Origin of the sequence: Stenotrophomonas sp. LC732 (assembly GCF_052446685.1) — a bacterium.
Lineage (GTDB): Bacteria > Pseudomonadota > Gammaproteobacteria > Xanthomonadales > Xanthomonadaceae > Stenotrophomonas > Stenotrophomonas muris.
On record NZ_CP199214.1, the window covers coordinates 4610997 to 4723010 of the forward strand.

At 65.5% G+C, this 112014-nt stretch carries 110 protein-coding genes, 2 pseudogenes and 1 riboswitch (2 of these 113 running past the window's edge); of the genes and pseudogenes, 47 read left to right on the forward strand and 65 right to left on the reverse strand.

The features are described 5' to 3' along the window. The 3 genes in view from ACT6SE_RS21630 to ACT6SE_RS21640 are tightly spaced (at most 30 nt apart) and all read right to left on the reverse strand, a layout consistent with a single transcriptional unit that may run on beyond the window. A protein-coding gene (locus ACT6SE_RS21630; RefSeq protein WP_014645476.1) for a TldD/PmbA family protein crosses the window boundary here: on the reverse strand, positions 1–779 show its 5' portion. Its footprint begins 556 nt before the window's first position; the window shows 779 of its 1335 coding nt (coding positions 1–779); it begins with the start codon at positions 777–779; its stop codon lies off the left edge, out of view. Between the two features lie 21 nt (positions 780–800). After that, on the reverse strand, positions 801–2435 hold the full coding sequence (locus ACT6SE_RS21635; RefSeq protein ID WP_014645477.1) for a TldD/PmbA family protein: 1635 nt from the start codon (positions 2433–2435) through the stop codon (positions 801–803). Between the two features lie 30 nt (positions 2436–2465). After that, positions 2466–4097, reverse strand: a complete 1632-nt coding sequence (locus ACT6SE_RS21640; RefSeq protein ID WP_444811057.1) for a TldD/PmbA family protein — start codon at positions 4095–4097, stop codon at positions 2466–2468. An 846-nt stretch (positions 4098–4943) separates the two neighbouring features. Here ACT6SE_RS21640 and ACT6SE_RS21645 point away from each other — a divergent pair. Further along, on the forward strand, positions 4944–5558 hold the full coding sequence (locus ACT6SE_RS21645; RefSeq protein WP_032961616.1) for a DUF938 domain-containing protein: 615 nt from the start codon (positions 4944–4946) through the stop codon (positions 5556–5558). A gap of 73 nt (positions 5559–5631) precedes the next feature. On the opposite strand, the gene ACT6SE_RS21650 is transcribed toward ACT6SE_RS21645, so the two are convergent. Next, positions 5632–9318 (reverse strand): indolepyruvate ferredoxin oxidoreductase family protein, encoded by a 3687-nt coding sequence (locus tag ACT6SE_RS21650; RefSeq protein WP_046427751.1) that lies wholly within the window; start codon positions 9316–9318, stop codon positions 5632–5634. Between the two features lie 169 nt (positions 9319–9487). Here ACT6SE_RS21650 and ACT6SE_RS21655 point away from each other — a divergent pair, with 169 nt between their 5' ends. After that, complete coding sequence (locus tag ACT6SE_RS21655; RefSeq protein ID WP_046427754.1) at positions 9488–10123, forward strand: tetratricopeptide repeat protein; 636 nt, start codon at positions 9488–9490, stop codon at positions 10121–10123. Between the two features lie 472 nt (positions 10124–10595). Here the strand turns inward: ACT6SE_RS21655 and ACT6SE_RS21660 are convergent, their stop codons facing one another. Further along, a complete protein-coding gene (locus tag ACT6SE_RS21660) occupies positions 10596–12080 on the reverse strand; it encodes an AAA family ATPase (protein WP_014645482.1) in 1485 nt (494 codons plus the stop codon). A gap of 123 nt (positions 12081–12203) precedes the next feature. On the opposite strand from ACT6SE_RS21660, the gene ACT6SE_RS21665 reads away from it, so the two are divergent. From ACT6SE_RS21665 to ACT6SE_RS21705, 9 genes are all read left to right on the forward strand, one after another. Further along, positions 12204–12833 (forward strand): ParA family protein, encoded by a 630-nt coding sequence (locus ACT6SE_RS21665; RefSeq protein WP_005420986.1) that lies wholly within the window; start codon positions 12204–12206, stop codon positions 12831–12833. Positions 12834–12882: 49 nt separating this feature from the next. After that, complete coding sequence (locus ACT6SE_RS21670) at positions 12883–13359, forward strand: SixA phosphatase family protein (RefSeq protein ID WP_014035499.1); 477 nt, start codon at positions 12883–12885, stop codon at positions 13357–13359. A gap of 4 nt (positions 13360–13363) precedes the next feature. After that, on the forward strand, positions 13364–13981 hold the full coding sequence (locus tag ACT6SE_RS21675) for a YceI family protein (RefSeq protein ID WP_014645483.1): 618 nt from the start codon (positions 13364–13366) through the stop codon (positions 13979–13981). Then, a complete protein-coding gene (locus ACT6SE_RS21680; protein WP_046427759.1) occupies positions 13978–16035 on the forward strand; it encodes a phospholipase D family protein in 2058 nt (685 codons plus the stop codon). The genes ACT6SE_RS21675 and ACT6SE_RS21680 overlap by 4 nt, the downstream gene beginning before the upstream one ends. A 10-nt stretch (positions 16036–16045) precedes the next feature. After that, positions 16046–16480, forward strand: coding sequence for a hotdog fold thioesterase (locus ACT6SE_RS21685; protein WP_014035502.1), 435 nt, complete (start codon positions 16046–16048; stop codon positions 16478–16480). Positions 16481–16598: 118 nt separating this feature from the next. Further along, positions 16599–17390, forward strand: a complete 792-nt coding sequence (locus tag ACT6SE_RS21690; protein WP_046427762.1) for a lysophospholipid acyltransferase family protein — start codon at positions 16599–16601, stop codon at positions 17388–17390. A gap of 52 nt (positions 17391–17442) precedes the next feature. Beyond that, entirely contained in the window at positions 17443–18432 is a 990-nt protein-coding gene (locus tag ACT6SE_RS21695; RefSeq protein WP_046427777.1) for a YheT family hydrolase, read from the forward strand. A 56-nt stretch (positions 18433–18488) separates the two neighbouring features. Then, positions 18489–20558, forward strand: a complete 2070-nt coding sequence (locus ACT6SE_RS21700; RefSeq protein WP_444811058.1) for a tetratricopeptide repeat protein — start codon at positions 18489–18491, stop codon at positions 20556–20558. Positions 20559–20568: 10 nt separating this feature from the next. Beyond that, a complete protein-coding gene (locus ACT6SE_RS21705; protein ID WP_046427765.1) occupies positions 20569–21180 on the forward strand; it encodes a YbhB/YbcL family Raf kinase inhibitor-like protein in 612 nt (203 codons plus the stop codon). A gap of 101 nt (positions 21181–21281) precedes the next feature. Here the strand turns inward: ACT6SE_RS21705 and ACT6SE_RS21710 are convergent, their stop codons facing one another. The 3 genes from ACT6SE_RS21710 to ACT6SE_RS21720 form a co-directional block, all read right to left on the reverse strand. Next, positions 21282–21815 (reverse strand): NADPH-dependent FMN reductase, encoded by a 534-nt coding sequence (locus ACT6SE_RS21710; RefSeq protein ID WP_046427768.1) that lies wholly within the window; start codon positions 21813–21815, stop codon positions 21282–21284. Positions 21816–21894: 79 nt separating this feature from the next. Beyond that, entirely contained in the window at positions 21895–22722 is an 828-nt protein-coding gene (locus tag ACT6SE_RS21715; protein WP_049420290.1) for an META and DUF4377 domain-containing protein, read from the reverse strand. A 73-nt stretch (positions 22723–22795) separates the two neighbouring features. Next, the gene (locus ACT6SE_RS21720) at positions 22796–23590 is read right to left on the reverse strand and encodes an undecaprenyl-diphosphate phosphatase (protein ID WP_014645490.1); all 795 of its coding nucleotides are present in this window, start codon (positions 23588–23590) and stop codon (positions 22796–22798) included. 219 nt (positions 23591–23809) lie between these two features. Here ACT6SE_RS21720 and glnA point away from each other — a divergent pair, with 219 nt between their 5' ends. From glnA to ACT6SE_RS21790, 14 genes are all read left to right on the forward strand, one after another. Further along, positions 23810–25219 carry a type I glutamate--ammonia ligase gene (gene glnA, locus ACT6SE_RS21725; RefSeq protein WP_014645491.1) on the forward strand — a complete coding sequence of 470 codons (1410 nt, stop codon included), beginning with the start codon at positions 23810–23812 and terminating at the stop codon, positions 25217–25219. Between the two features lie 321 nt (positions 25220–25540). Continuing rightward, the gene (locus ACT6SE_RS21730; protein WP_004134334.1) at positions 25541–25879 is read left to right on the forward strand and encodes a P-II family nitrogen regulator; all 339 of its coding nucleotides are present in this window, start codon (positions 25541–25543) and stop codon (positions 25877–25879) included. 22 nt (positions 25880–25901) lie between these two features. Continuing rightward, a complete protein-coding gene (gene amt, locus ACT6SE_RS21735) occupies positions 25902–27332 on the forward strand; it encodes an ammonium transporter (protein ID WP_014645492.1) in 1431 nt (476 codons plus the stop codon). A 274-nt stretch (positions 27333–27606) separates the two neighbouring features. Further along, complete coding sequence (locus ACT6SE_RS21740) at positions 27607–28113, forward strand: hypothetical protein (RefSeq protein WP_146257712.1); 507 nt, start codon at positions 27607–27609, stop codon at positions 28111–28113. 563 nt (positions 28114–28676) lie between these two features. Then, the gene (locus ACT6SE_RS21745; protein ID WP_041862933.1) at positions 28677–29054 is read left to right on the forward strand and encodes a VENN motif pre-toxin domain-containing protein; all 378 of its coding nucleotides are present in this window, start codon (positions 28677–28679) and stop codon (positions 29052–29054) included. Further along, complete coding sequence (locus ACT6SE_RS21750) at positions 29051–29518, forward strand: hypothetical protein (RefSeq protein WP_134966507.1); 468 nt, start codon at positions 29051–29053, stop codon at positions 29516–29518. The genes ACT6SE_RS21745 and ACT6SE_RS21750 overlap by 4 nt, the downstream gene beginning before the upstream one ends. Positions 29519–29980: 462 nt before the next feature. Beyond that, a complete protein-coding gene (locus ACT6SE_RS21755) occupies positions 29981–30727 on the forward strand; it encodes an N-acetylmuramoyl-L-alanine amidase (RefSeq protein ID WP_041864003.1) in 747 nt (248 codons plus the stop codon). 67 nt (positions 30728–30794) lie between these two features. Further along, positions 30795–31961 carry a murein transglycosylase A gene (gene mltA / locus ACT6SE_RS21760; protein WP_046427810.1) on the forward strand — a complete coding sequence of 389 codons (1167 nt, stop codon included), beginning with the start codon at positions 30795–30797 and terminating at the stop codon, positions 31959–31961. A gap of 108 nt (positions 31962–32069) precedes the next feature. Then, positions 32070–32384, forward strand: coding sequence for a hypothetical protein (locus ACT6SE_RS21765; protein WP_005411860.1), 315 nt, complete (start codon positions 32070–32072; stop codon positions 32382–32384). 104 nt (positions 32385–32488) lie between these two features. After that, entirely contained in the window at positions 32489–34534 is a 2046-nt protein-coding gene (locus tag ACT6SE_RS21770) for a TonB-dependent receptor (RefSeq protein WP_046427800.1), read from the forward strand. A 115-nt stretch (positions 34535–34649) separates the two neighbouring features. Next, positions 34650–35711 carry a two-component system sensor histidine kinase NtrB gene (locus ACT6SE_RS21775; protein WP_032959394.1) on the forward strand — a complete coding sequence of 354 codons (1062 nt, stop codon included), beginning with the start codon at positions 34650–34652 and terminating at the stop codon, positions 35709–35711. Next, complete coding sequence (gene ntrC, locus ACT6SE_RS21780) at positions 35704–37152, forward strand: nitrogen regulation protein NR(I) (RefSeq protein ID WP_046427803.1); 1449 nt, start codon at positions 35704–35706, stop codon at positions 37150–37152. Before ACT6SE_RS21775 ends, ntrC begins: the two co-directional genes overlap by 8 nt. 93 nt (positions 37153–37245) lie before the next feature. Then, positions 37246–37815, forward strand: a complete 570-nt coding sequence (locus ACT6SE_RS21785; protein WP_032959349.1) for a superoxide dismutase family protein — start codon at positions 37246–37248, stop codon at positions 37813–37815. Positions 37816–37847: 32 nt separating this feature from the next. Beyond that, positions 37848–38474, forward strand: a complete 627-nt coding sequence (locus ACT6SE_RS21790; protein WP_049420293.1) for a superoxide dismutase family protein — start codon at positions 37848–37850, stop codon at positions 38472–38474. A gap of 848 nt (positions 38475–39322) precedes the next feature. Here ACT6SE_RS21790 and ACT6SE_RS21795 read toward each other — a convergent pair. Then, a complete protein-coding gene (locus tag ACT6SE_RS21795) occupies positions 39323–40210 on the reverse strand; it encodes a hypothetical protein (protein WP_041862938.1) in 888 nt (295 codons plus the stop codon). Positions 40211–40303: 93 nt separating this feature from the next. Between ACT6SE_RS21795 and ACT6SE_RS21800 the strand changes: the two genes are divergently transcribed. Then, the gene (locus ACT6SE_RS21800) at positions 40304–41599 is read left to right on the forward strand and encodes an acetyl-CoA C-acetyltransferase (protein ID WP_087786464.1); all 1296 of its coding nucleotides are present in this window, start codon (positions 40304–40306) and stop codon (positions 41597–41599) included. Between the two features lie 227 nt (positions 41600–41826). Here the strand turns inward: ACT6SE_RS21800 and ACT6SE_RS21805 are convergent, their stop codons facing one another. The 3 genes from ACT6SE_RS21805 to ACT6SE_RS21815 all read right to left on the reverse strand — a co-directional run bounded on the left by ACT6SE_RS21805 (position 41827) and on the right by ACT6SE_RS21815 (position 45020). Next, on the reverse strand, positions 41827–43122 hold the full coding sequence (locus ACT6SE_RS21805) for a heme biosynthesis HemY N-terminal domain-containing protein (protein ID WP_046427835.1): 1296 nt from the start codon (positions 43120–43122) through the stop codon (positions 41827–41829). Positions 43123–43128: 6 nt separating this feature from the next. After that, a complete protein-coding gene (locus tag ACT6SE_RS21810; protein WP_032959352.1) occupies positions 43129–44106 on the reverse strand; it encodes a uroporphyrinogen-III C-methyltransferase in 978 nt (325 codons plus the stop codon). A 104-nt stretch (positions 44107–44210) separates the two neighbouring features. Continuing rightward, a complete protein-coding gene (locus tag ACT6SE_RS21815; RefSeq protein WP_046427838.1) occupies positions 44211–45020 on the reverse strand; it encodes a uroporphyrinogen-III synthase in 810 nt (269 codons plus the stop codon). Between the two features lie 35 nt (positions 45021–45055). Between ACT6SE_RS21815 and ACT6SE_RS21820 the strand changes: the two genes are divergently transcribed. From ACT6SE_RS21820 to ACT6SE_RS21840, 5 genes are all read left to right on the forward strand, one after another. Then, complete coding sequence (locus ACT6SE_RS21820; protein ID WP_005407593.1) at positions 45056–45523, forward strand: YiiD C-terminal domain-containing protein; 468 nt, start codon at positions 45056–45058, stop codon at positions 45521–45523. Positions 45524–45555: 32 nt separating this feature from the next. Beyond that, positions 45556–45981, forward strand: a complete 426-nt coding sequence (locus ACT6SE_RS21825) for a hypothetical protein (protein ID WP_014035526.1) — start codon at positions 45556–45558, stop codon at positions 45979–45981. Positions 45982–46038: 57 nt separating this feature from the next. Continuing rightward, on the forward strand, positions 46039–46476 hold the full coding sequence (locus tag ACT6SE_RS21830; protein ID WP_014645505.1) for a rhodanese-like domain-containing protein: 438 nt from the start codon (positions 46039–46041) through the stop codon (positions 46474–46476). A gap of 99 nt (positions 46477–46575) precedes the next feature. Continuing rightward, positions 46576–47094 (forward strand): protein-export chaperone SecB, encoded by a 519-nt coding sequence (gene secB, locus ACT6SE_RS21835; RefSeq protein ID WP_005407596.1) that lies wholly within the window; start codon positions 46576–46578, stop codon positions 47092–47094. 20 nt (positions 47095–47114) lie between these two features. Continuing rightward, complete coding sequence (locus tag ACT6SE_RS21840) at positions 47115–48140, forward strand: NAD(P)H-dependent glycerol-3-phosphate dehydrogenase (protein ID WP_005420929.1); 1026 nt, start codon at positions 47115–47117, stop codon at positions 48138–48140. Positions 48141–48264: 124 nt separating this feature from the next. Here ACT6SE_RS21840 and ACT6SE_RS21845 read toward each other — a convergent pair whose 3' ends face one another. Continuing rightward, a complete protein-coding gene (locus ACT6SE_RS21845) occupies positions 48265–48741 on the reverse strand; it encodes a YybH family protein (protein ID WP_046427845.1) in 477 nt (158 codons plus the stop codon). 114 nt (positions 48742–48855) lie between these two features. On the opposite strand from ACT6SE_RS21845, the gene ACT6SE_RS21850 reads away from it, so the two are divergent. Next, on the forward strand, positions 48856–49521 hold the full coding sequence (locus ACT6SE_RS21850) for a hypothetical protein (RefSeq protein ID WP_046427848.1): 666 nt from the start codon (positions 48856–48858) through the stop codon (positions 49519–49521). 13 nt (positions 49522–49534) lie between these two features. Here the strand turns inward: ACT6SE_RS21850 and ACT6SE_RS21855 are convergent. The 4 genes and pseudogenes from ACT6SE_RS21855 to ACT6SE_RS21870 all read right to left on the reverse strand — a co-directional run bounded on the left by ACT6SE_RS21855 (position 49535) and on the right by ACT6SE_RS21870 (position 52310). Continuing rightward, positions 49535–49908 (reverse strand): annotated as a pseudogene (locus tag ACT6SE_RS21855) (hypothetical protein). Positions 49909–50394: 486 nt separating this feature from the next. Next, entirely contained in the window at positions 50395–51426 is a 1032-nt protein-coding gene (arsB, locus tag ACT6SE_RS21860; RefSeq protein ID WP_046427852.1) for an ACR3 family arsenite efflux transporter, read from the reverse strand. Positions 51427–51439: 13 nt separating this feature from the next. Then, on the reverse strand, positions 51440–51943 hold the full coding sequence (locus tag ACT6SE_RS21865) for an arsenate reductase ArsC (protein ID WP_046427855.1): 504 nt from the start codon (positions 51941–51943) through the stop codon (positions 51440–51442). A 37-nt stretch (positions 51944–51980) separates the two neighbouring features. Beyond that, entirely contained in the window at positions 51981–52310 is a 330-nt protein-coding gene (locus ACT6SE_RS21870; protein ID WP_014645511.1) for an ArsR/SmtB family transcription factor, read from the reverse strand. A 17-nt stretch (positions 52311–52327) separates the two neighbouring features. Between ACT6SE_RS21870 and arsH the strand changes: the two genes are divergently transcribed. After that, on the forward strand, positions 52328–53056 hold the full coding sequence (arsH, locus tag ACT6SE_RS21875) for an arsenical resistance protein ArsH (protein WP_014645512.1): 729 nt from the start codon (positions 52328–52330) through the stop codon (positions 53054–53056). Positions 53057–53084: 28 nt separating this feature from the next. Here the strand turns inward: arsH and ACT6SE_RS21880 are convergent, their stop codons facing one another. The 5 genes from ACT6SE_RS21880 to ACT6SE_RS21900 form a co-directional block, all read right to left on the reverse strand. Further along, positions 53085–53417: a hypothetical protein gene (locus tag ACT6SE_RS21880; RefSeq protein WP_227864434.1), complete on the reverse strand. Its 333-nt coding sequence runs from the start codon at positions 53415–53417 to the stop codon at positions 53085–53087. Positions 53418–53602: 185 nt separating this feature from the next. Next, complete coding sequence (locus ACT6SE_RS21885; protein ID WP_046427858.1) at positions 53603–54289, reverse strand: L,D-transpeptidase; 687 nt, start codon at positions 54287–54289, stop codon at positions 53603–53605. A 167-nt stretch (positions 54290–54456) separates the two neighbouring features. Beyond that, entirely contained in the window at positions 54457–54729 is a 273-nt protein-coding gene (locus ACT6SE_RS21890) for a hypothetical protein (protein ID WP_010487149.1), read from the reverse strand. Positions 54730–54940: 211 nt separating this feature from the next. Beyond that, entirely contained in the window at positions 54941–55861 is a 921-nt protein-coding gene (locus tag ACT6SE_RS21895) for a DUF2268 domain-containing putative Zn-dependent protease (RefSeq protein WP_444811166.1), read from the reverse strand. Positions 55862–56182: 321 nt separating this feature from the next. After that, complete coding sequence (locus ACT6SE_RS21900) at positions 56183–57979, reverse strand: UvrD-helicase domain-containing protein (protein ID WP_444811059.1); 1797 nt, start codon at positions 57977–57979, stop codon at positions 56183–56185. Between the two features lie 103 nt (positions 57980–58082). Between ACT6SE_RS21900 and ACT6SE_RS21905 the strand changes: the two genes are divergently transcribed. Further along, positions 58083–59224, forward strand: a protein-coding gene (locus ACT6SE_RS21905; protein WP_087944428.1) for an IS3-like element ISStma9 family transposase whose coding sequence is annotated in 2 segments (ribosomal slippage) — positions 58083–58320 and positions 58320–59224 — 1143 coding nt in all. Because the reading frame shifts where the segments join, the coding sequence is not laid out codon by codon here. Positions 59225–59231: 7 nt separating this feature from the next. Here ACT6SE_RS21905 and ACT6SE_RS21910 read toward each other — a convergent pair. From ACT6SE_RS21910 to ACT6SE_RS21950, 9 genes are all read right to left on the reverse strand, one after another. Next, complete coding sequence (locus ACT6SE_RS21910; protein WP_444811060.1) at positions 59232–59828, reverse strand: hypothetical protein; 597 nt, start codon at positions 59826–59828, stop codon at positions 59232–59234. A gap of 19 nt (positions 59829–59847) precedes the next feature. Next, positions 59848–60579 (reverse strand): HupE/UreJ family protein, encoded by a 732-nt coding sequence (locus tag ACT6SE_RS21915; protein ID WP_444811061.1) that lies wholly within the window; start codon positions 60577–60579, stop codon positions 59848–59850. Continuing rightward, entirely contained in the window at positions 60576–63713 is a 3138-nt protein-coding gene (locus ACT6SE_RS21920) for an efflux RND transporter permease subunit (RefSeq protein WP_444811062.1), read from the reverse strand. The genes ACT6SE_RS21915 and ACT6SE_RS21920 overlap by 4 nt, the downstream gene beginning before the upstream one ends. A 9-nt stretch (positions 63714–63722) precedes the next feature. Next, complete coding sequence (locus ACT6SE_RS21925) at positions 63723–64958, reverse strand: efflux RND transporter periplasmic adaptor subunit (protein ID WP_444811063.1); 1236 nt, start codon at positions 64956–64958, stop codon at positions 63723–63725. Beyond that, complete coding sequence (locus ACT6SE_RS21930) at positions 64955–66205, reverse strand: TolC family protein (protein ID WP_026070690.1); 1251 nt, start codon at positions 66203–66205, stop codon at positions 64955–64957. The genes ACT6SE_RS21925 and ACT6SE_RS21930 overlap by 4 nt, the downstream gene beginning before the upstream one ends. 91 nt (positions 66206–66296) lie before the next feature. Further along, on the reverse strand, positions 66297–66689 hold the full coding sequence (locus ACT6SE_RS21935) for a hypothetical protein (protein ID WP_238378116.1): 393 nt from the start codon (positions 66687–66689) through the stop codon (positions 66297–66299). A gap of 143 nt (positions 66690–66832) precedes the next feature. Beyond that, positions 66833–67993, reverse strand: coding sequence for an IS30 family transposase (locus ACT6SE_RS21940; RefSeq protein ID WP_192082071.1), 1161 nt, complete (start codon positions 67991–67993; stop codon positions 66833–66835). A gap of 377 nt (positions 67994–68370) precedes the next feature. Then, a complete protein-coding gene (locus tag ACT6SE_RS21945; RefSeq protein WP_444811064.1) occupies positions 68371–69120 on the reverse strand; it encodes a hypothetical protein in 750 nt (249 codons plus the stop codon). Next, positions 69120–69593: a hypothetical protein gene (locus ACT6SE_RS21950; protein ID WP_017355550.1), complete on the reverse strand. Its 474-nt coding sequence runs from the start codon at positions 69591–69593 to the stop codon at positions 69120–69122. Before ACT6SE_RS21950 ends, ACT6SE_RS21945 begins: the two co-directional genes overlap by 1 nt. Positions 69594–69804: 211 nt before the next feature. On the opposite strand from ACT6SE_RS21950, the gene ACT6SE_RS21955 reads away from it, so the two are divergent. From ACT6SE_RS21955 to ACT6SE_RS21990, 8 genes and pseudogenes are all read left to right on the forward strand, one after another. Beyond that, complete coding sequence (locus ACT6SE_RS21955; RefSeq protein WP_017355551.1) at positions 69805–70446, forward strand: hypothetical protein; 642 nt, start codon at positions 69805–69807, stop codon at positions 70444–70446. A gap of 10 nt (positions 70447–70456) precedes the next feature. After that, positions 70457–71626, forward strand: a complete 1170-nt coding sequence (locus ACT6SE_RS21960) for a helix-turn-helix domain-containing protein (protein WP_026070691.1) — start codon at positions 70457–70459, stop codon at positions 71624–71626. A gap of 583 nt (positions 71627–72209) precedes the next feature. Continuing rightward, positions 72210–72785: an OmpO family porin gene (locus ACT6SE_RS21965; protein ID WP_005411880.1), complete on the forward strand. Its 576-nt coding sequence runs from the start codon at positions 72210–72212 to the stop codon at positions 72783–72785. A gap of 123 nt (positions 72786–72908) precedes the next feature. Beyond that, positions 72909–73676 (forward strand): annotated as a pseudogene (locus ACT6SE_RS21970) (helix-turn-helix domain-containing protein). A gap of 68 nt (positions 73677–73744) precedes the next feature. Further along, positions 73745–74113 carry a VOC family protein gene (locus ACT6SE_RS21975; protein WP_032959386.1) on the forward strand — a complete coding sequence of 123 codons (369 nt, stop codon included), beginning with the start codon at positions 73745–73747 and terminating at the stop codon, positions 74111–74113. Positions 74114–74236: 123 nt separating this feature from the next. After that, positions 74237–75211, forward strand: coding sequence for a Dyp-type peroxidase (locus ACT6SE_RS21980; protein WP_046427868.1), 975 nt, complete (start codon positions 74237–74239; stop codon positions 75209–75211). A gap of 69 nt (positions 75212–75280) precedes the next feature. Beyond that, positions 75281–75586, forward strand: a complete 306-nt coding sequence (locus ACT6SE_RS21985) for a hypothetical protein (protein ID WP_153643755.1) — start codon at positions 75281–75283, stop codon at positions 75584–75586. Positions 75587–75705: 119 nt separating this feature from the next. Beyond that, positions 75706–76125: a hypothetical protein gene (locus ACT6SE_RS21990; protein ID WP_046427870.1), complete on the forward strand. Its 420-nt coding sequence runs from the start codon at positions 75706–75708 to the stop codon at positions 76123–76125. A gap of 104 nt (positions 76126–76229) precedes the next feature. Here the strand turns inward: ACT6SE_RS21990 and pnuC are convergent, their stop codons facing one another. The 34 genes from pnuC to ACT6SE_RS22160 form a co-directional block, all read right to left on the reverse strand. Further along, positions 76230–76799, reverse strand: a complete 570-nt coding sequence (pnuC, locus tag ACT6SE_RS21995) for a nicotinamide riboside transporter PnuC (RefSeq protein WP_046427881.1) — start codon at positions 76797–76799, stop codon at positions 76230–76232. Positions 76800–76807: 8 nt separating this feature from the next. After that, positions 76808–78997, reverse strand: coding sequence for a TonB-dependent receptor (locus ACT6SE_RS22000; protein WP_046427874.1), 2190 nt, complete (start codon positions 78995–78997; stop codon positions 76808–76810). A 70-nt stretch (positions 78998–79067) separates the two neighbouring features. Then, positions 79068–79163, reverse strand: a riboswitch (TPP riboswitch). 98 nt (positions 79164–79261) lie between these two features. Beyond that, complete coding sequence (locus ACT6SE_RS22005) at positions 79262–80386, reverse strand: phosphotransferase enzyme family protein (RefSeq protein WP_046427876.1); 1125 nt, start codon at positions 80384–80386, stop codon at positions 79262–79264. A 121-nt stretch (positions 80387–80507) separates the two neighbouring features. Beyond that, positions 80508–80915 (reverse strand): glycine zipper 2TM domain-containing protein, encoded by a 408-nt coding sequence (locus tag ACT6SE_RS22010; protein ID WP_046427879.1) that lies wholly within the window; start codon positions 80913–80915, stop codon positions 80508–80510. Positions 80916–81111: 196 nt separating this feature from the next. Then, entirely contained in the window at positions 81112–81873 is a 762-nt protein-coding gene (locus ACT6SE_RS22015; protein ID WP_046428304.1) for a DNA adenine methylase, read from the reverse strand. A 161-nt stretch (positions 81874–82034) separates the two neighbouring features. Then, positions 82035–82799, reverse strand: coding sequence for a hypothetical protein (locus ACT6SE_RS22020; protein ID WP_046428306.1), 765 nt, complete (start codon positions 82797–82799; stop codon positions 82035–82037). Positions 82800–82804: 5 nt separating this feature from the next. Continuing rightward, positions 82805–85063 carry a hypothetical protein gene (locus ACT6SE_RS22025; protein WP_052728145.1) on the reverse strand — a complete coding sequence of 753 codons (2259 nt, stop codon included), beginning with the start codon at positions 85061–85063 and terminating at the stop codon, positions 82805–82807. After that, complete coding sequence (locus tag ACT6SE_RS22030) at positions 85056–85283, reverse strand: hypothetical protein (protein WP_046428308.1); 228 nt, start codon at positions 85281–85283, stop codon at positions 85056–85058. Before ACT6SE_RS22030 ends, ACT6SE_RS22025 begins: the two co-directional genes overlap by 8 nt. Next, positions 85283–85513, reverse strand: a complete 231-nt coding sequence (locus tag ACT6SE_RS22035; RefSeq protein ID WP_046428311.1) for a hypothetical protein — start codon at positions 85511–85513, stop codon at positions 85283–85285. The genes ACT6SE_RS22030 and ACT6SE_RS22035 overlap by 1 nt, the downstream gene beginning before the upstream one ends. 10 nt (positions 85514–85523) lie before the next feature. Then, positions 85524–86306, reverse strand: a complete 783-nt coding sequence (locus ACT6SE_RS22040; protein ID WP_046428314.1) for a phage BR0599 family protein — start codon at positions 86304–86306, stop codon at positions 85524–85526. Next, positions 86306–88003: a hypothetical protein gene (locus ACT6SE_RS22045; RefSeq protein ID WP_152665597.1), complete on the reverse strand. Its 1698-nt coding sequence runs from the start codon at positions 88001–88003 to the stop codon at positions 86306–86308. The genes ACT6SE_RS22040 and ACT6SE_RS22045 overlap by 1 nt, the downstream gene beginning before the upstream one ends. Next, entirely contained in the window at positions 88003–88977 is a 975-nt protein-coding gene (locus ACT6SE_RS22050) for a hypothetical protein (protein WP_444811065.1), read from the reverse strand. The genes ACT6SE_RS22045 and ACT6SE_RS22050 overlap by 1 nt, the downstream gene beginning before the upstream one ends. A 3-nt stretch (positions 88978–88980) precedes the next feature. Then, complete coding sequence (locus tag ACT6SE_RS22055; protein ID WP_444811066.1) at positions 88981–89955, reverse strand: hypothetical protein; 975 nt, start codon at positions 89953–89955, stop codon at positions 88981–88983. 2 nt (positions 89956–89957) lie between these two features. Continuing rightward, positions 89958–93515, reverse strand: coding sequence for a phage tail length tape measure family protein (locus tag ACT6SE_RS22060; protein WP_052728148.1), 3558 nt, complete (start codon positions 93513–93515; stop codon positions 89958–89960). 126 nt (positions 93516–93641) lie between these two features. Next, positions 93642–94160: a DUF6631 family protein gene (locus ACT6SE_RS22065; RefSeq protein ID WP_046428317.1), complete on the reverse strand. Its 519-nt coding sequence runs from the start codon at positions 94158–94160 to the stop codon at positions 93642–93644. Beyond that, complete coding sequence (locus ACT6SE_RS22070; RefSeq protein WP_046428318.1) at positions 94160–94924, reverse strand: phage tail tube protein; 765 nt, start codon at positions 94922–94924, stop codon at positions 94160–94162. The genes ACT6SE_RS22065 and ACT6SE_RS22070 overlap by 1 nt, the downstream gene beginning before the upstream one ends. Before the next feature lie 2 nt (positions 94925–94926). Then, positions 94927–95088, reverse strand: a complete 162-nt coding sequence (locus ACT6SE_RS22075; protein ID WP_444811067.1) for a DUF7210 family protein — start codon at positions 95086–95088, stop codon at positions 94927–94929. Next, positions 95085–95564, reverse strand: a complete 480-nt coding sequence (locus ACT6SE_RS22080) for a phage tail terminator protein (protein WP_046428320.1) — start codon at positions 95562–95564, stop codon at positions 95085–95087. The genes ACT6SE_RS22075 and ACT6SE_RS22080 overlap by 4 nt, the downstream gene beginning before the upstream one ends. Next, positions 95561–96091: a gp436 family protein gene (locus tag ACT6SE_RS22085; protein ID WP_046428323.1), complete on the reverse strand. Its 531-nt coding sequence runs from the start codon at positions 96089–96091 to the stop codon at positions 95561–95563. Before ACT6SE_RS22085 ends, ACT6SE_RS22080 begins: the two co-directional genes overlap by 4 nt. A gap of 8 nt (positions 96092–96099) precedes the next feature. Continuing rightward, positions 96100–96582 (reverse strand): hypothetical protein, encoded by a 483-nt coding sequence (locus ACT6SE_RS22090; protein ID WP_046428326.1) that lies wholly within the window; start codon positions 96580–96582, stop codon positions 96100–96102. 160 nt (positions 96583–96742) lie between these two features. Continuing rightward, positions 96743–97687: a major capsid protein gene (locus tag ACT6SE_RS22095; RefSeq protein WP_032960531.1), complete on the reverse strand. Its 945-nt coding sequence runs from the start codon at positions 97685–97687 to the stop codon at positions 96743–96745. 28 nt (positions 97688–97715) lie between these two features. Beyond that, positions 97716–98057 carry a capsid cement protein gene (locus ACT6SE_RS22100; protein WP_046428332.1) on the reverse strand — a complete coding sequence of 114 codons (342 nt, stop codon included), beginning with the start codon at positions 98055–98057 and terminating at the stop codon, positions 97716–97718. Positions 98058–98079: 22 nt separating this feature from the next. Further along, entirely contained in the window at positions 98080–99222 is a 1143-nt protein-coding gene (locus ACT6SE_RS22105; protein ID WP_444811068.1) for a hypothetical protein, read from the reverse strand. Between the two features lie 214 nt (positions 99223–99436). Further along, positions 99437–100012 carry a phage virion morphogenesis protein gene (locus ACT6SE_RS22110; RefSeq protein WP_046428338.1) on the reverse strand — a complete coding sequence of 192 codons (576 nt, stop codon included), beginning with the start codon at positions 100010–100012 and terminating at the stop codon, positions 99437–99439. After that, complete coding sequence (locus ACT6SE_RS22115) at positions 100012–101289, reverse strand: phage head morphogenesis protein (RefSeq protein ID WP_046428341.1); 1278 nt, start codon at positions 101287–101289, stop codon at positions 100012–100014. The genes ACT6SE_RS22110 and ACT6SE_RS22115 overlap by 1 nt, the downstream gene beginning before the upstream one ends. 3 nt (positions 101290–101292) lie before the next feature. Then, the gene (locus ACT6SE_RS22120) at positions 101293–102816 is read right to left on the reverse strand and encodes a DUF935 domain-containing protein (protein WP_046428344.1); all 1524 of its coding nucleotides are present in this window, start codon (positions 102814–102816) and stop codon (positions 101293–101295) included. Further along, positions 102813–104543, reverse strand: coding sequence for a hypothetical protein (locus ACT6SE_RS22125; RefSeq protein WP_444811069.1), 1731 nt, complete (start codon positions 104541–104543; stop codon positions 102813–102815). Before ACT6SE_RS22125 ends, ACT6SE_RS22120 begins: the two co-directional genes overlap by 4 nt. Then, complete coding sequence (locus tag ACT6SE_RS22130; protein ID WP_046428350.1) at positions 104544–105101, reverse strand: DUF3486 family protein; 558 nt, start codon at positions 105099–105101, stop codon at positions 104544–104546. It lies immediately after the preceding gene. Positions 105102–105105: 4 nt separating this feature from the next. Then, positions 105106–105420: a DUF4423 domain-containing protein gene (locus ACT6SE_RS22135; RefSeq protein ID WP_225792080.1), complete on the reverse strand. Its 315-nt coding sequence runs from the start codon at positions 105418–105420 to the stop codon at positions 105106–105108. Then, on the reverse strand, positions 105410–105724 hold the full coding sequence (locus ACT6SE_RS22140; protein ID WP_046428354.1) for a hypothetical protein: 315 nt from the start codon (positions 105722–105724) through the stop codon (positions 105410–105412). Before ACT6SE_RS22140 ends, ACT6SE_RS22135 begins: the two co-directional genes overlap by 11 nt. 258 nt (positions 105725–105982) lie before the next feature. Continuing rightward, positions 105983–106465: a hypothetical protein gene (locus ACT6SE_RS22145; protein ID WP_046428357.1), complete on the reverse strand. Its 483-nt coding sequence runs from the start codon at positions 106463–106465 to the stop codon at positions 105983–105985. Beyond that, positions 106462–107193, reverse strand: a complete 732-nt coding sequence (locus ACT6SE_RS22150; RefSeq protein WP_046428360.1) for a hypothetical protein — start codon at positions 107191–107193, stop codon at positions 106462–106464. Before ACT6SE_RS22150 ends, ACT6SE_RS22145 begins: the two co-directional genes overlap by 4 nt. A 201-nt stretch (positions 107194–107394) precedes the next feature. After that, a complete protein-coding gene (locus ACT6SE_RS22155) occupies positions 107395–107778 on the reverse strand; it encodes a hypothetical protein (protein ID WP_046428363.1) in 384 nt (127 codons plus the stop codon). Continuing rightward, positions 107775–108233 carry a helix-turn-helix domain-containing protein gene (locus ACT6SE_RS22160; RefSeq protein ID WP_046428366.1) on the reverse strand — a complete coding sequence of 153 codons (459 nt, stop codon included), beginning with the start codon at positions 108231–108233 and terminating at the stop codon, positions 107775–107777. Before ACT6SE_RS22160 ends, ACT6SE_RS22155 begins: the two co-directional genes overlap by 4 nt. A 98-nt stretch (positions 108234–108331) precedes the next feature. Here ACT6SE_RS22160 and ACT6SE_RS22165 point away from each other — a divergent pair, with 98 nt between their 5' ends. The 5 genes in view from ACT6SE_RS22165 to ACT6SE_RS22185 are tightly spaced (at most 15 nt apart) and all read left to right on the forward strand, a layout consistent with a single transcriptional unit that may run on beyond the window. Further along, entirely contained in the window at positions 108332–108544 is a 213-nt protein-coding gene (locus ACT6SE_RS22165; RefSeq protein ID WP_046428369.1) for a hypothetical protein, read from the forward strand. Continuing rightward, positions 108541–108849 carry a helix-turn-helix domain-containing protein gene (locus ACT6SE_RS22170; protein ID WP_032960500.1) on the forward strand — a complete coding sequence of 103 codons (309 nt, stop codon included), beginning with the start codon at positions 108541–108543 and terminating at the stop codon, positions 108847–108849. The genes ACT6SE_RS22165 and ACT6SE_RS22170 overlap by 4 nt, the downstream gene beginning before the upstream one ends. Positions 108850–108864: 15 nt before the next feature. Continuing rightward, positions 108865–109782, forward strand: a complete 918-nt coding sequence (locus tag ACT6SE_RS22175; protein ID WP_046428371.1) for a hypothetical protein — start codon at positions 108865–108867, stop codon at positions 109780–109782. Positions 109783–109784: 2 nt separating this feature from the next. Next, positions 109785–111590, forward strand: coding sequence for a hypothetical protein (locus ACT6SE_RS22180; protein ID WP_444811070.1), 1806 nt, complete (start codon positions 109785–109787; stop codon positions 111588–111590). Further along, on the forward strand, positions 111587–112014 hold the 5' end (the start) of the coding sequence (locus ACT6SE_RS22185; protein ID WP_046428374.1) for an ExeA family protein. 748 nt of this gene lie beyond the right edge of the window; only the first 428 of its 1176 coding nucleotides appear in the window; it begins with the start codon at positions 111587–111589; its stop codon lies beyond the right edge, outside the window. Before ACT6SE_RS22180 ends, ACT6SE_RS22185 begins: the two co-directional genes overlap by 4 nt.

The window sequence follows — 112014 nt, forward strand, 5'->3', positions numbered from 1 at the left end:
TTCTTCGACAGGAAGCTGCGGCCTTCATCGGCCGAGCGCGCACTGAAGAAGTTCATCATGAAGCTGATCAGGCCTGCCGCTGCGGCCGGCTCCAGGATCACCGTGTACTTGCCCGGTTCCAGCGCCTTGGCTTCGGCCGACTCGGTGGCCTTGCGCATGGCGATGCGGATGTCCTGGTCGGCCTTGAAGTCGGCCGCATCCTTCAGGTTGCGGCCGACCCAGCCCGAGCCGCGGCCATCTTCAGTGCGCACGGTGCAGGTGTAATCGAAGTTGGTGGTGCGCTGGTAGGCGAAGTTGCCGTTGCTGTTGGCGGTGGCCTGGAAGCCCTGGCCGTCCTCGAGGAAGCCGGCGGCGATCAGGCCGTGGCCACGGCACGGGGCGATCGAATCGGCGGCGACCTTGGCACGGAACGCCGGATCGATGGCAGCAGTGGATTCGCTGAAGGTGGGGCTGGCGCGGTAGCTCTGCTTGCCGATGGCCGGCATGAACTCCGGGTTCTCCGGGGCCAGGCGGGCCAGGTCTTCGGCACGGCGCACCACGCGTTCCAGCGCGGCATCGTCGAACTCGTTGATCGAGGCGGTGCCGACGCGCTTGCCGAAGGCGACGGTGACTGCCAGTTCGGTGTTGTCGACGATGCCACTGGTGGAGACATTGTTCAGCGCGAAGCGGATGTTGCCGCTGATCGCGCCGGCCAGCACGGCGGTGCACTCGTCGGCCTTGGACAGGGCGATGACCTTGTCGAGGATGGCCTTGGCCTGGGCTTCGGTGAAGATACTCATGGTGTAAGGGCTCCTGACCGGTCAGCCGAGGCTGCGTGCGGTGTTGATGACGTTGATGCCGTTGAAGCGCGCGGTGGACGAGCCGTGCGAGACCGCCGAGACCTGTCCCGGCTGGCCCTTGCCGTCGAAGAACGAACCGCCCAGGCGGTAGTCGCGTTCGTCGGCCACGGCGGTGCAGGCGTTCCAGAACTCCGGCGTGCGGATCTGGTAAGCCACGTCTTCCAGCATGCGGGTGATCTGGCCGTTCTTGATCTCGTAGAACAGCTGGCCGCCGAACTGCGCGTTGTAGCGCTGCTGGTCGATCGAGAACGAGCCATCACCGATGATGTAGATGCCGTTCTCCACGTCCTTGATCAGGTCCGGCACGCTCAGCGGCGTCTTGCCCGGTGCCATCGACACGTTGGCCATGCGCTGGAACTGTACGCTGGACCACGAGTCGGCATAGCAGCAGCCGTCGGACTCGGTCTTGCCGAGGATGTGGGCCTGGTCGCGGATGGTCTGGTAGTCCACCAGCTTGCCGTTGCTGATCAGGTCCCAGCGCTTGCACTTCACGCCTTCATCGTCGTATGCCACCGCGCCGAGGCTGCCGGGCTGGGTCTTGTCGGCGAAGATGTTGACCAGCTCGCTGCCGTACTGGAAATGCTGTTCGCGCTTGTCCAGGGTGGCGAAGCTGGTGCCGGCGTAGTTGGCTTCGTAGCCGAGCACGCGGTCCAGTTCCAGCGGGTGGCCGATCGACTCGTGGATGGTCAGCCAGGTATGCGACGGATCGAGCACCAGATCGTACTTGCCCGGCTTCACCGACGGGGCCTTCAGCTTTTCCTGCGCCTGCCGGGCGGCGGCGATGGCGTCTTCCTTCATGTCGTAGGAAGAACTGTAGTTGACCACGCCATTCGGGCTGACCACCTTGCCGGCGGCGGCGCCGTCCAGGTACTCGTAGCCCAGGCCCATCGGCGAGGACAGGCCCGAACGGGTGCGGAACTTGCCGCTGCTCTTGTCGATGGCGGTGACCGTCATCGGCGCCCAGATGCGGTGCACGTCCTGGTCGATATAGGAACCATCGGTGGAAGCAAAGTACTTCTGCTCGTTGACCAGGAACAGCATCGAGTTGACGAAGCTGGCACCAGCGCCCATTGCGGCAGCGTTGACGTCCAGCAGCAGGCCGACCTTGTCCTTGATCGGCACCTCCATCGCATTCTTGCGGATCGGCGTGCGCCAGCTCACCTCACCCACGCCCGGCGCCTTGGCCAGCTGCACCGGTGCGGTCTGCACGCCGGCATTGGCCTTGGCGATGGCCGCCGCCTGCTGCGCGGCCCTGGCCACGTCGGCGGTACCCAGTGCGTTGGTGGCGGCAAAGCCCCAGGCGCCGTTGACGATCACGCGGATGCCCACGCCGGTGGACTCGGTGTTCACCACGTTCTGCACCTTGTCCTCGCGGGTGATCACGAACTGCCGCAGGTAGCGGCCGATGCGCACGTCGCAGTAGGTGGCACCGGCGCTGCGCGCCGCCTGCAGCGCCGCGTCGGCCAGGCGCTTCTTCAATGCCGGGTCGAGGCTGGACTGCAGCTGCTCGGCGGCGATCACCTTGCCGAAGAAGGAGGGCACGATCAGCCCGCCCGCGGTAAGCCCGGTCAGGGCCAGGAAGTCACGTCTTTGCAAGGCTGCTCTCCATGTCGAAGGATGGGTGGCTCAAGCGCCGAGACTGCGCGCGGTGTTGATGATGTTGATGCCGTTGAAGCGGGTGGTGGACGAACCGTGCGAGACCGCCGAGACCTGGCCGGGCTGGCCCTTGCCGTCGAAGAACGAACCGCCCAGGCGGAAATCGCGTTCATCGCAGATGGCCGTGCAGGCATTCCAGAATTCCGGCGTGCGGATCTGGTAGGCCGCATCCTCGACCATGCCGGCGATCTTTCCGTCCTTGATCTGGTAGTACAGCTGGCCACCGAACTGCGCGTTGTAGCGCTGCTGGTCGATCGAGTACGACCCCCGGCCGTGGATGTAGATACCGTTCTCCACGTCCTTGATCATGTCCTCGACGCTGAGCGGCTGCTTGCCCGGCGCCAGCGAGACATTGGCCATGCGCTGGAACTGCACGCTGGACCAGGAATCGGCGTAGCTGCAGCCATGCGATGCATCGCGGCCGAGGATATGGGCTTCATCGCGGGTGGCCTGGTAATCGACCAGGATGCCGTCGCGCACCAGGTCCCAGCGCTGGGTCTTGACGCCCTCGTCGTCGTAGCCGACCGCACCGAGGCTGCCCGGCTGGGTCTTGTCGGCGAAGAAGGTGACGATGTCGCTGCCCCAGCGGAAACCCGCATCGCGCTTGTCCAGCGTGGCGAAGCTGGTGCCGGCGTAGTTGGCTTCGTAGCCGAGCACGCGGTCCAGCTCCAGCGGGTGGCCGACGTTTTCGTGGATGGTCAGGAACACGTTGGACGGGTCCAGCACCAGGTCGTACTTGCCGGGCTTCACCGACGGCGCCTTCAGTTTCTCGCGCGCGTGGCGGGCGGCCGCAATGGCGTCCTCGACCGGGTCGTAGGAATCGCGGTAGGCGGTGATGCCACCGGGCAGGTGCACCTTGCCGCGCGCATCGCCATCGAGGAACTCATAGCCCATGCCCATCGGCGAGGACAGGCCGGCGCGGGTGCGGAACCTGCCGCTGGCCTTGTCGATGGCGGTGGCGGTGAACGGCAGCCAGATGCGATGGATGTCCTGGTCGATGAACGAGCCATCGCTGGAGGCGAAGTACTTCTGTTCGTTGACCAGGAACAGGGTGGAATTGATGTAGTCGGCGCCCGCATCCAGCGCGGCGGCATTGAGGGCCAGCAGCAGTTCGACCTTGTCCTGGATCGGCACCGCCATCGCGTTCCTGCGGACGGGGGTCTGCCAGCGCACCTCCCCGACCGGCGGCGTCGGCGCCAGCTGCACCGGCCGGGTCTGGATGCTGGCGTTGGCGCGGGCGATCGCGGCCGCCTGCTCGACCGCAGCGCGTACGGCGGCCTCGGTCTGCTGGTGGGTGGCAGCGAAGCCCCAGGCCCCGTTGACGATCACCCGCACGCCCACGCCGGACGATTCGCGGTTGGTCACGTTGCCGACCTGATGCTCGCGGGTGATGACCGACTGGTTGAGGTAGCGGCCGATGCGCACATCGCAGTAGCTGGCCTTGGCCGTGCGTGCGGTGGCCAGCGCCACGTCCGCCAGGCGCCTGCGCTGGAGGGTGTCGACCGGGGCGAGCAGTTGCTCGGCGGCGATGGCACGGGAATGCGGCAGCAGCAGGCCCGCCAGGCCCAGACCGGAAAAAGCCAGGAACTCACGTCGTTGCACAGCGTTTCTCTCTCTCGCTTGCGTGCGGCCGGCAACGGGCCGAGCCGATCACGTCAACCACTCGACTTTCGCCAGCGCGGGGCATCCGGGCAAGTGACTGCAGTCATGGTTGGGGGTGTTTCGGCAGGGCTTGCAGCCCTGCACCTGCTCAGAGCCGGAGCAACAGCCACAGCAACAGCGGGCTTGCTGGGGGATGGCGGGGCGGTGTGGGTGGGCAGGACACGCCGTTAACCCCCCTCCGGGGTCCGGCCCAGCCGCTGGCGGCTGTGCGTTCGGGCGCTTGCGAAGCAGTGCTTCGCAAGCAAAGCGCCCTCACCCCTGGGGGCTCGATGGCGCCATCCATGGCGCCAACGGTCCTGCCCACCCACACCGCCCCGCCTCTGACAGATTCCGTGCGCTGCTGGTAGGTGTCGACCTTGGTCGACACATCTGTCAGATATCGAATGAAATTCGGGGTCAGATCCGTTTTCCTGCGGAAAACGGATCTGACCCCAAGAGTGTTTCCGACAGATCGCGGCCAACTGTCGAAGGCGGGGTGGGTCCGGTGGCAGGGGCGTGAGCGCCATGGATGGCGCGACCGAGCCTCCATGGGTGAGGGCGCTTTGCTTGCGAAGCACTGCTTCGCAAGCGCCCGAACGCACAGCCGCCAGCGGCTGGGCCGGACCCCGGAGGGGGATTTACGGCGTCCCCTGCCACCGGATCCACCCCGCCATCCCTCAGGAAGCCCGCTGTTGCTGTTGCTTTGGCTGTTGCCGTTGCTGTGGCTTGAAGCAGGTGCAGGGCGCAGCCCTGCTCGGAACACCCCCCTCGTGCACAATGGGCCGACCCCGCCTGGACACCGTCCTGATGTCGAGCAAGCCGCATTCAGAAGCCTGCGAGCGCAACCGCGAACCGATCGCCGCCGCACTCGACCCGTGGATGGGCGACCGCCATCGGGTGCTGGAAATCGGCAGCGGCACCGGCCAGCACGCGGCCTTCTTCGCCGAGCGTTGGCCCTGGCTGCGCTGGCAGCCCAGCGACCATCCGGACCATCTGCCCGGCATCGAGGCCTGGCGCGCGGAAGCGGCGCTTCTGAACCTGCTGCCGCCGGTGGCGCTGCAGGTGGAACTGCCACCGGCGCCTGGGCTCAGCCTGCCACAGGGCAGCACGTTCGACGCCGCGTTCAGCGCAAACACGCTGCACATCATGAGTTGGGCGCACGTGCAGGCGTTGTTCGCCGCGCTGCCATCGGTGCTGCGTCGCGGCGCGCTGCTGGCGGCGTACGGCCCGTTCAACTACGGCGGCCGCTACAGCAGCGACAGCAACGCGCAGTTCGATGCCTGGCTGAAGGCGCGCGACCCGCGCAGCGGCATCCGCGATAGCGAAGCGGTGCAGGCGCTGGCCGCCGACCACGGATTCACCCGCCTGGGGGATGTGGCGATGCCGGCCAACAACCGCCTGCTGCTGTGGCGGTTGGGGTAAACCATCGGTAGTGCCGGCCGCTGGCCGGCAACCGATTGCCGGGATGAATGCCGGCCAGCGGCCGGCACTCCCTTCAGGCCACCTGCACGATATGCAGCGCCTTCGGATTGCGCCACTGCGCCAGCAGGGCCGCTTCGCGCGCCTTGGCCTGCTCGAAATGCGCTTCCTTGACGTGGCCGAAGCCGCGGATGTGCTCGGGGATGCTGGCAATCTCCACCGCCAGGGCCAGGCGGTCGTCATCCAGGCCGTCCAGCAGTACCTGCACGGTGGCCTCGTAATCGCCGATCAGCTTGCGCTCCATGCGGCGTTCCGCGGTGCGCCCGAATACGTCGAAGCGGCCGCCACGCAGGAACTTCAGCCTGGCCAGCAGGCCGAAGGCCTTGAACATCCACGGGCCGTATTCCTTCTTCAGCAACCGGCCCTGCTCATCCTTCCTGGCGAACAGCGGCGGCGCCAGGTGGAAGCGCAGCTGGTAATCGCCCTCGAACTGCTGCTGCAGGCGGCGCTGGAAGTCGCCGCTGGTGTACAGGCGGGCCACTTCGTACTCGTCCTTGTAGGCCATCAGCTTGAACAGGTAGCGGGCCACGGTCTCGGTCAGCGCAGTGGAGCCGCCGATGCGCTCGGCTTCGGCGGTGCGCACGCGCTCGACCAGGCGGCGGTAACGGTTGGCGTAGGCAGTGTCCTGGTACTCGACCAGGAACGCGGCGCGGCGCTCGATCATTTCATCCAGCGAGCGCGACAGGCGGGCGTCATCCAGCGGCAGGAACGCCACGTCGCCACCGTGCGAGGGCAGGCCGCGCAGTTCGCGTTCGTCGCCGGTGTTGCGCGGTGCCGCAGTGGCACCCCATTCATTGCCCTCCCACTCGCCTGGCGGCAGCGGATGCAGCGGGCCCGGGGTGGATTCGGCATCGGTGTGGCGGTTGCGCACCAGGCCGGCGGCCTGCTGCACGGCCTGCGGATCGACCACGGCCAGGCGGCCCCACGCAAAGGCCTGCTGGTTCATCGCCACGGCGGCGCCATTGAGCTCGATGGCGCGCATCAGTGAGTCGAACGACAGCGGCACCAGGCCCTGCTGCCAGGCGTAGCCGAGGATGAACAGGTTGGCGGCGATGGCATCGCCCAGCAGCGCGGTGGCCAGCTGGGTGGCATCGAGCAGCAGTGGTTCCTGGCCGCCCAGTGCCACGCGCACGCCGGCGATGATGTCGGCGGCGGGGAACTGCATGTCCGGGCGCGTGGTGAAGGTGCCCGGCATCGCTTCGTAGGTGTTCAGCACCACCTGCGAACGGCCGGCACGCACCTTCGAAAGCGCCCAGTAATCGTTGACCACCACCATGTCGCAGCCCAGCACCAGGTCGGCCTCACCGGCGGCGATACGCACGGCGTGGATGTCTTCAGGGCGACGGGCAATGCGGATATGCGTGGTCACCGCGCCGCCCTTCTGCGCCAGGCCGGTCTGGTCGAGCACGGTCGCGCCCTTGCCTTCCAGGTGGCCGGCCATGCCCAGCAGCGCGCCGATGGTCACCACGCCGGTACCGCCGACGCCGGTGATCAGGATGTTCCAGGGCTGTTCCAAGCTGTCGCGAAGGGTCGGTGCCGGCAGGTTGTCCAGCAGCGTGGACGCATCGCGCTTGCTGCCCTTGCGCGGCTGGCCACCGTGCACGGTGACGAAGCTCGGGCAGAAGCCGTTCACGCAGGAATAGTCCTTGTTGCAGTTGGACTGGTCGATCTCGCGCTTGCGCCCGAACTCGGTTTCCTTCGGCAGCACCGACACGCAGAAGCTCTTCTTGCCACAGTCGCCGCAGCCTTCGCAGACCAGCGAATTGATCAGCACCCGCTTCTGCGGGTCTTCCAGCTTGCCGCGCTTGCGGCGGCGGCGCTTCTCGGTGGCGCAGGTCTGTTCGTAGATCAGGATCGAAACACCCTTCACTTCGCGCAGGCGCTTCTGCACTTCGTCCAGCTCGCTGCGGTCATGGAACTCGACGTCGCTGGGGAAGTGCTCGCGCTGGCCGGTCCACTTGCCGATGTTGTCCGACAGCACCACGATGGTGTGGATGCCCTCGGCACGCATCTGTTTTGCAATGTCCGGCACGCTCAGCGGGCCGTCCACCGGCTGGCCGCCGGTCATCGCCACCGCATCGTTGTAGAGGATCTTGTAGGTGATGTTGACGCCGGCAGCGACCGCCTGGCGGATCGCCAGCGAACCGCTGTGGAAGTAGGTGCCGTCGCCGAGGTTCTGGAACACGTGCGGGGTATCGGTAAACGGCGCCTGCCCGGCCCAGGTCACGCCTTCGCCGCCCATGTGGGTGAAGGTATCGGTGCTGCGGTCCATCCAGGTCACCATGTAATGGCAACCGATGCCGGCCAGCGCACGCGAGCCTTCCGGCACGTTGGTGGACGTGTTGTGCGGGCAGCCGGAGCAGTAGTGCGGCACGCGCGGAAAACTGGCGCGCGGCAACGCAAGTTCGGCTTCCTTCTCCTGCATCCACTGCAGGCGCTGCTCGATCGATGCGTTGTTGAAGAACTTCTGGATGCGGCGACCGATCACGCCGGCGATGGTGGCCGGGGTAAGTTCACCGGTGGACGGCAGGATCCACTCGCCGCTTTCATCGTACTTGCCGACGATGGACGGGCGCTGGCCCCAGCTGGCCGGCCAGTTGAAGAACTGTTCCTTCATCTGGCGCTCGATGAAGGCACGCTTCTCCTCCACCACGATGATGTCTTCCAGGCCCTGCGCGAAGCGCGCGATGCCCTGCGGCTCCAGCGGCCAGGTCATGCCGACCTTGTACACGCGGATGCCGATGTCGGCGCACGCGGCTTCGTCCAGGCCCAGGTATTCCAGCGCCTGCAGCACGTCCAGGTAGCTCTTGCCGGTAGTGACGATGCCCAGCCGCGCGCGCGGCGCATCCATCACCACCTTGTCGATGCCGTTGGCGCGGGCGAACGCCTGTGCGGCCTTCACCGCATAGCGGTGCAGGCGCATTTCCTGGTCCAGCGGCGGGTCCGGCCAGCGGATGTTGAGGCCGCCGGTCGGCATCTCGAAGTCTTCCGGCAGCACGATGCGGCGCGCCATCGGATCGACCTCGACCGAGGCCGACGATTCCACCGTCTCGGCGATCGTCTTGAAGCCGACCCAGCGGCCGGTATAGCGGCTCATCGCCCAGCCCAGCAGGCCCATGTCCAGGATGTCCTGCACGCCGGCCGGATTCAGCACCGGCATCATCGCGCTGACGAACTCGTCCTCGCTGCCATGCGGCAGGGTTGAACTGCGGCAGGCGTGATCATCGGCGGCCAGCGCCAGCACGCCGCCATGGCGCGAGGTGCCGGCGGCATTGGCGTGCTTGAACACGTCGCCGCAGCGGTCCACGCCTGGGCCCTTGCCGTACCACATGCCGAACACGCCCTGCACGTTGGCGCCGGGGAACAGGTTGGTCTGCTGGGTGCCCCACACCATGGTGGCGCCCAGGTCCTCGTTCAGGCCGGGGGTGAACTTCACCTTGGCCGCGTCCAGGTGCTTGCGCGCGCGCCACAGCTCCAGGTCAAAGCCGCCCAGCGGGCTGCCACGGTAGCCACTGACGAAACCGGCGCTGTCGATGCCTTCGTGCGCGTCGCGCAGCCGCTGCATCAACGGCAGTTTCACCAGCGCCTGCACGCCACTCAGGTAGATCCGCCCCTCGTTGCGGGTGTACTTGTGGTCGAGCGTGTAGTCACGGTCGATCAGGTCGGCGGAAGAGGGCGAAGTGAGTTGCGCGGTACTGGTCATGGCTGGCCCGGTCAGGATCGGCTGGCACCGGCCGCGTGCAGGCACGCGGCGGGAAAGGCGCGAATTGTAGCAGCGAGGCCCGACCGCCCCGGCACTCGCGCCGGCGGCCATGCTGGGGTTAGGATCGGGGAGAGAGAGGGAGGCTGCGGTTGCGGCCTGGGGAGAAGGGATGTCAGTTGCAGCAAAGATCCTGGGCAGCATGTTGCTGGTCTCGGGAACGGCCCCCGTGTGGGCCGCGCCGGCGGTGCCGGCACCACAGGAGTTCTACTTCGACAGCGATGCGGCCGCCGTGCCCATGATCGTGGTCCAGTCCGACGGGGATGCGCTGGTGGCGCAGCTGCTCAAACAGCGCGAGCGCGGCCGGCGTACCGTGGAGGCCACCGTGCAGCTGGCGTCGGTGGCCATTGCGCAGGGCCGCACCGAGCTGGGTGAACAGCTGTATCGCGAAGCACTGAAGGATGCGCCGGTGCAGGGCAGCCTGGGCCGTAGCGTGCGCTGGAATTACGGCTGGGACCTGCTGCGTCAGGGCCAGCCCGAAGCCGCCCTGGAGCAATGGCAGGCCGCTGCCGGTGGTTCGCTGAGCAAGCCGGGCTGGCTGCCACCCACCTATGCGCTGGCGCTGTGGCGGGCCGGGCAGAAGCAGGAGGCGGTGCAGTGGTATGCCGCAGCGGTGCGTACCGAGCCGACGCAATGGAGCGACAGCAGCCGCTTTGCGCAGTTGTTGCCGTTGTGGCGTGACGACGAGCGCGCCTCGCTGGCGGAAGTGCAGCAGGCCTGGGCGGCCGCGCCGCCGGCCTGGCCCTGAGGGAGGGGGCGGCCGGGTTGCACCCGGCACCCGCAGAGGCAACGGCTGGAGCAACTGCAGCAGCCGAAGCAACAGCGGGCTTCCTGCGGGATGGCGGGGCACTGTGGGTTTGCGGGGCCGCCGTAAACCCATCCATGGGGGCTTGGTCGCCGCATCCATGCGGCTCACACCCCGCAAACCCACAGTGCCCCGCCTTCGACAGGTTCCGGCGGCTGTTGGTAGGTGTCGACCTTGGTCGACACGGTAGGTCCATGCCATGCGTGGATGAGATCTGCCAGGGATAGAAATCGAACTGGGGTCAGATCCGTTTTCCTCTGGAAAACGGATCTGACCCCAGGGCCTCAAGAGCAGCCAGCCAACCGCTTTTGCTTTTGCTTCTGCTCTTTTTCTTTCTTCCACGTGGCTGATCGCCAACCGCAGCTGTTGCTTTCAGCAACCAGCCACGAGGGGCTGCGCCGTTCGCCGGAACCCCTCAATCGTCCGCGGAAACCGTCCGCCCCGACGCCCATGCCCGCAATGCCTCTACCTGCTCGGCCATCAGCACCGACAGCGGCCGCGTCGCACGGATCTCGTTCATCAGCAGCTCGGTATCCAACGGCCGGCCTTCGGCGTGCGCCGCATACAGCCCGGCCACGATCGCCTGCTCGATCTCGGCGCCGGAGAAGCCATTGGCCGCGGCCGCCAGCGCCGGCAGCGCGAAGTCGTCGCCGTTGAGCTGGCGTCGCCCCAGGTGCAGCCGCAGCAGCTCCACACGCACCTCAGGCGTGGGCAGGTCGACGAAGAAGATCTCGTCAAAGCGGCCCTTGCGCAGCAGTTCGGCCGGCAACTCGTGTACCTGGTTGGCGGTGGCGACGATGAAGACCGGCGCCTTGCGTTCGGCCATCCAGGTCAGCAGGTAGCCGAGCACGCGGCGCGATACGCCACCGTCCTCGCCACCGCTGGCCAGGCCCTTCTCGATCTCGTCCATCCACAACACGCAGGGCGCCAGCTGCTCGGCCGAGGCCAGCGCCTGGCGCAGGTTGGCCTCGGTCTCGCCGTGGTACTTGTTGTACAGCGCGCCCACGTCCAGGCGCAGCAGCGGTACGCCGAAGCCGGCGGCGGTGGCCTTGGCCAGCATCGATTTGCCGCAGCCCTGCACGCCCAGCAGCAACATGCCGCGCGGCGGATCCAGGCCGGCCGGTGCCGAGCCGGCGATGAAGGCCACCCGGCGCTGGCTGATCCAGCGCTTGAGCCGGTTGGCACCGGCCACGTCGCCGAAGCGCGCGCTGTCATGCTCGAAGAACAGGTGGCCGCTGCGGTTGAGCAGCTCGAACTTCAGCCGTGCCAGCTGCGGCAGGTCGTCGTCGCGCAGCGCGCCATCGGCGTAGATCAGCTGGCGGGCGATGCGGCGGGCATCGACCAGGCTCAGGCCCTGCAGGTTCTTCAGGATCTTCTTCACCGCCTCGCTGTCGACCTCGACACGGCGGCCGCCGTGTTCGCGCGCATAGGCGTCGGCCTCCTCGCGCAGCATCTTCAGCAGGGCGTTGGCATCGGGCAGGCGCGGGTTGAAGCGCACCGCCAGGGCCTCCAGCTCGGCCGGCAGCTCGACCTTGGCGCCGATCAGCACCAGCACATGCGGCTCGCTATGGCGGCGCTGGATCAGGTCGCGCAGCGCGCGCTGGTGGCTGGCATACCCCAGGTAGGGGTGGAAATCGAGCAGCAGGTAGACACCCCGCTGATCGGCCTGGCGGATCATCTGCAGGGCGGCGCTGGCATCGGGCGGGCCGACCGGCGGGTCCTCGCGGTCCAGGTCGATGCGACGCAGGCCCTCGGTGATGGACCAGCGGTGCAGGGCCCGCCACACGTGCATCAGCGTCTGCCGGAACAGCTCGACGATGCGGGCCTCATCCTGGGTCTCGATCACGATCAGGGGGGTATTGGCGCGGATCAGTGCGCTCAGGTCCTGCAGTTCGCTCATGCCGGTTCGATCCTTCGGGGGCGCCACGATAGCAAAGGCGATGGCCACTGGTTCAGCACGGTGCTACCTCCCGTCACCACCGCCGGTGTACGCTCGGGGCACGTACCCGGAAGCGAGGCTGGCATGAAGACGATCCTGGTGGCCGGTTCCAAGGGCGGGGTGGGCAAGACCACCGTCGCCACCCACCTGGCCGCGTACGCGGCATTGCAGGGCAAGGCCACGGTGATCGCCGATGCCGACCCGCAGGGCTCCAGCACCCGCTGGGCACAACGGCGTGCAGGGCTGGAAAGCGCGGTGCTCCCCATCGATGTGTATCGGAAGAAGCAGTGGGCGCAGAAGCTGCCCGACGGTACCGATACCGTCATCATCGATGCACCGGCCGGTGCGCTGGCCGACGATATCCCCCATTTCCTGGACGCGGCCGACGCCGTGGTGGTGCCGGTGCTGCCCTCGGCGCTGGATATCGAAGCCATCGTCGGCTTCCTCAACAGCCTGGCCCAGAACCCGCGCGTGCACAGCCGCAAGCTGCCGGTGGGGCTGGTCCTCAACCGCACCAAACCCTGGACCCAGACCTCGCAGCAGGCGCTGCAGATGCTGGCCGAATGGCCATACCCGGTGGTCGCGCAGCTGCGTGACAGCCAGAGCTACGTGGTCATGACCGGCCTGGGCCGCAGCCTGTTCGACTATCGCTCCGCCCAGGTGCGCGAACACCAGGCCGACTGGGAGCCGCTGCTGTCCTGGCTCAAGCTTTGATGCCTGCCTCACTTCTCCTGCTGCATCCTCTTCTCCATGGAAACCCGCGATGCGTGAACTGATCCTGCTGCGCCATGCCCATGCCGAACCCGCCGTTTCCGGCCAGGCCGACCTCGACCGGCCGCTGTCGCCGGTGGGGCTCGCCGAGGCCGAAGCCGCCGGCAAGTGGTTGAAGGAAAACAACCTGCTGCCCGACTGCGTGCTGTGCTCGCCGTCGCGACGTACCCGCGAGACCCTGGAAGCGGTGATGACGGCCATCGGCTATGTCGAAAAGCGCCTGGAAGACCGGATCTACGAAGCCACCCCGGGCACCCTGGCGGCGCTGGTGGACGAGCGTCGTGACCTGGACCGGGTGCTGATCGTCGGCCACAACCCGGGCCTGGAGCAGCTGGTGGCCCTGATGACCGACGGCACCAGCAGTGACTATCGCGGCATGCCGCCGGGCGGCGTGGCCGTGCTTGGCTTCCCGCGCGAGGCCTCGATCGAACCCGGCGTGGCCAGCCTGAACGCGTTCTGGTGGCCGTGATCCGATGAGCCTGGCGCGGCGCAGCCGCTTCCTGCTGCCCGCGTTGCTGGCGCTCGGCCCGGCCTGGGCCGCGGCGCCCCCACCGACCCCGTTGCCGCCCGTGTCCGCCGAGGCGCCACGGGTATTGCGCCTGGATACCCAGCGCTCGCGGATCGGCTTCGAGGTGCGCACCCGCTTCGGCCAGCGCATCGAAGGCGTGTTCCCGCACTTCGAGGGGCGTATCGAGATCCTGTCCGACGGCCGTCACCAGGTGCACCTGAAGATGTTCACCCGCTCGGTGGAGATCCCCGGCAAGGCGCGCTATACCGGCTGGATGCGCGGCGAGGAGTTCTTCGATGCCGGGCGCCATCCGGTGGTCGAGTTCGACTCGCTGCCCTACTGGCCGGAGACCGTGGAGCAGGGCGGCGCCATCAACGGCCGGCTGACCTTGCGCGGCATCAGCCACCCCGAGTCATTGCAGGTCGAGAAGGCGGAGTGCGCCCGACCCGGCTATGATTGCGACGTCGTCAGCCGCGGTACCGTGCAGCGAGGCCGGTACGGAATGGACAGCTGGCAGCTAGCCTTGAGTGACCGAGTGACCTTCGTATTGCGTGCGCGCCTGAGCGAGGCGCCGAAACCGTGAACCTCCTGCTGCGCGTACTGGCGCTGGCAACCGTGTTGCTGGGCAGCGGCTGTGCATCGCTCTCGCATGCCGAGCGTGACCGTGCCGAAGCGATTGCCGTGCAGGCGCGCTCGACCGACGTCGACTGCCAGCGCGCCGACCGCTGCGCGCAGGACTCGCCGTTGCGTGCGCTGGCGGGCCGGGCGTTCACCGAATCCACCCCGGAACAGCCACGCCACTACGCCACCCTGCTCGACGAGGGCGAGGGCGCCCTGGTCGCGCGCCTGAACCTGCTGCGCAGCGCCACCCGCAGCATCGACCTGCAGACCTACATCTTCGACAAGGACGACAGTGCCCGGCTGGTCATCGACGAGCTGCTGGCCGCGTCGCGGCGCGGGGTGAAGGTGCGGGTGCTGATCGACCAGCTCTCGGCGATCTCCGACCTGCAGATCCTCGGCGCCCTGTCCGGCGCGCACCAGAACTTCCAGCTGCGGGTCTACAACCCGACCTTCGGCAAGGCCCGGCTGAACTACTTCGACTATGCCGGCAGCGTGCTGTGCTGCTTCCGCCGCTTCAACCAGCGCATGCACAACAAGCTGCTGGTGATCGACGATGCGATCGGCGTGGTCGGCGGCCGCAACTACCAGGACGACTATTACGACTGGGACCGCGAGTACAACTTCCGCGACCGCGACGTGCTGATCGCCGGCCCGGAGGCGCGGGCGATGGCGGCCAACTTCGATGCCTTCTGGCGCGCCAGGCGCAGCGTGCCGGCCGAGCGCCTGAACGATGTCGGCCGCACCCTGCTGCGCGAGGGCGTGCCGACACTGCCGCCGGCCAGCTTCCGCCGCCCCGAGCGGGTGGAGCGGGTCAGTGCCGAAGCCAATGACATGGACTTCGTCAGCCGTTCCTTCGTCGATACCGCGTTGCCGGTGGCCTCGGTGCGCTATGTCGCCGACCTGCCGCGCAAGCACCGGCGCGAGAAGGCCGATGCGCCGCTGGCCGGACAGCACGTGACCGAGCCGCAGCTGGATGCGCTGATCGTCGGCGCGCAGAAGGAAGTGATCCTGCAGACGCCGTACCTGGTGCTGTCCAAACCGGCGCAGAAGCTGTTCCGCGAGCTGCGCAAGCGACCGCAGCCGCCGCGCGTGGTGGTGTCCAGCAACAGCCTGGCGGCGACCGACAACCCGATCGTCTATGCGCTGTCGTACAAGTACAAGCGGCGCAACATGCGCGAACTGGGCTTCAACATCTTCGAATACAAGCCGTTCCCGCTGGATGCACCGGTCGATTACCGCAACCTGCTGCCCGACCCGATCGCCGCGCCGGAAGGCGACGACGACGGCGGGCGCAACCCGCTGATCGGCGGCAGTGCTGCCGGCAGCAATGCCGGCGACCGTCGCGATCGCGATGAGCACCCGGCACCCACCGGCAAGCAGGGGCCGGTGAACCATCCGCGCACCGGCAGTGCCTACCAGAAAGCGCGCGAGCGCCGCCGTGCGGCCGGCAGCGAGGTCGAGACCCGCCTGCTGCGCACCGAGACCCGGCCCTCGTTCCTGGGCAGCAAGGCGGTCAACAAGCCGTTGCCGGTCACCCGCAAGGGCGCGCGCATGGGCCTGCATGCCAAGTCGCTGGTGGTCGATCGCCGCATCGGCGTGGTCGGTACCCACAACTTCGACCCGCGCAGCGAGAACTACAACACCGAAGGCGCGGTGATCATCGATGACCCGGCCTTCGCCGAGCAGCTGGCCGAGAGCATCCTGCGCGACACCCACCCGCAGAACTCGTGGACGGTGGCGCCGCGGGCCAAGCCGCCGGTGCTGTCCGGGCTCAACTACAGCGTCGGCAAGGCCTCCGAAGCACTGCCGATCCTCGACTTCTGGCCGTGGCGCTATGCCACCGACTACGAGTTCAAGCCCGGCCCGGACTGCCCGCAGCCGTTGCCCCGGCAGGACCCGGGCTTCCACCGCTGCTATGTCGCCGTGGGTGATTTCCCCGAGGTCAATGTCGGTCCGAAGTGGCTGCTGGTACGCATGCTGACCGCATTCGGCGCCGGCCTCGTTCCCATCCTCTGAAGGTGCCCGCATGACCCAGGTGTTCCGCGAAGCCGTTTCCCTCGAGCAGCTCAACACGCTCAGCCGCAACACCGCGATCGCGTCGCTGGGCATCGTCTTCAGCGCGGCCGGTGACGACTGGCTGCAGGCCACCATGCCGGTGGACGAGCGCACCCGCCAGCCCTACGGCATCCTGCATGGCGGCGCGTCGGTGGTGCTGGCCGAGACTCTGGGCAGCAGCGCGGGCAACCTGTGCGTGGATACGGCCAAGCAGATCTGCGTGGGGCTGGAAATCAACGCCAACCACGTGCGTGCGGTGCGTTCGGGCACGGTCACCGGCACCGCCCGCGCGCTGCACGTGGGCCGCAGCACCCAGCTGTGGGAGATCCGCATCGAGGACGAGCAGGGCCGGCTGGTGTGCATCTCGCGGCTGACCCTGGCGGTGGTGGCGGCCGGCCACGGCTGAGCCCCGGACGGGCGGTGACGGCAGCGGAACCCAGCGTTCCCTGCCGATTGCCCCGGTCGATGGGTGTTATGGCCTAAATCGGCTGGCAGCGATGACGGCCCTCCGGTATCGTGCGCGGATGACTTCCCCCACTCCGGCCCCCCGCGGCGGCGTGGCGCGTGTGTGCCGTTACCTGTACCGCGTACCGCTGCTGTTGGTCCACATCGTCGTGTTCCTGCCGCTCATCCTGATCGGCATGCTTCGGCCGTGGGGCGAACTGCGCGTGGGCGAGGCGACCCTGGGGGCCAAAGTGGTCAACTGGTGGCAGGGCGGGCTGATGTGGATCTTCGGCTTCCGCCTGGTGCAGATCGGCAGGCCGCTGCCCGGCGCCGTGCTGTTCGTCGCCAACCACGTCAGCTGGGTCGACATCTGCATCCTGCACAGCCAGCGCATGATGGGCTTCGTCGCCAAGCGCGAGATCGCCAGCTGGCCGCTGGTCGGGTGGCTGGCCTCGCGCGGGCAGACCATCTTCCACCAGCGCGGCAACACCGAATCGCTCGGTGGCGTGATGCAGGTGATGGCCGATCGCCTGCGCGAAGGCAAGGCAGTGGGCGTGTTCCCGGAAGGGCGTACCCGCGGTGGCCACGAAGTGGGCCCGTTCCATGCCCGCATCTTCCAGGCGGCGGTTGAGACCGGCGTGCCGGTGCAGCCGGTGGCTCTGGTGTACGGGCTCAAGGGCGACGCGCAGACCATTGTCGCGTTCGGCCCCGGCGAGAGTTTCTTCGCCAATTTCCTGCGCCTGCTCGGTGAGCCGGCGCGGCGTGCGGAAGTGCATTTCCTGGCACCGATCGGTGCGCAGGACCTGGAAGGCCGTCGGCGCATCGCGGAGACGTCGCGCGCGCGCATCGTGGCGGCCATGAGCACGCAGTGAGGGTGCGGTGGCCCTGATCCCGCCACCCGTCCTGGACGCCGGCACGCCGACGCTGCACGCGGCTGACTACCAGCCACCGCGCTGGCTGCGCAATCCGCACCTGCAGTCGATGCTCAGCTCCAGCCGCATGCGCCTGCAGCGCGGCCTGCTGCTGCTGGCCGCGACCGGCGCGATCAGCGAAGAACTGATCCTCGACGGCGGCGACGGCGTGCGCCTGCAGGGCTGGCACAGCCATGTCGAAGGCCGCGAACCCAAGGGCATGGCCCTGCTGCTGCACGGCTGGGAAGGCAGTGCCGAATCCAGCTACATGCGCATGGCGGCCGCGCGCATGCTCGAACAGGGCTTCGACGTGGTGCGGCTGAATTTCCGCGACCACGGCAATACCCATCACCTCAACCCCGGCATCTTCCACTCCAACCTGATCGACGAAGTGGTGCATGCCGCAGGCGATATCGCCCAGCGCTGGCCGCAGCTGCCGCTGGTGGCCGCCGGCTACTCGCTGGGCGGCAACTTCGTGCTGCGCCTGGCCCTGCGTGCGCCGGCGGCCGGCGTGCCGCTGCTGCGCGTCGCCTCGGTATGCCCGGTGCTGGACCCGGCGCTGACCATGGAGAGCATCGAGAACGGCCCGGCAATGTACGACTGGTACTTCCGGCGCAAGTGGGCCGGTTCGTTGCGGCGCAAGCGCGACCTGTTCCCCGAACTGAGCGACTGCGACGACCGCGTGCTGAAGCTGGACATCCGCGCGTTGACCGCCTGGCTGGTCGAGCGCCACACCAGTTTCGGCTCGTTGCAGGCCTATTTCGACGGCTACTCGATTGCCGGCGATCGCCTGTCCTCGCTGCAGGTGCCGGCCGACATCCTGATGGCACAGGACGACCCGGTGATCCCGTACGCGACCTTCAGCGACTGGCAGCTGCCGCGCAACGCGCACCTGGAAACCGCCTGCTGGGGCGGCCACTGTGGCTTCCTGGAAAACTGGCGCGGTGACGGCTTCTCCGAGCGCTGGGTTGCGCAGCGCCTGCAGCGCGTGCTGCAAGGCTGAACCGGCACGGGCGCGCAGGCCGCTACAATGCGGGTTTGCCCTTGAACCGGACCGCCATGCAAGACCAGATCATCCAAGCGTTGCGCCAGAACGAGGCCGACCAGGCCGTGCAGCTGGCCCAGGCGTGGACCCGTGATGAACCCGGCCAGGCCGAGGCCCACCGCTGGCTGGCGCTTGCGCTGCAGCAGCAGGGCAAGGCCGAGGACGCGATGGAGGCCCTGCAGCAGGCGCTGCAGCTGGCCCCGGACAATGCCCAGCTGCACCTGCAGCACGCCGGCCTGCTGCTGGCCCTGCGCCAGTTCGACGGCGCTGGCGAAGCACTGACGCGCACCACCGGGCTGGACCCGAACGCCTTCGCTGCCTACCTGATGCAGGCCCACCTGGCGATCGGCCGCAACGATTTCGATGAAGCGCAGCGCCTGTCCACCCTGGCCTCGCGTGTCGAACCGGGCCACCCGGAACTGCTGACCATCGACGGCATGATCGCGCTGCGCCGCGATGATGCCGATCGCGCGCTGACGCTGCTGTCGGCCGCCAACCAGGCCCAGCCCAACGACATTCGCGTGCTCTACGCACTGGGCTTCGCCTACCTGGGCAAGAACATGCTGGCCTTCGCCGAGCAGGCGTTCCGCCGCGTGCTGGAACTGAACCCGACCATCGCCTCGCTGCATGGCCTGGTGGTGCAGCTGGCCATGCGCCAGGGCAACCTGGACGCTGCCGCCGAAGCGATGCAGATCGCGCTGCAGCAGCAGGGCCTGGATACGCCATCGATGCGACGCCTGGCCGGCGAACTGGCACTGCGCAGCGGCCAGCCGCTGCAGGCGCTGGAGCACCTGCTGCCGTTGCTGGAATCGCTGCCTGACGACCGCGACGTACTGCAGTTGCTGCTGATGTCCTGGCAGCGCCTGGGCCGCGAAGACGAGGCCCGCGCACGCCTGGATGCCGCCCTGGAGCAGCACCCGCAGCTGCACGACCTGTGGCTGGCACGCCTGGCGGTGGAAGAGGTCGGCAGTGCCACCGCCGCCGCCACGGTCGAGCGCTGGATGGACGCGATGCCGGGCCACCTGCCGGCGCTGGAAGCGCGCCTGCGCCTGCACGACATGGTGGGCGAACACGCCCAGGCCGAAGCGATCGCCGAGCGCATCGTCAACCTCGAACCGGGCCGCGTCAGCGGCGAAACCCGCCTGGTCGAAGGCCTGCTGCAGCGCGATCCGGCCGCCGCGGTCGCCCGCGTGCAGGCGCTGATCGACATGGCACCGGAAGGCCACCGCGCCGACCTGCGCACCTGGCTGGGTGAGATCCAGGATCGCGCCGGGCAGCACGAAGACGCGCTGCAGACCTGGCTGGCACTGCAGGCCGACCAGGCACCGCAGCGCCTGCCGCTGCCGCCGCAGGCCAAGGCGCCGCCGAGCTGGCCGGACAAGGGCGAGATCGACGGTGATGCCACTTCCGCGCCGATCTTCCTGTGGGGCGCGCCGGGTTCGGGCGTGGAGCGCGTGGCGACCGGCCTGGCCGCCGCCAGCCCGGTGCTGCGCAGCGACCGCTATACCTCCAACGCACCCGACGACGCGTTCCAGAACTACCACACGCTGCAGGACCTTGCCTCGGGCGTGCTGACCCCGGAGCGGCTGGTGCAGCGCTGGCGCGAACAGCTGCCGTCGCGCGGCGTGCAGGACGACGCGATCATCGACTGGCTGCTGTGGTGGGACAACGCGCTGCTGTGGGCGCTGCGCCCGCAGCTGCCGCAGGGCCGCCTGCTGGTGGTGCTGCGCGATCCGCGCGACATGCTGCTGGACTGGGTGGCCTACGGTGCCGCCGCACCGCTGGCAATGACCTCGCTGGCCGAAGCCAGCGAATGGCTGGCGCGCGCGCTGGCCCAGGTCGCCGCCCTGCACGAGGACGATCTGTACCCGCAGGTGCTGCTGCGCATCGACCAGATCGGCAACGATCCGCAGGCGATGGCCGAACTGCTGGGCCGCCTGTTCGAGCGGCCGATGCCGCCAGCCGCGCAACTGGGTGCGCCGCGCTTCCCGCCGGGCCACTGGCGCAACTACCGCGACGTGATGAGCGCCGCCTTCGCCAAGCTCACCCCGATCGCGGTGCGCCTGGGTTATCCGGAAGAGTGAGGACACGCCGATGCAACTGAGCAGCCACAGCCTGACCAACGGTGCACCGATCGACCGCGAATTCGCCGCCGGCGATGCCGCGGGCTTCGCACCGGACCGCAATCCGCACCTGGCCTGGAGCGATGTGCCGGAGGGCACCCGTTCGTTCCTGCTGGTGTGTGTCGATCCGGACGTGCCGACCGTGCCGGAGACGGTCGGCCGCACCGACATGAGCGTGCCGCGCGACCAGCCGCGCTGTGATTTCGTGCATTGGGTAATGGCCGACATTCCGGCCTCGGTGCGCGAGATCGCCGCAGGCAGCTGCAGCGACGGCTTCGTGGTGAAGGGCAAGTCCGAACCGGCCGGCCCGGCCGGCAGCCGCCAGGGCCTGAACGACTTCACCGGCTGGTTCGCAGACAATCCGGACATGGCCGGTGACTACCTGGGCTATGACGGCCCGTACCCGCCGTTCAACGACGAACGCCTGCACCACTACTTCTTCCGCGTGTTCGCGCTGGACGTGGCATCGCTGCAGCTGCCTGCACGCTTCACCGCCGCCGACGCCTACCGCGCCATGCACGGCCACGTGCTCGCCGAAGCGGCACTGCACGGCACCTACACCTTGAACCCGGCGCTGGGCTGAGAGCCCTTGTAGGGCCGGGGCATGCCCGGTTTTGCTTTCTGCAGAGTCGAGCCATGCTCGACTTTGCCTTGTAGAGCCGAGCCCATGCTCGGCTGCTTCTGCTACGCAATGGACCTGCAGTAAACAGCAAACCCTGCCAGGAACGCATCCGCTTCGGCGCGATGCACTTCCGACTGAAGCACCTCGAAGATCTCCTCCGGTTCCAGGCCCAGCACCGGTACACGCAGGAACAGCGTTGTACTGAACGCGGCACTGACCGTGGACAGCACCGCGCGAAGTGCCTGCAGCATGTCCTCGCCACGATGGGACGCATGCACTAACGCAATGGGCCGACCGACGATCTGGTCGCCGGATACGAGCCAGTCGATCGCATTCTTCAATCCGCCGGGAATGCCACGCACGTATTCAGGGCTGCACACCAGCACACCGTCGCTGCGGGCGATGGCCGCCTTGAAGCGCGTCACGCTGCAGGGTTCATCGGTGCCTTCCAGATCGGGGGAGAACACCGGAAGTTCGCCGACCCCGGCGTAGACCTCGATCTCCATGCCGGGCGGCGCGATGGTTTTCAGGGCCACCAGCAGAGCGGTGTTGGTCGACTGCCGGCGCGCGCTGCCGGATATGGCGAGAATCTTCATCGTGGCAAGGCTGGCACGTGGGGCTGCGTCGACGCTACAGAACGTAGAAGGGCGACCTCGTGGCCGCCCTTCTGTTTATTTACTTCTTCTCGATGGCCGACTCGACCACCATGTCCAGCACGTACGCCTGCGATGGCGCATCGGCCGGCGGGTTCTTCACTTCGTAGCGCTTCACGCGCACCACGTTGCGCACGCCGTCTTCGTGGGTGTAGCCCTCGATGGTGCCGTAGAAGTTCTCGAACTTGCCCGGCTCACCCTGCTTCAGGCCCTTGTCGTCGAACTTCACTTCGCGCACCTGCAGGCACTGGTAGTCCGGGATCAGCGGGTGCGAGCACTTCTGCGTCTTGGCGGCCACTTCCAGGAACACGGTTTCGCCGGCGCCGCCGTAGCGGGTTTCAGCGGTCGGCTCCGGGTTGAACACCAGCACGTCGCCCTTGGCGTTGGTCAGCGTCAGCTTGCCATCGGCATCCTGCTCGGCCTTCAGCTCGCCCTGCAGGCGGCTCGACACGGCTTCGTCCAGCGCCATCAGCGCCTTGTCGGTGCAGGCCATCATGGTCGAGGCCATCGCGCTGACCGTCAGCTTGCCGTCGGCCAGGGTGTAGCCGCCGCCCATGCGGTTGCAGGTGTTGCTGACCGACAGTCGGCCATCTGCGAAGTCCAGGGTGACCGGCTTGTCTTCGCGGGCGAACAGCGCGTCGATGCGCTTGCCGTCGGCGCCGGTGGCCTGCTGCAGCAGCCAGTGCTGGCTCTGCAGGCGCTGCGCATCCAGGTGCGCCAGCGTCTGCTGGTCTGCTGCCTTGGCCGCGGCCGGGGCCACGTCGTCGCCGCCGGTGCCGGCCGGGGCCGGGGTCTGGCTGCAGGCGGCCATCAGGGCCAGCGGGAGGAGCAGCGTGAGCTTGCGGTTCATGGTGATTCTCCTTGGGGAACCGTGGGGGAAACGGGGTGGGGCCGGCAACGGGGTTACCGTACCCCGGCGCTGTTCAGCTGCCGGAGGGCAACCACAGCAGCAGCGCCGCGCCCAGTGCGATGCGGTAGATCGCGAAGGCGGTGAACCTGTGCGACTTGATGTAGCCCATCAGCCACTTCACTACGACGAAGCCGGTGATGGCCGCGGCAAGGAAGGCCACGCCCACGTCGGCCCAGTCCTCGCTGCCCAGCTGCCCGGCCTTGGCCATTTCCAGGAAGGTGTAGGCGCTGGCGGCGAACATGGTGGGAATGCCGACCAGGAACACGAACTCGGCGGCGGCGGCGCGGCGGCTCAGGCCCAGCAGCATGGCCAGGAAGATCGCCGAGGCCGAGCGCGAGGTGCCGGGGAACACGCCGGCCACGACCTGTGCCAGGCCCACGCCGATCGCCACCGTCCAGGTCACCTGGTCGCGGTCGGGCAGGCGCGCGGTGTAGGCCTCCACCAGCAGCATCCAGACACCACCGATGATCAATGCCCAGGCCACCGGGCTGACCGTCTCCGGCAGCGACCAGCCGGCCTTGCGCACCACCAGGCCGACCACGGCGGTGACCAGGAAGGCGGCGCCCAGCTTGAACACGTACTCACGGTTCTCGCGCTGGTTGAAGCCGGTGGCCAGCTGCAGCAGGCGCTGGCGGAACACCAGCACCACGGCCACGATCGCGCCGGCCTGGATGACGATGTTGAAGAAGTCCGAGCGGGCACCCAGCCAGTGCTGGGCGATGAGCAGGTGGCCGGTGCTGGAGATCGGCAGGAATTCGGTCAAGCCTTCGAGGATGCCCAGCAGCAGGGCGGAGAGCAGGTCGGACATGGACGGTGCGTGACGCGCGGCGGAAGGAAGGTCGAGAGGATAGACGATCCCTGCCGCACCAAACGGGTGCGTCTGGTGGCAGGTGCACCCGTTTGGTGCGCACCGTCCTGCACCGCCACGGAGCGCCCTTTTTGAAATCAATGACTTGCGGCCAGCGAAAAGTTGGCACGGTCGTTGCTGTACCTCAGCAGGCATTCATCCCCATCCGAGGTCGTACCGATGTCCGTGGAAAACGTTGAGAAGCTGATCAAGGACAACCAGATCGAGTTCGTCGATCTGCGTTTCGTGGATATGCGTGGCGTCGAGCAGCACGTCACCTTCCCGGTCAGCATTGTCGAACCGTCGCTGTTCGAAGAAGGCAAGATGTTCGACGGCAGCTCGATCGCCGGCTGGAAGGGCATCAACGAATCGGACATGGTCCTGCTGCCCGACACCACCAGCGCCTACGTCGACCCGTTCTACGCAGATCCGACCATCGTGATCAGCTGCGACATCCTCGATCCGGCCACCATGCAGCCGTACGGCCGCTGCCCGCGCGGCATCGCCAAGCGCGCCGAGGCCTACCTGAAGTCCTCCGGCATCGCCGAAACCGCGTTCTTCGGCCCGGAGCCGGAGTTCTTCATCTTCGACTCGGTCCGTTTCGCCAATGAAATGGGCAACACCTTCTTCAAGGTCGATTCCGAAGAAGCCGCCTGGAACAGCGGCGCCAAGTACGACGGCGCCAACAGCGGCTACCGTCCGGGCGTGAAGGGCGGCTACTTCCCCGTGCCGCCGACCGACACCCTGCACGACCTGCGCGCCGAGATGTGCAAGACCCTGGAACAGGTCGGCATCGAAGTGGAAGTGCAGCACCACGAAGTGGCCACCGCCGGCCAGTGCGAGATTGGCACCAAGTTCAGCACCCTGGTGCAGAAGGCCGATGAACTGCTGCGCATGAAGTACGTGATCAAGAACGTCGCGCACCGCAACGGCAAGACCGTCACCTTCATGCCCAAGCCGATCGTGGGCGACAACGGCAGCGGCATGCACGTGCACCAGTCGCTGTCCAAGGGCGGCACCAACCTGTTCTCCGGTGACGGCTACGGTGGCCTGAGCCAGCTGGCGCTGTGGTACATCGGCGGCATCTTCAAGCACGCCAAGGCCATCAATGCCTTCGCCAACTCGGGCACCAACAGCTACAAGCGCCTGGTGCCGGGCTTCGAGGCGCCGGTGATGCTGGCCTACTCGGCCCGCAACCGTTCGGCCTCGTGCCGCATTCCGTGGGTGTCCAACCCGAAGGCGCGCCGCATCGAAATGCGCTTCCCGGACCCGATCCAGTCCGGCTACCTGACCTTCACCGCACTGATGATGGCCGGCCTGGACGGCATCAAGAACCAGATCGACCCGGGTGCACCGAGCGACAAGGACCTGTACGACCTGCCGCCGGAGGAAGAGAAGCTGATCCCGCAGGTCTGCTCCTCGCTGGACCAGGCGCTGGAAGCGCTGGACAAGGACCGCGAGTTCCTGAAGGCCGGCGGCGTGATGAGCGATGACTTCATCGACGGCTACATCGCGCTGAAGATGCAGGAAGTGACCAAGTTCCGCGCGGCCACCCACCCGCTGGAATACCAGCTGTACTACGCCAGCTGACCGGATGCGATGGCGGTGGGTTCCCCCTCCCACCCGCCGCCATCGCTTCCGTTTTCGCGGCTGGGGAGCCGCGGTCAGATCGGGGTCGGATCCCGTTCGTTTACGAATGGGCGCTGATCCCTATCCAGGGGCAAGAGAGAGACCGGATACGCGACCAGGGCCGCCCTCCCTCCCGCGTCGGTCGTGCAAGGAGAGAGGCACGGCCGTCCCGGCCCTGTACGTGTCCGGTGCAACAGCCACGGTCATCATCCTGATGACCCGTGGTTGCCTGATGCCAACGCGCGCTGGCGCGCTGGCCCCATCCACCCTCGGGACATGCGCATGAAACTGATCTCCGCCATCATCCGACCGTTCAAGCTCGACGAGGTCCGCGAGGCCCTGTCCGATGCAGGCGTGTCGGGCATCACCGTGACCGAAGTGAAAGGTTTCGGTCGCCAGAAGGGCCACACCGAGCTGTATCGCGGCGCCGAGTACGTCGTCGATTTCCTGCCCAAGATCAAGATCGAAACGGTGGTCACCGACGAGCGTGCCGACGCGGTGATCGAAGCGATCCAGTCGTCGGCAGGCACCGGCAAGATCGGTGACGGCAAGATTTTCGTCACCGCCGTCGAACAGGTCATCCGCATCCGCACCGGCGAAATCGGTGCCGACGCGCTGTAACCCCCTTCCGGAGATTCCCCCCATGAAGATGCGCCTTCTCACCGGGTGGCAAGCCCGGTTCCATCTGGTGTGCCTGTTGATGCTGCTCAGCGCACTGGCCGCCGGTGCCTGGCCGGGCAGCGCCCATGCCCAGGCCCAGGTATCGCCGTTGCCGAGCGAAAGCGTGGCGGTCGAGCCGCTGCACGATGCGGCCGCCACCGCCGCGGCGCCGGCCGTGGCCGAAGCGGCCGCCGCCTATGATCGTGGCGACGTCGCCTGGATGCTCACCTCGACCCTGCTGGTGCTGTTGATGGTGGTACCGGGCCTGGCCCTGTTCTACGGCGGCCTGGTGCGTTCGAAGAATGTGCTGTCGGTGCTCAGCCAGATCCTGGTGGTGTTCTCGCTGGTGCTGCTGCTGTGGGTGGCCTATGGCTACAGCGCGGTGTTCAGCGCCGGCAATCCGTTCTTCGGCTCGTTCACCGAATTCGCCTTCCTCAAGGGCTTCACCCCGGAGTCGGTGGGCAACACGCCGATCAAGGGCCTGCCGGACTATCTGTTCGTCGCGTTCCAGTCGACCTTTGCCGGCATCACCACCGCGCTGATCGTCGGTGCCTTCGCCGAGCGCATCAAGTTCCGCGCGGTGCTGCTGTTCTCGGCGCTGTGGTTCACCCTCAGCTACATCCCGATGGCACATATCGTCTGGGGTGGCGGCTACCTGGGTGAGCTGGGTGCCATCGACTTCGCCGGCGGTACCGTGGTCCACATCAACGCGGGCGTCGCCGGCCTGGTCGGCGCGTGGTTCGTCGGCAAGCGCCTGGGCTATGGCCAGACCGCGCTGAAGCCGCACAATGTGCCGTTTACCTACATCGGCGCGATGCTGCTGTGGGTGGGCTGGTTCGGCTTCAACGCCGGCTCGGCAGCAGCGGCCGACACCGTGGCCTCGCTGGCCTTCCTCAACACCGTGCTGGCCACCGCCGCTGCCGTGCTTGGCTGGACCCTGGTGGAGGCGATCGGCAAGGGCAAGCCGTCGGCGCTGGGCGCTGCGTCGGGTGCGGTGGCCGGTCTGGTCGGCATCACCCCGGCCTGTGGCACCGTCGGGCCGCTTGGCGCGATCGTGATCGGTTTTGTCGCCGGCGTGGTCTGCGTGTGGGGCGTGACCGGCCTGAAGCGCCTGCTGAAGGTGGACGACACCGCCGACGTGTTCGGTGTGCATGGTGTCGGCGGCATCGTCGGCGCGATCCTCACCGGCGTGTTCAGTGCGCAGTCGCTGGGCGGCACAAAGGCCGATCTGGATATCGCCCATCAGGTCTGGGTGCAGGTGGTCAGCGTCGGCCTGACCGTGGTGTGGTCGGCGGTGATGACCGCGGTCATCCTGCTGGTGGTCAAGGTCGTGGTCGGCCTGCGGGTGACCGAAGAGGCCGAACGCACCGGCCTGGATGTGACTTCGCACGGCGAGTCCGCCTACGAGGCCTGACGTGGCGGCGCACTGACGTGGTGGGCGCCGACCGTTGGTCGGCACTTCCACTGTCCTTGTTCTGGTAGGTGCCAAGCTTGCTTGGCACGGGGTCTGGGTCTGCTCTGGTGGGTGCCGACCGTTGGTCGGCACAGCGGGTAGCCCATCCACGCATGGCGTGGCTCTACCGTTCCTGCTCCAATGGCTGTCTGCAGGTGGGCGTGTACACGCCTCCAACGACCTCGATGGACTACAGAACGGAGTAGGCGTGATCCAGGCGACTTCCGCAGCAGTGATGGAAGACATCGAATGGTATGTCTACCTGCTGACCCTGGACGACTACAGTCCGCATGCGCTGGTGCGTAGTGTGGCCGGCGCAGGAGATCGAGAACACTGGAGCTTCGCTGTGGAGCTCACCTGTCGCTGCCTTTCCTCCGGTCTGTGGCGACTCTCCTACGGCCTGCCTCCGGAGCTGGGGCTTTCCAGCATCGATCGTCGATCCGAGCACCAGCAGTCTGATCAACATCACGGTGCCTGGAGCACATGCATTGGATCCGGGCTTTGTGATCCGACAGGTGCTTCCGGATGGATTCGGTGGATTCTCAGTCTCAACCAGAGGCTGGGGTACGGGTTCGCGTCCAATGTTCAACTCGAATTGGTGGGCCAAGTGTGGAGTTCCAATACGCGCGATACTGGTGGCGAAGTTGGCAAGTTGCGGTGGCCTTGGAGTACTTTTCCCTCAAGGCAGAAATGCATGAGCTACCGGGGCTCTGATGGAAAGATGGTGGAGATCTGCCAGTGAGTGAGCGTGAGTTGGGGGCAAAGATTGTGTCTGTGATTGCCAGCTCCGTGCTTGGAGCGGCTCTATTCATAGGCATTCCGCTGAGTTCTCGGATAGGCAGCTTTTCGCAGGCTGCAATTTTCACATCGCTGGTTTGCGCCATAGCCGCTGTGTCGGGCCTCATCTTCGGTGTGCCCGGGGTTATGCTTGTGGACAAGTTTCTTCCGCGGTTCAAAGCTCGTTATGTTGTAGCTGCACCAATCTGTGCCTTGTTGGCGTGGCTCGCGTTCGAGGGTGCCTTCTCTCCTGGCGCTTGGATAAAGGTCTGGACCAGTCCTTCCTTTTGGTTTGGGTGGGCTCCCAGGCGCGCTGGCATCATGCTTTTCATCGGGTTGGCCGTGGGTGCCTTCTACATGTTGATCTGGCCGCGGATTGGACGAATGATGAAGGTCAACACGGCCTTGTGACTGAGGGCGATGGAATCGGGTGCCTGTGCGCAGCAAGGTGGCGGCGGCAAATAGCCAGGCATACAGCGGCGCGGGGAAGTAGGGGGCATCGATGAGTACAACCGTGCACTGAACGCAGTGACGACGGCGCTGGTGGGCGGTGTGGCGGGACAGGGCGCTGGCCAGGCCGCGTCCAATGCACTGGCGCCCTATGCCGCTCACTTCATCGGCAGCACGCTTGACCCGAACCACGGCAGCGACCCCAATGCGACTCTGCAACTGCTGTCGCATACGGTGTTGGGTGCGCTGCTGGCGGAAGCCGATGGTGGCAGTGCGGGAACCGGAGCCGTGTCCGCGGCCGGCGGCGAGTTGGCCGCGAAGGTACTGACTAATACATTGACCGGCGGAGACCCCTCCAAGCTGAGCCCGGAGCAGAAAGAGATGGTGCTGGCGTTGTCGCAGGCAGTTGGCGCACTGGCGGGCGGGCTGTCGGAGCAAAAGAAGGTCACGAAATGAGTGCTAGTGATGTGAAAGATGCTGGAAGAATTTCCGTTCAGGCTGCATATGTATTGATGTGCGTGTTCCTTCAGAAGTATATGGAGAGGGGGGAGGGGCAGGACACTCTTGTTGATCTGTTATCTTCGGGAGGGTCATTTCTATGGGCGAATGGCTTGCCCAACGATCCGGCAATGTGGGATGACTGGTGTGATGCATTTGCAGAGGTTGTCACCGTGGGGAGTGCTCTTAATTCTGAATTTTGTAGCGCACAAATTAATTCGTCGGGCGAGTACTTGGCGTTGCTGGATGCGTTCTCGGTAATGATGGTATTCCTTGAGTCGATTTTTGACCGATCTGGTGAGGATCTTCCGCTGTTCGAAGTTGTTGTTCGCCTTATGTCGCCTCTAGGTGATTCCGGTTGTCTTGATGATTCCTCTGTCTGGGCTGAGTGGGTGGAGTCGGTTAGGAAGGTGAGGGCATAGGGTTCTGGGCGGTTGCTTGTTCAATGGAAGTTGGGGTTAAACGGCCGCCTCGATGAAGTTGCTCGGCTTGACGGTGTTGCCAGTCTGTATGTCACCGGTCGAAGCAGTGGTGACGCGCCAAGGTAGATTTCTTCGCAATGCGGGCGCGGAGGGATTGACCAGATCGGCCACTGGCGGGATCTGAGGGGCCGTTGATGAATCATTTTGTTTAAGTTGTTATGACGGTTGTTCCTGGGTTCACGTGTCCACGGTGTTGGAATGGATTCGGCGGCATGGCTGGGTCCGTTTCGAGGATTGAAGGTAGGTGATGAGGAACTTGGGCGTTTGGCTATTCGAATTGGAGTTTGAGATTTGGGCATGAGGTGGGGGCGTTATTGAGTTTTTTGCATGACAGCTCCCCAGTTCTCCAGCGATCCGGACGAAGCGAAGAACCACGGCTGCAGTCATGGTTACAATTCGTCCATGATCAGCCCCCGCCTTCTGGCTTCCACACTGCTGGCCCTGGCCCTTTCGGCCTGCACCGCCACCGCGCCTGTGCAGCACAACCCGCTCGCCACCTGGCTCCCATCACCCAACCAGAACGCGCGCACCCCGGTCATCATCGTCATCCACCACACCGAGCAGAAATCGGTGCAGCAGAGCCTGCATACGTTGCGCACGGCCAACAGCGGTGGGCCGGTCAGTGCGCACTACCTGATCGGCGCCGATGGCCATCGTTACCAGCTGGTGGCTGATGAGCGCCGTGCCTGGCACGCCGGCGCCGGGCGCTGGGGCACCATCACCGATCTCAATTCGGCTTCGATCGGTATCGAGCTCGACAACGATGGCCGCAGTCCGTTCAGTGCGGCACAGATCGAATCGCTGATCGTGCTGCTGCGCGATCTCACCACGCGCCTGAACATCCCGCCGCGCCAGGTGATCGGCCATGCCGACCTGGCGCCGACGCGCAAGCAGGATCCGAGCCGCTTCTTCCCATGGCAGCAGTTGGCCGAGGCCGGTTTCGGCGTGTGGCCGCGCGCGGCCGACGGCGCGGCACCGGAAGGTTTCGACGCGTGGAATGCCCTGGCCCGCTTCGGCTATCCGCTGGACAACCGCGAAGCCACCGTCGCCGCCTTCCACCGCCGTTTCCGTGGCCGCGACGACCTGCCGAAGACGCTGGATGCCGAGGACGCCCGCATCCTGCACTCGCTGCTGCTGCAGACGCCGTGACTCCGCGCATGAACGCTTGGCCCCGCGCTGGGTTGCCGCCCAGCGGCCGGCCCGCCACCATGGCGGCATGATCGATTCCGCCACCTTCTTCAAGCGCAAGCACTGGACCCTGCTGGCGGCGGCCGTGCTCGCCGGTTGCGCCACCACCGCTCCCCGCACGGGCTCCGAAGCGCCCACGCCGACCTCGCCGCCGGCGGCCACCTACGCCAAGGTCGACTGGAAAGCCCTGCCAGCGGTCTCGGACAGCGATCTGCAGGCCGGCTTCGTGGCCTGGCGCAGCAGCTGCGCCCGCCTGAAAAACGACGCTGTCTGGGCCAAGCCCTGCGCCACCGCCGCAGCGGTGTCAGACAAGAACCCGGCCGCGATCCGCCAGTTCCTGCAGCGCGACCTCGATGCCTATGCGCTGCGCGCCGGTGGTCATCAGGCCGACGGATTGATCACCGGCTACTACGAGCCGATCTACCCCGGCAGCCTGACCCGCACCGACAAGGCGACGGTGCCGGTCTACGGCACGCCGGATGATCTGGTGGTGGTGCAGCTGGACAGCCTCTACCCGGAACTGAAGGGCAAGCGCCTGCGCGGGCGCGTCGAAGGCAAGGTGCTCAAGCCCTATGACGACGCCGGCACCATCGCGGCCAAGGGCGCCAAGGCGCCGGTGCTGGCCTGGCTGACCGATCCGATGGACCTGCAGTTGCTGCAGATCCAGGGGTCCGGCCGCGTGCGCCTGGCCGATGGCAAGCAGGTACGGCTGGCCTATGCGGAACAGAACGGCCACCCCTACCGCGCGATCGGTCGCTGGCTGGTGGACCAGGGCCAGCTGAAGAAGGAAGACGTCACCATGGATGCGATCCGCGCCTGGGCCCGGGCCAATCCCACGCGCGTGCCGGAACTGCTGCGCAGCAACCCCAGCTATGTGTTCTTCGTGCGCAATCCGGACAGCCCGGAAGGCCCGCGTGGTTCACTGAACGTGCCGCTCACCGCGGGCTACAGCGTGGCGGTAGACCGTACCGTGGTGCCGCTGGGCAGCCTGCTGTGGCTGTCGACCACGCGCCCCGATGGCACGCCCGTGGTACGCCCGGTGGCTGCGCAGGACACCGGCGGCGCCATCGCCGGCGAGGTGCGCGCCGACCTGTACTGGGGCAGTGGCGATGCCGCCGGCAAGCTGGCCGGCGACATGAAGCAGAAGGGCAACATCTGGATGCTGTGGCCGAAGGGCGTGCCCCTGCCGAACTGAACCAGCAGGGGGCGGATCCCTTTCCAAAGGAAAGGGCTCTGGCCCCGGATGCCTGATAATGGCGCCATTCCGAACTTTCCGGCCGCGCCTGCGGCCAGGACCCCTGCAATGACCTACGCAAAGCACAACGCAAAACCCGGCGCGAAATCCGCCGCAAAGAAGTACTACAAGCATTGGGCCGAATCGGGCCTGGGCAAGGGCAACGTGCTGATGGAAGCGCGCGGCGACAAGATCGTGCGGCAGGTGGAAATCTACGGCACCAAGATGGTCTGGGCCGACGAGCACGCCCACAGCGATGACCGTTTCCTGCTGGCCGACCAGCCGGTGTCGTTCCTGGATTTCGACGAGGACGACGAAATCTCCGCGCGTGAATTCGAAGCCGCCTGGAAGAAGGCACGGGAAGCCACCGGCTACCCGGTGTAATCCCCCCGGCTCCCGCCCTTGTAGCGCCGAGCCTTGCTCGACGCTGCAAAAGCGGGCATGTGAAATGTTATACGATTACATTTCACCGCAACTGCCTCCTTCCCATGAAGACCTCCACCCTTGTGGCCGCCCTGGCGGCCGCACCGTTCGCCCCTGAAGCTCTCGCACAGTCCGCCGATGCCGCGCTCACCCTCGGCAAGGTGCAGGTGCACCAGCACGGCGAAGGCCAGCTCAGTGCGCACCAGGTGCTGACCTCGGTGGACGTGCTCGGCGCGGACCAGATCGAAAACCGCAACGTCTCGCACAGCTGGGAACTGCTCGGGCAGATGCCCGGCATCCAGCTCACCGAAACCCGGCAGGGCGCCGAATCGGGCAAGGTCAGCTTCCGCGCCTTCAACGGCGAGGGTTACCTCAATGCCATCAAGACGCTGATCGATGGCATCCCCAGCAACGTCAACAGCGGCAACCAGCGCTTCATCGACATGCTGTTCCCGCTGGACATCAGCTACATCGAAGTAGTGCGTGGTACCAACGACCCGCGCTATGGCCTGCACAACATCGGCGGCAACGTGAACTTCGGTACGCGCCAGGGCGGCAGCTACACCGATGCGCGCCTGGCCTACGGCAGCTACAACACCCGTGATGCGCAGCTGGCGATTGGCCGCGAAGCCAATGGCTTCGCGCAGAACTACTTTGTCGGCACCCAGGCCAGCGATGGTTATCGCGACCACGACACCTCCAGGAAGTACTCGCTGGGCGGCAAGTGGTTCTTCGGCACGCTGGACGAAGGGCTGCGCGTGGGCCTGACCGCGCGCGCCTACCACCATGAGGCCGACGAACCGGGCTTCATGACCGCCGAGGAACTGCGCACGCACCGCCGTGGCAGCGAGCTGCGCAACGGCAACGATGGCGATGACCGCGACATGCGGCAGATCGCCGCGCACGTCGACCTGAAGCTGTCCGACGCACTCACCTTCGGCACGCGGCTCTACTACAACCGCTATGAAGACGACCGCCGCGTGACCTTCAGCGACCTGCCCACCGGCAACCTGCCGCGCCAGCGCCGCGTGTGGGATGAACGCCAGACTGGCCTGCTCAGCACGCTGACCTGGCAGGCCAGCTCCACGCTTACTGTCGAGGGCGGCCTGAACTACGAGCAGCAGGACAACGGCTATATCCGCGAGCGCTATGCCTACGCCGAACCGACCGATTACAGCCAGCCGCCGGCGCGCGTGCAGAACGACGACCGCCACAGCTTCGACAACTGGGGCGCCTACGTGCAGGCCATCTACCAGCCCGCCGAGGCGTGGAAGATCGTGCCGGCCTATCGTATCGATCGCTTCAGTGGCAGCACGCACCTGATGAACGGCATCACCGCCCGGCTGCAGGATTACGGCAGCATCGGCCAGCCCAAGCTGAGCATCATCCACAGCCTGGGTCAGACCACCCACGTCTACGCCAACTGGGGCCGCACCTTCCAGGTGCTGACCGGGTCCACCGCACCGGCCTACCTCACCCCGGGGCAGGCGCCGATGCAGCCGTCCACCAATACGGGCATGGAGCTGGGCCTGAAGTTCCAGCCGTTCCAGGGCGCCCAGGCGCGCCTGGCGGTGTGGCAGCAGGACGCGGAAAACGAGGTATCCAACATGCCTGCCACCGGCACCACGGTCACCCTGGGCAAGACCCGCCGGCGCGGCGTGGATGCGCAGTTGAGCCTGCAGCTGGGCGATGACTGGACGGTATGGGCGTCGCACGCCTACCAGGAAGCGAAGATCACCCGCGACGACCGCGATGCCGGCATTTCCCTGCACGGCCGCGAAGTGGCCGCCACCCCGCGCCACATCAGCAATCTGGGTGTGGACTACCGCGCCAGCGACGCGCTGCGCCTCGGCCTGCAGGCACGCGCGCAGGGCGACTACTACCTTGAGGAGCGCAACGTGGCCGGCAAGTTCGGTGGCTTCGCCGTGCTCGACCTCAGTGCTGCCTATCAGCTCACCCCGCGTTTCAGCGTGGACCTGCAACTGAAGAACGTCACCGGCCGCCAGTACGCCTACGCCTGGTACGACAGCTTCTTCTGGGACAGCGCCCGCCCGATGTTCTCGCCGGCGCCGGGCCGCAGCGTATTCGTCGGCCTCAACATGAAGCTGTAGCCGGCCACGCATCTGGCAATGGTCGAGCTTGCTCGACCTGCAGCAGGGGTCAGATCCCTTTCCGCCAGGAAAGGGCTCTGACCCCGAACCCCGCGTTTTGCACTACATTGGTGCAATGTCCGACCCCGCTCCCCCGCCGTCCCTCGATGCCCTGGGCACGCCGCTGGCCTGGGCCGGGGCCGATGGCTGCATTGCCGGCTGCAATCCGGCCTTCGCCCGCTGGCTGGGCGTCAGCGTCCGGCGCCTGCTGGGTCGGCCACTGGCGGCACTGGAAGTGCAGGGCGAGGCACTTGCCCATTTCCTGGCCCGCGATGAGCGCGACAGCCTGCGCCTGAACCGGCTGGCGCTGGCGGTGCCCGGCGAGGCGCCGCGCTTCGCCGAGGGCTGGATGAGCCGCCGCGACGATGGTGGCTGGCTGCTGGAGGCGCATCCGGTCGATGAATTCCCCGGGCTGGACCCAACCCAGGCGCTGCCCAGCGCGCTCAGCGCGGCGCTGAAGGGCCTGGCCCACGAGCTGCGCAACCCGCTGGCCGGGCTGAAGGGCGCGGCCCAGCTGCTGGCCCGCCGCGCGGCGCAGCGCGACGCCAGCGAACGTGAGCTGATCGAACTGATCGGCTCGGAGATCGAGCGCCTCAACGGCCTTCTCGACCAGCTGCTGTCGCCGGCCCCGGCCGCGCCGCATGCGGAACTGAACATCCATGCCGCGCTGGAACGTGTGCTGCGCCTGGCCGAGAACGAGGCCGGCTGGGCGGTACGCCTGCAGCGCGACTACGACCCCAGCATTCCCGAATTCCACGGCGACGCCGACCGCCTCACCCAGGCGGTGTGGAACCTGGTGCGCAACGCGATCCAGGCCGGTGCCGGCAGCATCACCCTGCGCACCCGCGTGGAGCATGGGGTGCGCATCGCCGAGCAGTTGCACACGTTGGCCTTGCGCCTGGAAATCGCCGACGACGGCCGTGGCGTGCCCGAGGAGCTGGCCGAACACCTGTTCCTGCCGCTGGTCAGTGGCCGTGCCGAAGGCACCGGGCTGGGCCTGGCACTGGCCCAGCAGGTCGCGCGCGAGCATCGCGGCACGCTCACCTACCGCTCGCGTCCGGGCCATACCGTGTTCACCCTGCTGTTGCCGATCGGCAACGGCGCCGCTCCTGCCGAGGAGGCCCCGCGCGATGTCTGAGTCCCCCACCACCGCACAGCGCATCTGGGTGGTCGACGATGATCGTGCGGTGCGCTTCGTACTGTGCACCGCGCTGCGCGAGGCGGGGTACCAGGTCGTCGATTTCGACAGTGCCGCTCCCGCCCTGCAGGCGTTGAGCGCGGGCCAGCCACCAGCGCTGCTGTTCACCGATGTGCGCATGCCCGGCGACGATGGCCTGGTACTGCTGGACAAACTCAAGGCCGCGTTGCCGCAGCTGCCGGTGGTGGTGATGTCGGCCTATACCGATGTCGCCAGCACCGCCGGTGCGTTCCGCGGGGGCGCGCATGAATTCCTGTCCAAGCCGTTCGACCTGGACGATGCCGTGGCGCTGGCGCAGCGTGTGCTGCCGGCCGTGGCGCCCGCGCTGGCCGCCCCCAGCCCCGCCGCCGAAACGCCCGGCGACCAGCCGCCGCAACTGGTGGGCGATACCCCCCCGATGCGTGCGCTGTTCCGCGCCATCGGTCGCCTGGCGCAGGCACCGCTGGCGGTGCTGATCACCGGCGAGACCGGCACCGGCAAGGAGCTGGTGGCCAATGCGCTGCACCGCGAATCGCCGCGTGCGCAGGGCCCGTTCGTCGCGCTCAATACCGCCGCGATCCCGGCCGAACTGCTGGAGAGCGAGCTGTTCGGCCACGAAGCTGGCGCCTTCACCGGTGCGCAGCGCCGTCATGTCGGCCGCTTCGAGCAGGCCAACGGCGGCACGCTGTTCCTGGATGAGATCGGCGACATGCCGTTGCCGCTGCAGACCCGCTTGCTGCGTGTGCTGGCGCAGGGTGAGTTCTTCCGCGTCGGTGGCCGCGAGCTGATCCGCGTCGATGTGCGCGTGGTGGCCGCCACCCACCAGGATCTGGAAGGCCTGGTCGCGCAGGGCAAGTTCCGCGCCGATCTGCTGCATCGCCTGGACGTGGTGCGCCTGCAGTTGCCGCCGCTGCGCGAGCGCCGCGAGGACATCGCGCAACTGGCCAGCACGTTCCTGGCCGCCGCCGCACGCAGGCTGGATACGCCGCCGAAGCGCCTCACCGCCGCGGCTCTGCAGGCGCTGCGCGAACACGACTGGCCGGGCAACGTGCGCGAACTGGAGAACGTGTGCTGGCGGATGGCCGCGCTGGCCGCCGCCGACACCATCGGCGTGGCCGATGTCGATACCGCGCTGAACCGCGCGCGCGGCCGCCGCAACAGCGGCAGCGCAGCCGATCCGGGCCAATGGGAAGCGCTGCTGGCCGAATGGGCGCGCCGTCAGCTGGCCGAGGGCGTGGAAGGGCTGCACGCGCAGGTGCGCGAGCGGGTCGACCATGCCCTGCTGGAGGCAGCGCTGCAGATCACCCACGGTCGCCGCGCCGAAGCCGCTGCCCGCCTCGGCCTCGGCCGCAATACCCTTACCCGCAAGCTGGGCGCCGGGCGCCGCCGCGGGGGCCATTGAACGGTCCCTGCACGCGATCCTCGCGCCCGCTTGCCGAACCGTTGATCGTTCATGGACGATGCAATGCTTAGTGTCACCTGCAAGGAGTCTTCGATGCGTCTGTCCTTTGCCATCCTGCCGTTGTCCGCCGCCGTGCTGCTGTCTGCCTGTGGCAGCGCGCCGAAGAAGGCCGAGCCCACCCCGCCGCCGCCCACCGTGGTCAGCGCAGCGAAGCAGGGCGAGGCCAATCTGTCGCCGGCCTCGGCCAGCATCGTCAGTGGCCGCATCGCACTGATGGTGGAGCCCGGCGGTATCCACATCACCGGCCTGATCGGTGGCCTGCAGCCGTTGCAGCAGGCCGGTTTCCACATCCACGAGCGTGGCGACTGCAGCGCGGTGGATGCCAGCAGCGCCGGCAACCACTTCAATCCCGGTGGCGCCGCGCATGGCCGCGCCGGCACCGGCAAGCACCACCTGGGCGACATGGACAACCTGCGTGCCGATGCCCAGGGGCGCGCCAACGTCGATATCCACCTCAAGGGCGTTACCCTTGGCGGAGGCGCCGCCACCGATATCGCCGGACGTGCACTGGTCGTGCATGCCAACGCCGACGACTATCGCAGCCAGCCCGCCGGCAATGCCGGCGTCCGCATCGCCTGTGGCGTGATCCGGGTCGTCCGCTGATCACTGCAGGCAACATCCAGGGAGAGATTCCAATGCGTCTGATCCACACTTCGCTGTTTGCGGCCATCGCCGCGCTGGGCCTGGCGGCCTGCGGCCAGCAGCCGGCCGCTCCGCAGACGGAAACCCCGCCGGCCGCCCCGGCCGAGGGCGCCACCACCGAACCGGCCGCAACGCCAGCCCCGGCGGCTGCACCGGCTGCCGATGCCTCGGCCACCGCCGAACTGGCACCGACCCAGGGCAACGAAACCAAGGGCAGCGTCACCTTCAAGGTGGTCGACGGCAAGGTCCACGTGACCGGCCAGATCACCGGCCTGAAGCCGGGCAGCGAGCACGGCTTCCACATCCACGAGAAGGGCGACTGCAGCGCCCCGGACGGCATGAGCGCCGGCGGCCACTTCAACCCGGGCAAGCAGGATCACGGCAACGTCGCCACCGATCCGCACCACGGCGGCGACATGCCCAACATCAAGGCCGACGACAAGGGCGTGGCCACCATCGACGGCCCGGTGTCGAGCAATGTCAACATCGGCAAGGGTGATGACTTCGACATCATCGGCCGCGGCCTGATCGTCCACGCCGATGCGGACGACTACAAGACCCAGCCGACCGGCAACGCCGGCGCACGCCTGGCGTGTGCGGTGATCCAGAAGGCCCCGTAAGAATCAAGGAACGCCGGCGCAAGCCGGCGTTTTTCATTATCGGTAGTGCCGGCCGCTGGCCGGCAATCGCAGATCCGGACGTTGCCGGCCAGCGGCCGGCACTCCCCGTCTTCAGCGCGCCAGCAGCTCGCGCGCGTCCTGCCCGGCCTCGCAGTGCACGAACAGCACTGCGCCACTTCTGCTGAAAACGGGAAACACCGGCGCAAGCCGGCGTTCTTCTTTATCGGTAGTGCCGGCCGCTGGCCGGCAATCGCAGATCCGGACGTTGCCGGCCAGCGGCCGGCACTACCCGTCTTCAGCGCGCCAGCAGCTCGCGCGCGTCCTGCCCGGCCTCGCAGTGCACGAACAGCACCGCGGCCATTTCTGCTGGAAACGGAAAACGCCGGCGCAAGCCGGCGTTCTTCATTATCGGTAGTGCCGGCCGCTGGCCGGCAATCGCAGATCCGGACGTTGCCGGCCAGCGGCCGGCACTCCCCGTCTTCAGCGCGCCAGCAGCTCGCGCGCGTCCTGCCCGGCCTCGCAGTGCACGAACAGCACTGCGCCACTTCTGCTGAAAACGGGAAACACCGGCGCAAGCCGGCGTTCTTCTTTATCGGTAGTGCCGGCCGCTGGCCGGCAATCGCAGATCCGGACGTTGCCGGCCAGCGGCCGGCACTACCCGTCTTCAGCGCGCCAGCAGCTCGCGCGCGTCCTGCCCGGCCTCGCAGTGCACGAACAGCACTGCGCCACTTCTGCTGGAAACGGGAAACACCGGCGCAAGCCGGCGTTCTTCATTATCGGTAGTGCCGGCCGCTGGCCGGCAATCGCAGATCCGGACGTTGCCGGCCAGCGGCCGGCACTACCCGTCTTCAGCGCGCCAGCAGTTCGCGCGCGTCCTGGCCGGCCTCGCAGTGCACGAACAGCACCGGCACGCCGTGCGCTTCCAGCACCGCGGCCATCTGCCGCTGGCGCATCAGGAACTGCTCGTAGATGCCCTGCAGGCGGTCGCAATCGTTCTTGCTGTGGTTGTAGTACGCGCACCAACCGGCCGGATCGAACAGCGCCATGCGTGCCTCGCCATGGGTATAGCGCAGCAGCGGCTCGGGCGCGGCATTGAGCCACTCGTCTTCGCCCGGCGCCATGATCGCGGTCTCGATCAGCGGCCACAGCGCCGCCAAGCCCTGGTTGTCGTACTGCATCGACATCATCGCGGCCAGGTCGTTCACGGTGAAATAGCGCGCGTGTTCGATGCGGGCACCGAAGCTGTTCTGTGCCATCAACGCGGTGTCGGCATGCGCCATGCCGTTGGCCAGCAGTGTTTCTTCCAGCGCATTGGCCACCGCGTTGGTGGTGGCCACGTCGCTGCCGGTCAGCAGGAACGGCACCACGCGCAGGCCGCCCCCCACCAGGGTCGCATCGGCCTGGAACGGCAGCGGCACATCGCCTGCGGCATCGGTGCCGAAGGCCAGCAGGCGCGGGCCCTGGTTGCGGCCCGGGGCACGCATCTGCAGTTCTTCCAGGCGGCGATGGATCGGCCAGCCCGGGCGCAGTACTTCGGCCGGGTCGAAATGGGCGGCCGCGAACACCAGGTCCAGCTCGGCCACCTGCGGCACCAGCTTGGAAAGGTCACGGCCGACGCGTTCGGCCAGTTCACCGGCCTGTTCAGCGCTGAGCACCGCCTGGCGGGGGATTTCGCCGCCGGCCAGTTCCAGGGCCAGCACGCCAAGGGCATTCATCGCGGGGTCGGGTTTGCTCATGGTTCCACGGTTGGCCCATCACAGGGCGGCAGCTACACTTGGCTCCATTATGCCTGCTCCGCCGTGCAGGCCATGTTGCAGACACCCTCATCCATGCCAGGTATCTCCATGCCCAACGCTCGTCCCGTCGCCATCCTCGGTGGCGTCCGCATTCCGTTCTGCCGCCAGAACACCGCGTATTCGGATGTCGGCAACCTCGGCATGTCGGTCCGTACGCTGGGCGCGCTGGTCGAACGGTTCGGCCTGCACGGCCAGCAGCTGGGCGAAGTGGCGATGGGTGCGGTGATCAAGCACTCCAGCGACTGGAACCTGGGCCGTGAGGCCACGCTGTCGTCCGGCCTGTCGCCGCTGACCCCGGGCATCACCCTGCAGCGCGCCTGCGGCACTTCGCTGGACAGCATCATCACCGTGGCCAACAAGATCGCGCTGGGCCAGATCGAATCGGGCATCGGTGGCGGTTCTGACACCACGTCCGACGTGCCGATCGTCTACGGCAAGAAGCTGCGTGCACGCCTGCTGGCCGCCAACCGCGCCAAGAGCACCGGCGACAAGATCCGCGCGCTCACCGCCGGCTTCAAGTTCTCCGAGCTCAAGCCCGAGTTCCCGGGCGTGGCCGAGCCGCGCACCGGCAAGAGCATGGGCGACCACTGCGAGGACATGGCCAAGGAATGGAACATCTCGCGCGACTCGCAGGATGAGTGGGCGGTGTCCTCGCACAAGAAGCTGGCCGCTGCCTATGAGCGCGGTTTCTTCAACGACCTGATCGCACCGTTCCGTGGCGTCGAGCGCGACAACATCCTGCGTCCGGATACCTCGCTGGAAAAGCTGGCCACGCTGAAGCCGGCGTTCGACAAGGTCTCCGGCCGCGGCACGCTGACCGCCGCCAATTCCACCCCGCTGACCGACGGTGCCGCTGCGGTACTGCTGGCCAGCGAAGAGTGGGCGCGCGCGCACGGCCATGAGCCGCAGGCCTACCTGCGCGACGCGCATGTCTCTGCGGTGGACTTCGTGCATGGCGAAGGCCTGCTGATGGCGCCGACCATCGCGGTGCCGGAGATGCTCAAGCGTAATGGCCTGACCCTGCAGGACTTCGACATCTACGAGATCCACGAAGCCTTCGCCGCGCAGGTGCTGTGCACCCTGCGTGCGTGGGAGAGCGAGGATTACTGCCGCAACCGCCTGGGGCTGGACGCACCGCTGGGCCGCATCGACCCGGACAAGATCAACCTGCTGGGTTCGTCGCTGGCCACCGGTCATCCGTTCGCCGCCACCGGCGCCCGCGTCATCGCCACCGCCGCCAAGCAGCTGGCCGAACGCGGCGGTGGTCGCGCGCTGGTGTCGATCTGCACCGCCGGCGGCATGGGCGTGGTGGCGATCGTCGAACGCTGATCGCTGCGACCGCGCGCCAACCAAGGTTGGCGACTACCAGAAATGCGTGCTGGATCTGCTGTGGTAGATGCCGACCTTGGTCGGCCGTGAAACGGCATCGCTCGGAAGAGGCCACGCGCCAACCAGGGTTGGCGACTACCAGGTCCCGCAGATGAAAACGCCGCCCAGTGGGCGGCGTTTTTTGCTCCTGTGGGTGCCGACCGTTGGTCGGCCCACTTCAGCAGCGGTCACGGCAACCGCGGATTACCGAATTCGTCGCGCTCTTCGTTGGCGTCATACACCGGCGGCTGCACCGCGAGCGGCTGTTCTTCCACCGTGGCACGCAGTGGCGTCTCGCCGCCGCGCACCAGCGCCACGCTGTCCTCGCCGCGCTGCAGGCGCAGCGCATTGGCCAGGCACTGCGCGGCCAGCGCGTGTTCGCCACGCTGGGCGAACAGTTCACCCAGCGCTTCCCACGCCGGTGCACCGGCGCCCGCGGCGATGGCCTCGTGCAGGAACGCATCGGCGGCCTCCCACTGCTGCTGGGCCAGGGCCACGCGGCCCTGCGCCAGGCGCAACGCGGCCGAGCCGTCATGCACGTTGCGCCAACGTGCGAGGTTGGCCTGGCGGGTAGCCAGGCGCTCGGCCGGCAGACGGCCATACAGCGCCACCAGTTCGTCATCCCAGCGCTGGTCCAGCGCCTGTTCCAGCGCCAGCAGCGCCGGCTCGTCCCAGTCCAGCGCCACCGCGCGGCTGGCATAGGCGCCAACCACGTCCGGAGTCGGTCGCAGTGCCTTCGGCGTGGCTTCCCACTGCGCGGCCAGCGCGTTGACGTCGGCCGCTTCCAGCAGCGCCTGTGCAGCCAGGCGTGCTTCCAGTTCACTATTGGCCTCGGCCGGCAGCACCTTGCTCTGGCGCAGTGCACCCAGCTGGCCATACGCCTCGTGGGCGCGGCCGGCCTGTGCCAGTGCCTCGGTGCGCAGCCACAGGCCGCGTGGCGGCAGCGGCTGGATCGCCGCTACGTCCAATGCGTTGATCGCATCCACCGGCAGATCGCGCGCCAGCAGCTGTTCGGCGCGCAGCAGCGCCTGCAGGGTGGCATCACTTTCGCCCAGGCGCTGCAGCAGCGCCTCGCCAGCCGGGCCGTCGGCACGTGCCTGCGCGCTGCGCACGGCGTTGGCCAGCGCCACCGCGCTCACTTCCGGGTCCTTGGCGGCACCGTCCAGCAGTTTCTCGGCACGCTGCCACTGGCCGTGCTCATAGGCCTGCAGGCCGTCGATCAGGCGCACCCGGCCCTGTTTGCGGCGGTAGCGGCCCCAGGCGCGGAACGGTGCGGCGATCAGGCTCCACAGCAGCCATAGCACCAGCACCGCGATCACTGCCAGCAGCGCCACCTTCGGCAGGTTGCTGTGGTAGTCGTAGCCGCCGTAGCGCAGGGTCACTTCGCCGAAGCGGTTCAGGTCATCGGCGCCGAGCCATTGCGCAGCGACCACGCCGATGGCCACGGCCAGCAACAGCACGACCAGGGATTGCAGGGGTTTCATGCGGGCTTACCTCCGGTCGGTCTGGGTGCGCAGTTGTTGCAGGGTGCTGCCAAGGACAGCGTCGTTGGCCTGCAGCGGCAGTTCGCGCAAGGCCTTCAGTTCAGCACGTTGCGCGCGCAGGGCTGGTGAATCCGGCCAGCGCCGCTGTGCCCAGTGCTCCACGCGGTCCAATGCGGTATTGCGCCCCGCGCGGTCGCCGCGCTCGATTGCCGCACGTGCCAATGTCAGTTCCAGCTGCAGCGCGTCGTCGGCATTGCGCTGTTCGGCGGCGGTCAGCGGGCCGTTCTGGCGGCTCGGGGTGATGTCCACGAACGGCGCCAGAGCTGCCTGCCACCAGGGTTTGGCGGTGCTGCTGCCGGTCGTGCCGGTGATCTGCGAAGGCAGGCCCTGCAGTGCCCTGCCCACAGCATCCAGGCGCTGCAGCGACTGCACGCGGGGGCCGCTGCCGAGCGCATCCAGTGCCTCGCGCTCCTGCACCAGCGCCTGACGCAGGTTCAGGCCATCACTGTCGGGCAGTTCGGCCAGTGCCGTCGCGGCCTGGGCGTACAACCGGCGTGCGCCTTCCACATCGTCGGCGTAGTTCAGGCGCTGCGCGGCCTGGGTCAGCAGCAGTTCGGCCTCATCGCGCTGTACCGCCTGGCGGCCCTGGTTGGCGCTGTCGGCCAGCTTGGCCAGGTTCTCTTCCAGCAATGCGCTGCGCTGGGAAAGGCCCAGCATCTCGTCGCGCAGCACGCGGTTGGTGGCGGCCGCGTCCTGCAGGCGCTGGCTGGTCGCGCGCTGGTCACGACGCAGCGCATCCAGCGTGGCCTCCAGGCCCTTCAGCTGGACAGCCGTGGTCTGTGCCTGCGCTGCCTGTTCGTTCTGTTGCTGTTGCCAGACATACCAGCCGGCATAGCCGCCCACGCCGAGCACGACCACACCGGCCAGCGGCAGCAGCCAGCGCACGGGTCGACGGGGCGGGGAAACGGGCGGAGTGTCGTTCATCGGGCTTCCTTGTCGGCAACGTCGCCGGTCGGGGGCCGGCAGGCCGCGTTGTGCACAGCATCACTGTTGCCGACGACAGCGGCAAGCGTGACCCACGTCCCTGTTCAGGTCGCTGCCGGGACGGTGAGCGTGGCGTGTGCGGCCGCCACCAGCTGCGCGCTGGTGGGGCCTGCCGCGCGCACGACATGCTGCAGGCCCAGTGCCCGGGCCTGTTCGCCGAGGCGATCACTGGCCACCACGGCAGTCGCGTGCGCCTGCAGACGCTGCTGCAAGGGCGGCGGAAGCTGCTGCCAGAAATGCTGCAGCGCTTCGCCACTGCTCACCGCCAGCATCCACGGCTGCGCTGAATGCGCCAATCGAGCCAGCGCACGGGGCGGCAGGTGCAGCAGGCGACGCTGGTAGATGTCGGCACGTTCGATTGTGGCGCCGGCCGCCTGCAGCCGCGCGGCAATCAGGCCACGCCCGCCGGGCGCGGTCACCAGGCCGATGCGCAGGCCCTGTACGTCAGCCAGCACCGGCAGCGCCAGCAGGCCTTCACTGTCCATCCGCTGCGGCGCATGCACCTCGGTGATGCCGTGTGCCCGCAATGCGCGCGCGGTGCCTTCGCCGACGGTCAGCCACGGGCTGCGCTGCGCCCCGGCCAGCGGCAGCAGGGTGGCGGCCGCGGTCACGGCGGCCGGGCTGGTGAACACCACCCGATCGCAGTTCAGCGCGCGTTGCAGCTGGCGCACCACAGGCGTGCCATGCAGGCGCTGCAGGCGCCAGGGGGGCAGGGCCAGGACATGCCCGCCCAGCCCAGCAACGGCGCGGCGCAGCGCCACATTCTGGCCCTGCGGGCGCAGCGAGATCAGGGTCCAGCGCGCGCCGGAACGGGTGGCGCCAGTGGGTATCGTATGGTCGGCCATTGCCTGCATTATGCGGGCCCTTCGTTGTCGTGGTCGCTGCTCCGATGTCCGTTGATGCCCTGACTTCCTCGTTGGCCGCCCTGCAGGACGTGCTGGACTGCATGCCGGCGGTGCGCGCCATGCAGATCCAGCTCGACGGCTATGCCGATGGCGTGCTGCGCATCACCGCGCCGCTGGCCGCCAACGTCAACGACAAGGGCAACGCCTTCGGCGGCAGCCTGGCCTCGGTGCTGACCCTGTCCGGCTGGGCGCTGGTCAGCCTGCGCCTGCGCCTGGCCGGCCACGATGCCGAGGTCTACGTGGCCGACAGCAACCTGCGCTACCTGGCCCCGGTCTACGAAGACCTGCACGCCCACGCTGAGGCGGCCGAGGCCACCGGCTGGGATGCCTTCCTGAACACCTTCCGGCAGCGCCGCAAGGCCCGCATCAGCATCATCGCCACCCAGCCCGGCGCCGATGGCAAGCCCGCCGCCGAATTCAGCGGTCGCTTCGTTGCCTTCGCCAAAGGGTAGGATGGCAGGCTGACGTTCTGGGGAAACCACTGATGCGCCGCCTGATCCAGTTCCTGATCTGTTCCCTGCTGCTGGCCAGTGCCGTGGCCTCGGCCGACGACCTCAGCCGCAAGCAGCGCAAGCTGCTGGAAGAGACCCAGATCGCCTACGGGGCGACCATCCGCTGGGGCAGCATGGACGATGCCATCGGCTACCTCGACCCCAAGCTGCGCAAGGAAAAGCCGCCCACCGAGTTCGAGCTCAACCGTTACGCGCAGCTGCGCGTGTCGTCCTACCGCGAGCGCAGCAGTGCCTCACTGGACGGGGGACTGGTCGAGCGCCGGGTCGAAATCGGGGTGATCAACCAGAACACCCAGGCCGAGCGCACGGTGGTCGTGGTCGAGCGCTGGCGCTGGGACCCGGAAGCCAAGCGCTGGTGGCAGACCGCCGGCCTGCCGGACCTGTGGAAGGGGCAGTGACGGGCCGCGTCCGGCTTGTGCGACAATCGGCGCCCGCTTAATCGACCCGTGACCTGAGTGAATTACGAAGAGTTGCTGGCCTTTGCAGGCCGAAACCCGATGCTGTCCGCGGCCCTGGTCGGCCTGACCGTGGCCATCATCGTCACCGAGATCCGCCGCCTGTTCCGGGGCTTCAAGGGCATCAAGCCCGCCGAACTGACCCAGCTGATCAACGCGGGCGGCACGGTGGTGGTCGACCTGTCGGCCAGCGGTGACTTCGAGAAGGGCCACATTGCCGGCAGCCGCAACGCCCAGGCCAGTGCCTTCGGCCCGGACCACAAGCTGGTGGCCAACGCCAAGCAGTCGCCGGTGGTGCTGGTGTGCCGCAGCGGCAACGCCTCGGAAACCGCCGCCAAGGCGCTGAAGAAGGCCGGCTTCGAGAAGGTCTACGTGCTCGACGGCGGCATTCCCGCCTGGCAGCAGGCCGAGCTGCCGCTGGTCAAGGGCCGCAACTGATTGCCGCAGGTGGCGGATCCGGCCTTGTATGGGCCTGATCCCGCCCCCATCGCAGTAATTCGACCATCGTTTTCATTGCATTCATTGGAGTTACTGGAAATGTCCGAAGAGATCACCAACGGCGCTGCTGCGCCGGTCGATGCCGCCACCGGCCCCGCTTTCACCGTCGAGAAGATCTACGTCAAGGACGTCTCCTTCGAGTCGCCGAACGCCCCGACCATCTTCAATGACCAGGTGCAGCCGGAGCTGCAGCTGAACCTGAACCAGCAGGTGCAGCGCCTGGGTGAGAACGCCTTCGAAGTCGTGCTGGCCGTGACCCTGACCTGCCAGGCCGGTGAGCGCACCGCCTACGTGGCCGAAGTGAAGCAGGCCGGCGTGTTCGGCCTGGTCGGCCTGGACCCGCAGTCGATCGACGTGCTGCTTGGCACCCAGTGCCCGAACATCCTGTTCCCGTACGTGCGCCAGCTGATCAGCGACCTGATCCAGGCCGGCGGCTTCCCGCCGTTCTTCCTGCAGCCGATCAACTTCGAAGGCCTGTACGCAGAAACCCTGCGCCAGCGCCAGGAGCAGGGCGACGCACCGTCGCTGGCTGACTCCGAGCCGGCTGGCAACGCCTGATTCCTGCCGCGACGTCACGGATGAGCACTCCCGCTGACAAGATCGCCGTGCTGGGCGCCGGTTCCTGGGGAACCGCGCTGGCCAGCCTGCTCGCACGGCACGGTCATCCGACCGTGCTGTGGGGGCGCGACGCTGCCGTGGTCGAGGCCATCGACCAGCGCCACGAGAACCCGCGCTACCTGCCGGGCATCCCGCTGCCGGACAGCCTGCGTGCCACCACCGACCTGGCGTCGGCGGTGGAAGGCGCGGCCTGGATCCTGGTGGTGACCCCGTCGCATGCCTTCGGTGAAACCGTGCGTGCGCTGGCGCCGCTGCGTCCGGCCGGTGCCGGCGTGGCCTGGGCCACCAAGGGCTTCGAACCCGGTTCGGGCCGTTTCCTGCATGAAGTGGCGCGCGAAGTGCTGGGCGAGGACGTGCCGCTGGCCGTCGTCACCGGGCCATCGTTCGCCAAGGAAGTAACCCAGGGCCTGCCCACCGCGATCACCGTGCACGGCGACGTGCCCGAGTTCGCGCAGACGGTGGCCGAGGCGATGCATGGCCCGGCGTTCCGCGCCTACACCGGCGACGACATGGTCGGTGCCGAGCTGGGCGGTGCGATGAAGAACGTGCTGGCGGTGGCCACCGGCGTGGCCGATGGCATGCAGCTGGGCCTCAACGCCCGTGCCGGCCTGATCACCCGCGGTCTCAATGAAATGCTGCGCCTGGCTGCGGCGATCGGCGCCAAGCCGGAAACGCTGATGGGCCTGGCCGGCCTGGGCGATCTGGTGCTGACCTGCACCGGCGACCTGTCGCGCAACCGTCGCCTGGGCCTGGCCCTGGGCCGTGGCCAGACGCTGCAGGATGCCGTGCGCGAAATCGGCCAGGTGGTCGAGTCGGTGCAGACCGCCGACGAAGTGATGCGACAGGCACGCCGCCATGGCATCGACCTGCCGATCTCCGACGGCGTGCGTGCCGTGCTGCACGGCGAGCAGACTCCGGAAGAAGGCCTGCGCGCACTGCTGGCGCGGGAACAGAAACCGGAATACCCGGACACGCTGTTCAAGTGAATCGAAAAACCCCGGCCACGTGCCGGGGTTTTTTATGTGCGCGAGCCATCCACGCATGGCGTGGATCTACTGCCGAACCCGCTTCTGGTAGCTGCCAACCTTGGTTGGCGCCCGACGGCGGCAATCACCGCGCCCGTGGCGGCGCGCTGGTGTTGTCCATGTCCGAGAAGATCAACCACGGCCCGTCGCCCACGCGCTTCAGCGTCAGCGTGAACTTGCCGGTGTCCCCCTCGTTGCTGCCGTAGCGATACGCACCAATGATGTAGCCCGTGTTGCCCTCCACCGAGTGAGCCAACGCCCGCAGCCGCAACGGACTGCCGCCCTGGCCGGCATACGCGGCCTTGATCGCAGTACGCCCGCGCACCGGCGGCTGGTTGCTCTGCAGTACAAAACCATCCTCGGCAAACAGCGCAGCCAATGCCCTGGCATCAGCCGAGCGCCACGCCCGCTCGTAATCGCGCAGTACGCGCTCCAGCGGTGCGGGCAGGGCTGCGCCCGGGAGAGGCCGTGCAGGCATCGCGTTTTCTGCATCGTGGGCAATTGCCGGCGATGCCATCAGCAGGGCACTGCAGAAGATCTTGGCGAGTCGTGTACGGCGCATGCGTCCGGCTCCAGGCGATGACGGGACGCTACGAACGCATCCTGGCACGGTGCTGGTTAGAATCACGCGGCTGCCGATTTGCTGGATGCAGCGCAGATCAGACAAGGACAGGGAATGAAGATTCGAATCACAGGGATGGCACTGACGGTCGCATTGCTGGCCGCCTGCGGGCAGGCACCGGCACCCGATGCAGCACCAGCCGCACCAGCACCGGCCACAGAAGCACCTGCGGCCACGGCAACGGTGGGCGAGAAGGCGCCATCCATCGAAGATGGCGTGGATCCCTCGGTGTGGGACAACGAAGGCGAACCGGAAGACCCGAGTGCCGGCGGCGAACTCACCTGCGCGGACAACCCGCTGGCGACGCATTTCTTCACCCTGGTGGGCGGCAATACCGTGGACGACTGCGGCCGCAAGGACCCGAAGGTGCTGGCCGCGTTCAACGCCCTGATGAAGAACACAGCCGCAGCCGAATCCGCTGACAGGGAGATTCCATCGCTGCGCGAACGCCTGTTGAGCGGGCCCAGCGGTCCTGGTGAGCTGCTGGTGCTGCAGGGCGAGCCGTGGTGGTTCTATACCGCCTGCCAGGCCCACGACTGCCCCGGCACCGCGTTGGCGATGCTGTATTCGCCGACGGAGGCGAAGATGGTCGGCCGTCTTACCGCGCGCTGTCGTGTGTGGTGGCTGGGCGAGCCGACGGCGGAACAACGTGCGCAGATTGAACAACGCCAGCCACTGCAGGATGCCGCGTTGAAGGAAGACAGCGCGCTCTGCGAGTGATGTCGTGCCCGCCTCATCCTTCCGGCTGCATGCGCGCGCTGGCCTGTGCGTTCATGGTCAGGCACGCCAGGATCAGCCCTTCCATCACCCGGTCGCCCACGTACTCGGCCTAGTGCCGTTCTGACGCACGCGCTCGGCCGCCAGCAGCAGCTCCAGCGTCACGCGTTGGCCGGCCAGTGCACAGTCCGCATCGGCCAGCGCCATGCAGCGGCCCGGCATCTGGTGACGCTCTGGCCAGGGCTGGCCGTCGGCGGCCGCGCCTTTGCCGATGCGGTGAAGCGTGGCGATGAAGGCATTCGGATCGGTCGCAGCCGTGTGCTCTGGCGGCCCACCGCCAGTGGCGGATGAGCGATGCGGATGCAGGCGTGGGAAGTCCGGTGATGTCATGGCAGTGCCCCGTGCAGGACAGACGGTAGCCGCCACGCAAAGGTGGCGGGCGGAGACGTGGCTCGAAAACCGGGACAGTGCGTACAAGGCCGGCAGGCACAAGGCCTCCACGCTCCGCCCGCCATAGTCGGCAGACGAATTGCCCGCCGGCGCCACACTGGGTGACGCCGACGGGCAGGCGCATACAACGTACGCATTGCCACGGGTTTTCGAGGCCCGGCCACCTTTTTCCGGTGGCACGCCATCTGTACCGCCGTCGCTGCGAAACGCCAATCAGACGAGTTGCAAACAGCGTTCGATCAAAGACGCTTTCAGCATTCTTGCATGCTGTTAAGTCGTCGCAGACGCAGGCGCCGCAACGGCCGTAGCAGCATGGGGAATATGCGACATGGTTCGAACTTGATGACAGGGATATGGGTACCCCACCAAGCCGATGACGACAGTGCGGAGCGAAGAACGTAAATCGAACTCGCCCCACTCTGGTTGTCAGCGCTCTTGGGGTCTTTCGTACCAGGCCTGAGTACGGTTGACGATGCGCACCACGGACAGCATGACCGGCACCTCGATCAGCACGCCCACCACCGTCGCCAGCGCCGCCCCGGAATGCACGCCGAACAGTCCCACCGCAGTCGCCACCGCCAGTTCGAAGAAGTTGCTGGCACCAATAAGCGCTGACGGGCCGGCCACGCAATGTGCCACGCCCAGCCGACGGTTGAGCAGGTAGGCCAGGCCCGAGGTGAAATAGACCTGGATCAGGATCGGCACGGCAATCAGCGCGATTACCAGCGGTTGCTTCACGATCTGCTGGCCCTGGAACCCGAACAGCACCACCAGCGTCAGCAGCAGCGCGGACAGGGACAGCGGCCCCAACCTTCGAAGCGTGAGTTGCAGGCCCGCCTCGCCGCTGCGCAAAAGGATCCAGTGCCGCAGCAGTGCAGCAGCCAGCACCGGCACCACGATGTAGAGACCAACGGACAGCAACAGCGTATCCCACGGTACGGTGATCGCCGACAGGCCGAGCAGCAGTGCAACCACCGGCGCGTAGGCAACCACCATGATCGCGTCGTTCAACGCCACCTGGCTCAGGGTGAAGTTGGCATCACCGCGGCACAGGTTGCTCCACACGAACACCATGGCGGTGCAGGGTGCGGCTGCCAGCAGGATCAGCCCGGCGATGTAGCTGTCGATCTGTGCTGCGGGCAACCAGTCGGCGAAGGCATGGCGCAGGAACAGCCAGCCCAGCAGCGCCATCGAGAACGGCTTCACGGCCCAGTTGATGAACAGTGTTACCCCGATGCCCTTCCAGTGTTGCTGCAACTGGCGCATCGCGCGGAAGTCGACCTTCAGCAGCATCGGGATGATCATCAGCCAGATCAGCACCGCAACCGGCAGATTGACCTTGGCCACTTCGGCGGACGCCAGCACCGCGAAGGCACCGGGCAGGACGTGGCCCAGCAGCGTGCCCATCGCAATGCACAGCACAACCCACAGCGTCAGGTGTCGCTCGAACAGACCCATGGCAGTGGCACCGTCACTGCGCGCCGTCGGTCGGCAACAGCTGGCCGATCTGGTCCAGCGCGTGCTGCAGCGCTTCGCGTTCGGACCACACCGATTCGGGCAGTGCGAGCAGCGCACGCAGGCGGGTTTTCACGATGGCATGGGCCAGCGCGAAGGCTGCGGCCTTGTCGGCATCGCTGCCTGCCACGGCGGCCGGATCGGGCAGGCCCCAATGGCTGCGGATGAAGTCACCGAACACCACTGGGCAAGCTTCGGCAGCGGCCGCATCACACACGGTGATGACCAGGTCCATGGGCGCTGCATCCACGAACTCGTCCCATGATTTGCTGCGCAGCCCTTCAACGGGCATTCCTTCGGCATGCAGTTGTGCCAGCGCGAACGGATTGACCTGGCCGGTGGGCTGGCTGCCCGCACTGAATGCCCTGAAGCGATCGCTGTCCCAGGCGCGCAGGGTGGCTTCGGCAAGCACGCTGCGGGCGCTGTTGCCGGTACAGAGGAACAGGACATTGCGGGTCATGGGGCAATCGCTTCGATGGGGTGGGTCGTGTGCGGTATCAGCACTTGCAGGCGGGTTCGGCGGGGACGCACTGGTTGCTGGGTGAGCCCGCGCAACAGTTGTGCGTGAGGTACTCGATCAAGCCGTTCATGGCATCGAAGTTGGCCCGATAGCAGACGTTGCGGCCCTGGTTCTCGCTCTCCACCAGCCCGGCCTGCACCAGCTCCTTCAGGTGGAAGCTGAGCGTGGCTGGGGGCACCTGCAGGGCCGTAGCGATGTCGCCCGCCATGCGCCCTGCCGGGCCGGCCTCCACCAGCAGGCGGAAGGCAGCCAGGCGGGTGGCATGACCGAGGGCGGTCAGGGCGGAGATTGCATTCGATGTTTCCATATTTCTAGAATAATCGAATGAATGAGCCAATCACAAGCCTGGACCTGCCCAACCTGGTGGAATCGTCATTGCCCCAGCCCAATCATCACCAGCTCGCCGCGGCAGATCTGGGGCCGCCGCGCATCCTCCTGCTCTACGGCTCGCTGCGGCCCCGGTCGTTCAGCCGCAAGCTGGCGCTGGAAGCCGAGCGACTGCTGCGCCATCTGGGGTGCGAAACCCGGGTGTTCGACCCGCATGCGCTGCCGATGCTGGACAGCGTGGACCCGCACCACCCTGAAGTGCAGCGACTGCGCGAATGGTCGCAGTGGTCGGAAGGCCAGGTATGGGTCAGCCCCGAGCGGCATGGCACGGTCACCGGCGTGTTCAAGAACCAGATCGACTGGTTGCCGCTGGAAGATGGCAGCGTGCGGCCCACGCAGGGCAGGACGCTGGCGGTGATGCAGGTGAGCGGCGGCTCGCAGTCGTTCAACACGGTCAACGCGTTGCGCGTGCTTGGTCGTTGGATGCGCATGCTGACCATCCCCAACCAGTCGTCGGTGGCCAAGGCCTGGCAGGAATTCGATGACGACGGCCGGATGAAGCCCTCGCCGTACTACGATCGGGTGGTGGATGTGATGGAAGAGCTGGTGAAGTTCACGCTGCTGACGCGGGGCCGGTCGGACTACCTGGTAGACCGTTACAGCGAGCGGAAGGGCGACGCGCACGCCGCGGCATTGGCGCGGGCTGCAGAGGCTACGGCTTCCTGATCCTCATTGGTGCCGATGTGAGGCACGCTCACCCAAGCAGCCTCTTCACCCTTGAAGCTGCAAGGCGGATGATCACCACATAGGCCAGCAACATGCCGGTGCCGATGCCCATTACTTCGATTTCCCAGTTGCGGCGGTAGGGAGAAGGGCCCATGAAGGCCCACGCCAGAAGCACCGCCGCAATCAGCAAGGCGCTGCGATTGGCCTTCGAAATGAGCGCATCTTCGGTCGCGTGCCCCATGTTCGGATCCCAGGAACCGAGCAGCCACCCCAAGCCACGCAGGTAGTCGCGCGCCACGAAGAACAGGAAGACGAATACGCCTCCCATCGTGCTCAGCAGAAACTGGAAGAGTGGGTCCACCGGCGGCCTCATGGACGAGGCAGACATTGCCTCGCAGGATCGTCTACGGGCGCAGTATGCCAGCGTGCCGGGCCTCGGGGGCACCACGCCTCACACGCAGGCGACTCTCCATGAGCAGACTGTGCATCGCAGCCGCCCGGCGGGCGGCATGTGCCTACAACGCCCAGGGCGGACGCACAAACGCACTACTCGCCAGCGTGCTGTGCGGTCTTCTTTTGGTTGCCATCTGTGACGGCACGGCTCTGCGCGAACTCCGGGAACGTCTTCGCGATCGAATCCTTGTCCGGCAGGATGTAGAACACACCGCCCTTCTCGAACGTGGACTGCACGATCTGCTCGTAGAACGCGGGCGAGACATTGATGCAGCCGTGGGTGACGCGGTTGTCGTCCGGCGAGGGCGATGCCAACCGCTCGGCGCGCTTTTCCTTCGGGCTGCCCGGCGGCAGCGGGTGCATCGACACGGCGGAATCGTAGTCCACCCACAGCACGCGTCCGGCATCGTCGGACGGACCGTAACCGCCAATGAAGCGGCCGGCAGGCGTGGTGCGGTCGTGGCCGGGAATCGCGCTCAGTGCGAGCTTGGCGACGCCCGGTGCGGAATGGTCGCCGATCGCCGACCCAAACAGCGCCGGTGCGGCGCCGCGCAGCTTGCCGTCACCGCCGAAGACCAGAACCTGCGCCGCCGCCTTGTCCATGACCGCAAACGGATAGCCCTGGTTGTCCTTGCTGGCGACCACCCAGCCGGCCAGCTCGATCACTGTCTCGGACACGCTCTGGTCGGGCGGAAGTTCATCAACGGCGGCGACCGATGCTGCAGGTCCGTCCTTGTCCCTGGCGTTGGCTACGCCGCTGCACGCAACGGCCAGTGCCATGGCCAGGGAGGCATGGAGGGCGCGGCGTGCAGGGGAGGGGGAAGTACGAATGGGACGGCTCCTTGCAATGCAATCGTGGGTGGAAGGATGCCAGTGGCCGGCGAAGGCCACTGGGTCCCGATGCACCCGATACAGAGGTGGATCAATTCAAAACGGTGAGGGAGCGATTACCCGCGCGGCTTGCGGCCGGCAGGTGCCCTTTCAAGCTGCTGCACGCGACCTTCGATCTGGTCCAGGCGCTGGTTGGCCTGCTGTGCGGACTGGTTGGCGGACTCCGCGCTCTGCGCAGCGCCCTGCACCTTGACGTCGAGCTGATCGAGACGCGAGTTGATGGTTGCAAACTCGTTCTTGTATGACGCGCAGGCGCCAAGGCTGACGGTGGCGATGAGCGCTACAGCAAGTGCGCGGGCCGTCTTCATGTGTTGCGGGTTCAGGTTCATTGCACTCCCTCCTTCGTCTGGGGAAGCTGGAATATAGCGGCGTTTGTTCCCGCTGCTACCAAGCGCTTTCAGCTGGAATTTGAATACGTGGATGCACTGTGAAGCCCGCTTCTGACCGTGCATTAACAAGCGGGATCAGGCGAGCTGATCTACGTCGGCGGCGTGCCTTGTGCCTGTTCAAGGTCGCCAATTCATCAGTATGAAGCGGCTCTCACAGCACTTGCGTTTCCACGCCTTTGGCAGCAGTGCAGGCAGGCGTCCATCCACTCGCCTCGAACACGGTCGCGGCGGTGTCGGGCCGCACATCCAGCAGCGTGGCGATGGCCCTGGTCCTGTCTGGCGCGCGGGAAACATAGCTGCGCGCGATGCGGTAGCCGACCCAGTATCCGAGATCTCCACGTCGTGCTTCATCGCCGGGGCCGTTGTACAGCCACTTCGAAAGATCGGTGCCCCCACTGTCCTGTACGAACGCGCGCTCCAGCGCACATTCGCGGCCCTGGGCCCAGCGACGCAGATGCGCGTTGGCCGGTTGCCCCGAGATCAGTTCACCCACGTACTCGGCGCCGCCTTCAAGCAACGTCTGATAGAGCAGGGTGGGCTGCGCGACATCGACGCTCGCACCGGGCTGTTGCACGTGCACGTACTCATGGGCGATCAGGTGCACGAAACGATCGCCGACGTCAGGCTGCATCCAGTCGGCGTTGCACAGTGCTTCCAGTCCGATCACCACACCATCTTCGGTGGTGACGCCGCCGCTGTTGCCCCGCCCGACCAGCACGGTGACCGGAGGAAAACGTGCAGTGGGGAGCAGCGTGCCCAACCGATCGAGTGCGTCGGCAACCCGCGCGCGGATCGCCGGCAATGCCGCTGTACAGGTCCGCGCCCTGGCGAACAACGCCGGCTCGTCCTGGATGGCCCTGGCCAAACGTTCCATTGATCCGATGCGGCTGCCGGTGAAGCTGCGCAATGCCTCCGTGCCGGTGTCCAGATAGCCGCGCTGCAGGTCTTCGGCACTGGGTTTTCCTCCAGTGGCATCCAGCACGCTGAAGAAACGCGTGACATCGTCTGTCTGAACCACGATGCGCGCAGAAGGTCGGGCGCGCTCGGCGGCGCTGGCTGGCAGCTGCATCATCTGCAGGACGACGAGCAGCAGCACCCGCACTGCGCGGCGCGCATGGGGCGGAAACAGCAGTGACGCGACGGACGCGTAGACGGGCAACCAAAGGTTAGTCGCCACCTGCAACGATAGGTCGAGCCATTTCTCTACCCCATTGGCGTAACTATGGTTGCTGAGCACTCATAGGTTCCCTCCTCAGACCGAGCAGAACCAACTCCATCAAGGAATGCGCGTTCAGGTCCGATCTAGGAGAAGACCTTTGCTTACCCCCATTCAGCTTCGTCTTCTGGCGTTGAGTTGCTGGTGCCGGGCTGAGCGTTTATCCGGTCTTCCCACTCAAGGGGGCACCGATGCCATGCCCGGCAGGAGGGGCCGAAACCGTAGCAGTTGCGTCCTTGAAGCCTTCGCTTGAAGATCGGCACGAAGGCTCTTCAAAGCTGTCGCCGGAACAGCCAGCCACAGCAGATCCCTTGCCCGGGTCACAGCCACATATCCAATTCGCCCGTCCTCAGTGGAACCCCCGTCTAGAAGCGCAGACACATGCGGCTTCGTTGCCATGTAGAGGACGGCATCCAGACTTTCGCCCTTGACCTGGTGCACGGTATTGATTTTTACCCGCAGGGGCTGATCGGCACCTAGGTCCGGCGGGGTCATTAGCGGCGAGTTGGGCAAACTTCTCTTCGAGAGCCGAGCACCGAGCGTGGAGGAGGTGTGATTGAGTCCGTGGGCCATGCTCAGATTGGTCATCAGGTCCCTTAAACGTTTCAACAGTGCCGGCTGCCAATCGCTAACAGCGCGCAGCGCTGCGCTGGGCAGGCCCGAGACCGGATCTCGCGTGAAAGCCCAAATGACACGACGAAGCGCTCGTTCCTCTGGGTACCTGGCTGCCTGAGTCAGGCGAGCAACGATGCCCTTGGGCGCGTTGTCGGTCAAACCCATGATGGCAGTTGCCACGAGTCTGAATGCTGTTGAGTAGTCAGAGTGGATATCGCGCACCATGGCTGCCTGGGCAAGCATCTTAGTCGTTCCCACGCCAGGCGCACCCTCATGCCCAGCCAGCTCGTCGGCCCACTTGCGTGCACGGCAGAGCACGGCCGAGCGTCCAGGGTCCAACCCGGCGGAGACCAGTGTTGCCTGGAAGGCAGCCAAAACCTTCTTCGTATCGGCGGTCGTGTACGGAACGAAGTAGGCCCCATGGAGCGTAGACGGCGCGGTCCTATCCGGATCGTCTGTACGCGCTGAGATTGCGTTGGCAAGATCGAGCACGGCCGGTACGGACCGATAGTTGCGGGTCAGGGCGGCTGCAGAAACACCGGGTTTGCTGTGGTAGCTTGACAGGAACGAGCCGGTCGCGCCCATGAACTCGTAGATGCCTTGATTGGGATCGCCAATAAGGGAAATCTGAGAGCCTGCTTGGCTGAGCCTCTCAATGATCACCTGGTGCAGGATGCCGATATCCTGGGCTTCATCAATCAGGATGTGGGGATAGCGACGCGCGAGGACTCGCAAGATCTCGGGTTGGCTGCGGAGGGTAAGGTCGACCCAATAGCGTGCCAGCTCGTGCGTGTAGGCCCCTAGTTTTCCCAAGGCCGCGGCAGCCTTCGGACCATTATTGATCTTCGTCAGCATGCCGGAGTTCTGGTAAAAGAAGTCCGTTCCAGCCCCAGAAGGGCCAATGACAACGCGATGGATATGCCCTGGTGGCACTGGGTAGTTTTTGGTTCTCGGCGACTCCACCCAGAAGCAATAGTCCTTTCCTAGCAGGAATGACTCGCTCCCTGATAGCAAGAACGGGGTCGTGGTACACCCCATCGTCCGATGGGCGTGGGGTCGCAGAATGTTTGTCGCAATGAACCCGTCCAATGTGTCGATCTCAACACGCTGGTGGGAAGGGATCTTGAGCGATCCCATTGCGAGTGCCTGGTACTCGCGCCTGAAGGTCTCCACGGCGATGTTCGAGAAGGACAGGAGCGCAACCCGGCCCCGGTGATCACCGAGGCATTGACGTATGTGGGCCAGCCTGCGTACTGCCGTGAAGGTCTTCCCACTTCCCGCGCAAGCGATGACCGACATGGGTTGCAATGGAGCCGAGATGATCTGACGCTGTTCTACTGAAGGGGTATCCGTGCTCATTCGCCCTCAGCCTTCTTCGGGCCAGGCTGGCAAGCGTGTTTGAATCGCCCAGGGTTCCGTAGACACCTCGCAGCCATAAACTATGGCTTAGGCGGAGGTGGTTATGAGCACGAAGCGGTACACCGATGAGTTCAAGATCGAGGCGGTCCGACAGATCGTTGAGTACGGCCGTCCGGTAGCGGAGGTTGCCGAGCGACTGGGCGTGTCGATCCATAGTCTTTACGGCTGGAAGCGGCAACAAGGCAAAGGCGATGTTGGCCGGCGTGTCGAGCAGGACCAGAACGCGGAAGTGCGCCGCCTCAAGGCTGAGCTACGCAGGGTCACTGAAGAGCGAGACATCCTAAAAAAAGCCGCCGCGTACTTTGCAAAGGGGTAAGAGCAAAGTACGCCTTCATGAAGCAACACGCAGATGAGTTCGGCCTCGCGGCGATGTGTCGGATGCTTGGCGTCCATCGCAGTGGCTACTACGCCTGGCTAAAAGAGCCGGCAAGCGCTCGCGACAAGGACGATCAGCGGTTGCTCGGCCTAATCAAGCACAGCTGGCTGGAAAGCGGCTCTGTGTATGGCCACCGCAAAGTGACCACAGATCTGCGCGAGCTTGGCGAGACGTGTAGTCGTCATCGCGTGGCACGCTTGATGAAGAGCGAGGGGCTGCGGGCAATGGTCGGCTACGGTCGGCGACCACGCCCATTGAGCGGCCCTGTTGGATCAGTCGCCAAGAACGTTCTGGCTCGCGGCTTCAAAGTCAGTGAGCCAAATCGCGCGTGGGTCACGGACATCACCTACATCCGCACGTACGACGGCTTCCTGTACTTGGCGGTAGTGCTTGATCTGTTTTCGCGTCAGGTCGTTGGATGGGCAACCCGACCAACTCAACATACGGACCTGGTTTTGCAGGCGCTATTGGCTGCAGTGTGGCGGCGCAAGCCAAGCCCCGGGCTTCTGCTTCACTCCGACCAGGGAACCCAGTTCACCAGCGAAGACTGGCAGAGCTTCCTGCGCGAGCACGACATCGTGTGCAGCATGAGTCGACGAGGAAACTGCCATGACAACGCAGCGATGGAGAGCTTCTTCCAGCTACTGAAGCGGGAGCGTATTAAGCGGAGGATCTACAGCAATCACGACGAGGCACGGGCCGACGTCTTCCAGTACATCGAGATGTTCTACAACCCAAAACGGCGGCACAGTTCCAACGACGGGCTGTCCCCGGTAGAGTTCGAGAAGCAGTACGCACTAAACGGCTGACGACTGTCTAGAAAACCCTGGGCGATTCACTTCGGTTGTGCCAGTACCACCCATGAGTTCCCTCAAATGGCGCGACGAAGGTGCCGCGTGCCTCCCGCTGCGCACCTTCGACGGCGTAGCTGGTCCATGCGCCCTTCACGTCGGGGCGCTCGCCGTGCATATCGACTGCCACGTCCCCGGTTGCCTTCCAGCGGAACAGCATTCCGGCGCCAGCAACCATGTGGGACTTGACCTCTTTTCCCTTGCCCGGCTCCAGCGTGATCGTCATCGCGTCCTGGCGAAGCTCACCGTTGGTGAGCGATACCGCGTCTGGATCAAGCGATTGCCCTTTGTTCGTCCCGAACGCGGCCGCGGCCTTCTCAGCCAAGGTGGCCTCTGCGCCCGATGCTGTCGAGGACGTCGGCGTGGCCGGGTCGATGGCGGTGCTTCCGCCGTCCGCCAAGGCAGTCAAGCCCAGCGCCCGGCCGATCCCTGTGGGATCAATGCCGTACTCCGCCGGCAGGACGGCGGTGATGAGAAGCGCGCCGGCAATGGCGGCGGCAAGAAGGGTCGACTTCAGCAGGCGTCCAGTGGTGGGGAGCGGTTGATTGGTGGTGATCGACATAATGGGTCTCGGTCAGAAATCAGGAAACGAAATAGCCGGTGAGCTGCATGCCGATGAGCACGAACCCGGCCGTCATCAAGATGGTGTTCACGCCATAGGCCTGACGATTGAAGGACGGCATTCGACGCCAGAAGCCCATCACAATCAGGATGCCGGCAAGCGCTAGCAGTTGGCCGAGCTCAACGCCCACGTTGAACGCAAGCATGTTGGGGACCAGCCCGTCCGGCGATAGCGAGAAGTCCTGGAGCTTCGTGGCCAGGCCGAAGCCGTGGAAGAAGCCGAAGACAAGGACCGCAATCTTGGTGTTGGGTTGCACGCCGAACCACCGCTTGAACGCGCCCATGTTGTCCAAGGCCTTGTAAACCACCGACAGGCCGATGATCGCGTCGACCAGATAGGCGTTGACGTGGAAGCCGCCGAGCACGCCGAGCAGCAGCGTCGTGCTGTGACCAATGGCGAACAAGGTGACGTAGATGCTCACGTCCCGCATGCGGTAAAGGAAGAAGATCACCCCGAACAGGAACAGAAGGTGGTCGTATCCGGTCACCATGTGCTTGGCACCGAGGTAGGTGAAAGCGATCAGTTGTCTGCCGCTGCTTTCCTCAAGGAATGCCTGGTCGCCCTCGCTCACGCCGTGCGCGAACACCGCAAACGGCAGGAGGAGTGCGGCAAGTATAGAAAGCCACGCAAAGAGCTTGGTGGGGGAAGTCAAAGACGAGTTCCTTGTGCGGAAAGGAGATGGATGATTCATGGGGAGCGACTTTCCAGATCAGGTTTTTCGCGGTGGATCAGTCGATAGAGCGCCGGCAGCACGAGCAGTGTCAGCAGCGTTGAAGAGATGATTCCGCCGATCACCACGGTTGCGAGCGGGCGCTGAACTTCCGCGCCAGCACCGACGTTCAGAGCCATGGGAAGGAAGCCCAGGCTCGCTACCAAGGCCGTCATCAGGACCGGCCGGAGACGGGTAAGAGCACCTTCGGTGACAGCCCTATGCAGGGGCATGCCCTCTTCCCGCAGGTTCTTGATGAAGCTGATCATTACCAGGCCGTTGAGCACGGCAACGCCCGAAAGCGCGATGAACCCCACGCCTGCGGAGATGGACAAAGGAATGTCGCGCAGCCATAGCGCCACCACGCCCCCGGTCAGTGCGAGCGGCACGCCACTGAACACGATCGCAGCATCCTTTCCTGAGCCGAATGCCATGAACAGCAATCCGAAGATCATCACCAGAACCACTGGCACGACGACGGACAGGCGCTTGCTCGCCGAGATCAACTGCTCAAATGTGCCGCCGTACTCGATCCAGTAGCCTTCGGGCAGCTTGACTTCCTGTCCGACTTTGCTGCGCAACTCTTCGACAAAGGACCCCAGATCGCGTCCGCGCACATTGCTGGTGATCACCACCCTGCGTTTGCCATTCTCACGGCTGATCTGATTGGGGCCGGGCGCAATCTCGACCTTGGCCAACTGGCCCAGGGGCACGAAGCTACGCTCTTGGGCTGTGCGCGCCCCTGGCGCGACGGCTACAGGTAGGGACGCCAGTGTTCCGATGTCCTGGCGCAGGTTCTCCGGCAGACGAACCACGATGTCGAAGCGGCGATCGCCCTCGAACACCTGGCCGACCGATTCACCCCCCAGCGCTACCGAGATGGTCTTCTGCACGTCGTCAATGGCTACACCGTATCGTGCAAGTGCATCCAGGTCCGGCGTGATCGTCATCAACGGCAAACCGGTGATCTGCTCAAGTTTCACGTCGGCCGCTCCCTGAATGCCACTGGCAACGTCTTCTACCTGACTGCCGATGGCTGCCAGTTGCTCCAGGTCGTCGCCGTACAGCTTGACGGCAACCTCAGCCCGAACGCCTGCAATGAGCTCATTCATCCGCATCTGCACCGGCTGGGTGAACTCGTAGTTGTTGCCAGGAATGGCGCGAACCACCTTCTCAAGCTCGGCAACAAGCTGCGCCTTGGGCTTGCGCGGATCGGGCCATTGGTCCCGATCTTTGAGCATGATGAAGGTGTCGGCTACGGAGGGGGGCATGGGATCGGTAGCCACCTCGGCGGTACCGATTTTGGCGACGACTTCGTCCACCTCCGGGAACTGCTTGATTGCCGCTTCGAGCTGACGTTGCATTCCGATCGCCTGGGTCAGGCTGGTCCCGGGAATTCGGAGCGCGTGCAGTGCGATATCGCCTTCATCCAAGTTAGGAATGAACTCAGTGCCGAGGCGACTTGCAAGCAGACCGGCCAAGACGGTGAGAACTGCGGCCGAGGCCACCACAACCTTGCGTGCGTTGACGGCTCGCTCAAGCATCGGGCCATACAGCTTGGTGACCCCGCGCATGGCCTTGGTTTCCTTCTCCGAAACCTTTCCCGTTACGAACTGAGCCACGGCGGCCGGCACGAATGTCAGGGACAGCGCCATGGCACCGGTAAGCGCGATGACCACGGTAAGCGCCATCGGGTGGAACATCTTCCCTTCCACGCCGGAGAGGGCAAAGATCGGGATGTAGACCGCCGCGATGATGAAAAGGCCGAACAGGCTTGGCTTGATCACTTCTGCACTGGCACTTGCCGCCAAGGAGAATCGTTCTTCCCGGGTCAACAGACGGCCCAGAAGATGTTGCCGCTCGCCAAAGCGGCGCAGGCAGTTCTCCACGATGATGACCGCCCCGTCGACGATCAAGCCAAAATCCAGTGCGCCCAGGCTCATCAGATTCGCGGAGACACGATTCTGGACCATGCCTGTGATCGTCAGCAGCATCGTCAATGGAATGACCGCCGCAGTGATCAGCGCCGCACGGAGATTGCCCAGAAGCAGGAAGAGGACCGCGATGACGAGCAACGCGCCTTCGAGAAGGTTCTTCTTCACCGTCTCGATGGTCCGGTCCACCAATTCGGTTCTGTCGTAGACGGGATGCGCCCGCACGCCGTCAGGCAAGGTGGCATCGATATCCTTGAGCTTGGCGGCGGTTCGCTGAGCCACGTCCCGGCTGTTTTCACCGATGAGCATGAATGCCGTACCCAAGACGACTTCCTTGCCATCCTTGGTTGCCGCGCCTGTGCGAAGTTCGGTGCCTTCTACAACGTCCGCCAGATCGCCAACGCGCAATGGCATGCCATCACGGTTGGCCACAACGATCTTGCGCAGGCCCGCCATGTCGGCCACCTGACCCGGCACGCGGACCAGGTACTGCTCACCGCTCTTCTCGATGTAGCCGGCGCCCACGTTGGCGTTGCTGCGGGCTACGGCTTCCAGCACGTCCTGCAGCGTCAGTCCGTAGGCTTGGAGCTTCTTCGGGTCCGGCGTGATGTGGAACTGGCGGACATAGCCCCCGACGGTGTTGACCTCCGTTACGCCCTTCAAGTGACGCATCTGCGGTCGGACCACCCAGTCCTGCAGCGTACGAAGCGCCATCGGCGTCCACGTCTCCTCAGCACCCGGCTCAGCTTCCACGGTGTACATGAAGATCTCACCCAGGCCGGTCGCTACCGGTCCAAGGCTGGGCTTGAGTCCCTCGGGCAATTGGGATGCCGCTTGCTGAAGCCGCTCTGCGACCTGTTGACGGGCGAAGTAGATGTCCGTGCCATCTTCAAACACCACCGTGACCTGAGACAGGCCGTAGCGTGAGATGGAACGGGTGTATTCCAGCTTTGCCAACCCGGCCAACGCTGTTTCGACGGGGAACGTGACCCGTTGCTCGGCCTCCAGCGGTGAGTAGCCGGGAGCTTCGGTGTTGATCTGCACTTGGACATTGGTGATGTCAGGAACGGCGTCGATGGGAAGCTTGCTGTAGTTCCAGATCCCAAGGCCTGAGAAGGCCAGGACCAGAAGGAGCACAAGCCATCTGTGCGCGATGGACGCGCGAATGATTCGCTCTAGCATGGGGCGTCCTTAGTGGTCGTGGCTTGCGCCGGACTTTTCGATGTCGGCACGAATCAGGTAGCTCTGCTCGGAGACGTACCGGGTTCCCGGCTTAAGCCCTTTCAGAATCTCCACGCGCTCGCCATCGCGCCTACCCAGTTCAAGCATCCGCACCTCATAGCTGTCGCCCACCTGGGCGAACACAACGGTGAAGTCCCGGAAACGCTGAAGGCCCGATTCTTTTACCGTCAATGGAACCTCCGTTTCCGCGATGACGACCTCGGCAGATACGGCCATTCCCGGTCGCCATCTGCCTTCGGTGTTGGCAAGGGCCACACGTGCCACCACGGTCTGGCCCGCGCTGGCCAGCGGCAGGAGGCCCTGCAGCTTTCCCGTTGCTTCCAAACCGCCTGTGGCCGAACGGATGGTTACCGCTTGGCCCGGGGACAGGCGCTCGGCGTCGCTTCCCAGCGCACGCAGATCCACCCAGACCTCGGAAAGGTCAGCAATCTCAAACAACGTGTTGTCGGCAGCGACATCTCCCACCGCCGTGTTGCGTGCGAGCACCACGCCACTGAAGGGCGACGTTACGGAGTAGGTCCGCATGCTGTCGTTGCCCTCCACCGTGGCCAGCGTCTGGCCAGCAGAAACGCGCTGCCCCATCTCGACCGCCACACTGCGGACCACGCCCGGGAAGCGTCCCTTCACCGCAGCAAATCGGCCGGTGTCGACCGCGACGTTGCCCATAAGGGAGACAGTGTCCCGGATGACCCCTGGTTCGGCGGACTCAACCACGACACCTGCGTCGGCAGCCGCTTTCGGATCTATGGTTGTGCGACCTTCGTACGAGGCGTAGGACCAGCTGTAGTTCTTCCCGCCCACCACTGCATCGGCTTTGACATCAAAGGAATGCGGTTCGACCACCTCCCCGCTGCCGACCAGGTAGTCGTTCTCCGGAACAAAGCTGAAGTTGTTGATTTCGCCGTCTAGTCGCTTGAGTTGCATCGACGCTTTGACTTCGCCAGGTGCCAGCGGCTTGTCGTTGCGATAGGCATACAGCCGGAACTGCGGCGGGGTATTGGTTTCGTAAACAGTCACTTCAAGGGCGAAGTCGCCGTCGCGAAGCATGCGCCCGCGATGCGGCCCTCGTTCGTAGTCGCCTGCGGCCGCAGCAGTGGCTTCAGGCTTGTCTCCCTGCGACGGTTCGTTGCCGCCACATGCAGCCAGGGCGAACGGAAGCAGGATCAGGAATACGTATCGGTTCATGGGCGGATGTCCAAGGCAGAAGCGGTGAGGCGGTCGGCCTCGACCAGGAGACGGAGATAGCGCGCGGCGGATTCGACTTCCCGTTCGCGAAGGTCGAAGAGCCGCTGCTGCGCTTGGCTGAGTACCAGGAAGGAGAAGCGACCTTCCTCAAAGCCCCTGCGGCTCTGATCAAAGGCCTGCTGGGCCTTTGGCAACTGGCGCTGGCGCACCGACTCCACTTCGGACTGCGTTTGCTTGAGCTGCTGGTAGATGCCAAACAGCTCTTGACGCATCTCCAGCATCTGCGCCTCGCGCCTGTACTTGAGCGAGGTCAGCTCGTAATCCGCTTCGGCGACGGAGAAGTCCGATCGCCGCCGGCTCCCCAACGGGACAGAGATGGACATCACCAGGCCGCTGTCTTTGGTGGCTTCCAGTCGGCGAATGCCGAGGCCAACGCTGACATCCGGCTTGGCGCTGGCCCGGGCGATCTCCCTTCTTGCACCCAGAACCCCGGCCTGGGCCTCCATGGTCCGCTGCTGTGGTGTCGTGGCGAGGCGTAGGCTCAGATGATCGAAATCATCCAGAGGGGGAAGGACTCCGGTATCCCCGGCAACCGAACTGAAGTCCGGGCTCGGCGCCCCCCACGTGGCCGCCAGCGACATCCGCGCGCCTTCCAACGCCTGCAACGCCTGCTCCCGCTTCAACTCGGCATCGAGCAGAGCAATCTCGGCAGATCTCAGGTCCGAGTCCGGATTGCGGGCGGCCGCTACCCAGCGGGCCACTTCACGGCGCATGGCTTGGGCCATCTTGATGCGCTCTTCGGCGTGCTCGACATGCTCCTGGGCGGCCAGCACATCGACGAAGCGCCCCGCAGCCAAGGTGGCGATAGCGATACGGGTGACGTCCGCTTCGCTTCGGGCGGCGTCCACCTCCGCGCCACCGAGCGCTTGGCGTGCTGCCCGCTTCCCACCCAGTTCCAGGACCTTAGAGATGCGGAAGGTGGATTCGGCGGCGTCCAGGCCGCTCAGGCCCCCTGAGCCAGCCACGTTTTCAAGCTCGCCGCCCAGCACGAGCGGCGTAGGCAATGCATCCCGGCCCGCGCGGCTTCTGACAGCTTCTAGTTGAGCAGCGTCTGCCTGCACGCTGGGATGGGTGCCTAGGGCACGGGCAACCGCATCCTCCAGGCGCAGCACTTCAGCGGCGTGGCCAGGCACGGCCACACCGCAGGCGCCGGCAATAGCCAGCGCCCACAAACTACGTAATTTCACGGAAAATCTCCGACAAATGGTCATGACGACGCGCTGCCGGCCACCACTTGGTGGACAGCGCGCTCAGGCCGCTACAGCGCGGCAGGAGTCGTCAGATGATCGGAGGTCTAAAAGGTGAGCCGCGATGACCAGAGGGCTCATCAACGGAGTGCAGGCCGGGCAACAAAGATGCCGGCGGAACCGTAGCCAGGTTCAGATTCGAGGAAACCAGCATGCCGGCAAAGCTCACGTCGGCCTGGTGAAGGACGCTGTGGACGCCTGATGCATGCTTCGGATCTACGTTGTCGCCATTTCCCGGGGCGTGTGAGTGTCCGTGCTCCGCTGTTGCAGCGATGTCGTGCTCAGCAGTGTGGAGCTCGCCCTGCTGGATCACAATCGGCCGAACAACAACGCTCAACAGCATCAGCACGAAAATGCTGAACCGGATGAGTCGACGGTGGCGGGCCGAGAAGGCGGACATGGAAGGAAGAATAGTCGTATCCAAGTTGGGTTGTCGAGACCCTGAGTTGCGGGGCTGGAGCCCGCTCCAATTAAGGCTTGGCTGTCGAGGGACGCCTCGCTCAAGCCCGCTCCGATCAACGTTGCTTCAGGCGTGGTCGGCCAAGGTGTCCGGTTTTGGCCTTGGATTCAACCGATCGACGCAACGGTTCGTCGGTATCGCTCGACGGGTGTTTCGTAGCCTAACGTCTTGCGGGGCCGCTCGTTCAGTTGGCGGGCAACTGCATCAAGCTGAGCTTGAGAGATATTGGCAAGGCTGACGCCCTTAGGGAAGTACTGTCGCAGTAGTCCGTTGGTGTTCTCATTGGTGCCGCGTTGCCAGGGATGGTGTGGGTCGCAGAAGTAGACTTGGATGTCGGTGGCGAGCGTAAAGCGGCGATGCGCCGCCATCTCTTTGCCGCGATCCCAAGTCAGAGATCGGTACAGTTCCCGAGGCAGGCGGCGGGCACTTTTGATCAGCGCATTCACCACGGTCTCAGAGTCCTTTCCGTCAACTTTGACCAGCATGACGTAACGGGTTTTGCGCTCCACGAGCGTCGCAATCTGGCTATCGCGGTCACCAAATAGCAGGTCGCCCTCCCAGTGGCCAGGTACTGCCCGGTCCTCAACCGAAGGCGGACGCTCACTGATGGAGATCGTGTCTTTGATCCTGCCGTGATCAGCTGTTTTCTGTGTGTGATGCCGTGAGCGGCGCATGGCACGAGTCCGCCGTAGGTGCGCCAACAGCTCCTGCTTCAGGGCTCCTCGGGACTGGATGTAGAGCGTTCGGTAGATTGTCTCGTGAGACACCTGGCGGCTCGTATCTTCAGGATTGGTGCGTTTCAACCAACCGGACACCTGCTGTGGTGACCATTGCTGCTTCAGCTTTGCTGCCACTCTCATCGCAAGCGCTCGATGCAAGCCGAGCTTACAGAGCTTGGGGCGTCGCGCACGCTGCCAGGCACGCTGATCAGCCAGATTCGCTCGATAGCCATTGACCCCATCGTTGCGGTGTAGCTCGCGACTTATGGTCGACGGGGCCCGTCCGAGCGAGCTCGCAATGGCACGCATGGACTTCCCAACAGCCACACCCCGGGAGATTTCTTCACGCTCCGCCAAGCTTAATACGCGCTCTGATCGGCGGCGTGGGACTGGCTGGATACCTCCGGACTCGGACAGAACCGAGCGAACCGAGCTATGGTGACGGTCAAATAGAGTTGCAATCTTGTGCAGCGATTCGCCTCGTCGCCATCGCTCCCACATCAGAGCCTTCTGGGCGTCGCTGTAGTAGATCCTTGGCCTGCGCTCCATCTGCAACACTCCTGCTGCCGGTAAGCAGTCTTCAGTGTGTTGCGTCGACCGGTTGAATCCAAGGCCGGAAGCGGACGCCGGCGGGTTAGGGGATTAGGAAGATCTATCGAGGGTAGGCTGGGTCAAAAGTCTTGGGCCCGGGTAAGTATCTTGCGCACCCGGCAGGGGCCATCTGACAAACCGTACCGGATCGAAAGAGAAGACGCGCTCCAGCGGCGCGTCATTGGCAATGACCCCGAGACGGTCCGGGAACGCGGTCGGGCCGCAGTCAAGAACCGCCTCCGTATCGACTGCCAGGTACTCGATCACCTTATCGTTGCCGGCACTGGCACGACTTCGATTGCGGTCAGGGGGCGGGTCTGATGACCCGCCTGGTCCTAGGTCAACGGCTCATACCATTGTTGGCACTGGGTGAGCTCAAGGAACTCGCTGCCAGGATGGAGCACAACGCGACGCACCATGGAGGCTTCCAAGGCTTGTGTGGAGTAGTCCTCAAACTTGTCCGGATACTCACTTGACCTGACGCCTTGGTGAATGAGGTCAAGTCGTGCTACGGCTTTTGCCAAGCCATTCGTCGTGGAAAGGAACGCCACAGGCACTACCGCTTCAACCAGTGCAGGGCTTCCCAAGGATTTAAGAACAGGGCCAAGCTTCGGGTCTTCGGCGTTGAAGTTGTAGAGTGCTTCACCGCCCCAGTGCCCGAGCAGGGAGCGAACGCCATACTCTCGCGCTTCGTGCGCTGGGTAAAAGCAGAACCACGCCTTGCCGGACCTGTTGCGATCGCGCACTTGGTTGTTCGCAAGCAAACGTTGCGCATGATCTTCGGCAAGCTCGCCTCGCGTGACTTGGGCCGCAATGCGTCTTTCCAGCAGCCCGGGGCTGAGCACCTCCAGCCCGTTTTCACGAATGTGCCCCGCTTCTTCTTCGGTCAAGCGGGTGAAGTGGTAACCACGCATGGCATGTGGCATGAGAGCTTCGCCAAGCGTGCGGATAGCTGCATCGAACGCGGGCGCGGCGCGGTCGGCTAGGTCCAACTCCCACGAGCGGAACACCGGGCGCAACTCATTGAGGACCTCGCGCAGCTCGCCGGGCCACGTAGCAGGCTGGGAAAGGTCGAGCGCCGCCATCAGTCGTAAAAGGCGAGCTGGGACACTTCGGGATGCGATGCCATGGCCAAAAACATGACATCAATGGCGGCGCGTGCCAGCTTATCGTCATGGCCTGCGTATCGCTGTTGCCGATCATGCTCCTTGCCGCCATGCACGAGGTTGTTGCGCACCCGGCGAGCAGCATCCATTAAACGATCGCCCTCAGGCCCGTCACCCAACGGGGCATCCACGAACTCGATACGGCGCTGTGCGCTGATCTGCATTTTCATCGGGGGCGGGTCATTGGGGCCGCCGCCCAAAAGAAGATCCTTGTTTTCCTGTGATAGTTGATTCTGGATGTGCCGGCGCACATGGACGTAGAACGCTGACCACTGCGTGTCCGGCTTTTCCCCGACGGCGCCATTGACGAACTCTGGGATTTGCTTGAGGGCAAACTCGATTCGGGAGAACGCCCTGAGAAGTTGCAGCGCTGTGTCAGGCTCCACGTTCATGGATTAGATAGGCTCAAGCCGGAAAACGGTGAGTATCATAGATTTATGGCGCTTCTCGCTATGCCACTCGCGCCTGAATTGGGCCTACTTGGTGTGGAGGATGGGTTCGATGGGAGCATGGCAGGGTGCTGGTCCGCGCACAGTACAAACTTCTTGTTTTTCCTCCTCAAATGAGGGAGGATTATCGGAAGTCCCCCTGAGGCAGACCCCGATGCTCCCAAACATCCTTTACGACGCTCCCGAAGAAATCGCCAGTCGCCTGGAACAGTTGGGGGTCACCGAGGTGGCGCTCCGCGAAGCCATCTATCAGGGACACTTGCAGCGCACCCGATTGACCCCTAACCACCCCCGTAACTTCCCGGGCTTGGTCATGTGGGGCGAGGTCGTTGCCGCCCTGAGGGACCAGCTGAGGCCGCTGGACTGGATCCGGCAGGATGTCGGCAGCTTCCCGGTGACCGTGAACGAGTCGTTGGACCTGGCTATCGCCGTGGCCTCGGGAGACCAGGGGACGGGCAACCCGTATGCCCATCCGTCGAACCGTTCGAAGAAGGGTCGCAACACCGTTGAGGCCATCGAGGCGAATCGTCAGATGGTGCTCTTCGAAGAGTTCATGCAAGAGATCAAGGACGACGCCGAGGGCAACCAGACGTGGATCTTGATGCACCACACGGATACGTCCAAGGGTGAGATCCGCTTTGAACTTTCATTGCCGGCTGAAATCGGTAATGACGGCAAGATCACTTCGTGGTCGGAACGCATCGTGCTCGGTAGCATTCCGTTTGACGATGACCTGACGGAAATCCTCGAGCCGGGTGGTCCTGACATCGACATTGAGATCCGCCGGAAAGCGTGACGAGGTTGCTATGTTCAATGCTTTACGGCTTACCCTCGCCCGCAAACGGCGAGGAATGAAAAAGCGTGAGTTGGCCGAAAAAATTGGGGTAACAGAGAAATCCGTCTCCAACTACGAGACGGGCTCCCAAGAGCCAGAGGCCAATACGCTTAGAAAGCTTTCGGAAGCGCTTCGGTTCCCCGAAGCCTTTTTCTTTGGTGTGGACCCGGAAGTTCCTCACCCCGATGTGGCGAGTTTCCGTTCGCTTTCGAAGATGACAGCCAGCCAGCGCGACACCGCGCTTGGTGCGGGCGCTGTTGCCTTGCTGTTGAACGAATGGATTGAGGCGCGGTTCGCCCTGCCAGACCCTGACGTTCCGGATTTGGGGCGCGAGGGAGGGGACAGTCGTCCCGTTAGCGTGCACAAACACGCTCAAGAGCCAGAAGCCTATCCGACATCGTCTTCTTCCCAGACCCCGGAGACGGCGGCAGAAATGTTGCGCGCTCACTGGGGCATCGGCGAGTTGCCGGTCAAGAACATGATTGCCCTGCTGGAATCCAAGGGCATCCGGGTCTATTCCCTGGCAATCGATGCCAAGGAAGTGGATGCCTTTTCGATGTGGAGTGGCGGTCGGCCCTACGTCTTCCTCAATACGTTCAAGTCGGCCGAACACTGCCGGTTTGATGCCGCGCATGAGCTGGGCCACCTGGTGCTGCACCAACATGCCCAACCCCATGGTCCCGACCTAGAGCGCGAGGCAAATGCGTTTGCGTCCGCTTTTCTCATGCCGCGGGCGAGCGTGCTTGCCATGGCGCCGCGTGCCCCTACGCTATCGAGTCTCATCCGGCACAAGAAGCATTGGGCAGTCTCCTTGGCAGCGCTGAACTACCGGATGCATGCCCTTGGCCTGACAACTGACTGGACCTACCGCACGCTTTGCATCCAGCTGGCGCAAGCGGGCTACCGCAAGTCGGAGCCTGAAGGTGTGCCGCACGAGAAATCATTAGTGCTTGAAAAGGTATTCGGAGCACTTCGCGAAGAAGGCTTGTCGAAAGCGGATGTTGCCCAACAGCTAGCAATCTTTTCTGACGAGATTAACGAGCTTACGTTTGGGCTGATGCTCAACGCACTGAAGGGTGGAGCGCCGAGAATGGCTGAGCCCGCTGCGAGGAGGGCCAACTTGCGTTTGGTCAAGGGCTAGTATCGGGAGTGAGACCTGGGCGGATCCCTCGTAGCGTGTGCTTGTTTTTGGATTCGCGAAGGAGCAACGGTCTGCTGATGGCCGGAAGCAGCCATCAGCGGGACGACAGTGTCCGATCCCTAGCGGACGTTACTCTAGAGATGTCGGCTGCTACTGCCCCTTGGGCAACTACCTGAGCCTAATGCTTCGTCCGACTCCATAGCCCCGATATCTCACAGGCCACCTGTGGGGGCTCCCATTTGTTAAGAATCTAGAAGTTCGGACCGGCATCAGGAATGGTCCCCCGTCTCGCCACGAGGGCAAATGAGCGGCGGACGCCAGCCCTTCCCCCGAGCCAATGCAACCATAGGTTTTCAGCCATCGGGCAACCATAGGTCCAGCAAAAATGCAAACCTATGGTTGCTCGTCTACGCGTGCGGCATGTGGAGTTCCCTGAACGCCAGCCTTATTTATACACCAGTCAGTTCAATATTCAGGGTCGATTAGACCCCCTAACGGATAATTCACACCTGTCGACCGCCTCCTCTCTCTCCCCCTCCCGGGAGGCGGCCGACGAAACCAAAATAATTAAAGGTGTGTCCCGATGAACAAGAATTCGCTGCTCGCCCTGGGTCTCCTGGCTGCCCTGCCGTTCGCTGCATCGGCAACCGACGGCCTGTCGTACAACTACGTTGAAGGCGGCTACGTGAACACCGATGCCAAGGGCGGCGACGCCGATGGCTGGAAGGTGAAGGGTTCCGTGGCGGTGCACCCGAACTTCCACATCTTCGGCGACTACAGCGCGCAGGAGACCGACAAGTTCAAGAATGACGTCGACCAGTGGCGCATCGGTGCCGGCTACAACTACGGCATCGCACCGAACACCGACCTGGTGGCCCGCGTTGCGTACCAGAAGTTCGATATGAAGCATGGCCTGGACTTCAACGGCTACTCGACCGAAGTCGGCGTGCGCACCGCGTTCAACCCGTACGTGGAAGGCTACGTGATGGCCGGCTACGAGGACTACACCAAGAAGCACGGCATCAACCCGGACGGCGAGTTCTACGGCCGCGTCGGCGCCACCGCCAAGTTCAACCAGAACTGGGGCCTGAGCGGCGAAGTGAAGCTGGCCAAGGCCGGCGACCGCGAGTGGTTCGTGGGCCCGCGCTTCACCTGGTAACAAACGCCTGTCGTTAGTGCGTGTTGTGCTGGCGTGTGACTCTCTCTCTCTCCCACACGCCAACCGAAGCCCGGCCTCGCGCCGGGCTTCACTTTTATGGGCCCCGTGGCGCCACAATGCGGCATGGGCGACCCTTCCTCTCTTGCAGGCACCGGCACGACCTACCAGGAACATCTGACGCCTGCGCCGCTGCGCGGCCACTTTGGCCAGCTGTGGCAGAGCCAGCTTCCTGCCGATGCCGATGGGCACATCACCGTATTGCCCGATGGCTGCGTGGATATCCTCTGGCGCGACGGTGCGCTGTTCGTCGTCGGCCCGGACCGTGTGGCCGCGCACCCGGCGCTGGCACCCGGTGCGCAGGTGCTGGGCGCACGCTTCCGCCCCGGCCAGGCATTGGCCGCGCTGGGCCTGCCTTTGGCCGGGATCATCGGCCAGGCCGTGCCACTGGCTGATCTGAAGGGCGCGTGGGCGAACAAGGCGGCGGCCTCCATCGGCGACACCGCGCCTGCACAGCGCCTGCAGCGAATGGCGCACTGACTGCAACAGCACATGGGTGCGGCCGCGCTCGATACGCCGGCGCAGCGCGCCCATGTCCTGTTCCAAGCGCTCGCCGCGGGTAATGCCACGCTGGATACGCTGGCGGCGCAGTTGGGCCTGAGCCCGCGCAGCCTGCGGCGTTTCAGCCAGTCGCAGTTCGGCTACGGCGCCAAGACGCTGGAGCGGATCCTGCGGCTGCAACGTTTCCTGCGCCAGAGTCGCGCGCTGCCACAGCATTCGTTGGCGATGCTGGCCGCTGATGCCGGCTATGCCGACCAGGCCCATCTCAGCCGCGAGGCGCGCGAGCTGACTGGCATGACCGCCAGCGAGCTGCGCCTGGAGTGGGGACAATGATGGCCGTTTTGTTCAAGACCGCCGTGCCGCGCTGACCGAAGCTGGGGTTCCAATCACGGAGCAACCTCATGAGCCACGAAGCTACCCACGAAGCCGAACGCCGCATCGACAACATCGAATTCAACGTCGCCGACATCGCCCGCAGCAAACGCTTCTACGGCGAGGTGTTCGGCTGGCAGTTCACCGACTATGGTCCGTCCTACACCGAGTTCGACGATGGCCGGCTGAAGGGCGGCTTCGTGTCTGACGCGCCGTTGCGTGCTCACGGAGGACCGCTGGTAATCCTGTACTGCGCGGACCTGGCCGACGCACAGCAGCGCGTGGTCGCCGCCGGTGGCGAAGTGGTGCAGGCGGTGTTCGCCTTCCCCGGGGGCCGCCGCTTCCACTTCCGCGATCTGGATGGCTACGAACTGGCGGTCTGGAGTGATGTGGACTGAGGTCTTCGTACCTTCGCCGGTGGACGGAACGAGAACCGCTCCGTCCCCGGTCAGGCGGTTCCGCTATGATCGCCCGCACATCGCCACACGCGATGCGTCCGCCTCAAGCCAGCAGGAACCGCCGTGAACTCCCAGCCCGCACCGATCACCGCCGTCAACCACACGCTCGACAACGAGCCGCAGCAGATCACTGCGCCGCTCACCCATTCGGCGGCGTTCCTGGTGCTGAAGGTGAAGGATGACGAGGCGTCGATCGCCAAGGCGCGCGAGGTGCTGGCCAGCACCGATGACCTGATCAAGAACACCGCCATCCGCGAGATCGAGCGCACCTTCACCTGCAACGTGGCCATCGGCCATCGCGTGTGGCAGCCGCTGGTAGGCTCCACGCCGCCACGCGAGCTGAAGCCGTTCCGCGAGATCAAGGGCGCGACCCACACCGCCGTGTCCACGCCCGGTGACCTGCTGTACCACATCCGCGCACGCACCATGGACCTGATCGTGGCGTTCGAGCGCAACCTGTTGATGGCCTTCGGTGACGCGGTGGAAACGGTCGATGATGTCGCCGGTTTCCGCTACTTCGATGGCCGCGACCTGCTCGACTTCGTCGATGGCACGGCCAATCCAGAAGGGCTGTCGTTGCCGGAAGCCACGATCGTGGGTGAGGAAGACCCGGAACATGCCGGCGGCAGTTACGTGGTGGTGCAGAAGTACCTGCACAACCTCGATGCCTGGCGCGCGCAGAAGACCGAGGCGCAGGAGGCGATCATCGGCCGTACCAAGCACGACAACATCGAGCTGGACGATGCGCCGGCCGATGCACAGAAATCGCACAAGACGCTGTGCACCATCGAGGACGCCGACGGCGAGCACGAGATCCTGCGTGACAACATGCCGTTCGCCAACCCGGGCCGCGGCGAGTACGGCACCTACTTCATCGGCTACACGCGCCGCCTGTGGGTGATCGAGAGGATGCTCGAGCGCATGTTCATCGGCAATCCCGCACCGCTGCACGACCGCATCCTCGATTTCTCCACCGCCACCACCGGCGTGACCTTCTTTGCGCCCTCGCGCAAGGTGCTGGCCGACCTGGGCGAGTGATCAACGCACGCGTATGCATCTGGAGGACGTATGTCTGTCTTGAGAGCCCCATTCCTGGCGGCATTGTTCATGGGCATCGCCGGCTGCTCGACAGCACCTGGTCTGCTTGAACAAACGCCCGAGTCATTTGGTTCTTCGAAATCGGTACAGCAGGTCACCGTCTGCCTGTCCCAGACGTGGACACAACGCAATAAGGTCGTGCGCGTGCTGCCCACTGAATCCGGGCAGCGCATTGTCATCGACAACCCTGTGAACCATGGGGTGATTGCCATTGTCGAGCTTGCCTCTGTCCCGGCTGGTACGTCTGCACGCTACTGGAAGGGTGCAGGTCTCACCGGCTGGACACGTGATGATCTGAAGGCCTGCCTGGACTGATCGAAGGCAATCCCTCGCAATCGGGCAAGCTCGACGCGCGGCGCCATCATGGCCCGCCATCTGCCTGTCATCTAGGGCGCCGACCATGGCGCGCTGGATGGGAGCGCAGGAGGCAGGTGATGGCCATGGCAGGGAACAGGACCGGTATGCGCCGCTGGTGGCGGCCTCTGGCTGCAGTATTCGGCGCGTTGGCACTGGGGAGTGCCGCAGTGTCCGCACAGGAAGCCCCTGCGCACTGGATGGCCTACGCCGCCTCCGTGGGAGGCCAGCTGCAGCAGCGCCTGCAGCAGGAGCACGATCCGCAGGCACAGCGCGTGCTGGAATGGCTGCAGGCACACGCTGACACGCCGACGCCGCTACCGGTGAGCGTGTGGATCGCGGCGGATGGCCGTATTTCGAAACTGGAATTCGACAGCCTGGGCGATGCCCAGGTCGACGCCGACCTGCGCGCGACGCTGCAGGCCGCGCCGTTGCAGGCGGCACCGCCGGCCGACATGCGCCAACCGCTGCGATTGGGCCTGTTGCTGGAGCCGAAGTAGATCCATGCCATGCGTGGATGTGGTGGGTAGATGCCGACCTTGGTCGGCAGGCGCGCCAACCCAGGTTGGCGACTACCGGTAGCCCGGCCACGCATGGCGTGGCTCTATCGCGTTGCCACCTGCGGTTCACGCGCGGCGGCGCTCCATGCGCGCAGCCCGAACACGGCCAGGCCGAGGAAGAACACGTACAGTGCCGCGGTCACGTGCAGCGACTTGAACAGGTACGCACCCACATAGACCACGTCCACCGCGATCCACACCCACCAGCAGGCCACGTGGCGGCGTGCCTGCCACCACTGGCCGACCAGGCTCAGCGCGGTCAGCATCGCGTCCAGCCAGGGCAGCGCGGCATCGGTGAAGGTGTGCATGGCCGCACCCAGCGCCACGCCACCGCACAGGCCGAAGGCCAGGTCGCGCAGCAGCGTGCCGCGTGCCAGTGGCACGATGCGGATGCTGCCCTCATCGGCGGCGTGCTGCCGCCAGTTGAGCCAGCCATAGACCAGGAAGCCACCGAAGGCGACCTGCAGCAGGGTGTCTGAGTACAGCTTGGCCTCGGCGAACACCAGGCCATACAGCGCCACCGACAGCAGGCCCACCGGCCATGCCGACAGCCGGCGCCTGGCCATCAGCCAGACGCCGAGGATGCTGCACAGCGCGGCGGTCCACTCGAGCATCACGCCGCTCACAGCGCGAACGTCACCGACAGGCGGGCCTGTCGCGGTGCACCGGGGAACAGGTAGTAGTCACCGCCGCTGCTGCCGGTATCGCGCCAGTAGAAGCGGTTGAATACGTTGTCCACCGACAGGTTCCAGGTCACCGCGCGTTCGTGCAGGCGATGCTGGAAGCGCAGGCCGGCATCGAACACCGAGTAGTCCGGCGCGCGCACGCCACCGTCGGCGCGTGCCACGTTGGCACCGGCATAGCGCCAGCCACCGGTCACGTCCAGGCCCTGCACGAACGGCAGCGCGTAGGCCATGTGCACGCTGGCGCGTACCTTCGGCACGTTCACCAGCTGATGGCCTTCATAGGCCGGCGTGCCGGTGTCGCGCGCGCGCGCCTGCAGCACGCTGGCGCTGGCCACGATCTGCAGTGCGTCGGTCAGCTGGCCGTTGGCGGTCAGCTCCAGGCCGGTGTGGGTCTGCGTGCCTTCCTCGACGAAGGTGTAGCCGACGTCGCTGCTGTCGGGCCTGGCGTACTGGTACGGCTGCGAGATGCGGAACACCGCCGCGCCCAAGGTCAGTGCTTCGACCGGCACGTACTTCACGCCCACTTCCAGCTGCCGCGACTGCACCGACGGCAGGAAAGTGTCGGCATTGCTGGTCCAGAACGGCGCTTCCTGGCCCAGCGAAATGCCGCGCACGTAGCTGGCATAGGCGTTGAGCTGATCGGTGGCCTTCCACACCACCGCGGTCTGCGGTAGGAACCGCGACAGGCGGCTGTGCCGCTGCGGAACGCCACGCTTGTCGTAGGCACGCTCGTCCAGGCGCACGAAGCGGCCACCGGCCAACCACTGCCAGTCATCGCCAAAGCTCATCCGGTCCAGCGCGAAGAACGCGGTCTGGCGGCTGTCCAGGCGTCGTGCGGAGGGGCCGGGCATCTTCGGCGACGGCTCGAACACGGGCACCTGCGGGTCGTGGATGTTGCTGGTGCCGACGTACTCGTTGACGCTCGGGCGCTTGTCCACGGTGCGGCGGAAGTAGTCGGCACCGAGGGTCAGCTGATGGCCGACGCTGCCGGTCTCGAAGCGGCCACGCAGCTCGGCACGGGCCTGCTGGTTGCGGCGGGTGTCGTCCGGGCTGCGGTAGTCGTAGACATCGTAGTCGCCGTTGGGCGCGAAGTAGTTGCCTGGCACGCTGCCATCGGCGCACTGCACGGCGTAGTAGCAGCCGTAGGCGAAGGCGACGTTGTCATCGATCACCGAGCGGCTGTGGCCGACCGAGACGCGCGACTGCCAGGCATCGTTGAAGTCGTAGGTATGCAGCGCGGTGATGTTGGTGCTGGCGATATCCACCGGGCGCTGCCACGGCTGGTAGCCGAGCAGGTGCTCGCGGTCGACACCGCGCGGCAGGTCACGCGCGCCCAGCAGCTGGTAGCCGGACACCGAGCGCTGCGAGCTGGTCTGGTAGTTGGCATCCACTTCCAGCTTGCCGCGCTCGCCGATCAGCCAGTCGGCGGCCAGCGAGTAGAAGTTGCGGCGGCCATCGGCGTGCGCGACGTAGGAATTGCTGGAGTCCCATGCGGCATTCAGGCGCAGGCCGAAACGCGGGGTGATCCAGTGGCCGACATCGACGGCGACGTAGCGTGAGCCTTCCGAATCGGTGCCGAGCGTGGCGGTGCGTACTTCAGCCGGGCGCTTGCCGATGTAGTTGATGATCCCGCCCGGCGCCATCACCCCTGCCGCCAGGCCGGCTTCACCCTTGAGGATCTCGACCGACTGCACGTTCTCCAGCGCCAGGCGTTGCTCGCCGGCGATGGACAGCCCGTTGAAGCGGTAGCCGGTGGCGGCGTCCAGCGCGAAGCCGCGGATGGCGATGTTCTGGTAGTAGCCCACAGGTGCATACGCATCACCCAGCGAGGCATCGTTGCTGGCCAGCTCGGACAGCGAACGTACCTGGCGACGTTCGAGATAGTCGCGCTCGAGCACGTTCACCGAAGCCGGCGTGTCCTTCCACGAACCGCCGCCGAAGGCATTCACGCGCGAGGTATCGGCCTTCGGCTTGCCGGCCTCCACGCGCACCGCCGCCAGTTCGGTCGGCGAGCGTTCGGCACCAGTGGCAGCCGCATCGGTGGTGGCCTCGGCCTCGCTGGCATGCAGCGGCAGCGCGGCGCAGAGGGCGAGTGAGAGCAGGGTGGGGCGCAGGCAGCGGTTCATTCGGTTCGTCTTCGGACAACAAGGGAGACGAAGCGACGGCGCGCAGGTGCACCGGCCCATGATGGGGGTGTGGCTGCGGCTCAAAGCTCCCTACGCCGGTGCAAACCGGATCAGGTTCCAAGGGACTCTCTCAGCCTGGCAGATCCAGGCACCCCCGCTTCAGGTGACCATTTCACTACAAATGGTACGGATTTGCGAGCGCCAGCCGGGGTCAGATCCCTTTCCTGCGGAAAGGGATCTGACCGCAACGCTGCGTCAACCGGATCACGCGACGGCGTGCAGGGCCTGCAGCAGTGCCCGTCCCGGCGCGCTGTGGAACCACGCCGGATGGCCCAGCATGAAGGGCTGCCAGGCCACGTCGGCATTCGCGGTTGAGCGGGTGACACCTTCGAAGTACTCCACTTCGGACAGTGCGAAGTCGAAATGGACCATTGGCAGCAGGTCGGCCAGCAGGTGCACGCGTGCCGCCGACAACGGCAGCACCTCGCGGTAGCCGTCGAGCAGGGCCAGCGCGATATCGATGCGCACTGCCTCCCTGCCGCGCTCCAGTTCCAGCCACGCCACTGCGTTGCGCTCGATCGCGGTGGCGAGGTCGAACAGCGCGCTGGTGGGCGACGCCAGGCCGAAATCCAGCACGGTGCTGACCTCGCCGTTGCGCCACAGCAGGTTGGAGACATGCCAGTCGTTGTGCGCCCACAGCCGGGGCTCGGCGCGCAGGCGCTCGGCCAGGCCGGCGTGCCACGGCAGCACGTCGCGCTGCAGCTGTGCTTCCCATGGAATGCGCGCGAGATAGCGTGCCAGCCCGGGACGTTCATCCAGTCCTGCCTTGATGGCGGCGATCGGATCGTCGGCACGGATCAGGTCGTCGCGCGCCACCAGCAGATGGGTGCTGCGCTGGGGCGCGTGGTAGCTGGCGGCGGCACGGTGCAGCTGTGCGAGCGTGCGCCCTGCTTCGCGGGCCTGCGCGACATCGGTCAACAGCGACCACGACACCGCGTCGCGATACAGGTCGTCGCCCACGCCGACATCGTGCAGTTCAAACGTCCATTCGCCGTGTTCGACCGCAGTGTGGCCATCGGTGGCCGGCAGCACCTGCACCACTGGCACGCCGGCGGCGGCGAGATGGGCGATGAAGTGGTGTTCTTCTTCCAGACAGGCCGCGCTGCGCACGCTGTGGTGGTGGCGCTTGATGAACACCGCGCCGCGCGTGTCGTCGACGATGGCGGCGGCAGACAGCGGCCGCGGGCTGTGCCAGCGCGGTTGGCTGTGCCCGCCCAGCTGCGGGTAACGCGTACTCAGCCACGCGATGTCCGCCGCGCTGATCGCTGGCCAGTCGGCAGCGACCTCGTCGTTGTTGAGGCCCTGCACGCGGTGGGAGGAAGACGTCATGCCACAGTCCGATCGGGAAAGTCACATCCAAGGCTGCGCATTCAACGCCATGCGCGTGTCCAACGCAAACGGGCGGGTCATCGACCCGCCCGTCTCCGCGTCATCGGTATGTCGGCGCTGCTTACCAGCCGCGATGGCGGCCGCGGTCGTGGTAGTAGCGGTTGTCGTAGTAGCGCTCACCCTGCCAGCGGCGGTCATCGCCACGGTCGTAGTAGCCACTGCGGTAGTAGCCACGGTCGTAACGGCGATCGTAGCGGTCGTCGTAACGGCGATTGTCGTAGTAACGGCGGTCGCGGCGGTCGGAGGTGGTCAGGTTGCCGATCGCGCCGCCGGCCACGGCACCGCCGACGGTGGCCGCAGGGTCGCCGTTGGACAGCAGGTTGCCGGCCACGCCACCGACCACGGCGCCGACCAGGGTGCGCTTGTCCTTCCTCGACATCGCGCTGGCATCGCTGACCACGGCGACACCGGCAACCAGTGCCAGGGCCATCGCCAGACCACGGAAGCTGAGTGTGGAAGTACTGAGCATGTTCGGTTCTCCTGTGAGGTGCATGCCACGCTGGGCAGGGAGGGCGCGGGGCGCCCCGGCTGCCGTGGAGACCACGCTGGCTGTAACGGCGCGCGATAAATCGCCCGCCACACGTGAGATAAACGGTGGGGCGCCCATGTTGCGCCCACGGGAATGAAATTGCACGGGGCGGAAACCGCCCCGTGCCCCGGCTGGACTACCAGGTCGTGTAGATCACCTCGCGCCGCAGCACCGCCTGCCGGCCGATCGTGTACCGGATCGGCACCACCCGGTCTCTGAATTGACCGAAGACCTCCCGCATGGCCGGATGGTCGTTGATCGTCAGGATGGCCGAGCCCCGCAGCCCGGCCATCTGACCGGCCAGCTCCTGGTACTGCTCCATCCCAAAGGGGGTGCCGTAACCCTCGGTCTCCCAGTACGGTGGGTCGAGGAAGAACAGGGTGTCGGCAGCGTCGTACTTGGCCATGCACTGCTGCCAGGCCAGATGCTCCACGGTGACCTTGTGGAGCCGGAGGTGCGCAGCGCTCAGATCCTCTTCGATGCGCAGCAGGTTCAGGCCCTTGCCACCCCTGCCGAAGCCGGGGGTCTGACCAGTGGCCTTGCCGCCCCAAGCCAGGCGCTGGAGATAGTAGAAGCGCGCAGCGCGCTGGATATCTGTGAGGGTATCGGGGTGCTGGAGCTGGCACCAACGGAACATTTCCCGGCTTGTCAGCGCCCATTTGAACTGACGCACGAACTCCTCCAAGTGGTTGGCCACCACCCTGTAGAGACGCACCAGTTCGCCGTGACAGTCATTCAGCACCTCGGCCTTGGCTGGCTCCCTCGCGAACAGAAGAGCAGCGCCGCCGGCGAAGGCCTCGACGTACGTGCGATGAGGGGTATCGGCCACCAAGGGCAGCAGGTGGGGCAGCAGGCGGGTCTTCCCGCCCGGCCAGGGGAACAGCGTGGTCGTCTTCATTCTCAGCCTCTGCGATGGGTCTGGGCGAGGCTTGACTCCCCCGCGCGGGGAGCAGGGCCTCGGCCAATAGCACGCGGGCTGTGCGCGTGTGTTGCGGCGCCGGTCGGGCAGTTGCAGCTGTCTGACCGGCGCCCTGTTTCAAGATGGGCGTTTCGAGCTGACTACCTCTCGTAGAAATAGCCCGTGCACCATACGGATAGCCCTGTGCCGCTTTCAGGAGCCGTCGAATACACGTAGTTGAACCGCTGGGATGCATCCAGGGCCATCGGACCGAACATGATGCGTTGGCCGCGAAGGAACTGCAGGATGCCGCCATTGGTGTTGGCCGGCCCGACCTCCGGCTGGGAGATGACCACCAGTGCGTTCGTCGACGTGTTCTCCGCGAACGCGTTCATGGTTCTGCTGGTGATGGGCGCTACGGCCACAGTTACGTCTGTCGAAGACACCGCAGTCCCGTTCTGAAGCACATATAGGTTTGAGCCGTTGATGTCGACCAGGTAGGTGACCAGGTTGGCGCAGGGGTTGTGGTGAAAGCGCACGATGTTCTTGCTGGCATCGGTCCGGAAGCTACCCATGTACCGCCGTGTGGTATCGCCGGTCTTGGCGCGAGCGGTTCCGCTATATGGGGCAGCCGGCGCCGCCGTCACGGCCTCGATCGCCGGCGTTGAGCCGTTGAGGTACAGGTAAAGGTGATACCAGGTACTGGCCGCCAGCGTCAGGCCACTGAGGCTTAGCGCGGCCGGCACCTCGATGGCCTGCTGCAACGACGGAATCCAGGCGCTGCCGCTGGAAACGCGAATGGAAGCCGGTCCCACGTATTCCATGCGCAGGCCGAGGATGTGGCCAGCCATCGTCCACAGGCCGGCCCCGGCGGCGACCGAGGCGGCACTGGCGGCGGCGAGCTGGGAAAGTTTGACGTCAGGCATTGGGATTACTCCAGGATGATCGGGTCGCCGGCTTCCGTGACGATGCGGTCGCCCGCTTCGGTCACCAGCTGGGCGCGGTAGAGGAATGTGTGCTGCAGGCGCTGCCAGCTGGTGAAGCCGTCCCGGACGGCCTCGATCTCCACCCGCAGCGTCTTGCCACCGCTGCCGACCGGTGGCAGGTAACTGTCGGTCGCGACGGTGATACCCGCCTGCTCGCGCACAAGGCTGCCCTGCAGGTACCAGCGGACGGTATAGGTGGTGCCTGGCTCTGGGCCAATGCTGGATTGCTCAGAGTCGACCAGCTGATCGGCCTGCAGGAGGCGATCGCGATGTGCCCAGGTGACCACCAGCGTGCCGCCAGTGCCCCAGGCCTCGGGAGGGTAGGCATCGCCGTTGATGCGCAGCCGGCCAGGTGGATATGGCCGGACCTGGCGCCGGCGCATCGTGAGTGCGATGGCCGTGGCCAGATCGGGGTTCAGCTCGCCCTGGCTGGTTCGGGTGAGCAGTTTGGCCTGCGGGGATTCGTTGGTCATGTACTCCCGACCGTCGAAACCCACGTACTCATCTGTGAACCACACCCGCGCACCGACGGCATGCGGCACCGGCACTGTATCCACACAGCCACGGGCTACGGTGAGTGTTGCCGCCACCGGGTCGATCGACACTACCCGGACCAGCTCATCATCGATCAGCGCCTCGCTGCCGACCTCGACCGTGTCCAGGCTGACGCCGGCAGATAGACCAATGGCCGTGGTGGTGGCCGTCATTGCCGTAATCAGTAGGCCGGTCGGGGCAAAGTCGGCCGTGCCCGCCTCGGCGAATGCAGCGCCACCCAGCCGCGTCTGGAGGGTATATCCGAAGGCCACCGAGGACGGGCGCACGCCGATCGAGGTCAGGTAGCCGGCCTCGGTCGAAAGTGCAGCCAGCTCCGACGCACCCAGGGTGGTGGCCAAGTCGCGGTAGCTGGCCTCCTGCAGGCGCTGCACGGTGACCGGCTTGGGCTTGATGTCAGGTTCGACCCAGGCATTGTCCGAAGGCTGGATGTAGCTGGCTGAAGCCATGCCGGCGACGTCCTGGACGACGGTGAGCATCACCGATGTCTCGGTCTGCGTTCCCTCGTCGACGTCGAGAATCCGTACCGGCATGCGGGCCACGCCACGACGTGGCCACGACAGAGCGCGGACCTGCCCTCGCTTGAAGGGACCGGCATCCTGGCGCACTCGAACCTTCACCCTGCAGGGCAAGCTGCTCACCGCCGCCACTTCACGTGCAGCGACACGGCCGGCGAGCGCCGCGTTCCACAGACCTGGGTAGTTCTTCCGGCTACTGACCACTCGGCCCTGGGCCTGCACGCTCGCAAGGTTCTGATAGGTGACCGCAGCGTCCTTGTTGGTGGCGACGTCACGATAGACGACCGTGATCTCGTTGACACTGTTCTCCAGCATCGGCTGTTGCCACTCCACCAGCTCGATGATCTGGCCAGGACCAATCTCCGCCAGTGCGGCCGGATCGTAATCCGGCCGCACCAGGACCAGTTCGGTCAGGCCAGTCACCGGGTCTTCGATGCGCATGCCGCCGATGTGGTCGCACACCATGTCCATGAACTCGCCGGCAGGAACCGATCGGGACCACTTCAGGCACAGACCGAATCCTTCGTTCTTCAACGTCTGGGCGGCCTTGCGGAAGCTCTCATCGTTGATGACGTCGATCGGGTGGCCCATGCCCTCTGTGCGGACCTGATAGATGATGTGGGCAGGGTTCATACCCTCATCGATCTGCACCAGGTCGCCCTGCCACAGGCCGTTCTTCCAGCCTTGCTTCCAACGCGACCACTTCTTCGTCCAGTTCTTGATATAGGGATTCATGGCCGAGACCTGGCCATTGAACACCGTCGTAACCAACTTGCGTGCAGCCGGCCACGGCCCAGGAACGAGCGACTGCAGATAGGGACTGGGCATCTGGGTCGGCTCGCCCATGCGGACCTCAAGATTGCCCTCGATGCCCCCTTCGCCTTTATCGCCGCCAAACACTTCGGGCGCGAGGATCCGAATTGATCGTGAGGCTGTGATGGGGCCGGTAGCGGGTACCGTGATTGGCACCTTCATGCCCATCCAGGTCATGTACGCAGTCTGCGCGCTGCCATCCCACACCTTCCGATCGCCTACGCGGATCTCCCGCAGCGCGTCCACAGGCCCCAGGCACTCGCCGAAGTAGAGACCCATGAAGTAGCGGTAGCCGACGGTTTGCTTCTTGCCACTACCCACGGCTTGCCTCCTCGCGGGCGATCACGGCCAGGCGCCGTGCGAAGGCATCGTCCAGCGCTTCGAACTGCTCCACCGGCAGACCTTCGTCCAGGAACTGACGCAAATCCAGGCCGTACCGATCCATCCAGGTGCGGATACCGGCGGCACACAGCACGCCGCTCTGCTCACCCAGCTTGGCCGCGCGAGCATGGTCAACAGTTACCAGGACAGGGCGATCCATCACTTCTTCCCGCCCTTGACCTTGATCGGCGTGGTGCGCAGATCGCCGTAGAACAGAACGTTGGGATCATCAATCCACACCGTGCCGAAGATCATGCTGCATTCGCGACCGTCTTCTGCCGTGGGCACGTTGAAGTCTTCCAGCGAGGCCGGCTTCGGGACCGTAGGTTTCGGGCGCATCACGTAACTGACGATGAGCGCCACAATCATTACGACGATTTGAACCCACATAGAAGGCTCCTCAGAAGATGGGATCAGGGCCGAACGGGTTCTTCGGCGGGATGGTGTGCTGGCCGCCGTAGTTCAAGGCGTTGTTGAACTTCTCGTGGCAAATCTGCAGCGCGTGGCCGCATCCGGGATAGGCGGAAACCAGTTCGCCTGCGGTGAGCGGCGCAGCGGTCAGCAGCGTGAGCGCTGGACCGACATGACCAACCACGAACCTGTACTCGATGGCTGTGCCCTTAACCCACTTGATGAAGCCGCCCACGAACCATCCGTCAGGCTTGGCCGCAAAGGCGTTGGATGACACGGTCTGCGAGGTAGCTGCGGACAGCAGCCCATCGACGCGGAACAGCTCTGGATTCAATCCGCAATCGACGTCGAATAGCGCAAAGGGGCACTGCCCCTGCCAGCATCGGCGCAGGCCATTGGTCGCGGCGGCGCCGGCGTTGCTTTGGCAGGTCAGCACCAGGTCGTTCTGCCGCTCACTGAAATCGCTCAGCACGCCATTCCAGGTGCCGGCGATCGCGCCATCGCTTCTACGGATCCGCCGCCAGCGAACGATGATGCGTTCGGTCGGCGGAAAGGGGCGTAGCACCGATGCCAGCGGTAGTGACAGGGGAACCGTCACCTCCAGATTTGATCGTGCTTCTTGGGCTGACTGGCCCAAGCGACCACGCTTGATGGCTTCGGCAGCGAACGGCTGCGAATCGTAAATTTCTGTCCGGTCGCTGGAAGTGTAGCGCCAGCGCTGAGAGCCGCGGCCGAATTCGTACAGCTCGACATGTCGTGAAAAAAGGCTCACTACTCACTCTCCTCAGCGCCGATGCCGGCGAAGGACAGGCGGCAACGCGCGACGCCCTCGCCATCAGTTTCATGGGACAGCTCCACGGTGTCGGAACTGAGGCGGCCCAGCACCATCCAGCTGATCAGGCGAACGACACTCGGCTGCAGGGCGATGCCGTGGGACACGTCCAACTGCAGGAACTCCCGCTGTGGATCCAGTTCCGTGGCCTCAACCAACTGCCGGTAAAGCACTTGGCCGCTGAATAGCTCGATGCGTAGATGCCGCCGGCCGGGCTGCGCACGCCCGAAGCGGGCCACACCCGCCCAGGCGACCACGATGCCGCTGGAGGTAGTCAGGGCTGGCTCGACCAGCTCCAGGTCGTCGGCCCAGGACGGTACCCACAGAGCGGCCGCTCGGCCTTGCAACCAATACAGCAGGCTGCGCAGGTTGACCTGCTCCGTGCGCCCCCAGGTCTGCCACGCGTGTGACTGTAGGGGCCACGCCTTGCCGGTGATGTCATCGACCGCCACCGGACCGATGTCACCGTCGACCACCACCAGCTGTCGACCGAACTCGGCCGTCTGCGCCTGGTCGAGGTCGGGACGTTGCTCCAGCACAGGACGGCCGCGATAGATCGCCGCCGGCGCCACTGCCGGCCAGTCGCAGGTCTCCACCGCAGCCAGGCGCACGGTCGACCGCATGACCCGGTCGGTCACGCGTTCCAGGCTGGGGGTCTCGGCGATACGAGCCGTTCGGCAAGGCAGTACACGGGTGCCAGGCGCCCAGGCATTGGCCGTGGGGCGAGCCAGCTGCAGGCCGTCGGCGTTGATGCCCGATACCTCGACCAGCTCGTAGGTGGTGACGTCCTTCCAGAGCATGGCCAGGCCACCGGGGCGGTAGTCTCGCTGGGTGGCGGCCTGTACCGGAATGGATTGCACGCCCAGCGCAAGGCTCGACCGTAGCCACGATACGTCGTTCCAGACCGGCAGCGCCCAGGTACGTGCCGACCAGTCGAACAGGGCATGTTCAAGCACCTGGCGCTCGCGCCGGTCGGCCAGCACGCTGAACTCCCAGGAGCGTCTTGGCGAACCACGCAACGGGAATCGGGCTTCGCCGCCGCCGACCGACTGCTGGACGTCAGTCGCCCAGGCCAGCGTTTCCGTGACAGGACGCTCCCAATCCGGTGGCAGCATCCATGCCGACATGCGATTGCCGGTAATCGAGACGGTGCGGCGCCCCAGGGCTACGAAGTCGTAAGACAACGTCGCCGCGATCACCGGCGGGCCTTCGGTCGTGACCGATAGCTGCCAACGGCGTAGCTGCAGCGCAGAGAACGCCAGCGGTGGGGTGCCAGGGCCCACCAGCTCGACGCCTTCGCCGTTCTCAAGCGTCACCGAGGCTAGCGTCTGCTGCTGGAGGTAGGAGTTCCAGACTTGGACATAGCGCACCTGGTTGGTGACCAGGTTGCCCAGGTCGATGCGCAGGGGCAGGATGTGGATACGGTAGTACCAGTCATCGAAAGACGTACGAACGTTCGGGCCAGCCGATCGCTGCTCTGGTTCCACTACCTCAGCCTCACGCCCAGGGCCCAAGAAGAAGCCCACGCTCGCCAGCGCAGAGCGGAACTGCAGCGGGATTCTGGTGCGTGGGGCGCTTAGATTGGCGCTACGCCAGTTTGGCCCCGCGCTGCTGTGGGTCGAGAGGATGATCGTCATCAGGACTTCCGTACCGCCCAGCCGTAGTTGCCGCTTGCAGGTGGCGCATTGGTGGCGCTGTTCATTGCCAACTTGCGCAGCCACGGGAACACCATCCATGTCTCTTCCCCGATCGTCACCTCCTGCTCGGGCTCCAACCGTTCCATGTAGCACGCGCGTAAACCGATGACCTGGCCGATCGGAGATAGGTATGGATTGGTGCCAGGGCGCCGGACAGTCAGGTGTATCGGCTGAAAGACGCTGCGGCCGGAGAAGGTGTTGTCGTCCGCTCCCGCAAGCACATAGCCAAGCCACATGCTGTCGTAAGTGTTGGATGTCGTTGCTTGGTAGATCGAGCCGACTCCACTGCCGGCCTGACCTTCTACACCCAGCGTACCGGTGTAGTAGTTGCACAGCTGGTGGTAACTGTTGGTCCTGCCATCTTCAATCGAATCGGCACGCACATGGCCACAACCGGTACTACTGGTGTTGTGGCCAAATAGAACGACGTTGGATCCGCTTGAGATGAGAACGCCACTCCAACCACCCGTTCGAGCCCAGTAGGTTCCATCGACGTAGGTGCCGCCAGGATAGCTACCGGCCTTCTCCAGAACCCCGAAGGCATGGTGGCGATACTCACCGGCCACGGCCTGGGCAATGGCGACATGGATCGCGGTGCCATTGGCGAACAGCTTCAGGCGCGGGAAGGGTCCAGTCAGTTCGTAGGAGGAAATGTCGCGAGGAGATACCAACGGTTGCAAAGCTGGGGTCGCCACCCCGTCGTAGCCGATGGAAATTCGTGATTTAAGGCTCAGCTGGTCGGTGTTGAACAGGTGGACGTAGTCCGAGACGCCCGGAATGCGCACCGTGGCGGTACGGTTGGCGCCGCTAAGGGTGTTGCGCTCGACCGTCCAGCCATTGGCCTGCGCGAACTGCACCACCAGGTCGATCAGGGTCTGGACATCGGGGATGTTGTTGAACTCGGCGTAGGCCATTTCTCACTCCAGAGCAAAGGCGGCGTACTCACCGTCGCCGGTTCGATACACGTTCGGCACCAGCAGGTAGTCCACGCCATTCACTGTCACGAGCTGCTCTGCCGTGGCGCCAAAGGATGGCGTGTAAAAGACGCCATCGAAGCTGCCGAAGAACTGCCCACGCTCGGGCATATCGTTGACCTGCCCGCCTCGGTCGTAGTTGCCAGGAACCCAGCCAATACCGACGAGCTGGCCGCGTTGCAGCCAGCGCTGACCATCAAGGCAGTTCCGCAAGTTCTGCTGTCGAACAGCAGGTGCCCACGGCAGCGTCATGCGTGACGTGGATTGAGGGGCGCCGCTGTAAGAGTTGCGAATCGGCATCCAAGCCTGCACCGGACTGAATAGATACGCTTGGCAATTCGCGAGGCTGTTGTTGCCATCCGCGCTCGCATTCCAGAAGTTGGAATGCATATAGGTGTCCAGTGATGCCTGGGCGTTTCGCCCCAGGTAGGATCCACCAATGAACAGGGGATAGCTCCAGTCCCCTGGGAGGTGCTCGGGCAGGATGAAGCCCCCATACATAGCGTCGTAGCGACCGTTGATTCGGGTGATGACCTTGAAGCAACGCCCATTTGCGACGAACCAGTATTTGATGGGCGAGTTCACTCCCAAGACCGAGACGTAGTTCGAGTTTGTTCCGGCCGGATCTATGCTCGGCATTGCGGGGTTGTAAGCAACGTGGCCGCGAAGGGCCATGTTGTAGTAGTTGCTCGCCGGCACGACCCACGCCTGCAAAGAGAGGTAGATCTCATCTTCCCCGGCGAGCCCGCGCCCCTTCAGCGACACAAAATCGTTCGCCACGATCGGGCCGCTGGCGACGCCGCCGACGACCTGCCATTGCTGATTTGCGGCCACCAAGGCCGGATTGGTAGTCAGGAAGTCCCGCAGTCGCGCCATGAGGTCGGTGATGTTGGCTGCAGTGTCAGTTACCCAGGGCATTCTCAGAGTCCCAGTACTTGGCGGACAGCCGCAGCGTTGCGGCTGATCTTGTTGATGACGGTGGTGTCGCTGCCTGGATCGTCCAGGTACTGATCGAGCAGGTCCGGCGATACCTGGTTGATGACGCGCAAGCCGAGCTGCGTGGCAGCGGCCATTGGCGTGGGCGACGCGGCGGTGAAGATGGGGGTGCTTGCAATCATCGGTGTGACCGCGCCGCCCTCGGCATAGCCGCGCCACCGGTCAATGGCCGCCATGCCGACCTGGTTGAAGGCTGACAGGAATGCCAGTGCGCCGGGCTGGCGGACTACCTCTTGGCGATGGACGAACTCGCCGGCGTGAACGATGCCGGCGGGCTGGTACTTGCCACCAGGACCGGTGTAGCCGCCGACCGCAAAGCTGGAAGCGGCCCCGATCGCATTTGCGGCAGCCATCGCAGCTGCTGCCGATTGCATCTGGATGGCCGCAGCGGTCACCGCCGCCGCACCGCTGATCAAGCCGGCACCGGAGGTGCCGAGTGCGGTTGCACTGGTGGCCACCGCCGTGGCGCCGGCGGTGACGCCTGCAGCTGCGCTCGACAGCGCCGCCGCCGATGCCTGGGTGGCGGCTGCAGCTGCAGCGTCAGCGCCGACGTCCACGCCCTTGTCGAACACCATCGAGGTGATCTTGCTGGCCAGGGCCTGCGACCACTGATCGGCGACGAACTCAGCCAGGCCAGTGGACACCGTCACGAAGAAGCTCCGCACCATGTCACCCAGGGAGGCGCTGCCGCTGGCCAGCGACATGAACGCCTCCTTGAAGGCGTTCTGGAACGTGGTACGGACGTTCTGCTGCAGGAGGTCCGTGGTTTGCGCCATCTCCCGCAGCTTCAGCTCGATCTGTTCGACCGCCGCCAGTGCCTCGGGGTTGCCCAGGGCCGTCGCGGCTTCCCGCATTTTCGGAACCAGTTCCCGCAGGGTGACCAGCTTGGCCTGGTACAGGTTGACGATGCGCTGCTGCGCATCCGCTTCAGTGATGAGACCGGCCTGCAGCTCGACCTGGATGCGCTGCTGCTCCAAGGCAACCTGGCCCATCGTGCGGTTGTAGGTCTCCTGCAGGCCCTTGAGCTGGGCACTGGCCTCAGTGAGCTTCATCAGCTTGGCCACGTCGGCCGCTTCGGCGCTCTTGCCTACGTTGTCCAGCTGCTGCTGCAGGCGGCCCAGCTCCTTCACCGTCTTGGCCGCCTCGGCATCGGTGCCGCTGCCCTGCAGCTGCGCCAGCTGCAGGCGCACGTCGACCATCTTCTTGGCCATCTCCACGCGCTGGCGTTCACTGTCGAGCAACTGCGCCTGGTCGACCAGCTGGGACTTCAAACCCTCGCTGGCGTTCTTGTAGGCGCCTTCCTCGATCTCATAGCGGATACGCGCGGCCTCGCCGGCCTTGGTTTCGCCCTCCTGCAGGTCGCCCAGCATGGACACCTGCTTGGCCAGGTTGTCCAGCTCGCGCTGGGCTGCGGTTTCGGCCTTCTCGCCCTCGGTCTTGCCCGGCTTGCGCGTGCGGCTGCGATCCTTGTACTGCTCCTGCAGCTGCTTGAGTGCCTTGTCATAGGCGCCGCCCTTGATGCTGCCATCGGCGCCGAAGACGACGTCGCGCAGCAGCGCCGGATCCGTGTTGCCAGCTGCAGCGCCGTCACGCAATGCGCGGAACTTCTTCCCCAGTTCGTCGACGGCCTTTGCCAGCTTCTCGGCCTTCGGTGCGCCGCTATCGAGCTGGTCCTGGATGGCCTTCGATGCGGCCACAGCCTTGCTCTGCACCTCCTGGTTGGCCTTGTCGGCCGCCGCCCGCTGTTCCAGGGCAACCTTCTCTGACTCCAGCGCGGCGATGCGAGCCTTAGTCTGCTGCTCACCCGCCGCACCTCGGGTGGCGTCACCAGGGATCGGGCTGTTGCGCAAAGCCTGGAAGAACGCCAGATCCTCACGCAGCGAGCTGAGGCGTGCCTCCACGTCAGTGCGGCCGACGTCCTTCATTGCCTGCCAGGTGCGCAGCACCGCGCCCTTTACGCCTTCCCAAGCCTGTTCAAGGAAGCCGGCCGACTGGCGGGCCTCCTCTACGCGCTGCTTGTGGACTTCCGCGAAGGCGCTGATGGCCAGACGTGCGGCGTCGGTTTGGCGCCCCTGATCCTCCAGGGCGCGAACGTGGTCGTACACCTCCAGCGTCAGGAAGTTGTACTGCTCGTTCAGCTCTGCCAGCGTTGCCGACGGCGCCTTGGCCAAGGCAATGATCTTGGCGGTCGTGTTCTCGATGCTGTCGCCGGTGAGCTTGGACAGGTTTACCGCCGCTTCGGCCGCCTCGGCAAGCGAATCACTGGCGATCCGGCCGGAGCCGGCCAGGCCGCTCAATGCCAGCTGCGCCTTGCCGTACTCGCCTGTGGTGCCGCCCACCTGGTTGCGCAGCTCGGCCAAGTGTCCGGCCGTAGTCCCCGCCGCATTGCCGGTGGCGATCAGGGACAGTTCCAGGGCGCGGTTCTCCTGATAGCCCTTGTATGCGGCGGCAGCGAACAGGCCCAGCGTGGCCACGGCACCGCCGACGGCCACGCCCAAGGCGCCAAAGCCGGCCGCGCTGCGACTGCCCAGGTTGAGCAGCATGCTGCCGGCGCCGGACACATTGCCCTGCAACAGGTTGGCGCCGACACCGGCCAAGCTCGTTCGGACCTCGCGCGCCGACAGGCTGAGATTGCGCATGCGCCGATCGGCAAGGTCGACGCCGTCGCTGAGCTGCTGCCAATGGGCACGCTGGCTGGCGATACCCACCATTGCGCGGTTGTAGGCTTCGCGCGAGATCGTGCCGGCGTCGACCGATCGCTTGAGCTTGGCTTCATCAGCATCGAGCCGGACCAGCGCAGCGTGGGCTGGGTCGTACACGCGCAGCAGCTGCTGCATTTGGCGCTCTTCCTTGGCGCGGGCGGAAGCGGCCTGCTCCTTGCTGGCCAGCAGTTGCTTCTCCTGCTTGTCCAGCTTGCCGAAGATCTCGGACTGCTCCTCCACCGAGACCAGGTTGGACCGCATCACCCGATCGAGCAGCTGCTCGGTTTCAGCCAGGTCTTCGAACGAGCGGGCACCGCGCTCGACGCGCTGCTGCAGCTCGGAGATGGACTGGATCTGCTGGGTGGTGGTGGCCTGAGAGGCATACGCGGCCTGAACCGCCTCGCGGGAAGCCTGCGCCTGCGCGGCGGTGGCGGCGGCATGCCGGGAGGCCGCCTCGCTGTTGGACTGGCTCGACTGCACCTGGGCGTCCAGTGCCCGCTTGTAGTCCAGCGATGCCTGCACCATGTCCTGGATGCGCTTGGCCGCCTGCTCGGCCGTCTCGCCCTGGCGCTGCAGGCCGGCGGCGGCGGTCTCCGCCGCCCTACCGGTCTCGGCGACGCCCTTGGCATTGCCGACCTTGGCCAGGCCATCGGCCGCCTTCTGCGCCGAGCCGCCGATCTTCTCCAGATCCTTGTCGAGGGCCTGGACCGCGCTGCCGGCCTGGCCGAGGTCCGCTCGGATCTTGAGGGCCAGTTCCATGTTGCCGGCGTTGCGGTTCACGTGATTACTCCAGTTGCTTGGATAGATCCTTGGCTACGGCACCGCCGGCGAATGCGGCATTGATGTCGTGCAGCCTGGCGCGGCGTTCCCTGCGGCTGCGCCTGTCCTCTTCCCGGAGGAAGAGCATCAGCTGCCGCTGGGTGTATCGCCCGATGTCGGCTGGGGTTCGTCCGTACCCCGCCCGGATGAGGGTTGAGTAGAGCTGGGCCCAGCCAATGACCTTGCCAGCCGCTCGGCCGCTGCCTTTCGCATCAGGCGTTCGATGAAAAAATGGCCGTTCACCTGCCACCACAGCAGCTGCAGCTGATCGCCATCGCGGTAGCCGAGACTGCTGATCCAGTCCTTGTCCTGGTCGGTCGCTGCGGCGATCAGCACCAGCACGTCATCGATGTTGCTGGCCAGAACCTCGGCCACCGCTTCCATGCTCGGGATGACGGACGCATCGCCGAAGACACGGTGCAGCCCTTCGACCAGCGGACGGATGTGGCGGTCCAGACGTGCGGCCTCGACGAAGCCGTACTCACGGACAGTGATCTCGCGCCCACCGATCACCGCCATGCTCTCCGGGTGCAGGATGGCCAAGTCGTCGGGAGCGCCCTTCTTGGGCGCTCCCTTCTTATCCGGGGCCTCGACCTTCTTGGCCATCAGGCGGCCTTCTTCTGCAGCAGGCGACCGAAGCCGCCCAGCACCGGATCGCTGGCCCTGGCCGGATCGAACAGGATCGCGGCCGACAGTGCCAGGTTGCCGTACTCCTGGTTGATCAGGCCCAGCGACTGCACCGGCGCGAAACGCGAGCGCCACAGTTCGATGACCACAGCATCGCCGGTCTCGGTGTTGATACCGTCGAACTGCAGGAACTGCACCTTGCCTGGTGCGGAGAACAGCACGGTATTCTCGACGCCTTCATAGCCATAGGCCGCCTTGAAGGGCTGCTGGAAGCTACCGAGGGTCTTGATCTCGACCACACCCTTGCTGTGGCCCACCAGCTCGTAGTTCGCGGCCGGCACCGTGACCGGGGTGGTTGCGCTGTCGGTGATGACCAGGTTGGAGGCGAACGGATGATCCAAGCGGACCTGGTCACCGACGACCAGGCCAGTCGGGAATACCTCACCGGTCACCGTGGCTGCGGCGATATCCGCCACCGTCGCCTGGAAGCCGAGAGCGAGGTTGGCAGACGACCAGTAGTCCAGCGTCAGGTTCAGCGCGGCGGTCGTGCCGGTGTCCAGGCGGCCGAGCTGCAGACGCTTGCCGGAGAACGAGTCGGTCTTGTCGGTGCTGTTGGTCGACAGCTCCAGGGTGGCTTCGGGAACGTTGCCGAGCCAGCGCAGCTTGCCGATCTTGCCATCGGGCTGAACGTCGGCGCTGCGGATGTAGCCCTGCAGCGAGAAAAGGGAACCGGTACCGGACATCGTCACTTCTCCTTCGAATCGGTGACCACGCGGTTCGCGACCAACCACTCGCGATCGGCTTCGGACACCTTGATCTTGGCCTTGGCGTCGTACTGAACGCCGGCGTGGGTGTGGGGCTTGTCGAGGGTGACCTCGACCAGCTTCTGGACGGGTGCTTCGTTCACCGCGCTGCTCCTTTGATGATGTGCTGCGTTTGATAGATGTCTGCCCACAGCGCGATGCTGGCGTTGTAGTCCTGCATGTCGCCCTGGACGAACTGGCAGGCGCGTGCGCCCGGCAGGTTCGGAACCCAGCCAATCAACGCTCCGCGAATGGCGGCCAGCACCGCCTGCAGATCCTGGCTGACCTGCTCCCCGCGCTGATCGCGGTAGTTCCGCGCCGCGACCACGACGGCAAAGCTGGCGTAGGCAATCTGGCTGCTGGGTACCTGCTGGCCCGGAGGGGCGACGCCCTGCTGTTGCGAGACCGCCTTTTCTCGGGCCAGCACCAGGTAGGCGCACGGCGCCGGGAAGTCCTGGAGTGACTGCACGGCGTGGTAGTCGGCCGCGCCTTTGATAGACCGCAGCGTTTGGTTCTCCAGCAGCTTGGCCGCCACCAGGCGCTCGCGGACCAGCTCGACGTCGAAGGGCGCGGCGCTCACTTGCCGTAGTCCTCCAGCGTGGTGTGGGTGAACTGCCGTTCCGGCGCACACCACTCGGGTGAGCCGCTGCTGGGCGGCGGGAGTGGATCGTCGACGCCCAGTGAGAACTTGCCGTCCCTGGTCAGCTCCAGAAAGCGCAGGGCCTCCTTGTAGTCGCGGACAACAGGGTCTGTGCGGTCCTCGGTGTTGACCCGATCCTTGTGCAGCAGGTAGCGGGCGATCCAGCGCGCCCAGGTGGGAACGATCGTCGGAACCGGATTGAGCGGCACCGTGTAGGGCACAGGCTTTCGCACGACCAGGTAGCCATTGATCACGCCGTCGGCATCGTCCAGGGCGCGCTGCACGTGCGCCGCTGCCTGGTCGGCGATCGCAATGTCCGCAGGATCGTAGCCACTGCGATCATCGCCAAGGAGCGTGGCGTCCATCAGCGCCTCATCGACGATGCGGAACCGCTCCGGGGTGGCCACCTCGGCCAACTCCCTGGCGAGCTTGGCGGCCGACAGCAGGGGTAGCGTGCAGTAAGACATGGCGGCCTTCAGACGTGGTCGAAGGGTTCGGCCGGTTCGGTGCCGAGCACGCCGGCGGCCTGGTAGATCGCCGCGTCGTCCTCGGACATTTCGATCCAGGCGGGCGGCTTCAGGACGCTGCCCCGGAACTTGAACGGAGTCAGCACCTCGAAACAGACGCGCGCCGGCGCATCGTCGTCGTGCGCATTGACGTCGGCGTCGCGGCCGGCAGCGGCATTGGCTGTGCCACTGGCTTCGGAGGTGGTCGGCGGCGCAGATGCGGAAGCGACGCCGCCGGCATCAGGAGCCTGATCGTTCGCGGCCGGATCCAGCGCCGGGCCGGCGCCCGAGCCCGACGATGCGGCAGCGTCGACATCGGCATCGGCTGGAGGATCCAGCTGCGTCGATGCGGTCTCTGCGGGCTTCTCTTCCGTGACGGCCGGGGCAGCGGCCGGCTTGCTGTCCTGGACGGTCTTGGGTGCGCTGGACGGCGCGGTGCGGGGCTTGGCCACGACGGGGTCTCCGAATAGGTGTGGTGCCGTTCTCTCCGGCTGTCACGCATGGTTCTTCGTGCTGCGCACGATCAGGCCCGCGTTCGCCTGCTGCTGCCGCTCGCTGGGTTGTACGGATGAGCGACAGCCAATCCGGCGACGTCCTGTCGCCGGCGGCGTATTACAGGCCGGCGCCCTGGATCAGGTAGCCGGCGGCCATTCCGGCAAGGACCGGCGACGCATCGTTGCTGACGCCATAGATCCAGCTCTTGGCGTTCTTGTCGTAGTACGGCTCCTCGACCAGCGGCATGCCTTCAATGCGGTAGCCATAGCCGTAGCTCGGCTCCTCGGCATTGGCATTCACGTCGGAACCGGGGCTGACATAGGCCAGCACCACAGAAGTACCCCACACGTCGCCGAACTCGTCGTTCGCACCAGCGACGACGCCCGCGCCCACCACGATGTTCTCGATCTCGAATACCTGACGGAGCAGATCCAGGGTGACTTTGCGGATACCGCTGTCGGCCGAACGCGCGATGATCTTGGGATGGCGCTTGAGCTTGCTGAAGGCGGTGGCCGACAGGAGCATCGTGTTGGGATAGAGACCGATGCTGGCGCGGACAGCTTCCTTACCGGTCTCGACGTCACTGGCCGGGTCGGAGGCATCGTTCGACCAGACGTCGGTGCCGGTCAGGGTCACCTTGTGGTCGTTGTCGTAGTTGCTGGCATTGGTGGCGATGCCGGCACATTCGACTTCGTACTCCAGCAGCTGCGAGCGCAGCACGACATTGACGGCACGGGTCGCCAGGTTGATGCCCGGCACTGCATTGGCGTCGCGCATGTGTTCGCGCGGCACCACCGCTTCCAGCGAGCTGGGGATGATGCTGTACGGCTTGCCTTCATAGCCGAAGCGGACGCGCTTGGTGGCCGCGCCCGGTGCGCGCTTGGAGTTGTAGACCTTGAAGGACTCCTTGCCGAACTCGATGACCCGGCCGCCGTAGGCAGCAACGTCGGCGAAGGGGAACAGGACGGATGCGACGAGCTGCGCCTGGCGGTAGCCACGGGCGTGTTCGGAGAGGATCGGGTCAACGACGCGAACCTGGCCGGGGGTCATCTGTGCGGACATTACTTGGTCTCCTACGGCGAGGTGCCGATCAATTCGGGATGAGGATCACTTCCAGCACGTCGCCATCGGCGGTAGCGCTGGAACCGGGCGCCGCACGGGCGACGACCTTGCCGGTGTCGGCGGTCAGCGCTTTGCCATCGGCACCGACCTGGATGGATGCGCCGGCAGCGATGGAACCGCCGGCCACCACCTGGGTGGTACCGAGGACGTCGACCGGCGCCAGCTCGCCGATGGCGGCATTGGAGCGGGTGACGCCATAGCTGTTGCCACCGGCAGCAGCCACACCACCGGCGGGCGAAACGAAGCGGTTGGCAACGAGCGCTGCGGTGGCCTTCACGGACAACGTGAGCAGGGCGATGTTCTGCGACATGGTTCTCTCCTGGGAAAGTGGGTTAGCCGCCAACCGCTGCAACCGCATCGGCCCACGAAGTGCCGGGGTGCTGCAGCTGGTGGGCCTTGGCCTTGTTGAACAGCACCGCTCGGTCCGGCGACACGGTGGAGCCGAGCGGCGCCGAGAAGTTGGCCGGCGATTCGACGCCCTGGTCGCCAGACTTCTCGGAGAAATCGATCGCCTTCGGCATCGCCGTGAGCAGCTCGCGCAGCACCTGTTCCGCCGGCTTGGAGACCTGGTTGTCACCTTCGGCGAAGTTCAGCGCCTGGCCGCCGGCAGGCAGCGCCAGCAGCAGCTCGACGACGCCCGCCTTCTGGCGCGGCAGCAATTTGCCTTCGGTGACCAGGGTTTCGGCGAAGCTCGCCGCATCCTCGCGACGTGCGGCTTCTTCACGGGCGGCGAGCGCCTTCTCGCGCGTGTCCAGGGCGGCAGTCTGCGCCTGGATTTCCTGCTCGCGCTGGGCGATCTGTTCCGGGGTCTGCTGTGACATGGGATTCTCCGAGGTTGTTTCATCAATGGGTGCCGCAAAAGACGTCGGCGAAAGACCCGCACTGTCGTCCGGCTCACGGGTGCTTTCAGTGACCTCGCGGATCTGCCATTGCGGGATGATCTTGTCGGCGGTTTCCAGCCCATCACGGTCGATGAGGTAGTCGCGCAACGACTGCAGCAAGGAGCCAAACGTCCAGCCCAGGCGCGCGAGCGGCTGCGAGAAGCAGACGGCCTCTTCGCCGTCAGCGAAGGACGCGAATTTGAGGCCCTTGACCGCCGGCGGCTGGGCGCCCAGGAAGCCGATGTGCCGCAGGTAGAACTTGCCTGGTGTCGGATTGCCTGGGGTATTGGGCAGGAAGATCGACGCGCTGATCTTCTTGAAGCGCCCCTTGTTGACCATGCTGGCGAAGTCAGGGTCGACCTGGTGCGGCTGGGCGAACAGCACGCCATCGCGGCACTCCAGGGCCTTGCCCCAGCCGTATGCCGGCAGATCAGCCTTGGGATGACCGACGACGATTGGCGCTTCGTGCAGATCGACACTGTACGTCTGTGCAATCTGCTGAACGTCCTCTTCGGTGAAGGTGTAGGAATTCCCGTCTTCGGCGACGTGGGTTCCTGCCTTGAAGATTTGCAGTGCGGCGGCGGGCTGGTTCATGCCGCCATGTTCCTGTTGCGATCGCGTCAGGTCATTTGCACGGGTTCACAGCTTTTTCGGGTCGCACGCGCGCGACTGTAGGCAGGCCACCCGCATCATCGCCTTCGAAGCGGGAAGGATCGCGCAGAAAGCGGTGTCTGACACTTGCGGCACATTAACAATGCATCACCGTGCCACTCAGCACGTCATCGGGCGCAGCGGCGCGCTGTTGCGCTCACTCCGAAAACAACCCTGCCACGTGATCGGAGGCAATGAGGATGACCTCTTGCTCGTCCTCTGTGGACAGGCCAAGCCACGGGCGCGCGGGAATGCCGATCGTGTACGCCGGCAACGTCACCCACTGAGCGAAGTTGGATTGGCGCCGCTTCACGAACTGCGTTCCGACTTCGCCATCCCGGCCCTGACGGAAGTACACCTGGGTAGAGCGTGCAGGCCTGTTGATCGCGCCGCCGAACTGGTGGATAGCGCCGTAAGGTGCGTTGGTGCCTACCAGCAGCGTGTCACCCACCACTTGATGCGCGAGCTGGTCACCGAGCATGTGGAAGTCGAAGCGGAGCATCGGAACGCCCGGACGCTTGCGTTCCTTGTAGCGCCGGTAGCTTGGCGAGAGTGGTGCCCAAGGGGCGCCGTCCGGCGACACCTGGCGTGCGGCACGGTCGCGCGTAGAGCGCAATAGGTACTCGCCGATATCCTCCAGCAACGGCTGCAACGCGTCGTTGCGCAGCCCTTTGGCAGCATTGCGCAACGCAGGGCCGGCAGTGTCCTTGGTGATTTCAACGCGCGCGGCCATCAGGGGATCTCACCTTGAATCAGCTGCCAGCTCCCGTCGTCGACCAGGCGGTGGAGCTTCCTCGCTGCGACCATTTCTGCCTGCTTGATCAGATTTGGAACGCCTGCTTCTGCCTGGATCTTGACGTCAACGATCAAGCGCTGTCGCTGCCGATCCCCCTGAAGAACAAAGCGCACGATGCTGGCGGCAGCGTCGTACAACAGCGCAAAGGGTGAGCGCATTGCGCTGGCCAGCGTTGGGAAGTGGGACGGCGGCACCTTGTCCAGTACGTCGGCGGACTCGATGGCGATCGCCGCCGAGCCCAGCTCGGCCGCCTTGCCCAGCAGCGCATCGACTGCACTCGCCTGTAGGGCACCGACGAGGTACTGGCCTGCGTGTGTGCGGCCAGCTGCAGCTGCTGCACGCCACTCGGCCAGGCCGGCCTGTATCGCGCCCAGCGCACGGGGGCGCTCCAGCACCTGGGCAGCAGTACGTGCTGCCGGGTTTGCAGGCAGGCGCACATTCCTGCGCAGCGCACCCTGCAGCGCCTCTTCGATGCCGCTGCCCAGCGCAGGCGGTGTCTGCGGTCCGCCTCTGCTGCTCGGCCAACCATCCAAGCTGCGGCCAGGGGCATAGCCGAAGCCCGGATCCACACCGACCGGCGTTTCAACCAGGAACGGACCGCCTGGGCTGCGCTGCCCGACCAGGCGCTGCTCAAACTCGATAGGAGGAGCCTTGTCCGGCCCATCCTTGCCCAACCGCGCCAGATCGCGGTCGTTGAGCGCCTCGACATAGCACTGGCAGCCCCAGCCATTGGCGGGGAAGTACCACTGCCACCAGGGATCGTCGCAATGCAGGACAATCCCATCCCAAGCCTGGTGCAAGGGCCTCGGGGTTTCGACGGCGTCGCTATGGCGGTAGCGCCACCAGGGCCTGGACTTCTTCAGAGCCTGCAGCTGATGCCAACGGCCCGCGTTGTAGCTCTGGCGGAGGTTGGTCTCGTAGATGACGCGGCTGCGCCAGTTGCGTCCACCGTTGTAGTCCCAGCCATGCGTGGCCACGATGCTGTCGAAGTCGCGGCGGAACTGCTCCAGGGTAGTGCCATCTTCTTTAGCCTTCAGGATGGCAGCGGCGAAGTCGGCCACCAGCTCGTCGCGGTTGGCACCGGCGACCATGAAGCCCTGGTCATGTTCCGACTCCCATACGTCCAGCCAGCTTTCCGTGACGATGTTTCGCTTACGCCGGAAGAACGCGATCTGCTGGGCGAAAGGAACTGTGCCGTAGCCAACACCAGCCATCGATCAGCTCCCGATCGACTGCTGGACGTCATCGCGGCCACGCAGGTGCGCTGCGGCGAGACCCTGGGCTGTAGCCGTCGCAAACTCCTCCAGGCTCATATCCGGTGCCCGTGCCAGCACCTGTTCGTACAGATCCTCCAGAGATGTCGCCTCCTCCGTAAGCTCACGGAGGGTGGCCACCCATTGCTCACCTGCAGGCCGCGTCACACGATCGAGCTGGGCAGCCATGCTATCGGCCGCCCTGCCAACCGCATCTGCGAAAGCGGCGGGATGATGGCGTTGCAGCAGTGAGAGGATGGACGCAGAAGGGTCCGCGAATGCCGGTCCGGCGATCGCGCTGGAATCAAGAGGCGGCACTGCGGCGGGAGCCCCGACCTCGACCCATTCACCACCATAGGTGTCCTGGACGTGCTTGAGGGTGGGCTTGAAGCCAAGGCGCGATACCGTCTCTTCGCGCTTCGCTCGGCTTTCCAGATCCTCAGCCTCCTCCGTGACGCGGTACACGCGAGGGATTGCAGCACCGGGGAAATTCCACTCCGTGATCCAGCGGGCGGGACCAGTGTTGAAGGACTCGCACACCAGGTCGGCATCGGCCTTGATGATGTCAGCACGCACGTCGGCCTGCAGGTCGTCATTCCCCAGCCGTCCGGCGGTGCCTTGGGTGCTGGCTGTCTGACCCAGGACGACCTTTTGAATGGCCGCGTCCATCGCATCCTGCAGAGCCTTGTAGTCGGCGGTGCCGCTGCGCCCAGCGGCCAACAGCTCCAACACCATGCCATCCGGCAAGATCACACCGGAATCGGTGGTGATGGCGCGGGTGGCCTGGAGCAGCTTTGCCTTCTCGGAATCAGTTGCGTCCGACCCATACTTGCCCACGGCAGTAGGCATGCCGAACTTCTCCAGGAAGATCAGCCAGAACTTCATGCCGTTCCGTTTGAACAGCACCGGCCAGTAGAGCCAATGCGCAAGACCCAGGCCGTAGGGTTCATCGTCGTGGTCAGCACCGGCGCAGAAGCTCCAGAAGTACGGCGCCTGGGCCGGCACGCCCTCCAGCATGTTGTTCATGGTCAACATGCGCAGATCGCCCTCCTTGCCGAATCGGAATCGGCGGCGATTGCGCACTTTGATCGCCTTGAAGCCAATGCGGTCGCCCACGCGCTCGTAGATCAGCTCTGCCACTGCGTAGCCATAGAAGACGCCGGTCAGCATCTTCGTCGTCACGTTGTCCCAGCCGATCTTGTCCAGTTGCGTCTTCAGGAAGTCGGCGGCTTCCTGGTCGATAGGCCGATCTCCGCCTGCGTCGACCTGGTACTCGCACTGGGTAACTGCCAGCTGGCGCTGACCAAAGGTGGACTTCACCTCGGGATCGGAGAACACCTGCTCGTAGATCAGAAGGTCGCTGGTGCCGCGCGAGCGAAGCACGCTGTCGTAGGGACGCAGCAGCGGACCGGTGTATCCACGAGTGATGTCGATTCCATCCGCGGTGGTTGCGATCTCTCGGCCGATCTCAGGGCGCGCCTGGTTCATACATAACCTCCAAAGTCATTGCCACCAGCCACAGTGCCGAAGCCGTCATCGCTAATGCGCAGGGGGCCATCGGCCGAGGCTGCGAAGCTCCCACGCGCACCGGTGGACTGAAACTCAATTGGAACTCGCGTCACGTGGTTGAGCGCCGCGAACTGTGTCAAGGCACCAGCAATAGCGCCGTCGCCGTGGCGCACCAGCTCCGGATCCTGCAGATCCTTGCGCTCCAGTTTCGGCACCATCGGAATGCCGTCGACGTACTCGACCGCTCGGTGGTCATCCTCCAGCGAGGCGTCCCTGGGAAGGCTGATGAAGCCATCCTCAAATAGCGAGATGTACTTGGGCATCCATTCGCCGTACCAAGGCCGCGACAGCGTCACCTCATGGATGGGGCCGCCCTTGTAGCGCCCGGCTTCCTTGTCCAGCTCGGCCCGACCGTATCGGTCGCCGGTGTACTCCATCAGCGTCTGGCCGGGGCCGGTGGCATCCCCTGCGAACGTCCAGCGCCCTGTAGCTTCCGTCTTCAGGAAGTCCAGCAGCGCCCACAGGATCTGCTCCTGCTGGCGGGTGGGAGCATTGGCCAGCTCGATCAGGAACGGCACTATCCGGCGCAGATCCTGCTCGATTCGCGCGGGCATAATCACCGAGAAGTGGCGATGGCGGGCGAAGTCCATGCCAACCGCCCAGCGGCCTGTGAATCCCTTGGCGGCGGTCCTCAGCGCCGGTATCAGCTGCGTGGCAATCCAAGACGCGCACCACACCTCGCGCTCCTTCTCGGGGCGCTTCGGGAAGTCGTCATCGAAGACGATCCGCAGTACCGGCCGGGTCTCCGCCATTGCGCGGTCCAGCCACACCGAAGGAATGGCCGAACCCTCGCCGTCGCGGGGGATGACGTCCAGCTCCTCGCGCATCGCAGCCTTGCGCGGCCCGTAGGCGGAACGGATCGCGTTGTACCACTCGCGCTTCCCATCCGGCGTGGCGATCTTGCCGCGCATGGCGCAGGCCCGCTCGTAAAGGCCGTTGGCCACGGCATCGTCGAAGCTGATCCGAATGACCTTCGCCTTTGCGCCATAGCGCCCCGCGCGGATGTCCTGCACGAGCTGGTTGAACGGGTTCTTCTTACCCCTGTGGGTTGACCATACCCGGATGCGGCCGCCCCAGATGAGCAGTGCAGTTGCCGACTCCAGTACCTTGGCGACGTCCTTGTGGAGCGCTGCTTCGTCCAGGTCGACCACGCCCTGCAGGCCGTGGATGTTTTCGGGACGCGAGGACAGGGCGGTGACACGGAACCCGCTGGCGAAGCGGACGCGGAACGCTTGGATCTGGCGGCTTGTGCCGTCAGGCGCCTGGTCCTGGAAAATGTGCTGTTCAACACGTGATGCCTGCCCGCGCGCAATGATCGGTGCGAACTTGGCAACGTAGCCAATGAACTCCAGACCTTTCTCTTTCGTGTCGGCCATGTACCACACGTTGTCACCGCCGGCTTCCTTGGAAGAAGCGGCGGTGATCGTGTCGGTCAGCGCCTGCGCAAAGGTGATGCCGGTGCGACGCCCCTTCTCGCATACCGCAATATCCAGCCATTCCTGCATCCGGATCCATTCGGACTGGTGGGCCATCAGCACGCCGGCCTCACGCGGATCGAAGTTGGACGAAATGGTGCGGACGCTTTCCGGAAGGTCATCCCAATCCAGAACGCGCTCGGTATCCGGCAGTGGCGTCAGCTCGGACACTTAGCCGACTCCCTGCAGTACGGTGTTCCGCCAGAAGGCTACGTCGTCAGCGCCAAGGCCTCGCGCACGTGCCGCGTCCTCCACTCGCTGCGAAGCCTCCTGAAGCGCCTTCTCCCGCACCTCAGTTGCCCACTTGTGGCGGTTCACACTGGCACGGCTGAGGGTGGCGATGTTCTTGGCCGCCTTTCCCAGGAGCGCGATGCGCTTACCAGGATCCATTCCATCTTCGTCACCCTCTTCCAGCTCCTGCAGCGCCAACAGCGCGTCGAAGATCTCGGTCTGAACGATGCTGATAATCGCGTTGCTGCGCTCGTCGGCATCATCAGGCGCGGCCTGGCTGATCAGGCGCGCCGCTTCGGTGCTGGCCTTGACTGCAGCCAGCCGCCGCTCCAGCTTCTGGCCATAAGCGCCGACGGCACTCTTGCCGATGCTGAAACCCTTCTCAGTGAGCCATTCGGCCAGCCCGACGTACCCGCCGAAGCCGGAGGCAATCAGGCGGGTATCCAGCTCGGCGCGGATGTCCTGGGGAAGCTGATCGATCTTGCTGGCCGGGGGCATGGCGTCACCAGTACCGTTCTGGCCGAGCGATGCCGGGATCGCACTGCGCGGTGTACTCGGCGATATCGGTGCCGAGGCGGGTCATGTCGGCATGCCAGCGTCCATCCGGGCGCTTGTCCAGCTCGATCATGCGGCGGTCTTCCAGATAGTCCAGGGCGCGACGCACCTCCAGCTGGGTGGCATCGGGATACAGGGCGTGCGCGATGCTGAGGAGAATCTCCTCGTAGGCGCCGTAGGGGGCCGCGTTGTGCAGACCCAACAGCATCACCCAGCGCAGGTTCTCCCGCCGAACTTTGTCCATGTCCAACTTAATGCTCACGTCTTGCTCCTTGGATCTGGATCGACTTGATCTCTGAGTTGATCGCGTCGAGCTTTGCCTCAATGACCGTCTGGCTTCGGATGTGGTCGTCTCTTCGCACGTACTCCCTAGCCAGTTCCGCACGCAGTCCCAGCAGGTCCAGCTCCTGCTTGCGCCAGCCCTCGGCCGCCTTCTCAAACCCAGCCATACGCTGGTCGATGCTCGCCTTGATCTGGCTGATGCCCCACTTGACCAGGCCGACCAGCGTCCCGAGAAGTGCGAGCACAAGCGAAAGGGCCTGCCACAACTCCAGCGAGATCTTCATTTCGTGGCGTCTCCGCCACTGAGATTGGGCTGTGACATTTTTCTGGCGCCACTGAGCCGTTCCGATGTCGCGCGATCGTCGTTGACCCGCTGCAGCAACTGCTGCCAGGCGGCCTCTCGCACGATCGCGTCAATCGCGCATGGAGTGAGCGTGCCGTCGTGCAGACGGCACAGCGGCGGCGGTGGGGCCGGGGCCTGGAGCGGATCGGTGAGTGCCGGCGGCAGCTCGACGTAGACCAGGACCGGCCACTCGACCAGTTCAGTGCGGGTCAGCGGTTGCTTGGTCTCCCCACAGCCCGCGAGCAAGAGCAGCGCACACAGGAGTGGTGCGAAGCACGTTGCAGTCTTCATCGGAATCCACCTTCTTGGTCAGGGCCTGCTGGCGCTGTGCCGCCAGGCGTTCGAGTTGAGCGATGCGGTCTGCGCGGGCATCCAGTTCGGCGATTGCTGCGCGCTGTTGGGCCAGCTTCGTATCTGCCTCCCGTTTGAGGGCGGCCCGCAGGGTGGCAGCGGCATCGGCGTTGCCGGCGGCGACGTTGCGCGCGGTATCGCGCTCGGCGCTGAGTGCGATGACCTGGTCGGACAAAGCGTTGACCCGATCGACCTGGCTTCCCGCGCCCCACCGGTGGCCCAGCCAGAGCCCCAAGAAGAAGGCGACAACCACCACGGCCAGGGCGAACCGCACCACGACCGGACCCGTGGCAGCACCCACGACGTGCTTGGCGGTCAGGTGCGGGTTCACGCACTCACCGCCTTGCGGGCACGGCGCAGGCGCCACCAGGTGAAGATGCTGGCGCCAGCCAGTGCCATCACACCGACGGCAATCGCAAGGCGCAACCAGCTGGGCATGCCGGTGGTGGCCTGCGCCACAGCATTGACCTGCTGGATCGCGGGCAGCACGCCCTGGATGACCGGCTGCAGCTGCTGCGCGGCTTCCACGGCGGCCATCGTGCCGCCCGCTGCGGCTGCAGTGGCAGCAGCCGTGGTGACCGACGAAGGCACGGCAACCAGTGGCTTCGCGCCGGGGTTGACGACGCCGGCCAGGCGCAGCCCCTCCTCGATCACGTCCGGGCTGTAGGGCTGCTGGCCGTTCTCGTGGCGAATGATGGCCTCGACCATCGGGCGCATGCGGCGGTATTCGTGGGTGTTGATGAACTGGGTCGGGGCGACGCCGACGGCCCCAGCCACAGCGCCAACGTAGGCGTCGGTGTTGTTCTCGCTCGGCGGCGCCCAGCGATCAATGAGCTGCCGCACGGTGCTGCAGCCGTGCTTGTCCTGGTAGTTGATCAGCAGCAGGGCCATCGCGCGGATACCCCAGGCCGGCGCCGAGAACACTTCGAAGCGCTTTTCGTTGCGCTGCTCCTCGGTCATTCGCTCTCGGGGCATGCGTCCCTGCCATTTGTTGGCAGGGTTGCGCTCGATGTTGCCCGGATTGTTGTTGCGGATGCCGCGCGTGCTCTTGGTCGTCATGGCCTGCTCCTGGAATAGAAGGGCCGACGGGACACGACGAGGAGCGCCCGTCGACCAGGCGCGCCCCGAACGCGCCGAATCGATGGGATGCAGTCTCTATTTCGACAGCGCGCAGGTCATTTGCACGCGTTCCAAGCCTTCCTCGCGTGCGCGCGAGATAGTGGGCTGAAACGAAGAAGGCCACCCGGAGGTGGCCTTCAGTCATTTCGCGGCGTGCAGCGCCGCAGGTTGTTCCATCAATCGCTTTCGCGCCTCCGGATCAAGATCGATGCCGCGCAGTTGCAGGATGCGCTGGAAGGTTCCATCCGTGTTGAAAACCAGCATCACGTGCTTGATCTGTGTATCGGAACGCCCCGTCCAAACACTGGACTTCGACTGGACGTGCTGCCAGAGGTACCCGATGGCTCCGCTTTTGCCCACGGTCGAACTCTGCGGCTCGGCACCGAGCAGCGCGACCGTTTCGGCGAGCGTAGTCTTTCCAACTTCCAACTGAGCGAGGTTGGCGGCGTTGAACTCCTGCCCAATGGTCGCCTTCGCGGCGGTCAGTAGCAGCAGTGCGATGAGAGCGAAATAGAGCTTCTTCATGGTGACTTTCTCCTTGTCGTCTTGCGGGCTTTGACGGCGACGGAGGACTCCTCCGGGGTGGATCGGACTTCGTGAACGAACCCGTCGATGGTGGACTGCAGCAGGTCCGACTGCCCCAGCGCCGCGCCGACCAGGATGTCGCGAACGAGCGCCTGGTAGCTCTCAGGAAGGTCCAGCGTTGACGCCTTCTGTGACGCATCCGAAAGCAGCTTCATTCGCCGGCCCAGCTCGACCTCTGCTGGTTGCGCGAACACCGGGCCGCTGCCCGTGGCGAGGTACTCGGCGCGCACGTGTAGTTTTTCCACCAAGCCACGCATTTCATCCGAAGACAGCTTCTTGACCCGCCCCGAGGTCAGGTTCTTTACGCGATCGATAGATATACCAAGCCTTTCAGCCAGGTCGACCTGCCTGAATCCCCCGTCTTCCATGATCTGGCGGATGAGTGAAGAAACCACACGAACCCCTTGCAAGGTGTACTTTTTACACTTAGGATTGTTCCGGAGTCGTCAACGGCCCTTTTACACCCCGGCAATAAGAACCGAAGGATAACCCAATGCGTTCCACTGACCCCGGCCTTGATCTTCACAAACGTGTGCGCGCCGGCTTCGTACTGCAGGGCAAGACCCTGACCGAGTGGTGCCGTGCCAACGGCACCACTGTGACCAACGCACGTGCCGCATTGCTTGGCACCTGGAACGGCCCGAAGGGCCGCGCGATGCGCAGCCGGATCGTGAAGGCGGCCTGCATCGACCGGGTGCAGGCATGAACGCCCCGGCACAGCAACCCGTGCGGCGGGCGTTGCGCCTGATCTTCGCCCTGCAGGGGCACGCCTTCGACGGGCTGCGCCTCAAGCAGTTGGCCGATTCGATCAAGGCAACGCCTTCGACGGTCCTGCGTGACCTGGAGGTACTGGCCGACGAAGGCATCGCAGAGCGCATCGCCGGCCGCGATGAGTACTGGCGCCTTTCCCCCCGACTGATCCAGCTGGCTCGCGCTCACGAACAGGAGCTGGCGCGTGTGCGCCAACGCCTGGAAGAGACCGAGCAGCGCTATTCCCGCAACCCCAACTGATCGACGAGGACAGCAATGACCAAGAAAGACACCGCAGGCCGCAAGGCAGTCGCACAGGCCGAGGTAGTGGGACCGGAGTTCATTGGCAAGACCGACGCCAATGACGCGGCACAGATGGAGCAGATGCGTGAGCGCCAGCTTGCGCTGGTTGAACAGTTCGGCGAGGGTCTTGCATGGCACCCGGACCACTACGAAGCGGCGATCCGCCGCGAGCTGCATCGCGGGTGCGAAGCTTTCCTGCGCGCTGGCAGCTACCTGCTGGTGGCTCGCGAGTGCAGCGTCCACGGAGAGTGGGCGGGAATGCTGCAGCGCTTGGGCATGGAACCGCGTCAGGCACAGCGGATGATGGAAGCGGCCCGGCGTGTTGCTGCCTTGCCGAATGCGTCGACGTCGACGCAATTGGTCACCGCGATCAAGAGCGAGAGCAAGCTCATCGAGCTGCTTTCGCTGCCGGAGGAGCAGTTCAAGGAGCTGGCGGAGACCGGTGAGACCGGCGAACTGGAACTCGATGACGTCGGCAACATGTCCGTGCGCGAACTGCGCGAGGCCGTCCGCAACGCTCGTGCTGATATCGAGGCAAAAGACCAACGAATCAGCAAGTTGTCCGATGACCTGAACAGGGAACATGAGAAGACGACCAAGGCGCAGCGGCGCTGGAAGACCGCCGATGCCGATCAACAGCTGATCATCCTCAAGCAGGCCGTCACCGAGGCCGAGCAGGCCGTCCTGGCCGCGCTGGGCAATGGAAAGGCCGGGCTGATGGCGGCGTTCCGCACACTCGCCACGCACGCCTCCGAGACCGATCAGGACACCGACGCAGCGGTCTTCCTCAGCGACACCATCGGCCGCCTGCTCAATGCGGTGCGCACCGTGCGTGACGACGAGGAGCTGCCGCTCTCCCTGCCGCTGGTACATGACGGCTCGGAGGCCTAAGCATGTCCGCCGAAGCCCTCATCCAAGCGGCGGCCGGCAAACTGCTGGCGGCGCCGCACGGTAGCAAGAGCCGCATCGCGGCCGAGCTGGCCGAGCAGATGGGTTGCTCGGTTCAGACCGCCTACCGTCGCCTGCAGCAGGCGACGGGCGGCATCAAGCCCCGCAAGAAGCGATCGGATGCCGGTGAACTCGCGCTCACACGCGACGAAGCCGCCGCCATCGCCGCCCTGGTCGAAGAGACCCGGCGCCTCACCGGCACCGGCACCCTGCCGGTCGAGGACGCCGTGGAGATTCTGCGCGCAAATGACCGCATCGAAGCGCTGCGCGTCGACAAGTCCACCGGCGAACTGGTGCCGTTGAGCGTGTCCTCAATCTGCCGCGCCATTCGCGCTTACGGCTTCCATCGCGACCAGCTGGCTGCACCGACTCCGGCTGCACGCCTGGCATCGCCGCATCCGAATCACCTCTGGCAGATCGACGCCTCGGTGAGCCGCCAGTTCTACCTGGCAGCGAATGGCACCGAGGTGATGGACAAGCGCCGCTTCTATCGCGGCAAGCCGGAGAACTTCACCAAGATCGCCGAGAACCGCTTGTGGCGTTATGCGATCACCGACCACGCGAGCGGTGCGATCGAGGTGTTCTACGTGCTGGGTGCCGAGAGCAGCGCCAATCTGCTGTCGGCCCTGATCCACGCGATGACGCGGCGCGAGATGGGCACGATGCACGGTATCCCGAAGCTGCTGATGATGGACCCCGGCAGTGCGATGGTTGCGGCGACGACGCGCAGCTTCCTGTCAGCCTGCGGCATCGAAGTGATCATCAACGAGGTCGGCAATGCCCGTGCAAAGGGCCAGGTGGAGAACGCGAACTACCTGATCGAGACCCACTTCGAAGCGATGCTCAAGGCCAGGTCGCCGGTCACCAGCCTGGAGGAGATGAACACCCTGGCCCAGCAGTGGGCGCGGGCGTATAACGCAACCCGCATCCACACCCGCACTGGCATGACCAGGCGCGATGGATGGCTGCGCATCACCCCGGACCAGCTGCGCATTGCTCCGGATGTCCAGGTACTACGGCAGCTGGCTACCAGCACGCCGAAGCCATGCACGGTGCGTGACTGCATCATCCGCTTCCGTGGCAAGCAGTACGACGTGCGTGGCATTCCGGGCCTCATCAACGGCCAGCGCGTGGACGTGGTGGTCAACGCGCTGGAGCCGGACAACAGCGTGCGTGTGCTGATGCCGGGCGAACAGGACAGTGCGCCGATTCACTTCGTTGCACCGCGCCTGCAGCACGACGACTGGGGCTTCCTCGATACCGCTGCCCAGGTTGGCACTGAGTATCGGGCCGCGCCCGAGACGCCGGCGGACGCGGCGCGAAAGGAACTGGATCGCCTGGCGATGGAGGTCAAGAGCGACGCCGAGGCGATCGCCGCGCGCAAGGCCCGCCGCGTGCCGTTCGGCGGCAAGGTCGACCCGATGAAGCACATTCGCGAGGCGAATGTCGCTCCCAGCCTGCCGCGATCGGGAACCCTGGCCGAGCTGGACGCGCCCCAGGTGCTGGCAGCTCAGCGCATCGAGCCCGAGGTGGTCCGGGCCGAGCTACCCGCGCTCAACCACGTTGAGGCCGCCATGCGCCTCAAGCCGCTGGTCGAGCGGTCGGGCAATACCTGGTCACCGGAAATGTATGCACGCACCAGCCAACGCTGGCCCGAGGGTCTGCCGGTGCATGAGGTCGAGGCCTGGGCGATCGCCCTGGTCGAACCCGAACGTGGCGGCCTGCGCGTCATCAACGGAGGTGCCGCGTGACGCTGCGTCTGAAATCGATCCTCGCCCGCGCCGGCATCAAGCAGGGGACGCTGGCAAAGGCGGTATCCCTCAGCCGCCCGGCCCTGAATGCCTTGATCAACCACGGCGTGCTGCCGACTGGCTGCGACCAGCCCCGAGTCCGGTCCGCCATCTCTGTGTTCCTGCTGGAAAGCGGCGCCCCGGCCGTCGACTGGCACCTGAAAGAGGAGCCGGCGTGCGCTAACACGCCGGCCCCGGTTTCCCCACCGCAAGACCCCGATACCGCTACCGAAATCAACGACGAGGAAGACCCTATGCTACTGCGATACCAGGCACTGACCCCACAGGCCCGTAGGCACTTCGGCCTGCCGGGCAACCCTTTCGCCGACCCCGCCAGCCACGACGAGGTCTTCCTGTCCCCGGATATCCGGTACGTGCGCGAGAG

Excerpts from the sequence above, each read along its gene's own strand:
- ACT6SE_RS21755 (WP_041864003.1), top strand. The coding sequence starts at position 29,981 with ATGATCAGCCCCCGCCTTCTGGCTTCCACACTGCTGGCCCTGGCCCTT.
- ACT6SE_RS21785 (WP_032959349.1), top strand. The coding sequence starts at position 37,246 with ATGCGTCTGTCCTTTGCCATCCTGCCGTTGTCCGCCGCCGTGCTGCTG.
- ACT6SE_RS21715 (WP_049420290.1), bottom strand. The coding sequence starts at position 22,722 with ATGAACCGCAAGCTCACGCTGCTCCTCCCGCTGGCCCTGATGGCCGCC.
- ACT6SE_RS21750 (WP_134966507.1), top strand. The coding sequence starts at position 29,051 with ATGAGTGCTAGTGATGTGAAAGATGCTGGAAGAATTTCCGTTCAGGCT.
- ACT6SE_RS21775 (WP_032959394.1), top strand. The coding sequence starts at position 34,650 with ATGTCCGACCCCGCTCCCCCGCCGTCCCTCGATGCCCTGGGCACGCCG.
- ACT6SE_RS22000 (WP_046427874.1), bottom strand. The coding sequence starts at position 78,997 with ATGAACCGCTGCCTGCGCCCCACCCTGCTCTCACTCGCCCTCTGCGCC.
- ACT6SE_RS22100 (WP_046428332.1), bottom strand. The coding sequence starts at position 98,057 with ATGTCGCAGAACATCGCCCTGCTCACGTTGTCCGTGAAGGCCACCGCA.
- ACT6SE_RS21805 (WP_046427835.1), bottom strand. The coding sequence starts at position 43,122 with ATGAAACCCCTGCAATCCCTGGTCGTGCTGTTGCTGGCCGTGGCCATC.
- ACT6SE_RS21815 (WP_046427838.1), bottom strand. The coding sequence starts at position 45,020 with ATGCAGGCAATGGCCGACCATACGATACCCACTGGCGCCACCCGTTCC.
- ACT6SE_RS22005 (WP_046427876.1), bottom strand. The coding sequence starts at position 80,386 with ATGACGTCTTCCTCCCACCGCGTGCAGGGCCTCAACAACGACGAGGTC.
- ACT6SE_RS22175 (WP_046428371.1), top strand. The coding sequence starts at position 108,865 with ATGACCAAGAAAGACACCGCAGGCCGCAAGGCAGTCGCACAGGCCGAG.
- ACT6SE_RS21665 (WP_005420986.1), top strand. The coding sequence starts at position 12,204 with ATGAAGACGATCCTGGTGGCCGGTTCCAAGGGCGGGGTGGGCAAGACC.
- ACT6SE_RS21825 (WP_014035526.1), top strand. The coding sequence starts at position 45,556 with ATGCGCCGCCTGATCCAGTTCCTGATCTGTTCCCTGCTGCTGGCCAGT.
- ACT6SE_RS21810 (WP_032959352.1), bottom strand. The coding sequence starts at position 44,106 with ATGAACGACACTCCGCCCGTTTCCCCGCCCCGTCGACCCGTGCGCTGG.
- ACT6SE_RS22110 (WP_046428338.1), bottom strand. The coding sequence starts at position 100,012 with ATGGCCGCGCGCGTTGAAATCACCAAGGACACTGCCGGCCCTGCGTTG.
- ACT6SE_RS22140 (WP_046428354.1), bottom strand. The coding sequence starts at position 105,724 with ATGAAGATCTCGCTGGAGTTGTGGCAGGCCCTTTCGCTTGTGCTCGCA.
- ACT6SE_RS21925 (WP_444811063.1), bottom strand. The coding sequence starts at position 64,958 with ATGAACCGATACGTATTCCTGATCCTGCTTCCGTTCGCCCTGGCTGCA.
- ACT6SE_RS21700 (WP_444811058.1), top strand. The coding sequence starts at position 18,489 with ATGCAAGACCAGATCATCCAAGCGTTGCGCCAGAACGAGGCCGACCAG.
- ACT6SE_RS22115 (WP_046428341.1), bottom strand. The coding sequence starts at position 101,289 with ATGGCTGGTGTTGGCTACGGCACAGTTCCTTTCGCCCAGCAGATCGCG.
- ACT6SE_RS22050 (WP_444811065.1), bottom strand. The coding sequence starts at position 88,977 with ATGGCCTACGCCGAGTTCAACAACATCCCCGATGTCCAGACCCTGATC.
- ACT6SE_RS21765 (WP_005411860.1), top strand. The coding sequence starts at position 32,070 with ATGACCTACGCAAAGCACAACGCAAAACCCGGCGCGAAATCCGCCGCA.
- ACT6SE_RS21895 (WP_444811166.1), bottom strand. The coding sequence starts at position 55,861 with ATGATGCAGCTGCCAGCCAGCGCCGCCGAGCGCGCCCGACCTTCTGCG.
- ACT6SE_RS22180 (WP_444811070.1), top strand. The coding sequence starts at position 109,785 with ATGTCCGCCGAAGCCCTCATCCAAGCGGCGGCCGGCAAACTGCTGGCG.
- ACT6SE_RS22150 (WP_046428360.1), bottom strand. The coding sequence starts at position 107,193 with ATGACGACCAAGAGCACGCGCGGCATCCGCAACAACAATCCGGGCAAC.
- ACT6SE_RS21645 (WP_032961616.1), top strand. The coding sequence starts at position 4,944 with ATGTCGAGCAAGCCGCATTCAGAAGCCTGCGAGCGCAACCGCGAACCG.
- ACT6SE_RS22045 (WP_152665597.1), bottom strand. The coding sequence starts at position 88,003 with ATGACGATCATCCTCTCGACCCACAGCAGCGCGGGGCCAAACTGGCGT.
- ACT6SE_RS21915 (WP_444811061.1), bottom strand. The coding sequence starts at position 60,579 with ATGAATCATCCATCTCCTTTCCGCACAAGGAACTCGTCTTTGACTTCC.
- ACT6SE_RS21730 (WP_004134334.1), top strand. The coding sequence starts at position 25,541 with ATGAAACTGATCTCCGCCATCATCCGACCGTTCAAGCTCGACGAGGTC.
- ACT6SE_RS21675 (WP_014645483.1), top strand. The coding sequence starts at position 13,364 with ATGAGCCTGGCGCGGCGCAGCCGCTTCCTGCTGCCCGCGTTGCTGGCG.
- arsH (WP_014645512.1), top strand. The coding sequence starts at position 52,328 with ATGAATGAGCCAATCACAAGCCTGGACCTGCCCAACCTGGTGGAATCG.
- mltA (WP_046427810.1), top strand. The coding sequence starts at position 30,795 with ATGATCGATTCCGCCACCTTCTTCAAGCGCAAGCACTGGACCCTGCTG.
- ACT6SE_RS22010 (WP_046427879.1), bottom strand. The coding sequence starts at position 80,915 with ATGCTCAGTACTTCCACACTCAGCTTCCGTGGTCTGGCGATGGCCCTG.
- ACT6SE_RS21845 (WP_046427845.1), bottom strand. The coding sequence starts at position 48,741 with ATGCGCCGTACACGACTCGCCAAGATCTTCTGCAGTGCCCTGCTGATG.
- ACT6SE_RS22130 (WP_046428350.1), bottom strand. The coding sequence starts at position 105,101 with ATGCCCCCGGCCAGCAAGATCGATCAGCTTCCCCAGGACATCCGCGCC.
- ACT6SE_RS21975 (WP_032959386.1), top strand. The coding sequence starts at position 73,745 with ATGAGCCACGAAGCTACCCACGAAGCCGAACGCCGCATCGACAACATC.
- ACT6SE_RS21670 (WP_014035499.1), top strand. The coding sequence starts at position 12,883 with ATGCGTGAACTGATCCTGCTGCGCCATGCCCATGCCGAACCCGCCGTT.
- ACT6SE_RS21910 (WP_444811060.1), bottom strand. The coding sequence starts at position 59,828 with ATGTCGATCACCACCAATCAACCGCTCCCCACCACTGGACGCCTGCTG.
- ACT6SE_RS21960 (WP_026070691.1), top strand. The coding sequence starts at position 70,457 with ATGTTCAATGCTTTACGGCTTACCCTCGCCCGCAAACGGCGAGGAATG.
- arsB (WP_046427852.1), bottom strand. The coding sequence starts at position 51,426 with ATGGGTCTGTTCGAGCGACACCTGACGCTGTGGGTTGTGCTGTGCATT.
- ACT6SE_RS21870 (WP_014645511.1), bottom strand. The coding sequence starts at position 52,310 with ATGGAAACATCGAATGCAATCTCCGCCCTGACCGCCCTCGGTCATGCC.
- ACT6SE_RS21650 (WP_046427751.1), bottom strand. The coding sequence starts at position 9,318 with ATGACCAGTACCGCGCAACTCACTTCGCCCTCTTCCGCCGACCTGATC.
- ACT6SE_RS21795 (WP_041862938.1), bottom strand. The coding sequence starts at position 40,210 with ATGAGCAAACCCGACCCCGCGATGAATGCCCTTGGCGTGCTGGCCCTG.
- ACT6SE_RS21660 (WP_014645482.1), bottom strand. The coding sequence starts at position 12,080 with ATGAGCGAACTGCAGGACCTGAGCGCACTGATCCGCGCCAATACCCCC.
- ACT6SE_RS22165 (WP_046428369.1), top strand. The coding sequence starts at position 108,332 with ATGCGTTCCACTGACCCCGGCCTTGATCTTCACAAACGTGTGCGCGCC.
- pnuC (WP_046427881.1), bottom strand. The coding sequence starts at position 76,799 with ATGCTCGAGTGGACCGCCGCGCTGTGCAGCATCCTCGGCGTCTGGCTG.
- ACT6SE_RS21985 (WP_153643755.1), top strand. The coding sequence starts at position 75,281 with ATGGGCATCGCCGGCTGCTCGACAGCACCTGGTCTGCTTGAACAAACG.
- ACT6SE_RS21820 (WP_005407593.1), top strand. The coding sequence starts at position 45,056 with ATGTCCGTTGATGCCCTGACTTCCTCGTTGGCCGCCCTGCAGGACGTG.
- ACT6SE_RS21740 (WP_146257712.1), top strand. The coding sequence starts at position 27,607 with ATGGAAGACATCGAATGGTATGTCTACCTGCTGACCCTGGACGACTAC.
- ACT6SE_RS21770 (WP_046427800.1), top strand. The coding sequence starts at position 32,489 with ATGAAGACCTCCACCCTTGTGGCCGCCCTGGCGGCCGCACCGTTCGCC.
- ACT6SE_RS21885 (WP_046427858.1), bottom strand. The coding sequence starts at position 54,289 with ATGGCACTGGCCGTTGCGTGCAGCGGCGTAGCCAACGCCAGGGACAAG.
- ACT6SE_RS21955 (WP_017355551.1), top strand. The coding sequence starts at position 69,805 with ATGCTCCCAAACATCCTTTACGACGCTCCCGAAGAAATCGCCAGTCGC.
- ACT6SE_RS21900 (WP_444811059.1), bottom strand. The coding sequence starts at position 57,979 with ATGAGCACGGATACCCCTTCAGTAGAACAGCGTCAGATCATCTCGGCT.
- ACT6SE_RS22030 (WP_046428308.1), bottom strand. The coding sequence starts at position 85,283 with ATGGATCGCCCTGTCCTGGTAACTGTTGACCATGCTCGCGCGGCCAAG.
- ACT6SE_RS22120 (WP_046428344.1), bottom strand. The coding sequence starts at position 102,816 with ATGAACCAGGCGCGCCCTGAGATCGGCCGAGAGATCGCAACCACCGCG.
- secB (WP_005407596.1), top strand. The coding sequence starts at position 46,576 with ATGTCCGAAGAGATCACCAACGGCGCTGCTGCGCCGGTCGATGCCGCC.
- ACT6SE_RS21990 (WP_046427870.1), top strand. The coding sequence starts at position 75,706 with ATGGCCATGGCAGGGAACAGGACCGGTATGCGCCGCTGGTGGCGGCCT.
- ACT6SE_RS22170 (WP_032960500.1), top strand. The coding sequence starts at position 108,541 with ATGAACGCCCCGGCACAGCAACCCGTGCGGCGGGCGTTGCGCCTGATC.
- ACT6SE_RS22055 (WP_444811066.1), bottom strand. The coding sequence starts at position 89,955 with ATGCCCTGGGTAACTGACACTGCAGCCAACATCACCGACCTCATGGCG.
- ACT6SE_RS21790 (WP_049420293.1), top strand. The coding sequence starts at position 37,848 with ATGCGTCTGATCCACACTTCGCTGTTTGCGGCCATCGCCGCGCTGGGC.
- ACT6SE_RS21705 (WP_046427765.1), top strand. The coding sequence starts at position 20,569 with ATGCAACTGAGCAGCCACAGCCTGACCAACGGTGCACCGATCGACCGC.
- amt (WP_014645492.1), top strand. The coding sequence starts at position 25,902 with ATGAAGATGCGCCTTCTCACCGGGTGGCAAGCCCGGTTCCATCTGGTG.
- ntrC (WP_046427803.1), top strand. The coding sequence starts at position 35,704 with ATGTCTGAGTCCCCCACCACCGCACAGCGCATCTGGGTGGTCGACGAT.
- ACT6SE_RS21890 (WP_010487149.1), bottom strand. The coding sequence starts at position 54,729 with ATGAACCTGAACCCGCAACACATGAAGACGGCCCGCGCACTTGCTGTA.
- ACT6SE_RS21950 (WP_017355550.1), bottom strand. The coding sequence starts at position 69,593 with ATGAACGTGGAGCCTGACACAGCGCTGCAACTTCTCAGGGCGTTCTCC.
- ACT6SE_RS21840 (WP_005420929.1), top strand. The coding sequence starts at position 47,115 with ATGAGCACTCCCGCTGACAAGATCGCCGTGCTGGGCGCCGGTTCCTGG.
- ACT6SE_RS21720 (WP_014645490.1), bottom strand. The coding sequence starts at position 23,590 with ATGTCCGACCTGCTCTCCGCCCTGCTGCTGGGCATCCTCGAAGGCTTG.
- ACT6SE_RS22085 (WP_046428323.1), bottom strand. The coding sequence starts at position 96,091 with ATGTCTTACTGCACGCTACCCCTGCTGTCGGCCGCCAAGCTCGCCAGG.
- ACT6SE_RS22070 (WP_046428318.1), bottom strand. The coding sequence starts at position 94,924 with ATGTCCGGTACCGGTTCCCTTTTCTCGCTGCAGGGCTACATCCGCAGC.
- ACT6SE_RS21850 (WP_046427848.1), top strand. The coding sequence starts at position 48,856 with ATGAAGATTCGAATCACAGGGATGGCACTGACGGTCGCATTGCTGGCC.
- ACT6SE_RS22105 (WP_444811068.1), bottom strand. The coding sequence starts at position 99,222 with ATGAACCAGCCCGCCGCCGCACTGCAAATCTTCAAGGCAGGAACCCAC.
- ACT6SE_RS22015 (WP_046428304.1), bottom strand. The coding sequence starts at position 81,873 with ATGAAGACGACCACGCTGTTCCCCTGGCCGGGCGGGAAGACCCGCCTG.
- ACT6SE_RS21945 (WP_444811064.1), bottom strand. The coding sequence starts at position 69,120 with ATGGCGGCGCTCGACCTTTCCCAGCCTGCTACGTGGCCCGGCGAGCTG.
- ACT6SE_RS22065 (WP_046428317.1), bottom strand. The coding sequence starts at position 94,160 with ATGGCCAAGAAGGTCGAGGCCCCGGATAAGAAGGGAGCGCCCAAGAAG.
- ACT6SE_RS21940 (WP_192082071.1), bottom strand. The coding sequence starts at position 67,993 with ATGGAGCGCAGGCCAAGGATCTACTACAGCGACGCCCAGAAGGCTCTG.
- ACT6SE_RS21685 (WP_014035502.1), top strand. The coding sequence starts at position 16,046 with ATGACCCAGGTGTTCCGCGAAGCCGTTTCCCTCGAGCAGCTCAACACG.
- ACT6SE_RS22035 (WP_046428311.1), bottom strand. The coding sequence starts at position 85,513 with ATGTGGGTTCAAATCGTCGTAATGATTGTGGCGCTCATCGTCAGTTAC.
- ACT6SE_RS21655 (WP_046427754.1), top strand. The coding sequence starts at position 9,488 with ATGTCAGTTGCAGCAAAGATCCTGGGCAGCATGTTGCTGGTCTCGGGA.
- ACT6SE_RS21965 (WP_005411880.1), top strand. The coding sequence starts at position 72,210 with ATGAACAAGAATTCGCTGCTCGCCCTGGGTCTCCTGGCTGCCCTGCCG.
- ACT6SE_RS21690 (WP_046427762.1), top strand. The coding sequence starts at position 16,599 with ATGACTTCCCCCACTCCGGCCCCCCGCGGCGGCGTGGCGCGTGTGTGC.
- ACT6SE_RS21920 (WP_444811062.1), bottom strand. The coding sequence starts at position 63,713 with ATGCTAGAGCGAATCATTCGCGCGTCCATCGCGCACAGATGGCTTGTG.
- ACT6SE_RS21800 (WP_087786464.1), top strand. The coding sequence starts at position 40,304 with ATGCCAGGTATCTCCATGCCCAACGCTCGTCCCGTCGCCATCCTCGGT.
- ACT6SE_RS21710 (WP_046427768.1), bottom strand. The coding sequence starts at position 21,815 with ATGAAGATTCTCGCCATATCCGGCAGCGCGCGCCGGCAGTCGACCAAC.
- ACT6SE_RS22155 (WP_046428363.1), bottom strand. The coding sequence starts at position 107,778 with ATGAAGAAGCTCTATTTCGCTCTCATCGCACTGCTGCTACTGACCGCC.
- ACT6SE_RS22020 (WP_046428306.1), bottom strand. The coding sequence starts at position 82,799 with ATGCCTGACGTCAAACTTTCCCAGCTCGCCGCCGCCAGTGCCGCCTCG.
- glnA (WP_014645491.1), top strand. The coding sequence starts at position 23,810 with ATGTCCGTGGAAAACGTTGAGAAGCTGATCAAGGACAACCAGATCGAG.
- ACT6SE_RS22095 (WP_032960531.1), bottom strand. The coding sequence starts at position 97,687 with ATGTCCGCACAGATGACCCCCGGCCAGGTTCGCGTCGTTGACCCGATC.
- ACT6SE_RS21865 (WP_046427855.1), bottom strand. The coding sequence starts at position 51,943 with ATGACCCGCAATGTCCTGTTCCTCTGTACCGGCAACAGCGCCCGCAGC.